Origin of the sequence: Actinocorallia aurantiaca (genome assembly GCF_039533685.1) — a bacterium.
GTDB classification, from domain to species: domain Bacteria; phylum Actinomycetota; class Actinomycetes; order Streptosporangiales; family Streptosporangiaceae; genus Actinocorallia; species Actinocorallia aurantiaca.
The window spans coordinates 1-98,784 of sequence record NZ_BAAATZ010000025.1 but is presented as its reverse complement, the minus strand read 5'-3'; the positions used below and the strand labels follow the sequence as shown (position 1 = coordinate 98,784).

Annotated in this window: 84 protein-coding genes, 1 tRNA gene, 1 other RNA gene and 1 pseudogene; 50 read left to right on the top strand and 37 right to left on the bottom strand. The window is 71.2% G+C overall.

The genetic code is table 11. The annotated features are described in order from the left end of the window. The first annotated feature begins 207 nt into the window (after positions 1-207). The 3 genes from ABD327_RS26495 (at position 208) to ABD327_RS26485 (ending at position 4,387) form a co-directional block, all read left to right on the top strand. The gene (locus ABD327_RS26495) at positions 208-1,848 is read left to right on the top strand and encodes a glycoside hydrolase family 3 protein (RefSeq protein ID WP_344453903.1); all 1,641 of its coding nucleotides are present in this window, start codon (positions 208-210) and stop codon (positions 1,846-1,848) included. A gap of 127 nt (positions 1,849-1,975) precedes the next feature. After that, complete coding sequence (gene pruA / locus ABD327_RS26490) at positions 1,976-3,601, top strand: L-glutamate gamma-semialdehyde dehydrogenase (RefSeq protein ID WP_344453901.1); 1,626 nt, start codon at positions 1,976-1,978, stop codon at positions 3,599-3,601. A gap of 72 nt (positions 3,602-3,673) precedes the next feature. Further along, a complete protein-coding gene (locus ABD327_RS26485; protein ID WP_344453899.1) occupies positions 3,674-4,387 on the top strand; it encodes an HAD family hydrolase in 714 nt (237 codons plus the stop codon). Here ABD327_RS26485 and soxR read toward each other — a convergent pair. After that, a complete protein-coding gene (soxR, locus tag ABD327_RS26480; protein WP_344453897.1) occupies positions 4,384-4,923 on the bottom strand; it encodes a redox-sensitive transcriptional activator SoxR in 540 nt (179 codons plus the stop codon). The two genes, ABD327_RS26485 and soxR, sit on opposite strands and share 4 nt — an antisense overlap. 371 nt (positions 4,924-5,294) lie before the next feature. Here soxR and ABD327_RS26475 point away from each other — a divergent pair, with 371 nt between their 5' ends. Further along, positions 5,295-6,809: a serine/threonine protein kinase gene (locus ABD327_RS26475; RefSeq protein WP_344453895.1), complete on the top strand. Its 1,515-nt coding sequence runs from the start codon at positions 5,295-5,297 to the stop codon at positions 6,807-6,809. 117 nt (positions 6,810-6,926) lie between these two features. Further along, a complete protein-coding gene (locus ABD327_RS26470) occupies positions 6,927-11,750 on the top strand; it encodes an NAD-glutamate dehydrogenase (protein ID WP_344453893.1) in 4,824 nt (1,607 codons plus the stop codon). A 186-nt stretch (positions 11,751-11,936) separates the two neighbouring features. Here the strand turns inward: ABD327_RS26470 and ABD327_RS26465 are convergent, their stop codons facing one another. Beyond that, positions 11,937-12,878, bottom strand: a complete 942-nt coding sequence (locus tag ABD327_RS26465) for a DUF8094 domain-containing protein (protein WP_344453891.1) — start codon at positions 12,876-12,878, stop codon at positions 11,937-11,939. Positions 12,879-12,951: 73 nt separating this feature from the next. Beyond that, positions 12,952-14,019, bottom strand: a complete 1,068-nt coding sequence (locus tag ABD327_RS26460; RefSeq protein ID WP_344453889.1) for a DUF8094 domain-containing protein — start codon at positions 14,017-14,019, stop codon at positions 12,952-12,954. 168 nt (positions 14,020-14,187) lie between these two features. Here ABD327_RS26460 and prfB point away from each other — a divergent pair, with 168 nt between their 5' ends. Beyond that, positions 14,188-15,303 carry a peptide chain release factor 2 gene (gene prfB, locus ABD327_RS26455; RefSeq protein ID WP_344453887.1) on the top strand — a complete coding sequence of 372 codons (1,116 nt, stop codon included), beginning with the start codon at positions 14,188-14,190 and terminating at the stop codon, positions 15,301-15,303. Positions 15,304-15,373: 70 nt separating this feature from the next. Here the strand turns inward: prfB and ABD327_RS26450 are convergent, their stop codons facing one another. Further along, the gene (locus ABD327_RS26450) at positions 15,374-15,562 is read right to left on the bottom strand and encodes a hypothetical protein (protein ID WP_344453884.1); all 189 of its coding nucleotides are present in this window, start codon (positions 15,560-15,562) and stop codon (positions 15,374-15,376) included. A gap of 145 nt (positions 15,563-15,707) precedes the next feature. Between ABD327_RS26450 and ftsE the strand changes: the two genes are divergently transcribed. The 8 genes from ftsE to ABD327_RS26410 all read left to right on the top strand — a co-directional run bounded on the left by ftsE (position 15,708) and on the right by ABD327_RS26410 (position 25,059). After that, on the top strand, positions 15,708-16,397 hold the full coding sequence (gene ftsE, locus ABD327_RS26445; RefSeq protein WP_344453882.1) for a cell division ATP-binding protein FtsE: 690 nt from the start codon (positions 15,708-15,710) through the stop codon (positions 16,395-16,397). A 10-nt stretch (positions 16,398-16,407) separates the two neighbouring features. Beyond that, a complete protein-coding gene (ftsX, locus tag ABD327_RS26440) occupies positions 16,408-17,313 on the top strand; it encodes a permease-like cell division protein FtsX (RefSeq protein ID WP_344453879.1) in 906 nt (301 codons plus the stop codon). Positions 17,314-17,322: 9 nt separating this feature from the next. Beyond that, positions 17,323-18,225 carry a S41 family peptidase gene (locus ABD327_RS26435; protein ID WP_344453877.1) on the top strand — a complete coding sequence of 301 codons (903 nt, stop codon included), beginning with the start codon at positions 17,323-17,325 and terminating at the stop codon, positions 18,223-18,225. Positions 18,226-18,244: 19 nt separating this feature from the next. Further along, on the top strand, positions 18,245-18,721 hold the full coding sequence (smpB, locus tag ABD327_RS26430; protein WP_344453874.1) for an SsrA-binding protein SmpB: 477 nt from the start codon (positions 18,245-18,247) through the stop codon (positions 18,719-18,721). Between the two features lie 2 nt (positions 18,722-18,723). Continuing rightward, entirely contained in the window at positions 18,724-20,706 is a 1,983-nt protein-coding gene (locus ABD327_RS26425; protein ID WP_344453871.1) for a penicillin-binding transpeptidase domain-containing protein, read from the top strand. Between the two features lie 85 nt (positions 20,707-20,791). Then, positions 20,792-21,163, top strand: a transfer-messenger RNA (tmRNA) gene (ssrA, locus tag ABD327_RS26420). A 518-nt stretch (positions 21,164-21,681) separates the two neighbouring features. After that, positions 21,682-22,878 carry a hypothetical protein gene (locus tag ABD327_RS26415; RefSeq protein ID WP_344453869.1) on the top strand — a complete coding sequence of 399 codons (1,197 nt, stop codon included), beginning with the start codon at positions 21,682-21,684 and terminating at the stop codon, positions 22,876-22,878. 75 nt (positions 22,879-22,953) lie between these two features. Continuing rightward, complete coding sequence (locus ABD327_RS26410) at positions 22,954-25,059, top strand: acyl-CoA dehydrogenase family protein (RefSeq protein WP_344453867.1); 2,106 nt, start codon at positions 22,954-22,956, stop codon at positions 25,057-25,059. Positions 25,060-25,143: 84 nt separating this feature from the next. Here ABD327_RS26410 and ABD327_RS26405 read toward each other — a convergent pair whose 3' ends face one another. Further along, positions 25,144-25,992, bottom strand: coding sequence for a hypothetical protein (locus tag ABD327_RS26405; RefSeq protein ID WP_344453865.1), 849 nt, complete (start codon positions 25,990-25,992; stop codon positions 25,144-25,146). A gap of 86 nt (positions 25,993-26,078) precedes the next feature. Beyond that, positions 26,079-26,834 carry an FkbM family methyltransferase gene (locus ABD327_RS26400; protein ID WP_344453862.1) on the bottom strand — a complete coding sequence of 252 codons (756 nt, stop codon included), beginning with the start codon at positions 26,832-26,834 and terminating at the stop codon, positions 26,079-26,081. A gap of 89 nt (positions 26,835-26,923) precedes the next feature. Here ABD327_RS26400 and ABD327_RS26395 point away from each other — a divergent pair, with 89 nt between their 5' ends. Beyond that, positions 26,924-28,090 (top strand): acyltransferase family protein, encoded by a 1,167-nt coding sequence (locus ABD327_RS26395; protein ID WP_344453860.1) that lies wholly within the window; start codon positions 26,924-26,926, stop codon positions 28,088-28,090. A gap of 1,953 nt (positions 28,091-30,043) precedes the next feature. Here ABD327_RS26395 and ABD327_RS26390 read toward each other — a convergent pair. The 4 genes and pseudogenes from ABD327_RS26390 to ABD327_RS26375 all read right to left on the bottom strand — a co-directional run. Continuing rightward, positions 30,044-32,098, bottom strand: a pseudogene (locus tag ABD327_RS26390) (alpha-(1->3)-arabinofuranosyltransferase domain-containing protein); the annotation flags it as partial. Next, the gene (locus tag ABD327_RS26385; protein WP_344453858.1) at positions 32,088-33,236 is read right to left on the bottom strand and encodes a glycosyltransferase family 4 protein; all 1,149 of its coding nucleotides are present in this window, start codon (positions 33,234-33,236) and stop codon (positions 32,088-32,090) included. The gene ABD327_RS26385 and the pseudogene ABD327_RS26390, both read right to left, overlap by 11 nt. A 34-nt stretch (positions 33,237-33,270) precedes the next feature. Further along, complete coding sequence (locus tag ABD327_RS26380; protein WP_344453856.1) at positions 33,271-33,399, bottom strand: hypothetical protein; 129 nt, start codon at positions 33,397-33,399, stop codon at positions 33,271-33,273. Positions 33,400-33,455: 56 nt separating this feature from the next. Then, the gene (locus ABD327_RS26375) at positions 33,456-35,036 is read right to left on the bottom strand and encodes an MmpA family trehalose lipid delivery protein (protein ID WP_486303503.1); all 1,581 of its coding nucleotides are present in this window, start codon (positions 35,034-35,036) and stop codon (positions 33,456-33,458) included. Positions 35,037-35,204: 168 nt separating this feature from the next. On the opposite strand from ABD327_RS26375, the gene pgfA reads away from it, so the two are divergent. Beyond that, complete coding sequence (pgfA, locus tag ABD327_RS26370; protein WP_344453851.1) at positions 35,205-36,227, top strand: cell envelope lipid trafficking protein PgfA; 1,023 nt, start codon at positions 35,205-35,207, stop codon at positions 36,225-36,227. A gap of 42 nt (positions 36,228-36,269) precedes the next feature. Next, on the top strand, positions 36,270-37,382 hold the full coding sequence (locus ABD327_RS26365; protein WP_344453849.1) for an NAD(P)H-dependent flavin oxidoreductase: 1,113 nt from the start codon (positions 36,270-36,272) through the stop codon (positions 37,380-37,382). Between the two features lie 95 nt (positions 37,383-37,477). Here the strand turns inward: ABD327_RS26365 and ABD327_RS26360 are convergent, their stop codons facing one another. The 5 genes from ABD327_RS26360 to ABD327_RS26340 form a co-directional block, all read right to left on the bottom strand. Further along, positions 37,478-38,347, bottom strand: a complete 870-nt coding sequence (locus tag ABD327_RS26360) for an esterase/lipase family protein (RefSeq protein ID WP_344453847.1) — start codon at positions 38,345-38,347, stop codon at positions 37,478-37,480. Positions 38,348-38,505: 158 nt separating this feature from the next. Further along, the gene (locus tag ABD327_RS26355; protein WP_344453845.1) at positions 38,506-39,387 is read right to left on the bottom strand and encodes an esterase/lipase family protein; all 882 of its coding nucleotides are present in this window, start codon (positions 39,385-39,387) and stop codon (positions 38,506-38,508) included. 153 nt (positions 39,388-39,540) lie between these two features. Continuing rightward, positions 39,541-40,008: a DoxX family protein gene (locus ABD327_RS26350; RefSeq protein WP_344453843.1), complete on the bottom strand. Its 468-nt coding sequence runs from the start codon at positions 40,006-40,008 to the stop codon at positions 39,541-39,543. A gap of 205 nt (positions 40,009-40,213) precedes the next feature. After that, positions 40,214-40,507, bottom strand: coding sequence for a hypothetical protein (locus tag ABD327_RS26345; protein WP_344453841.1), 294 nt, complete (start codon positions 40,505-40,507; stop codon positions 40,214-40,216). Between the two features lie 182 nt (positions 40,508-40,689). Continuing rightward, entirely contained in the window at positions 40,690-41,502 is an 813-nt protein-coding gene (locus ABD327_RS26340) for a crotonase/enoyl-CoA hydratase family protein (protein ID WP_344453839.1), read from the bottom strand. Between the two features lie 165 nt (positions 41,503-41,667). Between ABD327_RS26340 and ABD327_RS26335 the strand changes: the two genes are divergently transcribed. From ABD327_RS26335 to ABD327_RS26300, 8 genes are all read left to right on the top strand, one after another. After that, positions 41,668-43,233: an acyl-CoA synthetase gene (locus ABD327_RS26335; RefSeq protein ID WP_344453836.1), complete on the top strand. Its 1,566-nt coding sequence runs from the start codon at positions 41,668-41,670 to the stop codon at positions 43,231-43,233. A gap of 15 nt (positions 43,234-43,248) precedes the next feature. After that, positions 43,249-44,181: a Zn-ribbon domain-containing OB-fold protein gene (locus ABD327_RS26330; protein ID WP_344453834.1), complete on the top strand. Its 933-nt coding sequence runs from the start codon at positions 43,249-43,251 to the stop codon at positions 44,179-44,181. Then, positions 44,178-45,221 (top strand): thiolase domain-containing protein, encoded by a 1,044-nt coding sequence (locus ABD327_RS26325; protein WP_344453832.1) that lies wholly within the window; start codon positions 44,178-44,180, stop codon positions 45,219-45,221. Before ABD327_RS26330 ends, ABD327_RS26325 begins: the two co-directional genes overlap by 4 nt. Positions 45,222-45,223: 2 nt before the next feature. Continuing rightward, positions 45,224-46,381 carry a thiolase domain-containing protein gene (locus ABD327_RS26320; RefSeq protein ID WP_344453830.1) on the top strand — a complete coding sequence of 386 codons (1,158 nt, stop codon included), beginning with the start codon at positions 45,224-45,226 and terminating at the stop codon, positions 46,379-46,381. Continuing rightward, positions 46,378-47,946, top strand: a complete 1,569-nt coding sequence (locus ABD327_RS26315; protein ID WP_344453828.1) for an acyl-CoA synthetase — start codon at positions 46,378-46,380, stop codon at positions 47,944-47,946. Before ABD327_RS26320 ends, ABD327_RS26315 begins: the two co-directional genes overlap by 4 nt. An 84-nt stretch (positions 47,947-48,030) precedes the next feature. Then, positions 48,031-48,495, top strand: coding sequence for a MarR family winged helix-turn-helix transcriptional regulator (locus tag ABD327_RS26310; protein ID WP_344453826.1), 465 nt, complete (start codon positions 48,031-48,033; stop codon positions 48,493-48,495). A 99-nt stretch (positions 48,496-48,594) separates the two neighbouring features. Further along, positions 48,595-49,032, top strand: a complete 438-nt coding sequence (locus ABD327_RS26305) for a Zn-ribbon domain-containing OB-fold protein (RefSeq protein WP_344453824.1) — start codon at positions 48,595-48,597, stop codon at positions 49,030-49,032. After that, positions 49,029-50,219, top strand: a complete 1,191-nt coding sequence (locus tag ABD327_RS26300) for a lipid-transfer protein (protein WP_344453822.1) — start codon at positions 49,029-49,031, stop codon at positions 50,217-50,219. The genes ABD327_RS26305 and ABD327_RS26300 overlap by 4 nt, the downstream gene beginning before the upstream one ends. A 184-nt stretch (positions 50,220-50,403) precedes the next feature. Here the strand turns inward: ABD327_RS26300 and ABD327_RS26295 are convergent, their stop codons facing one another. The 4 genes from ABD327_RS26295 to ABD327_RS26280 all read right to left on the bottom strand — a co-directional run bounded on the left by ABD327_RS26295 (position 50,404) and on the right by ABD327_RS26280 (position 55,133). Further along, on the bottom strand, positions 50,404-50,886 hold the full coding sequence (locus ABD327_RS26295; RefSeq protein WP_344453820.1) for a hypothetical protein: 483 nt from the start codon (positions 50,884-50,886) through the stop codon (positions 50,404-50,406). Between the two features lie 29 nt (positions 50,887-50,915). Beyond that, on the bottom strand, positions 50,916-54,011 hold the full coding sequence (locus tag ABD327_RS26290; RefSeq protein WP_344453817.1) for a hypothetical protein: 3,096 nt from the start codon (positions 54,009-54,011) through the stop codon (positions 50,916-50,918). A 163-nt stretch (positions 54,012-54,174) separates the two neighbouring features. Beyond that, positions 54,175-54,378: a PspC domain-containing protein gene (locus ABD327_RS26285; protein WP_344453815.1), complete on the bottom strand. Its 204-nt coding sequence runs from the start codon at positions 54,376-54,378 to the stop codon at positions 54,175-54,177. A gap of 113 nt (positions 54,379-54,491) precedes the next feature. Further along, on the bottom strand, positions 54,492-55,133 hold the full coding sequence (locus tag ABD327_RS26280; protein WP_344453813.1) for an HAD family hydrolase: 642 nt from the start codon (positions 55,131-55,133) through the stop codon (positions 54,492-54,494). 90 nt (positions 55,134-55,223) lie between these two features. Here ABD327_RS26280 and ABD327_RS26275 point away from each other — a divergent pair, with 90 nt between their 5' ends. After that, positions 55,224-56,252, top strand: coding sequence for a phosphotransferase family protein (locus tag ABD327_RS26275; RefSeq protein WP_344453810.1), 1,029 nt, complete (start codon positions 55,224-55,226; stop codon positions 56,250-56,252). A 230-nt stretch (positions 56,253-56,482) separates the two neighbouring features. Here ABD327_RS26275 and ABD327_RS26270 read toward each other — a convergent pair whose 3' ends face one another. Further along, positions 56,483-56,707 (bottom strand): hypothetical protein, encoded by a 225-nt coding sequence (locus ABD327_RS26270; protein ID WP_344453808.1) that lies wholly within the window; start codon positions 56,705-56,707, stop codon positions 56,483-56,485. A gap of 411 nt (positions 56,708-57,118) precedes the next feature. On the opposite strand from ABD327_RS26270, the gene ABD327_RS26265 reads away from it, so the two are divergent. Further along, entirely contained in the window at positions 57,119-57,295 is a 177-nt protein-coding gene (locus ABD327_RS26265) for a winged helix-turn-helix transcriptional regulator (protein ID WP_344453805.1), read from the top strand. Between the two features lie 66 nt (positions 57,296-57,361). Here ABD327_RS26265 and ABD327_RS26260 read toward each other — a convergent pair whose 3' ends face one another. After that, positions 57,362-58,156: an ArsR/SmtB family transcription factor gene (locus ABD327_RS26260; RefSeq protein ID WP_344453802.1), complete on the bottom strand. Its 795-nt coding sequence runs from the start codon at positions 58,154-58,156 to the stop codon at positions 57,362-57,364. Positions 58,157-58,490: 334 nt separating this feature from the next. On the opposite strand from ABD327_RS26260, the gene ABD327_RS26255 reads away from it, so the two are divergent. After that, on the top strand, positions 58,491-58,727 hold the full coding sequence (locus ABD327_RS26255) for a hypothetical protein (protein ID WP_344453799.1): 237 nt from the start codon (positions 58,491-58,493) through the stop codon (positions 58,725-58,727). Between the two features lie 179 nt (positions 58,728-58,906). On the opposite strand, the gene ABD327_RS26250 is transcribed toward ABD327_RS26255, so the two are convergent. Together ABD327_RS26250 and ABD327_RS26245 are read right to left on the bottom strand one after the other, a co-directional pair. Next, the gene (locus ABD327_RS26250) at positions 58,907-59,860 is read right to left on the bottom strand and encodes an LLM class F420-dependent oxidoreductase (RefSeq protein ID WP_344453797.1); all 954 of its coding nucleotides are present in this window, start codon (positions 59,858-59,860) and stop codon (positions 58,907-58,909) included. A gap of 28 nt (positions 59,861-59,888) precedes the next feature. Then, positions 59,889-60,656 carry an SDR family oxidoreductase gene (locus ABD327_RS26245; RefSeq protein ID WP_344453795.1) on the bottom strand — a complete coding sequence of 256 codons (768 nt, stop codon included), beginning with the start codon at positions 60,654-60,656 and terminating at the stop codon, positions 59,889-59,891. 193 nt (positions 60,657-60,849) lie between these two features. On the opposite strand from ABD327_RS26245, the gene ABD327_RS26240 reads away from it, so the two are divergent. The 5 genes from ABD327_RS26240 (at position 60,850) to ABD327_RS26220 (ending at position 67,874) form a co-directional block, all read left to right on the top strand. Further along, on the top strand, positions 60,850-62,526 hold the full coding sequence (locus tag ABD327_RS26240) for a serine/threonine-protein kinase (RefSeq protein WP_344453793.1): 1,677 nt from the start codon (positions 60,850-60,852) through the stop codon (positions 62,524-62,526). A 43-nt stretch (positions 62,527-62,569) separates the two neighbouring features. Next, positions 62,570-64,366, top strand: a complete 1,797-nt coding sequence (locus tag ABD327_RS26235) for a protein kinase domain-containing protein (RefSeq protein ID WP_344453791.1) — start codon at positions 62,570-62,572, stop codon at positions 64,364-64,366. Between the two features lie 112 nt (positions 64,367-64,478). After that, positions 64,479-65,753, top strand: coding sequence for a serine/threonine-protein kinase (locus ABD327_RS26230; protein ID WP_344453789.1), 1,275 nt, complete (start codon positions 64,479-64,481; stop codon positions 65,751-65,753). 189 nt (positions 65,754-65,942) lie between these two features. Further along, positions 65,943-66,545: a TetR/AcrR family transcriptional regulator gene (locus ABD327_RS26225; RefSeq protein WP_344453787.1), complete on the top strand. Its 603-nt coding sequence runs from the start codon at positions 65,943-65,945 to the stop codon at positions 66,543-66,545. Between the two features lie 117 nt (positions 66,546-66,662). Beyond that, entirely contained in the window at positions 66,663-67,874 is a 1,212-nt protein-coding gene (locus tag ABD327_RS26220) for a PucR family transcriptional regulator (protein ID WP_344453784.1), read from the top strand. A gap of 10 nt (positions 67,875-67,884) precedes the next feature. Here the strand turns inward: ABD327_RS26220 and ABD327_RS26215 are convergent, their stop codons facing one another. Genes ABD327_RS26215 through ABD327_RS26200 form a run of 4 tightly spaced genes read right to left on the bottom strand, consistent with a single transcriptional unit; the run spans position 67,885 to position 71,569 of the window. Next, positions 67,885-68,700, bottom strand: a complete 816-nt coding sequence (locus ABD327_RS26215; RefSeq protein WP_344453782.1) for a class II fructose-bisphosphate aldolase — start codon at positions 68,698-68,700, stop codon at positions 67,885-67,887. Then, complete coding sequence (locus tag ABD327_RS26210) at positions 68,688-69,560, bottom strand: 1-phosphofructokinase family hexose kinase (protein ID WP_344453779.1); 873 nt, start codon at positions 69,558-69,560, stop codon at positions 68,688-68,690. The genes ABD327_RS26215 and ABD327_RS26210 overlap by 13 nt, the downstream gene beginning before the upstream one ends. Continuing rightward, on the bottom strand, positions 69,557-70,669 hold the full coding sequence (gene nagA / locus ABD327_RS26205) for an N-acetylglucosamine-6-phosphate deacetylase (protein WP_344453777.1): 1,113 nt from the start codon (positions 70,667-70,669) through the stop codon (positions 69,557-69,559). Before nagA ends, ABD327_RS26210 begins: the two co-directional genes overlap by 4 nt. A gap of 15 nt (positions 70,670-70,684) precedes the next feature. Then, positions 70,685-71,569, bottom strand: a complete 885-nt coding sequence (locus ABD327_RS26200; RefSeq protein ID WP_344453774.1) for an SIS domain-containing protein — start codon at positions 71,567-71,569, stop codon at positions 70,685-70,687. An 81-nt stretch (positions 71,570-71,650) separates the two neighbouring features. Here ABD327_RS26200 and ABD327_RS26195 point away from each other — a divergent pair, with 81 nt between their 5' ends. The 9 genes from ABD327_RS26195 (at position 71,651) to ABD327_RS26155 (ending at position 81,408) form a co-directional block, all read left to right on the top strand. After that, the gene (locus ABD327_RS26195; RefSeq protein WP_344453772.1) at positions 71,651-72,412 is read left to right on the top strand and encodes a DeoR/GlpR family DNA-binding transcription regulator; all 762 of its coding nucleotides are present in this window, start codon (positions 71,651-71,653) and stop codon (positions 72,410-72,412) included. Positions 72,413-72,555: 143 nt separating this feature from the next. Beyond that, entirely contained in the window at positions 72,556-73,155 is a 600-nt protein-coding gene (locus tag ABD327_RS26190; RefSeq protein ID WP_344453770.1) for a LuxR C-terminal-related transcriptional regulator, read from the top strand. Positions 73,156-73,297: 142 nt separating this feature from the next. Beyond that, on the top strand, positions 73,298-75,310 hold the full coding sequence (locus tag ABD327_RS26185; protein ID WP_344453767.1) for a hypothetical protein: 2,013 nt from the start codon (positions 73,298-73,300) through the stop codon (positions 75,308-75,310). Next, the gene (pelF, locus tag ABD327_RS26180) at positions 75,307-76,728 is read left to right on the top strand and encodes a GT4 family glycosyltransferase PelF (protein WP_344453765.1); all 1,422 of its coding nucleotides are present in this window, start codon (positions 75,307-75,309) and stop codon (positions 76,726-76,728) included. Before ABD327_RS26185 ends, pelF begins: the two co-directional genes overlap by 4 nt. Then, entirely contained in the window at positions 76,725-78,086 is a 1,362-nt protein-coding gene (locus tag ABD327_RS26175) for a hypothetical protein (RefSeq protein WP_344453763.1), read from the top strand. The genes pelF and ABD327_RS26175 overlap by 4 nt, the downstream gene beginning before the upstream one ends. 13 nt (positions 78,087-78,099) lie before the next feature. Continuing rightward, complete coding sequence (locus ABD327_RS26170; protein WP_344453761.1) at positions 78,100-79,095, top strand: GDP-mannose 4,6-dehydratase; 996 nt, start codon at positions 78,100-78,102, stop codon at positions 79,093-79,095. Between the two features lie 11 nt (positions 79,096-79,106). Beyond that, positions 79,107-79,820, top strand: coding sequence for a sugar phosphate nucleotidyltransferase (locus tag ABD327_RS26165; protein ID WP_344453759.1), 714 nt, complete (start codon positions 79,107-79,109; stop codon positions 79,818-79,820). After that, positions 79,817-80,668 carry an NAD-dependent epimerase/dehydratase family protein gene (locus ABD327_RS26160; RefSeq protein WP_344453756.1) on the top strand — a complete coding sequence of 284 codons (852 nt, stop codon included), beginning with the start codon at positions 79,817-79,819 and terminating at the stop codon, positions 80,666-80,668. Before ABD327_RS26165 ends, ABD327_RS26160 begins: the two co-directional genes overlap by 4 nt. Continuing rightward, complete coding sequence (locus ABD327_RS26155) at positions 80,662-81,408, top strand: spherulation-specific family 4 protein (RefSeq protein WP_344453754.1); 747 nt, start codon at positions 80,662-80,664, stop codon at positions 81,406-81,408. The genes ABD327_RS26160 and ABD327_RS26155 overlap by 7 nt, the downstream gene beginning before the upstream one ends. Positions 81,409-81,421: 13 nt before the next feature. Here ABD327_RS26155 and ABD327_RS26150 read toward each other — a convergent pair whose 3' ends face one another. From ABD327_RS26150 to ABD327_RS26130, 5 genes are all read right to left on the bottom strand, one after another. Continuing rightward, positions 81,422-82,675, bottom strand: coding sequence for a cytochrome P450 (locus ABD327_RS26150; protein WP_344453752.1), 1,254 nt, complete (start codon positions 82,673-82,675; stop codon positions 81,422-81,424). Further along, a complete protein-coding gene (locus tag ABD327_RS26145) occupies positions 82,672-83,520 on the bottom strand; it encodes an alpha/beta fold hydrolase (protein ID WP_344453750.1) in 849 nt (282 codons plus the stop codon). Before ABD327_RS26145 ends, ABD327_RS26150 begins: the two co-directional genes overlap by 4 nt. Continuing rightward, complete coding sequence (locus tag ABD327_RS26140; protein WP_344453747.1) at positions 83,517-84,830, bottom strand: glycosyltransferase; 1,314 nt, start codon at positions 84,828-84,830, stop codon at positions 83,517-83,519. The genes ABD327_RS26145 and ABD327_RS26140 overlap by 4 nt, the downstream gene beginning before the upstream one ends. 93 nt (positions 84,831-84,923) lie before the next feature. After that, on the bottom strand, positions 84,924-85,817 hold the full coding sequence (locus ABD327_RS26135) for a ribonuclease Z (protein ID WP_344453744.1): 894 nt from the start codon (positions 85,815-85,817) through the stop codon (positions 84,924-84,926). Positions 85,818-85,877: 60 nt separating this feature from the next. Then, entirely contained in the window at positions 85,878-86,417 is a 540-nt protein-coding gene (locus tag ABD327_RS26130) for a hypothetical protein (protein WP_344453742.1), read from the bottom strand. Positions 86,418-86,643: 226 nt separating this feature from the next. Here ABD327_RS26130 and ABD327_RS26125 point away from each other — a divergent pair, with 226 nt between their 5' ends. Further along, complete coding sequence (locus ABD327_RS26125; RefSeq protein ID WP_344453740.1) at positions 86,644-86,892, top strand: hypothetical protein; 249 nt, start codon at positions 86,644-86,646, stop codon at positions 86,890-86,892. Between the two features lie 6 nt (positions 86,893-86,898). Here ABD327_RS26125 and ABD327_RS26120 read toward each other — a convergent pair whose 3' ends face one another. The 5 genes from ABD327_RS26120 to ABD327_RS26100 all read right to left on the bottom strand — a co-directional run bounded on the left by ABD327_RS26120 (position 86,899) and on the right by ABD327_RS26100 (position 91,841). Next, on the bottom strand, positions 86,899-87,693 hold the full coding sequence (locus ABD327_RS26120; protein WP_344453738.1) for a hypothetical protein: 795 nt from the start codon (positions 87,691-87,693) through the stop codon (positions 86,899-86,901). Between the two features lie 171 nt (positions 87,694-87,864). Then, positions 87,865-88,173: an integration host factor, actinobacterial type gene (gene mihF, locus ABD327_RS26115; protein WP_344453736.1), complete on the bottom strand. Its 309-nt coding sequence runs from the start codon at positions 88,171-88,173 to the stop codon at positions 87,865-87,867. 335 nt (positions 88,174-88,508) lie between these two features. Beyond that, entirely contained in the window at positions 88,509-90,923 is a 2,415-nt protein-coding gene (locus ABD327_RS26110) for a hypothetical protein (RefSeq protein ID WP_344453734.1), read from the bottom strand. A gap of 58 nt (positions 90,924-90,981) precedes the next feature. Next, positions 90,982-91,620, bottom strand: coding sequence for a DUF4232 domain-containing protein (locus tag ABD327_RS26105; protein WP_344453732.1), 639 nt, complete (start codon positions 91,618-91,620; stop codon positions 90,982-90,984). A gap of 149 nt (positions 91,621-91,769) precedes the next feature. Further along, positions 91,770-91,841: transfer RNA gene (locus ABD327_RS26100), tRNA-Arg, on the bottom strand. Between the two features lie 93 nt (positions 91,842-91,934). Between ABD327_RS26100 and ABD327_RS26095 the strand changes: the two genes are divergently transcribed. The 7 genes from ABD327_RS26095 to ABD327_RS26065 all read left to right on the top strand — a co-directional run. After that, on the top strand, positions 91,935-92,372 hold the full coding sequence (locus tag ABD327_RS26095; protein WP_344453730.1) for a response regulator transcription factor: 438 nt from the start codon (positions 91,935-91,937) through the stop codon (positions 92,370-92,372). Between the two features lie 43 nt (positions 92,373-92,415). Further along, on the top strand, positions 92,416-93,066 hold the full coding sequence (locus ABD327_RS26090; protein ID WP_344453728.1) for an anticodon-binding protein: 651 nt from the start codon (positions 92,416-92,418) through the stop codon (positions 93,064-93,066). A gap of 56 nt (positions 93,067-93,122) precedes the next feature. Continuing rightward, complete coding sequence (lysA, locus tag ABD327_RS26085; RefSeq protein WP_425547228.1) at positions 93,123-94,457, top strand: diaminopimelate decarboxylase; 1,335 nt, start codon at positions 93,123-93,125, stop codon at positions 94,455-94,457. Continuing rightward, positions 94,454-95,737 (top strand): homoserine dehydrogenase, encoded by a 1,284-nt coding sequence (locus ABD327_RS26080; RefSeq protein WP_344453724.1) that lies wholly within the window; start codon positions 94,454-94,456, stop codon positions 95,735-95,737. Before lysA ends, ABD327_RS26080 begins: the two co-directional genes overlap by 4 nt. Before the next feature lie 180 nt (positions 95,738-95,917). Further along, on the top strand, positions 95,918-96,973 hold the full coding sequence (thrC, locus tag ABD327_RS26075) for a threonine synthase (RefSeq protein WP_344453721.1): 1,056 nt from the start codon (positions 95,918-95,920) through the stop codon (positions 96,971-96,973). Beyond that, positions 96,970-97,893, top strand: a complete 924-nt coding sequence (thrB, locus tag ABD327_RS26070; RefSeq protein WP_344453719.1) for a homoserine kinase — start codon at positions 96,970-96,972, stop codon at positions 97,891-97,893. Before thrC ends, thrB begins: the two co-directional genes overlap by 4 nt. A gap of 284 nt (positions 97,894-98,177) precedes the next feature. After that, positions 98,178-98,784: Rho termination factor N-terminal domain-containing protein (locus tag ABD327_RS26065; RefSeq protein WP_344453717.1), on the top strand; the 607-nt coding region annotated here is incomplete at its 3' end.

The window sequence follows — 98,784 nt, the reverse complement described above, 5'->3', positions numbered from 1 at the left end:
ACCCGAGCCCGGCGGGTCACGGCGCCGCCGGGGCGGCCCGGATGGCCGCCCGCAGGCTGGCCCGCTGAACGGGGAGCCCCGCCGGGGGCATGTCCCGCCGGGCGGCCATCCGGTCGCCCGGCCGTGCCCCTTATTAGGGAAAGGGCGGGTCCGCTCGGCGTGTGAGGGGGCCGGGGCAGGGCGGGGGTGGCGCTACTCTCGCCGCCTATGGGGGTACGACGAATCATCGCGCTGGTCCTCGGCGGGACTCTGCTGGCAGGCTGCTCCGCGTCGGGCGGCAAGAGCGAGCAGGCCGCCGCGCCGACCGCACCGAGCGCCTCGGGCACACCGCGGGAGAGCGCCGAGCAGACGGGGGTGCTCGCCGCCGAACTGCTGCAGGGCATGAGCGTGGAGGAGAAGGTCGGCCAGCTGTTCATGCCGACGGTCCGCGACGCCGCGGACGGCAAGCGGATCATCAAGAAGTACAAGGTGGGCGGCTTCATCTACTTCCCGGGGAACCTGAGCAGCCCGCAGGCGGCGGCGAAGCTGTCCAACGGGCTGCAGGCGGCGTCCAGGGTGCCGCTCCTCGTCGGGGCGGACGAGGAGACGGGCCTGGTCACCCGCGCGAAGTTCGCCACGGACTTCCCGGGCGCCATGGCGCTGGCGGCCACCGGGAACACGGACCTGGCCCGCGCGGCGACGGCCGCCACCGGAGCCGAGCTGAGGGCGGCCGGCGTCAACCTGAACTTCGCGCCCGTCGCGGACGTGAACGTCAACCCGGACAACCCGGTGATCGGCGTGCGTTCGTTCGGCGCGGACCCGGCGCTGGCCGGGCGGATGGTCACCGCCTCGATCGAGGGCTACCGCTCGGCGGGCGTGGCCGCGGTGGCCAAGCACTTCCCCGGGCACGGCGACACGAACGTCGACAGCCACACCGGACTGCCGGTGATCAAGAACTCGACGGCCAAGTGGCAGGAGCTGCACGCGCCGCCGTTCCAGTCGGCCATCGCCGCCGGAGTCGACGCGATCATGACGGGGCACCTGGTCGTCCCGGCCCTCGACCCGTCCAAGCAGCCGGCCACCCTGTCCAAGAAGGTGCTGACCGGGCTGCTGCGCGGGCAGCTCGGCTTCCAGGGAGTGATCGTCACCGACTCGCTGAGCATGGCCGGGGCGAAGGTGCCCGGCGGTGCTCCGGAGGCCGCGGTGCGGGCGCTCCTGGCCGGGGCGGACCTGCTGCTCATGCCGCCGGACCTGGACGCCGCCCGCGCCAAGGTGCTCGGCGCCGTCAAGAGCGGCCGGGTCCCCGCGGCCAGGCTCGACGACGCGGTCACCCGGATCCTCCGGCTCAAGGAGAACCGCGGGCTGTTCACCGACGTCCGGGCCGATCCGGCGACGGCGGGCCAGGCGGTGCGCGCCGAGCACCGCCGGACGGCGCAGGAGGTCGCGACGAGCGCGGTGACCGTGGTGCACAACAAGAACGCCGTCCTGCCGCTGAAGGGCTCCGTCTACGTCGAGGGCCCCGAGCAGGCGAGGATCGCCGCGGCGCTCCGCAAGGAGGGCGTCCAGATCACCGGTGAGCAGAAGGCCAAGACGCACGTCATCGTCGTGACGTCGGCGAGCTCGGGCACCCGGGACCACCTGAAGAGCACCGCGAAGAACCGCAAGGTGGTCTACGTCGCGATCGCCAGCCCGTACGCGCTGCGGTACGGCGGATCCTCGCACGCCATGGCGGCCACCTACTCCGGTAGTGAGGTCTCGCTGCGCGGGCTGGCCCGGGTGCTGTCGGGGAAGACCCCGCCGAAGGGGCGGCTGCCGGTCTCCCTGCCCGGCGGCGCACCGCTGGGGAGCGGGTTGACCGACCCCCTGTGACCTGCGGGGCCTCCGCCGTCGACGGGGCGCCTCGCCGCGTCCGGTTACCGCCGCCGGTTCGAGGTATACAGAGGTGAGAGCCGTCAGGGCCCGGTGCCGGGCCGAGCCGAGAGCCTGCGGAGAAGCCATGGACGCGGTGGCGGATGTTCCCCGGCCGGTGAACGAACCGGTGTTGTCCTACGCGCCGGGCAGCCCCGAGCGCACCCTGCTGGAAGAGAAGATCAAGGAGCTGGGCGGCGCCCGCCTGGACCTCACCATGACGATCGGCGGCCTCGAGCGGCTCGGCGGCGGGGAGCCGATCGACGTGGTCGAGCCGCACGACCACCGCCGCGTGCTGGGGACGATGCGCGACGCCACGGGCGAGGACGTCGTCGCCGCGGTCCGGGCGGCGCGCGAGGCGGCCCCGGGGTGGCGGGCCCTGAGCTTCGAGGACCGGGCCGCGGTCTTCCTGCGGGCGGCCGAGCTGCTGGCGGGGCCCTGGCGGCAGGTGCTCAACGCCGCCACCGTGCTCGGCCAGTCCAAGAGCCCCTTCCAGGCCGAGATCGACTCCGCCTGCGAGCTGATCGACTTCTGGCGGTTCAACCCGGCCTACGCCCGCCGGCTGCTGGCCGAGCAGCCGGAGTCCTCGCCGGGCGTGTGGAACCGGATGGAGTACCGGCCGCTGGAGGGGTTCGTCCTGGCGATCACTCCGTTCAACTTCACCTCGATCGCCGCCAACCTGCCGACCGCGCCCGCGCTCATGGGCAACACGGTGGTGTGGAAGCCCTCGCCCACCCAGGCGTTCGCCGCGCACTTCACCATGCGGCTGCTGGAGGAGGCCGGGCTGCCCCCGGGGGTGGTCAACCTGGTCACCGGCCGCCACCACGCGGTCGCCGAGGCCGCGGTGACCCACCCGGACCTCGCCGGCATCCACTTCACCGGCAGCACCGCCACCTTCCAGCAGCTGTGGTCGGCGGTCGGGACGGGCATCGCCGGCTACCGCTCCTACCCCCGGCTGGTCGGCGAGACCGGCGGCAAGGACTTCGTGGTGGCCCACCCGTCGGCGGACCCGGAGCCGCTCGTCACCGCGCTGGTGCGCGGCGCGTTCGAGTACCAGGGCCAGAAGTGCTCGGCGGCGTCCCGCGCCTACGTACCCCGCTCCCTGTGGAACCGGATCAGGGACGACCTCGCCCACGCCGTCGAGTCGCTGACCATGGGCGACGTGGCGCGCGACCTCTCGCTGTTCATGGGAGCGGTCATCGACGCGAGGGCCTTCGCCAAGCAGCGGGCCGCGCTGGAGCGGATCGGCACGAACGGGGTCGGGCTGCTCGTCGGCGGCACCGCGGACGACACCGACGGCTACTTCGTCCGGCCGACGGTCCTCACGTGCGACGACCCCTCGGACGAGTTGTTCACCAAGGAGTACTTCGGGCCGATCCTGGGCGTCCACGTCTACGAGGACGGCCGCTACGAGGAGATGCTGGAGCAGATGGAGTCGGCGGCCGTCTACGGCCTCACCGGCTCGATCATGGCCCGGGACAGGACGGCCGTCGCCCGGGCCGTCGAGCGGCTGCGCTTCGCCGCGGGCAACTTCTACATCAACGACAAGCCCACCGGCGCGGTCGTCGGGCAGCAGCCGTTCGGAGGGGCCAGGTCCAGCGGCACCAACGACAAGGCGGGCTCGGTCCTCAACCTGATCCGCTGGGTGAACGCCCGCACGATCAAGGAGACCTTCGTCCCGCCGACGGGCCACCGCTACCCGCACCAGGGGTAGTCCCGGGAGGCGTTCGGGGAAGAACGGCGCTCACCCATGGGTGGCGGGCCGGTTTCGCCCTACGATGTGCGCGTGCGCCGTGACCGTTTGATCCTCTGGAACCTGGACCACACCCTTCTCGACGCCGGGCGGGTGACCCGGGAGGCCTACGCCGAGGCGTTCACCGCGGTGACCGGCAGACCCATGGTCCGGATGGCCCCGACGGCGGGGCGCACCGAATCGGAGATCATCTTCGAGACGCTGGCGTTCAACGGCGTCCAGACCGAGGACGAGCACCTGGAGGCCTTCACCCGGGCGCTGGAGACGGCGTTCGCGGTCCGCAGGGACAAGGTGCGGGCGCACGCCAGGGTGCTGCCCGGGGCCGCCGAGGCGCTGCAGGCGGCGGAGCGGCTGCCGGGGGCGGCGCAGTCGGTGCTCACCGGCTCGCTGGAGGCCACCGCCCGGATCAAGCTCGCCGAACTCGGGCTCGACCGGCACCTGGACCTGTCGGTCGGCGGCTACTTCTCCCCGGTCTACCCCAAGGGCGCGACCATCGAGACGTCCCGGATCAAGACGGCGCAGAAGCACGGCACGACCATCGCGGAGGGCGCCACCGTGCTGATCGCCGACCATCCGCTGGACGTCCGGGCCGCGCAGATCGCCCGCGCCCGCTGCGTGGGCGTGGCCACCGGCACCGCCACCGAGACCGAGCTGCGCGGAGCGGGCGCCGACTTCGTCCTCCCGACGCTGGCCGACACCGCCGCGGTGGTCGCCGCCGTCGACAGGCTGACCCGGCGGGACGGCTAGCGGCAGGCCTGCGGGCCGGAGGAGGGCTCCCGGCCGGCGTCCTCGTCCTTCGGCCCGGCGTCCTGCGGCTCGTCCCGCCCGGACTCTCCGGCGGAGGCGAACAGGCGGGCTCCCGGGCCCTGGGCGGCCATGGCGTCGCCCGGGTTGACCAGGGGGCACAGGTCGAGGGACAGGCAGCCGCAGCCGATGCAGCCGGTCAGGTCGTCGCGCAACCGCGTCAGCACGGTGATGCGCTCGGTGAGGTCCCGTTCCCAGCCCTGCGACAGGGCCTCCCAGTCCGCGCGGGTGGGCGTGCGCCCCTCGGGCAGGACGGACAGCGCCCGGCGGATGGCGGCCAGCGAGATCCCCACCCCCTGGGAGACCTTGATGAAGGAGACCCGGCGCAGCATGTCCCTGCCGTACCGGCGCTGGTTGCCGCTGGTGCGGCGGCTGTGGATCAGCTCTTCCCGCTCGTAGAAGCGCAGGGTCGAGGTGGCCACCCCGCTGCGCGCCGCCAGCTCGCCGATGGTGAGCTCTTTCCGGATCCCCTCCGCCATGCCCAGACCCTAGCCAAGTGGTCCGACGGAATGGCACTGCGGGGCGTCTGTGAGGGAAATCACAAGATCCATCAGAAGCGCCTCGGGGCGCGTGTTCTGACCAGGGATCTGAAAAGAATTCCGGTGGCGGAGCAACGGATGAGCACCCCTGGGGCGTCTGAGAAGAGGTGGGGTCGGGAACCTCGACGACCGCTTCGGAGAAGTAACGATAGGGACGTCCTCTACTGCATGGAAGCCTCGCGTCGCTATACAGTCCATGCGAAACATGGGTGTTTCAGACGGGGCGAAGGCGCGCGGGAGCCGGTCCCACGGACAGGCGAGAGGCGCGATGTCCTTCATGCGGAAGTCGGAACGACGGGGGATTGCTGGAGATGGTGGCGGCACTCAGATCTAGTGATCCGCTGCGGCTGGGGCCGTACGACATCGAAGGCCGCCTGGGCGAGGGGGGCCAGGGGGTCGTGTACCTCGGCCGGCACTCGGACGGCGGCCAGGAGTTCGCGATCAAGCTGCTGCACCTGGAGTCCGACGACAAGGCCAGGGCCAGGTTCCTGCGGGAGGTCGAGGTCGCCAAGAAGGTGGCGCCCTTCTGCACCGCCAGGCTCTACGACGTCGGCGCGGACGGTGAGCAGTTCTACACGGTCAGCGAGTACGTGCCGGGGCCCAGCCTGCAGGCCAGGGTCCAGGAGGACGGCCCGCTGGCGGGGTCGGAGCTGGAGCGGCTGGCCGTCGGCACCGCCACCGCGCTGGTCTCCATCCACCAGGCCGGGATCATCCACCGCGACTTCAAGCCGCACAACGTCCTGCTCGGCCCGGACGGGCCCCGCGTGATCGACTTCGGGGTCGCCAAGGCCACCTCGGCGTCCACCACGCTCACCAGCAAGGTCATCGGGACCCCGTCCTACATGTCCCCCGAGCAGGTCGAGGCCGACGAAGTCGGGCCCGCCAGCGACGTGTTCTGCTGGGCCTCCACCATGGTCTACGCGGCCACCGGCAACCCGCCGTTCGGCCAGGACTCGATCATGGCCGTGATCAACCGGATCGCCAACCACGAACCGGACCTGGGCGGCCTCGAGGGCCCGCTGCGGGAGCTGATCCTCGACTGCCTGGACAAGGACCCCGCCGCCCGGCCCCGCACCCGCGACCTGCTGATGCGGCTGCTCGGCCACGCCGAGGCGGTGCCCGGGGGCATGCCCGCGGCCGTCCCGCCCGGCGGGACCACCGCGGTGCTCAGCGTCGGGGCCGGACTGGCCGACGGCGCCGTCGCCGACCCGAACCGCACCTCGCTCGACCCGGCGGCCGGCGTCAAGGGCGTCAGCCCGCAGGAGTGGGCGCGCCGCAACGGCAACGACCTCCCGCCCGCCGCCACGGTGACGGGCACCCACCCGCGCCGGGAGGCGCGCGCCCGCCGCGCCGCCAAGGTCCCGTGGTTCATCACGGCGGCCGCCGTGTCCTTCGCGGTCTTCACCGCGGGCGGCGCCGGGTTCGTCGTCTACAAGATCTCGGGCGCCGAGGAGACCGTCTCCCCCGGTCCGTCCAGGGGCGGCAATCCCGCCCAGGTCGAAGACCGCCGGAAGAGGAGCTCCGAGGCCGCCCCCGACGCGGTCCCCACCACGACCGACAGCAACGGCAACCCGGTCACGGAGACGACGACCGTGTTCCCGTCCAAGTCCTCGGGCCCCGCCAAGCCCGGCGAGACCGAGACCAAGGGGCCGCGGCCCAGCAACACCAGCAAGGACCCGGACCGCCCCCCCGTGGACCCGCCGCCGACCAAGGACCCGGATCCCACGCCGACCATCCCGCCGCCCGACACCGGCGACCCGGACCCGGATCCCACCCCGACCACCACGCCGGTGGACCCGACGACCCCGCCCGTCGTCGTCCCCTGAGCCCCGCGGACCGACCGGTCCCGCCGACTCCGGCCTCCGCGGGGGCGGGCGGCACTAGGCTTGCTGAGGGTAAGGGTTTCCACATCACAACGGAGTGATGAAGGGGTCGCTTCTCTCATGAGCAAACTCGATGTGGCCAAGGACGACCTTCTCCGGCGGGCCGCCGAGACCTGCGCCGACGCGTCCGAGCACGCGGCGGTGCTGGAGTTCCTCCGCCTCTACTACCGGCAGGTGGCTCCCGAGGACCTGCTGGGCCGAGAACCCGCCGACGTGTGCGGCCCGGCCCTCTCCCACCGGGAGTTCGGCAGGGAGCGGCGCCCCGGCGAGGCGAGGCTGCGGCTTTTCACGCCCACGGTGGCCGAGCACGGGTGGGACCCCGGGTTCACCGTCGTCCAGGTGGTCAGTGAGGACATGCCGTACCTCATCGACTCCCTGACCATGGAGCTGAGCAGGCAGGGCCACGCGGTCCAGCGGATCTTCCACCCGGGACTGGGGGTGGACCGCGACGCCGACGGGCGGCTGGAGCGGTTCCGGTTCAGCCGGGACATCATCGACGACATCGACGAGTCCTGGGTGCACATCGAACTGGACCGGATCGCGGACCCGGCGGCGCTCGCCGGACTGCGGGCGGGCCTGGAGCGGGTGCTGGACGACGTCAGGGTCGCCGACGAGGACGGTCCCGAGATCCGGGCCAGAGCGGTGCTGATCGCCGCCGGGATCAAGGACGAACCGCCGCCGCTGCCGGCCAGGGAGCTCGCCGAGTCGGTCGAGCTGCTGAACTGGCTGGCCGACGGCCACTTCATCTTCCTGGGGTACCGCGACTACGACCTGAGCGAGGACGGGAGCGCGCTGCGGCCCGTCCCGGGCAGCGGCCTGGGCATCCTTCGCGCGGCGAAGAACGCCGAGAAGGAGTCCGGCAGCTTCGCCGCGCTGCCGCCCGAGGCGCGCTCCAGGGCGCGCGAGCCGAAGATGCTGGTGCTCACCAAGGCCAACAGCCGGGCGACCGTGCACCGGCCGCACTACCTGGACTACATCGGGGTCAAGAGATTCGAGAACGGCCGGGTGGTGGGGGAGCGGCGCTTCCTCGGCCTGTTCACCCACGTCGCCTACTCCGAGTCGATCTCCCACATCCCGCTGCTGCGCGGCAAGCTGGAGGAGGTGCTCGACCGGGCCGAGGTGAGCCCCGAGTCCTACAACGGGCAGGACCTGGTGGAGATCCTGGAGGCCTACCCGCGCGACGAGCTGTTCCAGACCTCCGTCGACGACCTGGTGCCGATCGCCCTGGGCGTCCTGCGGCTGCGCGACCGCCGCCAGGTGAAGCTCTTCCTGCGCAAGGACGACTACGGGCGCTACATGTCGTGCCTGGTCTACCTGCCTCGCGACCGGTACACCACCCAGATCCGGCTGCGCATCCAGGAGATCCTGCGCAGCGCGTTCGACGGCGTCGCGGTCGACTACAGCGCGCAGGTGACCGAAGGCGTCCTGGCGCGGCTGCACGTGGTGGTGCGCGCCGAACGCGGGCATCCGCTGCCCGACGTGGACGTGGAGGCGCTGGAGCGGCGGCTGACGGCCGCCACCCGCTCCTGGACCGACGACCTGACCGACGCGATCGCCACCCGGCTCGGCGACGGGGCGGGGCGGCGCCTGTCGGTCAAGTACGGGGACGCCTTCCCCGAGGGCTACAAGGCCGATTTCCCGGCCTCGACCGCCGTCTTCGACCTCACCCAGCTGGACGCGCTCGGCGAGGCCCCTGGGGGCGCGCAGACGACCATGCGGCTGTACGAGCCCTACGACGCGCTCCCGGGCGAGATGCGGCTCAAGATCTACCACCGGGGCGAGCCGATCTCGCTCTCCCACGTGCTGCCGCTGCTGCAGAACATGGGCGTCGAGGTCGTCGACGAGCGCCCGTACGAGATCGGCACCGGGGACCGCAGGCGCTACTGGATCTACGACCTGGGGCTGCGCCACTCGGCCTCCGAGGTCGAGGAGACCCGGCTGCGCGGCATGTTCCAGGACGCGCTGATGGCGCTGTGGCGGGGCGAGGTGGAGAGCGACGGCTTCAACGCGCTGGTCCTGCACGCCGGGCTCACCTGGCAGCAGATCATGGTGCTGCGGGCCTACGCCAAGTACCTGCGCCAGGCCGGCACCGCCTTCACCCAGAACTACCTGGAGCAGGTGCTGCGGGCCAACGCGCCGATCACCAGGCTGCTGGTGGAGCTGTGGGAGTCCCGGCTGGACCCCGACCGCGCCCCCGGCGAGCCGGAGCGCTCGGCCGCGATCGACGCCCGGCTGGCGGAGCTGCTGGACGGGGTCGCGAGCCTGGACGAGGACCGCATCCTGCGCAGCTTCGCCGCCATGATCTCCGCGACGCTGCGCACCAACTTCTGGCAGGGCAAGCCCTACCTGTCGCTGAAGTTCGACTCCTCCCGCATCCCGGACCTGCCGCAGCCCCGGCCCAAGTACGAGATCTTCGTCTACTCGCCCCGGACCGAGGGCGTGCACCTGCGCTTCGGCGCGGTGGCCCGGGGCGGGCTGCGCTGGTCGGACCGGCGCGAGGACTTCCGCACCGAGGTGCTGGGGCTGGTCAAGGCCCAGGGCGTCAAGAACACGGTGATCGTTCCGGCCGGGGCCAAGGGCGGCTTCGTCGGCAAGGCGCTGCCGGACCCGGCGGTCGACCGGGAGGCCTGGCTGGCCGAGGGCATCGCCTGCTACAAGGAGTTCATCTCCGGCCTGCTGGACCTCACCGACAACCTGGTGGACGGCGCCGTCGTGCCCGCGCCGCGGGTGGTGCGCCACGACGGCGACGACTACTACCTGGTCGTCGCCGCGGACAAGGGCACCGCCAGCTTCTCCGACATCGCCAACGAGGTCTCCCGGCAGTACGGCTTCTGGCTGGGCGACGCGTTCGCCTCGGGCGGCTCGGTCGGCTACGACCACAAGGCCATGGGCATCACGGCCCGCGGCGCGTGGGAGTCGGTGAAGCACCACTTCCGCTCGCTGGGCCGCGACGTCCAGGCCGAGGACTTCACCGTCGTCGGCGTCGGCGACATGTCGGGCGACGTGTTCGGCAACGGGATGCTGCTGTCGGAGCACATCAGGCTGGTCTGCGCCTTCGACCACCGGCACATATTCCTCGACCCGGACCCGGACGCGGCCGCCTCCTTCGCCGAGCGGAGCAGGCTGTTCGGGCTGCCCCGCAGCTCCTGGGCCGACTACGACACCGCGCTGATCTCCGCGGGCGGCGGGGTCTTCCCCAGGACCGCCAAGTCCATCGAGCTCACGCCGCAGGTGAAGGCGGTGCTGGGGATCGACGGGGAGAAGGTCTCGCTCACCCCGCACGAGCTGATCAGGGCGGCCCTGAAGGCTCCGGTCGACCTGCTGTGGAACGGCGGGATCGGCACCTACGTCAAGGCCTCCACCGAGAGCAACGCGGAGGTCGGGGACAAGGCCAACGACCTGCTCCGGGTGGACGGCGCGGACCTGCGCTGCAAGGTGGTCGGCGAGGGCGGCAACCTGGGCCTCACCCAGCTCGGCCGGATCGAGTTCGCCAGGGCCGGCGGGCTGATCAACACCGACTTCATCGACAACTCCGCCGGGGTCGACACCTCCGACCACGAGGTGAACATCAAGATCCTGCTGGACCAGATCGTCCGCGACGGGCAGCTGACCGTCCGGCAGCGCGACGCCCTGCTGGACGAGATGACCGACGAGGTCGGCGTCATGGTGCTGCGGGACAACTACCGGCAGAACGTCGTCCTCGGCGGGGCCTGCGCCCAGGCCGGCGACATGATGCACGTCCACGCCCGCTACCTGCGCAAGCTGGAGCGCGAGGGCAAGATCGACCGCAGGCTGGAGTACCTGCCGGACGAGAAGGCGATCGCCGAGCGGCGGCAGGCCGGGCAGGGCCTGTTCTCGCCGGAGTTCGCGGTGGTCCTGGCCTACTCCAAGCTCACCCTGGACCAGGAGATCCTCGGCTCCGACCTGCCCGACGACCCGTACCTGACGCAGTGGCTGGTCGAGTACTTCCCGACCCCGCTGCGCGACAGGTTCCGCGAGCAGATGATGCGGCACCCGCTCCGGCGGGAGATCATCGCCACCCAGGTGGTGAACGACGTCGTCAACAACTCCGGCACCACCTACATCTTCCGGTTGAACGAGGAGACGGGGGCGTCGGCGGCCGACCTGGCCCGCGCCTACCTGGTGGCCCGCGAGGTCTTCCAGATGCCGCGGTACTGGACGGAGGTGGAGTCCCTCGACGGGCTGGTCGAGCAGCAGGTCCAGATCAGGATGCTGCTGGAGGCGCGCAAGCTCACCGAGCGGGGCGCGCGCTGGATGCTGCACAACCGGCGGGCGCCCTTCGACATCGAGGAGTCGATCGGCTTCTTCTCCAAGGGCGCGCTGAGCCTGGTGGAGTCCCTGCCGGAGCTGCTCAGCGGGCGGGACCTGGAGGCCTTCGAGGACCGGCGCGACGCGTTCGTGAAGCAGGGCGTGCCGGTCGAGGTCGCCGAGCAGACGGCGATGATGGTGCCGGCGTACTCGACGCTGGACATCGTGGAGATCGCCCACGAGGCCGACCGCCCGATCAGGGAGGTCACCGAGGTCTACTTCGAGCTGGCCCACCGGCTCCAGCTGTCGCGGCTGCGGGACCGGGTCACCGCGCTGCCCCGGGACGACCGCTGGCGTTCGATGGCGCGCGGGGCGCTCCGCGACGACCTGTACGCCGCCCACGCGGAGCTCACCCTGGACGTGCTGCGCAAGACCGGCACGGCCGAGCCGGGGGTCCGGCTCCAGGAGTGGACGGAGAAGAACGCGGCGGCGGTGAGGCGCTCGCGGCAGACGCTCTCGGAGATCTGGGAGAGCGAGAGCTACGACCTGGCCACCCTGTCGGTGGCGCTGCGCGCCATCCGCACCCTGGTGAAGGCCAGCACCCTCCCCGACTGAGGGAGGGCCGGAGACGGCGGAAGGGGAAGGGCGGCCGGAGCGGATCCGGCCGCCCTCCCCCTTCGGATGAGCGGGACCTCTGGATGAGCGGGACCTCGTGAGAAAGGAGTACGCCGGTACGGAGCCGCAGCGGTCGGGAAGCTGCTCCGTACCGGCGTGGTCTTGGGGCCCGCCGTCGGGCTGGGGTCAGCCGCTCTGCGCGGCGACCGTCTTGCGGTTGACGCCGACCACCGCGACCTGGCCCTCGCGGGGCACCGCGGCCAGGTACTGCACCAGGGAGGTCGAGGTCAGGTTCCCGCGGGCGACCCGGCCGCCGGGCAGCAGGCCCGCGAGATCGCTGGAGACCGGGATCTTCTTGCCCTTGTAGGTCTCCTGCTGCTTGAGGGCGTACCAGGCGACGGCGCCGCCGTCCTGGGTGCGCAGCGCGTAGGCGGGCTGCTCGGCGGGGGTGAAGGCGGCAGTGAAGGTCATGCCCGACTTGCGCAGGCTCTTGCTGACCTTCTGCAGCACGTCGTAGGTCTGGGTGGTCTGCTGGCCCGCCGCCAGGTGCTCGGAGCCGGGGGCCTGAGGCCCCTGAGTGAGCAGGTCCGCGTGCGCCTTGGGCAGTTCGGCGGGGCTGACCTGCAGCCCGTCCTGGGCGACCTGGGCGTAGCCCTCGCCGTCCAGTTCGACTCCCTTGATGGGGGTGGCGTTGCGGCGCTGGGGGTCGGCGGCGAGCTTCCACCGGCCGCCCTCCTCGACGAAGAGCAGCGCGTGCCTGACCTCCACGCCGCGCACCCGGGAGGCGGTGTCGACGACGAACCAGCGCGGGCCCGAGGCGATGCGGGGCACGTAGAAGACCGGCTCGCCGAAGCTCTGCGCGTCGGGTTTCTTGCCGTTCGCCTTGTACATCCGGTAGGTCGCGGTGTCCATCTCCAGCTGGGAACCGGTGGCGATGGCGGGAAGTTGCGCCGCGTCGAGCGCGGTGTCGGCTTTCCGGTCGGCGGACTCGTACGTCTCGAAGACGCCCTTCGCCTGGTCCAGGCTGAGCGCGGGAGGCGGTGCCGCCTCCGCGTCCTCGGCGGCGCCGCCGCAGGCGGCGCTGAGGGCGAGCGGGAGAAACGCGAGCGCTGTGTACGCAGTGCGCATGGATGGCCTCGTTGGGTAAGGGACTTTGCGACGCGCAAGAGCATCGCACAGTGAACGCCCCGTCACCCAGAGTTCAGGAACTTTCGATACGGGTGGCCGCCCCGTCTTCGGCGATCACGGCCACCTTCTCGGGGTCCTTCCCCTTGCCGCCGGAGTCGGCGGGCTCGTCAGAGCCGTCAGAATCACGCTTCTTGTCCGGCTTGTCAGATTTAGGGGGTACCACCGCGGCGAACCGGAGGCTGTGGAACACGTGCAGCTCCCGCCCGACGGGCGGCTCGGCGACGAGGTGGGCGACGTCCTCGGGGACCTCCAGGGGTCCCTCCTCCTTCTGGGCGAGGCCCACGTCGTGGGTCAGCGAGTACAGGACCAGGCAGCCGCCGTCCTCGGTGCGCAGCGGGAAGACCGGCTGGGAGGTCGCGGTGAACGTGCTGGTGTACTCCAGGCCTTCCTTCGCCGCCCTCTTCGCCGCCTTCTCGTTCGCGGTGTAGTAGCCCGTCGTGTACGGGCCCTCCTTCAGCGCCCGCGCCGAGTAGCTCCTGGGGCCCTCCTCGGCCACGGCGGCCTGCGGCGGGGCCACCAGCGCGGGGGCGATCAGCACGCTCTGGTCCTCGGTGGACAGGGCGGTGGCGTAGCCGTCGGAGTCGACCTTCACCTTGGGGGGCTTGAGGCCGCGGGCCGGGACCGCCACCAGGCTGAGCCGGAACCTGCCCTCGGGGGAGGACTTGACGAAGGCCATCAGGGCGGCCGTGCCGCCGCGGCTCACCGAGGCGACGAACCACTGCGGGTAGCCCTCCATCCGGGGCACCCACAGCTTCGGCCTCCCGTAGGAGTGGCGGGGGAGGGGGGTGCTCCCGAAGGCGGCCTCGCGGTACTCCGAGGCGGTCACCGCCCGCTGGGAGTCGGCGGACCAGGCGAGGGCCAGCCGCTCGTCGCCCGAGGCGCGGGCGAGGTCGTCGTTGGCGGCCCAGGCGGAGAAGGCCCGTGCCGCGCTCTCCGGCGTCAGCGGCCGGTCCGTGCTGGTGGTGGCGATCGCCACCGGGCGGGCGTCGCGGGGCCTCTCCCGGGCGCCGCTGCACCCGGCGCCCAGCAGGAGCAGGGGGACCAGCGGCAACGCCGTGGCCACCGTCGCGGTCGTTCGCACTGGCGCCCCTCGGTTCGCTGCGGTTTCTACGAATCGTTCAGCGCACGCTAGTGCGCGTCCAGCCACGATCAAGTGCGCGCAAGCGCACGTTTCATGTGGATGCTGGCGCTTGATTGTGCCATCACCCATCCTGCTCGGGTGGCCATGCCCAGCCGATAGGCTGAACGGGTGGCAGCCATCGACCCCATGGAACAGATCAAGGAGCTGGGCGCGACCCTCACCGGCATCGAGGCGGTGATGGATCTCGACGTCATGCGCCGTGACATCGCCGAGCTCAGGGACCAGTCCGCTGATCCTGACCTGTGGAGCGACCAGGAGCACGCGCAGAGCGTCACCCGCCGGCTGTCGAGCCTGGAGAGCGAGCTCGGCAAGGTCGAGTCGCTGCGCGGCCGGCTGGAGGACCTGGAGGTCCTCTACGAGATGGCCGCGGAGGAGGACGACTCCGACACCCGCGCCGAGGCCGACGCCGAGCTGGAGACCCTCATGGCGGACCTGCGCACCCTGGAGGTGCGCACGCTGATGTCGGGCGAGTACGACGCCCGCGAGGCGCTGGTGTCGATCAACGCCCAGGCCGGCGGCGTGGACGCGGCGGCCTTCGCCCAGCAGCTGCAGCGCATGTACCTGCGCTGGGCCGAGAGGCACGGCTACCCGACGGAGATCTACGAGACGTCCTTCGCCGAGGAGGCGGGCATCAAGTCCACCACCTTCGCGGTCAAGGCCCCCTACGCCTACGGCACGCTGCGCGGCGAGCACGGCACCCACCGGATGGTCCGGATCTCCGCCTACGACAACCAGGGCCGCCGCCAGACGTCCTTCGCGGGCGTCGACGTGGTGCCGGTCGTCGAGCAGAGCGACCACGTCGACATCAACGAGGACGACCTGCGGATCGACGTCTACCGCTCTTCGGGCCCCGGCGGGCAGGGCGTCAACACCACCGACTCGGCCGTCCGCATCACCCACCTGCCCAGCGGCATCGTGGTCTCCTGCCAGAACGAGCGCTCCCAGCTGCAGAACCGGGCCTCGGCCATGAACGTCCTGCAGGCCAAGCTGCTGGAGCGCAAGCGCCAGGAGGAGGCCGACGAGCTCAACAAGCTGCGCGGCGAGGGCACCAGCTCCTGGGGCACCCAGATCCGCAGCTACGTCGTGCACCCGTACCAGATGGTGAAGGACCTGCGCACCCTCCACGAGGAGGGCAACCCCGAGCGCGTCCTCGACGGCTGGATCGACGATTTCCTCGAGGCCGAGATCCGCTGGCTCCGGAAGGGCGAGGCCGAGCAGAACTAAGCCATTTGTCCGATTTGTCAGGCTTTGTGCTTTTGTATGAGATTCGGCCCGTTCGAAGGACGGGCCGAATTCATGCCAGATGCGGGGCCAGAAGGCTGAAGGCCAGGATCAGGACCAGGGCCGCGACGATCGCGAGCTGCTGGGGCGTGAAGGGCCCGTGAGAGTGGTGCAGCCGGCCCCGCGCGGCCCGGCAGCTGGGACAACGCCCCTCTTCCACGGGACCCGCGCAGTAGGCGCAGATCAGGTGATCGCAGCTCATCATGCGCCCCCTTGATCCAAGTGTCCGACCGATGTCCCGAAGAGGGACTATCCATGCCAGTGTCACCCCTAGACTGCTCCAGAGCCAACTCCGAGGGGGACACCGTGGCCCATCAGCCCCTAGATTGGTGCACCGTGATGCAGCCGTGATCAATTTCGACAACGTCACCAAGGTCTACCCGAACCAGAACCGGCCGTCCCTCCAGCATTGCAATGTCGCCGTTGAAAAGGGCGAATTCGTCTTCCTGGTGGGTCCGTCGGGGTCGGGCAAGTCGACGTTCCTCCGCCTCATCCTCAAAGAGGAGAGGCCGTCGCAGGGCCACGTCTACGTGGCCGGCAAAGACCTCAACAAGCTGACGAACTGGAAAGTTCCCCATCTGAGGCGCCGGATCGGCTGCGTCTTCCAGGACTTCCGCCTGCTGCCGAACAAGAACGTCTTCGAGAACGTCGCCTTCGCGCTCGAGGTCATCGGCAAGCCCCGCCGGTTCATCGCCAAGGTGGTGCCCGAGGTCATCGACCTCGTCGGCCTGGAGGGCAAGCAGCACCGGATGCCGGACGAGCTGTCCGGCGGCGAGCAGCAGCGCGTCGCGATCGCCCGGGCGTTCGTGAACCGGCCGATGATCCTGCTGGCGGACGAGCCGACCGGGAACATCGACCCGGCCACCTCCATCGGCATCATGAAGGTGCTCGACCGGATCAACAGGACCGGCACCACGGTGGTCATGGCCACCCACGACGCCGCGATCGTCGACGCCTTCCGCAAGCGCGTCGTCGAGCTGGAGGACGGCAGGGTCGTGCGCGACCAGTCGCGCGGCGTCTACGGCCAGGCTTACTAAGGAACCCCCGATGAGACTGCATTTCGTATTCCAGGAGATCTGGATCGGCCTGCGCCGCAACCTCACGATGACGATCTCGCTCATCATCACGGTGGCGATCGCCATGGCGCTGTTCGGCACCGGCATGCTCCTCAAGAGGCAGGTCGACTCGTCCAAGAACTACTGGTACGACAAGGTCAACGTCTCGATCTACCTCTGCTCCAAGAGCAGCTCCAACTCCGCCTGCTCCAACAAGGAGGCCACGGAGCAGCAGCGCACCGAGCTGACCGAGACGCTCGAGGCCCTGCCCGAGGTCTCCGAGGTGGAGTACGAGAACAAGCACGACGCCTACGAGCGGTTCAAGACGCTCTTCGCCAACACCCCCGGCATGCTCGCCGCCACCAAGGAAGGCGACATCCCGGACTCGCTGCGGGTGCGGCTGAAGGACCCCTCGAAGTTCACCACCGTGATCAGCGCGGCGGAGGGCGCCCGCGGAGTCGACCAGATCGTCAACGAGCGCGAACTGCTGGAGAAGCTCTTCAAGATCATGGACGGCCTCCAGTGGGCCGCGCTGTTCCTGGCGCTGATCCAGGTGTTCGCGGCGATCCTGCTGGTCGGCAACACCGTCCGGCTGTCGGCGTTCAACAGGCGCCGGGAGACGGGCATCATGCGGCTGGTCGGCGCCTCGAACATGTACATCCAGCTGCCGTTCATCCTGGAGGGCGCGATCGCGGGCCTGGCCGGCGGTTTCATCGCCGCCATCCTGCTGGTCGGCAGCAAGCTCCTCCTGATCGACACGCTCCAGAACTCGCTGCAGTTCGCGACCCAGCTCACCTGGACCCAGGTGGCCGGCGTCATCATCTTCTCGATCGCGGTGGGCGTGCTGCTCTGCGCGGGTGCGTCGTTCCTGACCCTGCGGCGCTACCTCAAGATTTAAGCTGCTGGGGTGACCCCTCGGGCCCGCAGGAAGCCGCACAGGTGGTATCGCGGGGCAGCCCTCATGGCCGCCCTGCTCACCGCGTATGGCCTGGGAGTGGCGACGGCGGTGCCCGCGCCCTCCCGGGTCGAGCCCGCCGCCCACGACGACGGCCTCCTGGAGGAGGCCACGGACCGGATCGTCACCTCGGCGGACCCGCCCGTCTCCCGGGACGAACTGCGCGAGGCGGCCATCAGCGGGATGCTGCGCAGCCTCGGCGACCCGTGGGCCCGGTACTACCCGCCCCAGGAGTACGAGGACTTCACCGGCTGGCTCAACGGCGACCACAAGACCGTGCGGCCCGAGCCGGAGATCGGTGACGTCGTCGTCGACCGGGAGGAGAAGCTGACCGTCATCCGGGTGGCCGTGTTCACCCGGGGCGTCGGCTCCCAGGTGCGGGCGGCCGCGTACGGCAGCCCGGCGGTGGTCCTGGACCTGCGCGGCAACCCCGGCGGGCTGCTGGACGAGGCCGTGGAGACGGCCTCGGCGTTCCTGGACTCCGGTCCCGTGGTGACGTACGAGCGCCGGGGCGAGGTCGCCAGGGTGATCAGCGTCACCTCTCCCGGCGATTCGCGGGTTCCGGTCGTCGTACTGGTGGACAAGGGCACGGCGAGCGCCGCCGAGATCGTCGCGGGTTCGCTGCGCGACCGGGACCGGGCGGTGATCGTAGGATCGACTACCTTCGGGAAGGGCACCGTACAGGAACCGGTACGGCTCTCCGACGGCTCCGCGGTGGAGCTGACGGTCGGGCGGTACCTGACCCCGGCGGGCCATAATCTCGAAGGGGTCGGGATAGAGCCGGACATCACGGCCGACTCGTCCGACGCCGAACGGCGGGGACGTGCCGTACTGGACGGACTGACCGGATCATAGGCAGGGGAGAGAACAGACAGTGCCTCGCGAGAAGGGCCAGAAGTACATCGCCCAGAACAAGAAGGCGCGTCACGACTACCACATCGAGGACACCTGGGAAGCGGGCATGGTGCTGACCGGGACCGAGGTGAAGTCGCTGAGGCAGGGCCGGGCGTCTCTCGTCGACGGCTACGCCGCGGTGGACGCGCACGGCGAGGTCTACCTCTACAACGTGCACATCCCGGAGTACTCGCAGGGCACCTGGACCAACCACACCGCCCGGCGGACCCGCAAGCTCCTGCTGAACCGCCGCGAGATCGCCAAGATTCTGAAAGAGGGCAACGAGCCCGGATTGACGTTGATCCCGCTTTCCCTGTATTTCAAGGACGGCAAGGCCAAGGTCGAGATCGCTCTCGCCCGGGGCAAGAAGGCGTACGACAAACGGCAGACCATTGCCAAGCGCGACGCGGACCGGGAGATGGCCCGGACTCTGCGCGCACGGAACCGGGGTCGGTGAGGGTGAGCAGGACGCGCAGGATCGTCGCGGCTTCGACGGGCGGGGCGCTGCTGCTGGGCATGCTCTCCGCCTGCGCGCAGGCCTCCCCGTTCACCACGGTCAAGGACTTCCTCGTCGCCTGGCAGGTCGGCAACTACGAGGCCGCCGCCGAGCACACCACCGGGGACCGCAAGGCCGTCGCCCGGGCGCTCGCCGACGTCAGGACCCAGCTCGACGCCGCCTCGCTGCGGCTGCGGCTCAAGGCCGAGAGCACCCCCGGCACGCCCGATGACAAGGGCCGCATCGTCAAGACCTCCGACGACCAGGCCCAGGCCAGGTTCCAGATCCGCATCGACCTCGGCGAGAACGGCCGGCCGCTGGAGTACCAGGGGCAGATGGCCCTCAGGCTCCTCGACGGCGTCTGGAAGGTCGTCTGGAGCCCCTCGGTCCTCCACCCCCAGCTGCGCGAGGGGGAGCGGCTCGCGGTCGTCAACACCTCGCCCGAACGGCAGACCATCCAGGACAACCAGGGCCGGCCGCTGCTCAAGGCGGTCAGGACCGACGTGTTCGGGGTGGTGCCCCAGCAGCTCCAGAACGTCGACACCGTCGTCAAGCGCATCGGAGAGATCACCGGCCAGGACCGGGACCGGCTCAAGGGCCGCATCCTGTCCGCCCCGCCGCGGACCTTCCTGCAGCTCGCCGAGTTCCCCCAGAACAGCCCCGAGGCCCTCAAGCTGCGCAACGTCGCCGGCCTGCAGGCCAAGAGCAGGCCGAAGCCCACCCAGCCGCGCCACGCCAAGGAGCTGATCGGCCAGATCGGCCCCGCCGCCGACGACGTCCTCAGCCTCGTCGGCGCCCCCTACCAGCCCGGAGACACCGTCGGCTCCTCCGGTCTGCAGCTGCTCTTCCAGCGGAGGCTCGCGGGCCTCCCGTCGGTCAAGGTCGTGATCCTCGACCCCAACGGCAAACCCCGCAAGGAGATCCGGGACTTCAGCCAGGGCGAGGACGCGACGATCCAGACCCAGAGCGGGCAGCAGAGCGCCGAACCCGGCCCCGTGCGCACCACCCTCGACCGCCAGGTCCAGCTCCAGGCCGAGAACGCGCTCGGCTCCCTCAAGGCGCCCGCCTCCCTGGTGGCCGTGCGCAGCGAGACCGGAGAGATCCTGGCCGCCGCCAACCACCGGACCGACGGGCAGAACCGGGCCTTCGAAGGGCTCTACACGCCCGGCACCGCCTTCAGCCCCGTCCTGGCCGCCGCGCTGATCGGGAGCGGGGGCCAGAAGGCCGCCACCGAACAGGAGTGCGCCGCCGAGGCGACCGTCGGCGGCGCCGTCTTCACCACCGAGGCCCGGGCCGACTCCAGCCTCGGCCTCGACGTCGCCAACGGCTGCCGCACCTCCCTGGCCCAGGCCGGCGCGGAACTCGACGGCAACGCCATCGACACCGTCCTCCAGAAGTTCGGGCTGACCTCCGACCGCCCGTGGGACCTGTCGAACGTCAAGAACCAGCGGGCCGCGGGCATCAGCACCGGCACCGCCACCGAACGCGCCCAGCTGGCCGTCGGCGAGGGCGGCGTCAAGGTCAGCCCCCTGACCATGGCCCTGATCGCCGCCGCCATCCAGAACGGCACCTGGAGGGGCCCCCTCCTCATCCAGGAACCGCAGCCCACCGGCTCCGAAGTGCCCCAGTACATCGAGCCCGCCACGCTCACCGAACTCCAGAAGATCATGGGGATGGGTGTGAAGAACGGCTCCGCCAAGGCGGCCGCCGCCGGAAAGAAGAAGTTCCGGGAAGGCGTCTCCACCACCGTCACCGACTCCCAGGGCAGGACGACCTCCTGGTTCGTCGGCTACTACCGCAGCTCCGGCATCGCCCTCGGCGTCGCCATCGCCGTCGAAGGCCAGGTGGACGCGGCGCGGATCGCCTCGGACTTCGTCAACGCCTCGAACAGGCAGCAGCCGCAGCCCTCGGCCGGAGAGACCCCCATCACCGTCCCGCAGCCCTGACCGGGCCCCGCGGCGGAAGAGACCGGAATAACGTTGGCGCCCCCCGTGTTCACCAGATAGAGTTGAACCGTTGACAACAGAACATGGGGGTGACTGGTTTCGACTGCGGTAGTCGTGCCAGGTGAAGCGGGCCGAGGGGTGCGATTGCGACCTCGTTAATCCTGCGATCGCAAACCAACAAGTGCCAACTCTAAGCGCACTGAGTTCGCCCTCGCCGCCTGAGCGAGTAGCGACTCTGTCGGCCTAGGAGCGTCTCCGACCTAGGACCCGGCATCGTTAGGGGACTCAACCTTCCGACCCGGTCGCGGGGCCGGAAGGGAAACCAAACAGCGACTGAGCCTGTCAGTGACTTGCCTGCGAGAGCACTGGGGCTGAGAAAACGTCAAGCAAGGCTGCGCCCGGAGAAGACCTGACTCACTGCTGTAGGACCAGGGTTCGATTCCCTGCACCTCCACGAACCGACGACCCACCGTGTTCGCGCCCTTCGGGGCGCTTCCCGGTGGGTCGTTTCTTTGTGCCCATCGGGGGGACGACCCCCCGGACCCCCCGATGTGGGGGCTGCGCCCCCACGCCCCCTGCGGTGGTGGCCCTTTGTGTGGGGGGCTGTGGAAGGGGCCTTGGTTTCCTTGGTCGCTTCGGGTTCCTTGATGGTCTTCGCTTCTCTTGCTCGTCTCTGCTTGTGTCTGTTTGTTCTCGTCTTTTGTTTCGTTCTTCCTTGTGCGGTTGTGTGTTCTTCTCTCGGGCGGGTCTGCCGGGGGTGTGAGCAGGATTACCCGTGAGAAGGATTACCTCGGCCGGGGGGCATTGGTTTGGGGGGCGGGGAGGGCGGGGAAACTGTGGGTTTTGTTGGTGGGGTGGGGCTAAGTTGTTATCGACTTGCGGCGCCCTGAATGTTGATCTTCGCGTAGCCTGTGCCGCATGTCCGATCAGGGGGAACTTTCGGCACGTCCGGAATACGGCGTCGAAGGTGGAGCCATGCAGCAGGAGAACGAGGGCGCCGGGAACGGCGGGGCGCCCGTGGAGGGGCGGACCGGGCCTCAGCCCGTCTTCGCCGAGCCTACGCAGTCAGGGGCGTATTCCGTGGTCAGGGAACCCGAGGACTCCGCTGAGAACCCGATCGGCACGCCCGTGGCGGGCGCCTTCGACCGGGGACGGGACGACGGGCAGGGCGGAGACCCGGCCGTGGCGCCCGTTCCGCCCGCGCCGGTACCGTCCCCTTCTTCCGGGGACGACGCGGCCTTCGGCGGGCTGGACGACGGGCCGGGGGTCGCCGGATACGCGGGGGTGGACCTCTCGGGGCCGGCGGAGCCGCCCAAGGCGGGGATCCCCAGCAGCGGCAACTGGCAGATGCCCGAGTGGATGCGCGAGGAGACCGAGGCCAACCGGGCCGCCGGCACCGGGACGGGCGGCGGGTTCGACGAGCAGGAGATGCGCAAGGACCGGTCGCGGACCTTCCTGTTCGCGGGGCTCGGAACGCTCGCGGTCGCGGGGATCGTCGCGCTCGGGATCTACGTGCTCACCGGCGACGGAGACGACGCCCAGACCGAGGTGAAGGCCCAGCCGGGCGTCACCGCGCCGAGCGTCGGCCAGACCGAGCAGGCCGAGCTGCCCCCGCGCAAGAAGCTGATGGCCTTCAAGGGCGGCGGCTCCCCGGTCACCGGGCAGTTCGCCGACCCGGCCTCCGGGCTGACCGTGCCCCAGCTCGGCGGCGGCTGGGTCGAACCCGACAAGAAGAACAGGCTCGCCCAGTCGGGCTGGTCCGGTCAGCAGATCCTGGTGACCGAGAAGAAGGGCACCCAGCTCTGGTACGGCACCGTGCTCACCTCCCGGCTCGGGCCGGTGGAGCGGCGGATCTGGGCCAAGGGCGGCGACCTGGAGAAGAACGCCGCGGCGGTCGCCTCCAGCCTGGAGAGCCGGCTATACGGGTTCCCGCACACGACCAACGAACTGGCCTCCCAGCCGCTGAAGGTCGAGGGCCGCGACGGCTGGCTGGTCGCCCGCTACCTCAAGTACGACCGGGCTCCCGTCCGGTCGACCGCCGAGGTCGTCGTCACCGCGCTGGTCGACACCGGCAAGCAGTACCCGTCCGTGCTGTTCGTCTCCATGCCGAACACCCACAAGAAGCTGTGGCCCGACATCAACACGGTGATCTCGCAGCTCAAAGCGGGTTAATGTTACCGGCCGGTTAGGTAAACCGAATAGCGTTCTAGTAATCTCTCCTCACCCCTGAAGGTGAGGAGCTGAGCAATGGCCATCGGCCTGACCGAAGAACATGAGGCTCTGGCGGCGTCCGTGCGCGGCCTGACCGAACGCCACATCACGACCGAGACGGTGCGGGCGGGCGAGTCCCGGCCCGCGTTCTGGGACGCGCTGGCGGTCCAGGGCCTGCTCGGCCTGCACCTGCCCGAGGAGCTCGGCGGTCAGGGGTTCACCCTGGTGGAGCTGGCCGTCGCCGCGGAGGAGCTGGGACGGGCCGTGGCCCCGGGCCCGTTCGTCCCGACCGTGCTCGCCTCGGCGCTGCTGGCGGGGTCCTCCGCCGCCGAGAAGCACCTGCCCGCGCTGGCGGACGGGTCGAAGACGGCCGCCGTCGCGCTGGACGCGGACCTGGTCCGCGACGGGCAGAACGTGAACGGCACCGCCGATCTCGTCCTCGGCGGCGAGGGTGCCGACCTCTTCCTCCTGCCTGTCGGCGGGGAATGGGTCCTGCTCGAAGCGGCGGACGTGACGGTGACGCCGCAGGACAGCCTGGACGTCACCCGGGGCGTGGCCTCGGTGACCGTGGACGGCGTGGCCGCCGAGCCCGTGACGGGTGTCGGGGACGTGCGCGCGCTGTCGTCCGTCATCCTGGGCGCCGAAGCGTGCGGCGTGGCGGGACGGGCGCTGGACGAGGCGGTCGCGTACGCCAAGCTGCGCGAGCAGTTCGGCCGGCCCATCGGCCAGTTCCAGGGCGTCAAGCACAAGCTCTCCCGCATGCTCGTCTCCCTGGAGCGTGCCAGGGCCGTGGTGTGGGACGCCGCCCGCTCCCTGGACCCCTACGCCGTCGAGTCCGCCGCCTGGCTGGCCGCCGACGCCGCCGTCAAGTGCACCGCCGACAACATCCAGGTCCACGGCGGCATCGGCTACACCTACGAGCACGACGCCCACCTGTTCTACCGGCGCGCCCTGACGCTGCGCGCCCTGGTCGCCAAGGACGGCGCGCGGCTGGCCGCCCTGGTGCTCGACGAGGGCGTGCGCCCCGAGTCCGTGGTGGAGCTGCCCGCCGACGCCGAGCCGCTGCGCGAGAGCGTCCGCGCCCGCGTGGCCGAACTGGCCGCCATGGACGTCCCCGCGCAGCGCGCCGCGATGGCCGAGGAGGGCTGGGTCACCCCGCACCTGCCGAAGCCCTGGGGCAAGGACGCCGGGCCGCTGGAGCAGATCGTCATCGCCCAGGAGCTCAAGGCCGCCAAGGTCCGCCCCGTGCCGCTGATGATCGGCGCGTGGGTGGTCCCGTCGCTCGTCCAGTACGGCACGACCGAGCAGCGGGAGCGCTTCCTGCCGGCGACGCTGCGCGGCGAGCTGATGTGGTGCCAGCTGTTCAGCGAGCCCGGCGCCGGCTCGGACCTGGCCGGGCTGAAGACCCGCGCGGTGAAGGTCGAAGGCGGCTGGGAGATCACCGGCCAGAAGATCTGGACGTCCCTGGGCCAGTACGCCCAGTGGGGCATCTGCCTGGCCCGCACCGACCCGGACGCGCCCAAGCACGAGGGCATCACCTACTTCCTCGTGGACATGAAGGCCGCCGGGGTGGACGTCCGCCCGCTCAAGGAGCTGACCGGCGACGAGATCTTCAACGAGGTGTTCCTGGACTCGGTGTTCGTCCCCGACGACCTCGTCGTCGGCCCGATCGGCGCCGGCTGGCAGGTCGCCCGCAACACCCTGGCCAACGAGCGCGTCGGCCTGACCTCGTCGTTCCAGCTCGGCGGCGACATGGGCAAGCTCATCCGCATGATCGGCGAGTTGGGGATCGGCGACGACGCGGAGGTGCGCAGGGGCCTGGCCGAGATGGCGGTGGACGAGCACTCGTACCTGATGCTGGGCCTGCGGGCCACGCTGAAGCAGCTGTCGGGCACCGACCCGGGCGTCACCGCGACCGTCCGCAAGCTGGTCTCGATGGAGCACGGCCAGCTCGTCACCGAGTTCGGCTTCGAACTCCTGGGCACCCGAGGCGTCCTCACCGGCGGCAGGAAGAGCGAACTGCCGCTGCGCTGGACGCGCTACCTGCTGGCGTCCCGGGCGATGACCATCGGCGGCGGCACCACCGAGATCAACCTCAACGTGATCGGCGAGCGCATCCTGGGCCTGCCCAAGGACGCCTGAGCCCGGCCCGCACGGGCTCGCGGGCCCGGAACGGAGACGGCCCCCCTCGGAGCTCCGAGGGGGGCCGCGCGGCGTTCGGGGGGGTTACTTCATGTCGGAGTAGACGACGCCGATGCCGGTGGCGGCGACCGGGGCCGCCCCGGTCACCGACGCCACGAACGCGTGGTCCTTGGCGTCGGCGTACACCTCCAGCTGGAGGCCCAGGAGCCCGGCTTCCTCGGGGATCAGGTCGCGGATGTCCTGGGGGAGCTTCTCGATGATGGTGGCGCCCGTGGTCGCGTCCAGCGTGTACTTGTAGAACTTGGTCTTGCGGCTGTAGGACTTCTTGATCCCCGGGAGGTTCTTGGCGTTGTTCGTGATCGTCCGGGGGTCGGCCTCGTACTTCAGCTGGTCGATCTCCTCGGGAGTCAGCTTCTCCTTGGTGAGTTCGCCGTCGGGGGTCCTCGTGGCCTTCACGCCGTTACGGATGACGACGTGGGTGACGCCGGTCTTCCGCCATTTCCCCTTGGCGTTGAGCACGTACTCGGTGGTCTTGGCGTCCATGGTGAACCTGGGCTTCAGCGTGAACTTCGCCGTCTCCTGGGAGTTCGTGGTGCCCGACGCCTGGGCGAGGACCATGCCGATCTGCCGGGTGAAGGAGCTCAGCTCGGCGGGCAGCGGCTTGGCCTCGGGCACCTCGCCGACGGGCTGGGAGGGGTCGACGCCGGTGGGAAGCTGCGGCAGCGAGACGCTCACGGCGGGGCTCTTCGTGGGAACGGGCGGGGGCTTGGGAGCGCCCGGGTAGTCCTCCGGCGCAGGGGAGACCGCGACCTCGGCGGGCCTGCCGGCGTCGAAACCGTCGCCCACCTTGACCAGCGCCAGCGCGGCTGTCGGCACCAGGGCCACAGCGATGATCACGGCAATGCCGATCGTCCGGTCGGTACGACGGTCCACGGGATGTCCTCCTGAGGGGGTTCAGGGGAAGATTCAACAGCAAATGACTCGCAAGTAACAACAGGTGCCAGAAGCGGCGCCCGGGGTCAACCCGCCCCGGAGTAGTGCCGGAACAGTACCGAATTGACATATCTCGCGCCCGGAAACAGTATCCGGCTGGGAAATGACCGGGCCAGTTGTACGGCGTGTGAGCGCTGATGCGATGCCAGATCGAAACCTTCCAGTGGCCGCCACCGGCCGTCCAGCAGCACCTCCCCCCGGTACCCCCAGCCGGACAGCAGGGTGATGACCGGTTCGATCGGCTGGTGCCTGGCCTCCAGCTCCAGCAGCAGCACGGGGAGGTCCCGGCGGATCGTCCGTTCCGCGCCCAGCAGGGCCGCCAGCTCATGCCCCTCGATGTCGAACTTCATGAAACGCACGTCGGAAAGAGAGAGATCGTCGATCCGGACCCGGGGGACGGTGGCGGAGACGGAGCCCGCGGCCCCGTGCTCGACAGAGGAGATCCCGACGATCGCGCCCGCCGGAGGGGACCACAGGGTCGTGCTCCCGTCCCGGTCGGAGGCGGCGGCGGCCACCACCCGGGCGGTGGGGAAGGCGCGCTCCAGCAGCCGGGCCAGCCCCGGGTCGGCTTCGACCGTCACCACCCGGTCGGCCCGGCGCAGCAGGCGCGCGGTCCAGGGGCCGAACCAGCCGCCGACGTCCACGGCGGTGCCGCCGTCCGGGACGAACTCCGCCAGCCGTCCCAGCTCCGGCTCCACCCGGGGGTAGAGGCGCCGGATCACCGCGCCGAGCAGGGGCTTGGGCAGCAGGTCGGCTACCGCACGGGACAGGCGCTGGCTCATGCGCCCGAAGGTACCGGGCAGCGCCCTGCACACGGCAAACTGGTCGGATCCCCCGAGAGGTGAAAATGCTGGCCGAACCCCCTGCCGTCGTGCGGACCGAGCGTGCCACCGGACATCTGGCCGCGCTGGACGGCATGCGCAGCGTCGCGATCCTGCTGGTGGTCGGGGTGCACGTGGCGGCGGCGACCGGGATGACCGTCGAGGGCGGCCTGGGCTGGCGGATGCTGGCCAACGGCGGCGTCGGCGTGTCGATCTTCTTCGTGCTCTCGGGCTTCCTGCTGTACCGGCCGTTCGCGCGGGCCGCCCTGGACGGGACGGACGCCCCGGACGTACGGCGCTACCTGCGGCGCAGGGCGCTGCGGATCCTGCCCGCCTACTGGCTGATGCTGCCCTTCGTGCTGCCGCTGTTCAATCCCGAGGAGGCGCGGGACCCCCTCGTCTGGCTGCAGATGGCGACGCTCACCCACAACTACGACCCGCATCCGCCGTGGCCGATGGCGGCCTCCGGGCTCGACGGGCTCGGGCCGATCTGGAGCCTGTCGGTCGAGGCCACCTTCTACGTCGTGCTGCCGGTGCTGGCTCTGGGGCTGCGCCGCTTCTCCCGCGGCGAACCCCGGCGGCTGCTGCTGGGGCTGGCGGTGCTGGCCGGGCTGTCCCTGCTGGAGGCCGTCGGGCTGCGCTACATCGAGCATTTCGGGTCGGTCTTCGGCTGGAACCCCTACCGGCTGCTCTTCTACAACGAGCATCTGCTGCCGCGCTCGCTGGTCTTCTTCGCCCTGGGCATGATCATGGCGGTGCTGGCCGAGCGCCCGAACCGCTGGAGCCGCGCCATCGGCTCGACTCCCGGGACGAGCTGGACCGTCGCGGCCTGCGCCCTGGCCCTGATGTCCACGCCGCTGGCCACGCCGATGAACGGCGCGCAGAGCGCCCACCAGTACCTGCTGCACAACCTGCTGTCGGTGGTGATCTCCGCGGCGGCGGTCGCGCCCGTCGCCTTCGCGCCGCGGAGCCCCGTCGCCACGGCACTGCTGGCCAATCCGCTGATGTGCAGGCTGGGCCTGGTCTCCTACGGCGTGTTCCTGTGGCACTCACCGGTGATCGAGCTGTGGTACGACCTCACCGGAAGGCCCCTGTTCCTGGGGGACTTCTGGCTCGTCCTGGGCGTCACGGCGCTCTTCTCGCTGTTCCTCGCCGCGCTCAGCCACCTCTTCGTCGAGCAGCCCGCCCAGCGGCTCGGCCGCCGGGGTGAGAAGTAGCGCTCCGAGCAGAAGGATCAGGAGGGACGGAAGCCACCGGGTGAAGAACGCGTAGGGCTCCGGGAGGCCGTGCGTGTACAGGTAGCCGCCCAGCACCGTCGACCAGGCCGCGAGCCCGGCCAGGACCGGTGGCGAGAAGCCGGGGAGCCGCCGGGCCAGCGGCAGGGCCGCGGCCCCGGCTGCGAGCCCGACGGGGCCTGCCGTCCACAGCCCGAGGAGCGGGACGGCCCAGCGGAGGCGCGCGCCGCGTCCGGTGGGGCGTGCCGGGGTCGGCCCGGTGCCCGGGACGGCGGCGAGCACCACGACGAGGAGGACCAGCACCAGCCCCACCAGGAGGCACAGGCGGTAGGTCCGGTCCGGTTCGTAGAGCAGCCGCACCGTCCCCGAAGCCCCGGCGGGAAGCTCCCAGGCCTGCTTCCACCCGTCGAGCCGCACCGCCTTGAGGCGCTTTCCACCCAAGGCGGCGGTCCAGCCCTCGTTGAAGTTCTCCGCCACCACCAGGTAGGACGCGGTGCCGGAACCGGATGGGCGCACGTCCACACGCCGTTCGGCGGCATCCCATCGGGTGATGGTGGTGCCCCCGTCCTGCGCCACCGTCTTCGCCGGGACGGCCGAAGGGGCGGGACGGAGGGCGGCGGTGGAGATCAGGAAAGAGGCGTTGGTGGAACTGAGGGTCTGGCGGCCGGCGGGGGAGGAGACCGCCCGGCAGGACTCGTAGCGGACGGGACGACCCGCCAGGAGATCGGATCGGGTGGCGCCGACGAGGCGGGTCTCGATCTCGGCGGAGCCGAGGGTGAAGGAGGGGCCGGTACCGCAGGAAGAGGGGACGGGGCCGGTGAGCCGGAGCACCGGGACGCCTGGGATCTCGACCTCGGAGACCTGGACGGCCTTGGCGAAGGGGAACCCGATGGTGAGGGTCTTCGTCTTCAGCGGGGCGAAGGTGAAGACGCCCTTCTCGTTGATGAGGCCCTCCCGGGTCTGGCCCCGGTCGCCGGAGACGGTGACGCGGGTGACGCCGCGTTTGGCGGGGAAGCGGAAGACCAGCCTGGAGACGGTGCGGGCGGCGCCCAGTTCGCGGGTGAGGGTGGGCTCCTCCTCGTCCATCGAGCTGATCCAGACGGTGGCGCGGTCGCCGTCGAAGGCCGAGCGGGGAAGGGCCGCGGGGTGCTCCACCAGCAGGGAGGAGGCGGTGATCCCCTCCGCGCCGGTGTGGCCGGAGACCGTCTCGCCGTCGGCGACGATCGTGGTGCCGCTCAGCCGGACGGGACCGCCGGGAGAGGTGAAGGTGCGGTGGAAGGAGCTCCCCTCCTCGCTCTCGGCGGCCAGGTAGGGCGAGCACACCCAGCTCTTCGAGCCGCGCATGCAGGCGGGGGAGTAGCCGTTGAGGCCGGTGAACACCTGGGTTCCGGCGCTGCCGGGCACCGAGACGGCCCGGCGCGGGGTGACCCCCGGGACGGCCAGTTCGCTGATCGCCACCCGGGTGCCGAGGGTGACCTCGGAGGTGGCGGCGGTTCCGGTGACCTTGATCCGGAGCCGGGTCGTCGCTCCGGCGGGGACGTCGAGGGGCTGCGCCGCGCTGGTGTCGCGGACCCGTTGGACGAGCCGTCCGGCGGCGGTCGAGACCTCCACCTCGGTGACGGCCGGGCCGAGGAAGTCCCCTCGGCCGAAGGCGACCTGGATCCTCTTCGGGTCCCTGGCCTCGGCGAACTCCACCTCGAGCCACTCCCCGGAGGCGCCCGACCAGCCGGAGGAGGCCCAGTAGGTGTCGGAATCTCCGTCGAGGGCGGCGAACGGATGCCGGGCGAGCGAGCCGTTGTCCGGCGCGGAGGTGATGTCGGCGGCGCTGGAGGAGGCGGTGACCCCCTTGATCCCCGACAGCTCGGCGACGGACCGGTACGCCTCCCACCCGTCCTCGGTGAAGTCCTTGACCGCGGCGTCGCCCGTGTACTCCTGGTCCGCTTCCAGCGTGGGTGAGGAACCGCCGCGCAGGTTCGAGAAGGAGACCTCCCGCCTGCGCAGGGTGTCGGTCGCGACGTCGGGGTCCCCGTCGTTGAGCAGCACGGGCCTCCCACCGTCGAGGAGGCCCAGGTCGGCCAGCGCGATCAGCGCCTCCGGACCGCCGCCGACCCGCAGCGGCTCCTGCTCCGCGACCGAGGCCACCGTCTCGGTCCGGGGCACCTCGTAGATCTCGACGGGTTCGTACTCCTGGTCCACGGAGCCGGTGGCGTCGGTGAACTTGGCCCCCACCGGATCACCGAAGGCCGCCACCCGCCGGATCTCCGGCATCGCGGCCAGCGCGTCGTGCAACCTGGCCGGCCAGGCCCCCTTGAGCACGTTCCGGTCCGCGTCGTTGCGGATCAGCAGGTAGCGGACCCCCATCCGGGACAGGACGGCGGCGAGGCCGGGTGAGCCCAGGCCGTCGGCGAACCGCTCGTCGACCGCCTCCATCAGCCGGGCCAGCCCAGCCGAGCCGCCGGGCGTGACCATCCGCCCGGCCCAGCGGCCCTGGAACAGGGACTGCAGCGGATCGTCCATCATCTGCCCGTACACGTACTGCCCGAACTGCTGCCCCGGCAGCGACAGCACGGCTCCGTCCCGCTGCCCCAGCCGCTCGTCGAGCCAGCCCGTGGCGTCCTGCATGTACCGCGGGACGCCCTTGGGCGCGTTCGGTATACCGAGGCCGGGCGTCACGGCGGGCACGGCCGTCAGTCCGACCATCACCACCGCGAGTGTCCGGGCGGCTCCGAACCGCCGCGCCCTCTCCACCGCGCGGAGCCCGGCGGCGGTCCGCCTTTCTCCGGCGAGGTCCAGCGCCTTGCGCCGCGACGCGGAGAACCATCCGGGGGCCTTCCAGCCGTACACCCGGTACCGGGCGGCGACAGGGAGGAGGCAGGCCAGGCCGAGGGAGAGGGGCAGGCGGAGGAGCGCGTCGAATTTGTGGAGGTTGCGGAAGGCGGCGAGGGGGCCGTCGAGGAGGTCGCGGAAATGGTCGGCCAGGAAGGTCCCGGAGTGGCCGGTGACGATGACGGCCAGGCCGAGGAGGAGCGTGGTGGCGAGGAAGGGCCGGTGGGGGGAACGGCGGATGCCGAGCAGTCCCAGCCCGGCGACGAGGGCGGTGGCGAGGATCAGCCAGGTGGAGTAGGCCAGGACGTTGCCCGCGGGCCACCACGGGTTGAACCAGGTGGGGAGGAAGGCGGTCCACTGGGAGGTGCCGCGCAGCACGTTGACCGGCGAGGTGATCGACGTGGTGGTCGCCGCGGTCTCGGTGTAGGGGAGGAACTCGAAGATGTGGCGGCCCATCAGGTAGGTGGGGGCCAGCCACCAGAAGGACGCCGCGGCGACCAGCGGGAACCACCACCCCAGCAGCCGCCCGCGGTGCCACAGCAGGTAGAGCAGCGGGACCACGAGGACGGCCAGCTCGGCGGTGGCGTTGATCCCGCCGCAGGCCACCACGGCCAGGGCGGACAGCGCCGCGGCCCGCCTCGGGGAGCGGACGGTGACCAGCGGCAGCAGCATCCAGGGCAGGACGGCCGTGGGCCAGAACTCCGAGGAGTTCGTGCCGAGCAGCACCTGGGCGCGGGGCGCGAGCGCGTAGGCGAACCCGGCGAGCAGCCGCGTGGAGGGAGAGCCCATGCCCAAGGCTTTGGCGAGCTTGACGACGCCGAGGAACGCGGTGCACAGCACCAGCCCGAGCCAGAGCCGCTGGGTGATCCACGGGGGCACGTGCAGGAGGTCCCCGAGCAGGTAGAACGGGCCCATCGGGAAGAAGTAGCCGTAGGCCTGGTTCTGGACCTGGCCCAGCGAGACCGCCGGGTCCCACATGTGCAGCGCTCTGGACAGGAACCCCGAGGGGTTCAGCGCCATGTCCAGCTTGGTGTCCGGCAGGATCCGCCCGGGCGCGGCGGTGAACGCCAGGGTCTGCAGCACCAGCAGGGACACCAGGATCCGCGCCCTGTCCCGGGCCCGGGTGTCCGGGGGCGTGCGGGCGGGGCGGAGGTCAGAAGGCATCCAGGTCGTCCCGGATGAGGCGGTGCATGCGGTCGCCGCTGGATTCCCAGGTGAAGGTGGCGGCCCAGGCGGTGCAGGCGGCCCGGATCTCGGGGCGGCGGTCGGCGAGTTCCTTGAGGGCGCGGCGGACGGTGTCGGCGAGGTCCTCGCCGGGGAGGGCGAGCCAGCCGGTCTCGCCGTCGCGGATGGCGTCGCGCAGGCCGTTGACGTCGTAGGCGACGGTGGGGACGCCGAGGGCGGCCGCCTCGATCACCGACAGGCCCCACCCCTCGTAGCGGGAGGCGGAGATGTGCAGGTCCGAGCCGGCGAGGAGCTCGTCCTTGGCGTCCTCGGAGAGGAACCCGTGCAGTTCGACGTGCTCGTCCAGGCCGAGGTCGCGGATCTGGGCGGCGAGCGCCCCGTGCTGCTCGCCGCGGCCGACGATGTGCAGGCGGACGCCCGGCAGCTCCTCGCGCAGCCGGCCGGTCATGGAAACCAGCAGGTCGAGGCGCTTGTGGGCGACCAGCCGTCCCACGCAGACGATGGAGGGGGAGCCGTCGGCGGCCGCGCCGGGCCGGGGGCGGGGCGGGGGTGCGCCGTTCGGCACGATGTGGACCGGTCCGCTCCAGCCGAGCCGGTCGCGCAGTTCGCGCGCGGTGGACGGGGAGACCGCGACGGTCGGCCGGTCCCGGTACAGCCGCCGTGCGACCGGTCCTTCGAGGAACCGTCCCACGGTGGCCATGAACCGTCCGAAGTAGACGAAGAACTGCCTGTCGTGCACGTGGTGCACCAGAAGAATGATCTTGGTGCGCCGGGCCAGGGCCAGCGGCGAGAAGAACGGGACCCCGTTCATGCAGTCGATCGCCACGTCGAAGGAGTTCCGGTGCCGCAGCAGCCAGCCCAGCACCAGCGGGTAGCGCGAGTAGACCCCGCCCATCCGGACGATCTCGATGCCCGAACGCAGCTCGCGGCGGGCCTGCCCGGACTCGCGGCTGGTCACGAAGGTGACGCGCGCGCCGCGCAGGCGCAGCTGCTCGCTGATCTGCCAGGCGTAGAGCTCGGCGCCTCCGGCGGTGCACTGCCAGGGGTCGCGCCAGTTGATCATCGCGACCCGCAGGGGACCGGCTCCGTCGCCGCGCAGGCGCTCCGCCTCCCCCACCGTCCCCGTTGTCCGTGTCACATCGGCGGCGCTGCTAGCGCCCCCCGTACTGGTAGATCGCGTTGGGCTTGGGGGCGGGCTTGCCGGTGGAGGCGCTGACGACCGCGACGGACGAGGCGGTGGCCAGCAGCACTCCGGCGATGATCGCGAACAGGATGCGCATCGTCAGCCTTTCTCGGTTCGTCCGGGAGGGTTAAGAGTAGAGCTATTTGTACCAAATCAGCCAGACCGGTCCAGCAGATAGACGAGCAGGGTCGGCCCTTCCAATGCAATTTCGGCGTTTCTCAGGCGAGTTTTCCAAGATTCCTCGGATGCATCCCTGCTGATCACCACATAGCGGAAACCCGCCTCCATCAGCGGACCCGCGAGATCACCGGTGCCGCCGCCCGCGGAGAGCAGCCGGTCGGCGGCCACCGCCTGGGGGTCCTCCTGCTCCAGCGCCCGCCCGCCGACCTGCAGCCCGTCGTTCCAGACGACCCGACGTCCCGTCATCCGGGGCCAGGGATCCAGGACGGCTCGCCCTCCGTTCCACGCGGGCCGCCGGTAGGCGCCCCAGGGCAGCGACAGGACCTTCCCCTCCACCGGATCCGCATTGATCATCTGCTGCGCCGTCCGCCACTCCACCGGGTACCGCACGGCCTCCAGCCGTCCGGAGACGCCCCACGCCAGCGTGGGCAGCACCATCAGCGGCACCACCGCGATCCAGCCGCCGCGCCACCCCCTCACCTCCCGCGCGATCCGCGCCGCCGGCCGGGGCGCGTCGGTCTCGTCCTCCTCCCCGGCTTCTGAAGGGCGGGTGGCGAGCCGGGCGAGGCCGAGGGCCACGGCCAGGGCGAGGGGCGCGACGTAGAGCTGCGCGTCGCGCAGGACGCCGAAGGCGGGCCAGAGGTCGACGAGGGCGCGGAGGGCGGCGCGACCGGGCGCGGTGATGCCGAGGGAGGCCAGGGTGAGGCCCAGGGCCGCGGAGAAGAGGGCCGCACGGGACAGGGGGGAGGAGCGGTGGGCCAGCAGGGCGGCGAGCGCGGCCAGGGAGAGGAGGAGCCGGAGGAGGGCGGGAAGGAAGGGCGAGAGCCCGGGAGGAACGGCCTCGGCGTTCCAGATGCCGCCCAGGGAGAGGAGGCTGCCGAAGGCCCCGAAGGGGGTGTCGGCGCGGGCGGCGAAGAGGTCGACGCCCAGGGGGTCGGTACGGGTGCCGGAGGCGTTGAGAAGGGCCGGGACCAGCCAGGGGAGCGCCATCGCCAGGAAGGTGAGCAGGACGCGGAGGAAGTCCTTGCCTCTGGTGGCGGCCAGGCCGCCCGCCAGGACGAGGGCCGTGATGTTCATGGCCGCGAAACCGCCGACGGCGGCGGGGACGAGGGCCGCGGCGAGGCCGAGGGCGCGCCGCCGCAGGACGGCGTCGAGAACCCAGGGGAGACCGGCGTAGCCGAGCAGCAGGGCCCAGTGGCCCAGCAGGAGGCGTTCGCCGACGTAGGGGTTCCACAGGTAGAGGACGACGGCCGCGGTCTTCGCCGCCGTCCCGCCCGGTACGAGCCGGCCCATGCCCGAGGCCGCCAGGACGAAGACGGACAGCAGGATCAGCTGCTGGGACCAGGGGAGGAAGGACAGCGCGGCGGCGAACGCGTCGCTGGGCACCTGCCGGGGGAAGCCCGCGGTGCCGCCGAACATCGCCTCGGTGCGCGCCGGGTCGGGGACGAACACCATGTCGTAGCTCAGGACGAAGCCCGGACGCAGCGCCGGGCCCAGGATCAGCAGGCCCAGGCCGAGCCCGGTGAGCGCGGGAAGGAACCGACGTGCCGTCAGGGCTGGTCTCCGGTCTCGGGGGTGCCGTTTCGTGGCCAGAGACTACGGCCTGGTATCAGCCTGCTCGACAAAAGCCTACGGAAACGCCACTCCGGTATGGTTACGCGCGAGTACGGGCAGAGGTCGCAAGTCGGGCCTTCTAAGGGTTTCTCCGGAGGTACTGAAGTCATGAAACGCGGCGGCTTCCTGCTCGTGATGCTGGGTGCGTTCTTTCTCGCGATGGCGCCCCTGACCCGCTTCTACATAGCGGACCGGGTGATCGCGGCGCCCCTGGACTTCGGCAAGAACCTCACGCTGAAGGCATCCGAGGCGTCCTACTTCGACGCGTCCAAGAACCTGACCGGGAAGGTGGTCTCCGGCAAGGAGCTGGAGGCGCGCCTGAACGTCGGCGGCGACGTCAAGTCGGGCACCGACGAGCTCATGGTCCTGAACGGGATCCTCCAGCTGTACTCGGGCGAGCACGCGATCTCCCTGAACGAGTTCCGCCTGGCCTTCGACCGCCGGACGGGCATGCTGCGCAACGCCGCGGACTCGAACGTCGACCGCGACACCGAGGTGGTCCAGTCGGGGTACTGGATGATGCTGCCGGTCGGCAACGTCCACAAGGAGACCTACCAGCTCTTCGACCTGGTCACCGGCCGGACCTGGCCGGCCCGGTTCTCGGGGGTCGAGGAGGTCGAGGGGATCGCCGCCTACCGGTTCGAGCAGCACGTCGAGCCGACGATGGTGGGCCGTTCGAAGAAGACGGTCGCGCCGACCGTCGTGGGCCTGCCCGAGACCGCCAAGCCGGTGAAGATCGACCGCTACTACGAGGCGAAGAACACCCTGTGGATCGACCCCCGCACCGGGATGCCGATCAAGATCCAGCAGAACGTCAACTCCACCCTGCGCACCGAGAAGGGCGACGAGGGCGCCTTCGTGCTGGCCGATCTGGTGCTCCAGGACGAGGACGTGAAGGACCTGGCGAAGATGTCCGAGGAGTACGCCGGGAAGATCGACCTGGTGCGGACCACGCTGCCGGCGATCGCCCTGGCCGCGGGACTCGTCCTGCTGGCCGGGGGCGGGGTGCTCAGCCTCGTCAGCGGGACCAGGCCGGCCGGGCGGGGACGGCGGTCCAGCTCCGGCCAGAAAGTAGAACAGGTTCCGGTTGGTTCCCGTGATCCGCTGGCCGGAGCAGTGAAACACAAATAGAACCTGTTGCAGTTTCACCCCCGCGCGGCTTACAGTGCGGGGGTGCGGACACGTGTAACCGAAATGTTCGGTATTGAGTACCCGATCTTCGCCTTCAGTCACTGCCGCGACGTCGTCGTGGCGGTGAGCCGCGCAGGCGGCATGGGCGTCCTGGGTGCGCTGTACTTCACGCCGGAGGAGCTCGAGCTCGAGCTCAAATGGATCGACGAGCACGTCGGCGGCAAGCCGTACGGTGTGGACGTCGTGATGCCGGCCAAGTACGAGGGCGCGGACCTGGGCGACGCCGAGGAACTACTGGGCAAGCTCCAGTCCATGATCCCCCAGCAGCACAAGGACTTCCTCGAGGGCCTGCTGGCCGAGCACGGCGTCGAGCCGTCCACGGAGAGCGCCGACAGGGTGCTGCTGGGCTGGACGGACCAGACGGCGCGGCCGCAGGTGGAGGTGGCGCTCAAGCACCCGATCGCGCTGCTGGCCAACGCCCTCGGCCCGCCGCCGGCGGACGTGGTGGAGCTGGCCCACGAGCACGGCGTGAAGGTCGCGGGGCTCGCCTCCAGCGCCCACCACGCCCTCAAGCAGGAGGCCGTGGGCGTCGACATCATCGTCGCCCAGGGCACCGAGGCCGGCGGTCACACCGGCGAGGTCTCCACCATGGTCCTCATCCCGGACGTGGTCGACGCGGTCGGCGAGGACACCATCGTCCTGGCCGCGGGCGGCATCGGCCGGGGCCGCCAGGTCGCCGCGGGCATGGCCCTGGGCGCCGAGGGAGCCTGGACGGGCAGCATCTGGCTGACCGTCGAGGAGGCCGACACCCCCGAGCAGGCGGTGCCCAAGCTGCTGGCCGCCACCAGCCGCGACACGGTGCGCTCCCGCGCCTGGACGGGCAAGCCCGCCCGCTTCCTCAAGACCGCGTGGACGGAGGCCTGGGAGTCGGAGAAGTCCCCCGGCTACCTGCCGATGCCCATGCAGTTCATGCTGATCTCCGACGCCCTCAAGCGCATCGGCCGCTCGGGCGACGGCGAACTGGTCACCTTCCCGGTGGGCCAGATCGTCGGCTCCATGAACCAGGTCAAGCCGGCCGCCCAGGTCGTCTACGACCTCATGGAGGAGTACATCGAGGCCATCGAGCGCCTCAACACCATCACCAACGCGGACTGACCTCCGGTTCTCGTGAACGGAAGAAGTCCCCGGCCCGAAGGCCGGGGACTTCTTCCGTCGTCCGGGTGACCGGAGCCCGGGACGCGCGGGCCGGGTCAGCCGCAGTTCGGCTTGAAGGCGGGGTCGGCGGGGCCTTCGCGGGTGAGGGCGTGGTCGACCCACTGGACGGTCAGGTCGCTGGCGACGATCAGGGCGTGCTCTGAGAAGTGGGACGGGCAGGCGTCCTGGAGGACGACGTTGGTGAGCTGGTGGGCGGGGCCGCTCAGCTGCTGGCCCTGCCAGGGGACGACGAACTCGTCGTACCGGGTGACGATCGTGGTGTAGTCGACGCCGGGTTCGACCTCGCGGTCGGCGTTGAGCTTGGTGAGCAGCGCGGATCCGGGGGTCTGGTCGATGCAGGCGTTGCAGATCTGGAAGCCGATCTCGGGGAACCAGGTGCCGTGCCAGGTGCCGTGGTTGGACGGCGCGATGCCGACCATGTCGTTCACCTTGGCGGCGCCGCCGAGGAAGCGGATGTAGTAGCGGGGCATCATGCCGCCCTGGCTGTGGCCGACGAGGTCGACCTTCTCGGTGCCGGTCGCGGCCAGGACGCCGTCGACGAACGTGGCCAGCTGCGGGGCCGACTGCTCGATGTGCGCCATGCCGGGGAACGGGTTGCCGGGGCGGTGCCCGTATTCGAGGGCGAAGACGCAGTACCCCTGTGAGGCGAGGGCCTGGGACAGGTAGATCCAGTTGGCCCACCCGATCCCGACCGTCCCGTGCACCAGCACCAGCGGGCGCGGCCGCTGCGGGCTCGGCTTGCAGTTCCAGTCGTTGGCGCCCCGGACGCCCGGCGCCTCGTACTTCTTGGCCGCGGCGATCAGCTCGGCCTTGGACGGTGTCGCGTGCGCGGTCCCGGTGAAGGCCGCCCCGCCCAGGGCGGCGGCGGTGACGAGCGTGAGAAGAACATTGACGGCAGCGCGCAAGGGTCTCTCCGAGATCCGTCGCACCGTTTTCGACGGCGCGTCCAATACCGTCGGGGAGCCTATGTCAGCAATCGCTTACTTGGCTAGAGGCGCTCGGCGTGACACGCCCGCGGCCCCGGTCGTCGAAGGAGAACCGGGGCCGCAGGCTCGGAAGATGCTCAGGCGAGGCACCTGGGCCGGAAGGCGGGGTCGGCGGGGCCCTGGCGGGTGAGTGCGTGGTCGACCCACTGGAGCGTGAGGCCGTTGGCGACGATCAGCGCGTGCCCCGAGAGGTGGGCGGGGCAGGCGTCCTGGAGGACGACGTTGGTGAGCCGGGCGGCGGGGCCGGACAGCTTCTGGCCCTGCCAGGGGACCACCAGCTCGTCGTACCTGGTGATGATGGTGGTGTAGTCGACGCCGGGCTCGGTCTCGCGGTCGGCGTTGAGCTTGGTGAGCAGCGCGGATCCGGGGGTCTGGTCCTCGCAGGCGTTGCAGATCTGGAAGCCGAACTCGGGGACCCAGGTGCCGTACCTGGTGCCGTGGTTGGACGGCGCGATGCCGACCATGTCGTCGACCTTGGCGGTGCCGCCGAGGAAGCGGAGGTAGTAGCGGGGCATCATGCCCCCCTGGCTGTGGCCGACGAGGTCGACCTTGTCCGCGCCGGTCGCGGCGAGCACACCGTCGACGAACGTGGCCAGCTGCGGGGCGGACTGCTCGATGTGTGCCATGCCGGGGAACGGGTTGCCGGACAGGTACCCGTATTCCAGGGCGAACACGCAGTAACCACGCGAGGCGACGGCCTGGGACAGGTAGATCCAGTTGGCCCATCCGATGCCGCCGGTGCCGTGCACCAGCACGACCGGGCGCGGCCGTTGCGGGGTGGGCTTGCAGTTCCAGTCGTTGGCGCCGCTGACGCCGGCCGCGGCGTACTTCTTGGCCGCCGCGATCAGCTCGGCGTCGGAGGGCGCGGCGTGGGCGGTTCCGGCGAGGGCCGTCGCCGTGAGGACGGTGGTCGTGAGGAGGGCGAGGAGAGTGAGGAGTGCGCGGGAGAGGGTGCGCAAGGGTGGCCTCCCGGGTCCCCAGCACCGTTTTCGACGGTGCGTCCATGGGTCCCGAGAGGATAAGTACGTAACTGCTTACTTTCCTAGGGCGTGCCGCGAAATCTCCGCTGCCGGAAGCGGCCGCGGCCTTTCGCCCCGGTGCGGGGGGGAGCCCTACTGGCGGATGAGGAGGGTGATCAGGGCCGCGATGACGGCCAGGGCGAGGGCGGAGAACCCCCAGCCGATGCCCTGGGGCTCCCATTTGCGGCCGTGGTCGAGGCTGTAGCGGCCCGGTCCGGTGAAGGCGAGGGCCAGGGCGGCGAAGCCGAAGAGCATGGGTTTCTCGGTGGCCATGTAGAAGCCCTTCTCCCAGTCCACGTAGATCGCGTTGAGCATCACGCCCATCACCATGGCGGCGCCCAGCGGGGTGAACAGGCCCAGGGCCAGCAGCAGGCCCCCGACGAACTCGCTGAGGCCCGCGATGACGGCGAAGAGCTGCCCGGGCTCGTAGCCCAGCTTGGCGAAGGCCATCCCGGTGGCCTCGATGCCGAACCCGCCGAACCAGCCGAACAGTTTCTGCGCTCCGTGCGAGGCGATCGCCAGCCCGAAGAACAGCCGCAGCAGCAGCAAACCGAAGTCCATGTCCATCGAGCGTAATCACCGGGCCCTTATCTCCCGGCAAAGCCGGAGCGCGGGGGACCAGCGGATATGTCGCTAAAAGCGAAAACTCGGCTAAGCCGAAGAATGGGGACCAGTGCCCGACACCGGAGGCCTTCCGGGCGCCGGCCGTGTCGCCGGCGCCCTTCTCGACGGGTCGTGGACTGCCTGGTTCCCCGCGGGGGAACGGTCAGGCGACAACGGCGCGGCGGCGGGTGGCGTAGGCCAGGAGGGAGCCGATGCCCCAGTAGACGAGGGCGGCGAGGCCCCAGTTGAAGAGGACGGCGAGTTCGCCGTTGTCGGGGGTGAACATGCCGTGGAAGGGGGTGGTCAGCCAGCTCGCGAAGTCCAGGATCAGGTCGACCAGGACGTTGCCGCGGTTGGCGTCGGCCCAGATCAGCACGATTCCGAGAACGATGACGCCGACGACGATCGACGTGATCACGTTGATGACAGTGGTGACGGGGTTACGGTGCAGTACCACGCGCTCTCTCCAGGTAGTAGACATGCCAGGTCTCTGCCCGGTGGCGGCGTGGCGACAGCAGAAAAGCCGAAATTGGCCGCATTAGGCCAATTTAAAGGTAGCGGTTTCGAACCCTTTTGTGGTTAGGGCCACAGGTCCCGGCGGGGAGGGGGCTGGCCGCGGAGCCCTCCCCGCCGGAGCCGCTACTTCCCCTGGAAGTTCGCGTCGCGCTTCTCGCGGAAGGCGAGGGCGCCCTCCTTGGCGTCCTCGGAGGCCATGACCTCCCAGCCGATGGAGTCGGAGACGGCCAGGGCCTCCTCCTCGGGGAGGTGGAAGGTCTCGCGGTGGGTGCGCAGGATGGCCTGGACGGACAGTGGCGCGCTGGCGGCGATCTGGTCGGCCAGTTCGCGGGCGGCCTTCAGGGCTTCGCCGTCGGGGACGATCCTGTTGATCAGGCCGATGGACAGGGCCTCCTGGGGGGTGACCGAACGGGCCGTCAACAGGATGTCCATCGCGGCGGCGTAGCCGATCTGGCGGGGCAGGCGCAGGACGCTGCCGCCCATGGGGAACAGGCCGCGCCTGGCCTCGAACAGGCCGAGGGTGGCCGATTCGGCGACCACGCGCAGGTCGGTGCCCATCAGCAGTTCGGTGCCGCCCGCCACCGCGTAGCCCTCGATGGCGCAGATGATCGGCTTGGTCGGCACGGCCTCGCGCAGCAGGCCCTTCCAGTGGTAGTTCTCGATCTCCGAGGCCCGCTGCCGCACCCGCTCGTCGTCGGACGGCCTGCTCATCGCCTTCAGGTCCGCGCCGGAGCAGAAGTCGCCGCCCGCGCCCGTCAGGATGCCCACGCGTACCGACGGCTCGGAGCTGATGTAGGCGAAGGCCTCCGCCATGCCCACGAGCATGTCCGTGCTCAACGCGTTCTTGGCTTCCGGGCGGTTCATCGTCACGATGACCACATGGCCGTCTTGCTCGACGGTGCAGTGCGCCGTGCTGATCGGCAGAACTTCCGGCATCGGGTGCCTCCACAGAGTCCAGAATGAGAACGGATTCTAGTTAGTAGATCACCTGCACAACAAGAGTAAAACCGACCCTTGCCGACTCAAACTAGAACGTGATCTACTGCGGTTCTGGACTCGAGTCTCACGCTTATCCACCCCCGAGTGCAAGGGAGGTGCTTCATGGGCACCCTGGGCTTCTGGCGTCTCGCGGAGCAGGATCCGAACTGGATCGCGGCCGTCGACCCCGACGGCACGGAGTACACCGCAGGGGAGCTGCTGAGCCGGTCGAACCGGCTCGTCCACGCGCTCCGCGGGCTGGGCCTGGAGAAGAACGACGGCATCTGCGGGCTGGTCCCCAACGGCGTCGACGGTCTGGTGCTCTACCTCGCCGCCCTGCAGGCCGGCTGGTACTACACCCCGATCAACTGGCACCTGACCGGCCCCGAGATCGGCTACATCGTGGCCGACTCCGAGGCCAAGGCCTTCTTCGTGCACGAGCGGCACGCGGACGCCGGCGTCAAGGGCGCCGACGAGGCGGGCGTGGAGGCGTCTCGGAGGTTCGCCTTCGGCGCCGTCGAGGGCTTCACCCCGGTCGAGGAACTTCTCGCGGGGCACCCCGACACCAAGCCCGAGGACCGCAGCAACGGCGCGACGATGCACTACACGTCCGGGACGACCGGCCGCCCCAAGGGCGTCCGCCGCGCGCTCTACGGCATCGACCCCGACGACAGCGCCGAGTTCATGACGTTCCTGCTGAGCCTGTTCGGCATCCCGCCGGGCGCCGCCGTCACCGGCGAGCCCCAGGCGCACCTGATCACTTCGCCGAACTACCACACGGCCGTGACGCAGTTCGGCGGCACCGCCCTGCAGATGGGCCACACCCTCGTCTACATGGACAAGTGGGAGGCCGAGGACACCCTCCGGCTGATCGAGAAGTACAAGGTCACCAACACCCACATGGTGCCCACGCACTTCAAGCGGCTGCTGTCCCTGCCCGAGGCGACCCGGACGAAGTACGACGTCTCCTCGATGAAGTGGGCGATCCACGCGGCCGCGCCCTGCCCCGTCCCGATCAAGCACCAGATGCTCGACTGGTGGGGATCGTGCATCTGGGAGTACTACGCGGCGACCGAGGGCGGCGGCACCATCGCCTCGCCCGAGGACTGGCTGGCGCACCCGGGCACCGTCGGCAACGCCTGGCCGATCTCCGAGGTCATCGTCGTGGACGACGACGGGAACGAGCTCCCGGCGGGCACCGCCGGCACCATCTACATGAAGATGGCGGGCGCCGACTTCGAGTACAAGGGCGACAAGGCGAAGACGGCCGAGTCCCGCCTGCGCGACTTCTTCACGCTCGGGGACGTCGGCTACCTCACCGAGGACGGCTTCCTGTTCCTGTCCGACCGCAAGTCGGACATGATCATCTCCGGCGGCGCGAACATCTACCCCGCCGAGATCGAGAACGAGATCATCCTGCACCCGAAGGTCGCGGACGTCGCGGTCTTCGGCATCCCCAACGACGAGTGGGGCGAGGAGATCAAGGCCGTCATCGAGCCCGCCGCGGGCGTCGAGGCGGGAGAGGCCCTCACCGAGGAGCTGTTCGAGTTCCTCAAGCCCCGCCTGGCCAAGATGAAGTGGCCGCGGACCATCGACTACACCGAGGCGCTGCCGCGCGAACCCAACGGCAAGCTCCTCAAGCGCAAGCTCCGCGACCCTTACTGGGCCGACCGCACCACCGCGATCTGAGGCAGGAGTCAGAAGTTGTCCCAGTCGTCACCCAATCACGTCCTCGAGTTCCCGGGCGGGTACACCCGCTCGGTCGGCCCGGTCATCGGCCGCTTCCTCTCCGACCTGCGGGACGGCCGCCTGGTCGGGGTGCGGACCCGCGCCGGGCGGGTGCTCTTCCCGCCGCTGGAGTACGACCCCGACACCGGTGAGGACGTCACCGGCGAGTTCGTCGAGGTCGGCCCGGTCGGCACCGTGGAGTCCTTCTCCTGGGTGCCGGAGCCCCTGTCCTCCCACCCGCTGGACCGTCCCTTCGCCTGGGCGCTGATCAGGCCCGACGGCGCGGACACCGCGATCCTGCACGTCCTGGACGTGGGGGAGTTCGAGCGGGGGGCCAAGCAGCCCAAGCGCCTCAAGACGGGCCTGCGGGTCCGCGCCGAGTTCCGGGGAGACCCCAAGGGCGAGATCTCCGACATCAAGGCGTTCCGCCCCGAGGTCAGCATGATCAACTCCCCGACCCGGCTGGAGTACGACCTCCGGCCCGGCAAGGCGCTGGACCGCTTCTTCGAGGGCGTCGCCGAGGGAAGGCTCCTCGGCCACCGCTGCGACGTGTGCGGCAAGGTCATCGTCCCGATGGCGGGCCTGTGCGCCAAGGACGGCGTGCCCACGACCGAGGAGGTCGAGGTCGCCGACACCGGCGTCGTCACCACCTTCGCGGTCAACAACCTGCCCGACCCCCGCGCGCCCGAGGTGCCGTTCGTCTCCGCCTACATCCTGCTGGACGGCGCGGACATCACGATGCTCGCCCTGGTCGCCGGCATTCCCGCCGACCAGGTCCGGATGGGCATGCGGGTCAAGGCCGCCTGGAAGCCCCGCGAGGAGTGGGGGCCGACCCTGACCAACATCCGCTGGTTCGAGCCGACCGGCGAGCCCGACGTCGCCTTCGAGACGATCGAGGAGTACCTGTGAAAGATGTCGCGATCGTCGCGTTCTCTCAGACCCGGCACACCGCCGAGGACGAGGGGCTGAACGAGACGGAGCTGCTGCTGCCGGTGATCAGCGAGATCAAGGAGCAGGTGGGGATCAGCCGGTTCGACTTCACCTGCTCGGGCTCGTGCGACTACCTGCTCGGCTCGCCGTTCTCCTTCGTCTCCGCGCTGGACGCCGTGGGCGCGTGGCCGCCGATCTCCGAGAGCCACGTCGAGATGGACGGCGCCTGGGCGCTGTACGAGGCGTGGGTGAAGATGCAGTACAGCGACGAGGTGGAGACCGCCCTGGTCTACGGCTTCGGCAAGCCCTCCCAGACGAGTGTGCGCCAGGTCCTCGGCCTCCAGCTCGACCCGTACTACCTGGCCCCGCTCGGCGTCGACCAGGTGTCGCTGGCCGCCCTGCAGGCCCAGGCGTACCTGGCCCGCTCCGGCGCGAAGGAGGGCGACCTCACCGCGATCGCCGCCCGCTCCCGCGCCGCCGGGCGGGAGAACCCCTTCGCCCTGCACCTGGACGCCCCGGCGGACGACGCCCCCTACGACGTCGCCCCGCTGAAGGTCCACGACGTCGCCCCGCAGGCCGACGGCGCCGCCGTCGTCGTCCTCGCGACGGGCGACAAGGTCAGGGAGATCAGCGAGCGGACCGGGCTGAAGCCCGCCTGGATCCGCGGCATCGACCACCGCGCCGACGCCCACTCCCCGGGTGTGCGGGACCTGTCGGTCTCGCCGTCCGCGCGGATCGCGGGTGAGAAAGCGGGCGCCGTGAACGTCGAGGTCGCCGAACTGCACACGCAGTTCAGCCACGAGGAGCTGATCCTCCGCGAGGCGCTGAACCTCGGCGACGACGTGAAGGTCAACCCGTCCGGCGGGCCCCTGTCGGCCAACCCGGTGATGGCCACGGGCCTGATCCGCATCGGCGAGGCCGCCGCCCGCATCCACCGCGGCGAGGCCCGGCGCACGCTGGGCCACGCCACCAGCGGCCCCTGTCTGCAGCAGAACCTCGTCGCCGTCCTGGAGGCCTGACCATGGGCAACCCCTGTGCCGTCATCGGGATCGGCCAGACCCACTACACCACCAAGCGGCTCGACGTCTCGATCGCGGGCCTGCTGCGCGAGGCCGCCGGGCGCGCGCTCGACGACGCCCAGCTGACCTGGGCCGACATCGACGCCGTCGTCATCGGCAAGGCGCCCGACATGTTCGAGGGCGTCCCCATGCCGGAGGCGTACCTCGCCGACGCCCTGGGCGCGACCGGCAAGCCGATGATGCGCGTGCACACCGCGGGCTCCGTCGGCGGCTCCACCGCCATCGTCGCGGCCAGCATGATCCAGTCGGGGGTGCACCAGCGGGTGCTGACCGTCGCCTGGGAGAAGCAGTCGGAGTCCAACGCCACCTGGGCGCTGACGGTGAACAAGCCGCACAACGCCTCCCTGGTGGTCGGCGCGGGCGGCTACTTCGCCCCGCACATCCGCGCCTACATGCGCCGCTCCGGCGCCCCCGACCACATCGGGATGCTGGTCGCGGTCAAGGACCGGGAGAACGCGCTCAAGAACCCCTACGCGCACCTGAAGATCCCCGGCATCTCCCGCGAGATCGTGGAGATGACGCCGATGCTCTGGGAGCCGATCCGCTACCTGGAGACCTGCCCGTCCTCGGACGGCGCGGTCGCGATGATCATGGCGAGCGAGGACGCGGCCAAGAAGGCCCCGAACAAGCCGGCCTGGGTCCACGGGACGGCGATGCGCTCGGAGCCGATCTTCTTCGCCGGTCGCGACACCGTGAGCCCGCAGGGCGGCAAGGACTGCGCCGCGGACGTCTACCGGCAGGCCGGCATCGCCGACCCGCGCCGGGAGCTCGACGTCGCCGAGGTGTACGTCCCGTTCTCCTGGTACGAGCCGATGTGGCTGGAGAACCTGGGGTTCTGCGGCGAGGGCGAGGGCTGGAAGCTCACCGAGTCCGGCGTGACCGCGTTCGACGGCGACATGCCGTGGAACCCGTCCGGCGGCGTGCTGTCGTCCAACCCGATCGGCGCGTCGGGCATGATCCGCTTCGCCGAGGCGGCCCTGCAGGTGCGGGGCCTGGCGGGCGAGCACCAGATCGAGGGCGCGCGCCGCGCCCTCGGCCACGCCTACGGGGGAGGCGCTCAGTTCTTCGCGATGTGGATCGTAGGGAGTGAGAAGCCTTGACCGTCTTCAACCACGCCGACCTGTTCGAGGGGATCGCCGACGTCATCCCCGACCGCCTCGCGCTGGTCTGCGGGGAGGAGCACCTCACCTACGCCGAGCTGGACCGGCGGGCCAACCGGCTCGCCCACGCCCTGCTGGCGCAGGGCGTCCGGGCCGGACAGCACGTGGGGATGCAGCTGTACAACGGCATCGAGTACGCGACCGCGCTCCTGGCCACGTTCAAGATCCGCGCGGTGCCGATCAACGTCAACTACCGGTACGTCGAGGCCGAACTGACCTACCTGTACGGCAACTCCGAGATCGTGGCGCTGTTCTACGACACGGAGTTCGACGACCGGGTCGCCGCCGTCGCGCCGGACTTCCCCGGGCTGCGGCTGCTGGTCGCCGTCGGAGGGCAGACGACCGTCCCGGAGGCGCACGAGTACGAGGTCCTCGTCTCCGGGCAGCCGGAGACCCGCGGTTTCGAGCCGCGCAGCGAGGACGACCACTACATCATCTACACCGGCGGCACCACCGGCATGCCCAAGGGGGTGGTGTGGGGGGTGAAGGACATGCTCTTCTCCTTCGCCAACCCCACCTACCCGCCGCCGGAGACCCCGCAGGGCTGGATCGACCACGCCGCCTCCAGCGGTCTCCTGACGATGATGTCGGTGGCCCCGCTCATGCACGGCGCCGCCCAGATGAACACGTGGATCGCCTGGTGGATGGGCGCGACCATGGTGTACGTCCGCAAGTTCGACGCCGACACCATCTGGCGGACGATCGGGCGGGAGAAGGTGAACTCGCTCACCGTCACGGGCGACGCGATGGCCATCCCGCTGGCCGACGCGCTGGAGGGCGGCGACTACGACCTGTCGAGCCTGTACGCGTTCGTCTCCACGGGCGCGATCCTCACCGGCACCGTCCGGGACCGGATCGCCTCGCTGCTGCCGAACGTGATGATCCTCGACCGGTTCGGCTCCACCGAGTCCGGCTCGACGGCCCAGGCCATGCCCGGCTCGTCACCCGAGAAGGGGCTGCGCTTCGCCTCCGACGTCCCGGACGTCGCGGTGCTGGACGAGTCGCTGCGGCCGGTCGAACCGGGCTCGGGCGTGCTCGGCCAGCTCGCCCGCACCGGCTTCATCGCGCGTGCCTACTACAACGATCCGGACAAGACCGCCAAGACGTTCCCGGTGGTCGACGGCCGGCGCTGGCTGCTCACCGGCGACATCGCCACCGTCGAGAAGGACGGGACGATCGCGGTGTTCGGCCGCGGCTCGCAGGCGATCAACACCGGCGGGGAGAAGGTCTACCCGGAGGAGATCGAGGCGGTCCTGAAGGGCCACCCGGCGGTCTTCGACGCGGTGGTCACCGGCATCGCCGACGAGCGGTTCGGCTCCCGGGTCGCGGCCGTGGTCCAGCTGCGGGAGGGGGGAGCCACCTCCGAGGAGCTGGACGCCCACTGCCGCAGGGAGCTGTCGGGCTACAAGGTGCCGCGCACCTACGCCTTCGTTCCGGAGATGCGCCGTTCCCCCGCGGGGAAGGCCGACTACCGGTGGGCGAAAGAGGTCGCCGAACAGGCCTGATCAGACGATTGACAGACCCGGCGGGGTCCCCTGCTCCCGGAGGCGGCTAGTCTCATTGCCATCGGGAGCAGGGAAAGAGTCGTTTTGTCTAGCGAATCAAAGTCAGAGCAGGAACTCCAGGAGAAGGTGCGGCGCCACGCCATCTGGGCGGTGACGCTGCACAACGCGGGAGCGGCCAAGGCGGGACTCAACGCCTCGGACGCCCAGGCGCTCAACCTGTTGCAGGTGCACGGGATGATGACGCCCGGCCGGCTGGCGGAGGCCATGAGCCTCACCACCGGCGGGTCGATCACCGCCCTGATCGACAGGCTGGAGAAGGCGGGCATGGTCCGCCGGGTCAGGGACGCCGCCGACCGCCGCCGGGTGCTGGTGGAGGTGGTGGAGGAGAAGGCCGAGGCGCTGCTGAGGCAGTTCCTCCCGGTCAACGAGGCCGCCTGGGAGCGGCTGTCGGGCTACACCGAGGAGGAGCGGCAGGTGCTGATCCGGTTCTTCGACGACGTGCACGAGAACGTTCCGAGCATCCTGGCGGATCTGCGCGCCCTGCCGTGATCGCGGGCCCGTGTGCCGGTCAGCGGGACCTGGAGCGGCGCGGGAGTGTCTCCGCGCGCTACTTTCTAACGATCGTTAGGTCGGTTTTCGGGAGGTAGCGTGCTCAAGGAACGCAGGCTCGCCATCGAGGGGTGGTTCACCACCGACCCGGTGGCGCTGATCGGGACGCGTTGCGGGGAGTGCGGCACGCCGTACTTCCCCAAGAACACGCTGGCCTGCCGGAACCCCGGGTGCGCGGGGCCCAAGGACGGGTCGGAGCTGGAGGAGTACACCTTCTCCACCCGGGGACGGGTCTGGTCCTACGCCGACTCGCGGTACAAGCCGCCCCCGCCCTACATCTCGCCCGAACCGTTCCGGCCGTACGTGCTGGCGGCGGTCGAGCTGGACGTAGAGAAGATCGTGATCCTCGGGCAGGTCGTCCCGGGCGTGACCGTGGACGACCTGGCCGTCGGCCAGGAGGTCGAGCTCACCCTGGGGACGCTGTACGAGGACGACGAGGCCGAGTACGCGGTGTGGATGTGGAGGCCCGTCTCATGAGCGGCAAGGAGATCGCGATCCTCGGCGCGGGCATGCACCCGTGGGGCAAGTGGGGACGCAGCTTCATCGAGTACGGGCTGGCCGCCGCGCGGTCGGCGCTCGCCGACGCCGGCCTGTCCTGGCAGGACGTGCAGTACGTGGCGGGCGCGGACACCATCCGCAACGGCTACCCCGGCTTCATCGCCGGCGCGACGTTCGCGCAGGCGCTCGGCTGGTCCGGCGCGCAGGTCTCGTCCTGCTACGCCGCCTGCGCGTCCGGCGCCCAGGCGATCGCCAACGCCCGCGCCCAGATCCTCTCCGGACTGTGCGACGTCGCGCTCGTCGTGGGCGCGGACGCCGCGCCCAAGGGCTTCTTCGCCCCCGTCGGCGGCGACCGCCCCGACGACCCGGACTGGCTGCGGTTCCGCCTCCTGGGCGCGACCAACCCCATGTACTTCGCGCTGGCCGCCCGCCGCCGCATGGCCCTGTACGGCTCGACGTCCGAGGACTTCGCCCAGGTCAAGGTGAAGAACTCCAGGCACGGGCTGAACAACCCCAACGCCCGCTACCGCAAGGAGGTCGCGGTCGAGCAGGTGCTGGAGTCCGCCGTCGTGGCCGACCCGCTGCGCCTGCTGGACATCTGCGCCACCAGCGACGGCGGCGCGGCGCTCGTCCTGACCTCCATGGAGTTCGCGCGCTCGCGCGGCCTGGAGTCGGTCCGCATCTCCGGCCTGTCCACGGTCACCCCGACCTTCCCCAAGACGGTCCTGGACCTGCCGGACTTCGCCACGGACTCGGCGATGACCGTCCAGGTGCCCGAGCGCCCCTTCCGCGCCGCGCTGGCCCACAAGGCCTACGAGGAGGCGGGAGTCGGCCCCGAGGACGTCTCCGCGGCGGAGGTCTACGACCTGTCCACCGCGCTGGAGCTCGACTGGATGGAGGACATCGGCCTGTGCGAGCCCGGCAGCGCCGAGTCCCTGCTGCGCGCTGGCGAGACGTCGATCGGCGGCCGCATCCCGGTCAACCCGTCCGGCGGCCTGGCCAGCTTCGGCGAGGCGATCCCCGCGCAGGCCATCGCCCAGCTGTGCGAGCTCACCTGGCAGCTGCGCGGCCAGGCCGAAGGCCGCCAGGTCGAGGGCGCCCGCGTCGGCATCGCCGTCAACCAGGGTCTCTTCGGCCACGGCAGCGCCACGGTCGTCACCCGCTAGCCCGTCCGGCGCGCAGTACTCCCTGCAGGCGCGCTCCGCCCCCGGTACGGCATCGCCCGCGAGTTCGCGGCCGCCGTACCGGGGGCGACGTCGTTCCCGCACGCCTGCCGTTTCCAGGCGCGGCCTTCTCCGGGAGCGCGGAGCGGGCGGACCCTTTCAGGCAGGGGAGCCGGCCGCGCGGCGGTCAGCTTCCGAGGAACTCGCGGGTGCGGGGGTCGAGGTCGAGGTCGGCCGTGGTGCGGCGGAGGGTGGCCAGCAGCAGGTCGTTCAGGTCGCGGTGGGCGGCCAGGCGGGTGACGTCGAGTTCCAGGTCGCGGCCCGCGGAGTCCTCCAGGCGGAGGGCGGGGCGGCGGGAGGCGGTGTTCAGGCGGATGTGGCGGAGCCTGTCCGTCCTCACCCAGGAGGCGCCGTAGCGGAACCAGTCGGAGCCCGCGGCCATGACGGGGGTGCGGGCCCAGACGAACAGGGCGAACAGCGCGGACAGGACGGCGGGGGCGATCCACAGCAGGGGTTCGGCGGCCCAGGAGAAACCGCCGTCGGCCAGGCTGAACAGCCCGATGGACAGCAGCAGGGAGCCCAGGAAGGCGACGAGGAGGCCGCGGGGGTCGCGGGCGGTCCACGCCAGAGGCGAGGTCTGACCCGGCGGCGGCTTGGGCCTGCGTGCCATGCGCACTCCGTTCCGCGTCCTCGGCCCGGTCACTCGCGGAGCGACTGGACGGCGTAGCGGAGGCGCGCCTCGACGATGAGGTGCTCGTCCTCCGGGCAGTCCAGCATCTCCCGCGCGCGGGCGACGAGCTGCTCGTCGGTGAGGGTGGTGTCGGCGGCGGCCCTGCGCACGACCTCGATCAGCTCAGCCCGCCGGTAGGCGACGATGGAGCGGCCCGGCGTGAGGTCGAGGGGCTCGTCGCCGGAGCGGGCCACGGGACCCTCGGGAGGCGGGGAGGGAAGCCGTCGCCCGCCGTCCGAGCCCAGCTCCAGCACCGGGAACCGGGCGGCGAGCGCGCCGAAGAGCGTCGACTCGGGGGTGAGCGCGCGGTCGGCGGGCACCTGCCCGCCCTCGCCGAGGAACATCACCTGGGCGGCGTGCCACAGCAGCAGGAGCGACTCGACGCCCTCGTCCGCCTGGTCGACCAGCACGACGTCGAAGGAGTCGGGGGCCGCGGGCAGCGCGGAGACGACCTCCGCGGACGGCATGATCCACAGGGGCGGCGGGGCGTCCGGCCGGGCCAGCACCCACCCCCACGCCTGGGCGTAGGACAGGGTGGTGCCGGCCTCGCGGGCCTGCTCGCGGGTCCGCTCCAGCGACTCGGTCAGGTCCAGGTCCTCGCGGGTGCGCGGGTGCTCCAGCAGCTGGGACGACACGTGCGCCCAGCGCCACGCGCGCTCCCACTCCTCGGGCACCAGCGTCGGCCGCCGGGCCAGGTCGGGGTGGACCTCGCGCAGCCGCTCCAGCAGCTCCACGCAGCGCAGCTCCGCCGCCTGCTCCCTGCGGACGCGGTCGAGGTCGGCCAGGCACCTCTCGTAGGCGGGCAGGTCGCGGGCGGTCAGGGCGGCGGATGCGGCCTGCAGCTCCGGCGGGGCCTGCCCCTTGGCCAGCTCCAGCTCCAGCCCCTGGCGCAGGGACGCCAGCGCCGTCCAGGCCGTCGAGGCCCGCTGCCGGACCCGGACGAGCTCCAGCGCCTGCCGGTAGGCGCGCCACGCGGCGGGGGTCTGCAGCGAGAGGTGCAGGCCGATGCGGCGCAGCAGCCGGTTGGTCTCGGTGACGGCCCGCAGCGCCGTCCTGACCTGGCCGAGCCTGGAGTACAGCACCGACAGCTGGGCGACCAGTCCGTCGAGCGCCTGGCTGTCGGCGAGCTCCACCCCGACCGACCGCCACGCCTCGGCCAGCTCGGCCACCGCCTGCCGGCTCTCCAGCGCGGCGATGACCACGTCCAGGCGTTCGGGGGTCCGGGGCGGGCCGCCGTCCACGGTCGTCTCCTCCAGGAGGAGCTCGGCGCGCTTCTGCACCGCCGGTTTGAGCGGGCCGCGCTTCAGCGCGCCCCCGGAGGCCAGGTAGCGGCGCAGCTCCAGCGCCGTCTCGATGAGCTCGCCCTCGGCGCCGGGCGGCAGCACCACCCAGTGGCCGCCGACCGCGCGCAGCGCCCGGTCGGCGGTGGCGGCCCGGCCCGCCAGGTCGCCCAGGTACTCCCACAGCGGGGCGGGCCCCGCCAGTCCCTCGCGCAGGGCGCGGGCGGTCCAGTCGCCGCTGCCCCAGTCGATGCCGAGGTCGTCCATGGCGCGCTGGACGACCCCCGCGTACTCCTCGAGCCGCTGCAGGACCTCGGGTTCGCGGTCGGAGAGCCGCTGGGCTAGGTCGCCCGGCTCCTGCGCGGGCACCTGGGCCATCGCCACCAGCAGCCGCACCCGGCCGGGCGCGGGCAGCGCGGCCGGGTCGGGGAGGCGCTGGCGGACCCTGGCCTCGCGGGCGGGGGTGCGGGTGGCCAGCAGCTCGGTGAGCTCGGCGGCCTCCGCGGGGGTGAGCGGGGGCTCGGCGGGCAGGCCGGGGAGCACCGGCAGCCAGGGGAAGCCGGGGGACAGCATGGCCTCCAGCTCCTCGCGGGTGCCGGAGTAGCCGAAGGCGAGGTCGATCCGCTCGGCCTGCTGGAAGGCGGCGAGCCGGGCCTGCAGTTCGGTGGTCTCGCGGTCGAGGGCGACGGCCCTGGCCTGGTGCTCGGCCAGCGCCCGGTCGTAGCGCCCGGGGTCGTGGGAGGCGAGGCGACCGTCCAGCTCGCGGGTGCGCTCGGCCAGGTCGGAACGGCCGCCGGTGAACGTGACGGCCAGCCCGGCCAGCTCGGCGGGCAGGGAGTCGCGCAGATCCCGGGGCCGCGTGGTGGTGACCAGGACGCGCTGGCCCCGGGCGAGCAGGGCGGTGAGCAGCCCGCCCGCGGAGGAGCGGTCCGGCAGGTGCGCCAGCCGGTCCTGCGGGCCGGGGTCGAGGAAGCGGGCCATCCCGGCGGGCAGCGGGTGGCTCTGCAGCCCGGCGAGCATGGCCTCCAGCCGCTCCACCAGGGCGGAGCCGGAACGGGGGCGCAGGACCAGCGCGGGCGCGAGCCTGACGCGGGTGCCGGGGCCGCCCTCGTCGGCCCAGTCCTCGCGGAAGGGGACGGGCTCGGTGAAGGCGGACGACCCCCACTTGCGCAGGACGTCGGAGACGGAGGCGTGGAGCGCGGCGCCCTGCCCGGCCCGGACGGCCTCGCGCAGCCAGTCGGTCCGCGCGGGCTGGAAGGCGGGGACCTCGCCGAGGACGTCGACGTCCTGGAGGACCGCGTGGCCCTCCCCGATCACCACGTCGATCCGTCCGGTGCGGGTGTCGGTCTCGACGCGCACCGGGGTGGCCAGCAGGTGGTTGCGCACCTGGACCGGGTCGTCTCCGGCGTCGTCCGTCCAGGTGAGCAGGCCGGTGGCCAGGACGAGCTCCCGGCCGTGCGGGCCGTGCGGGGACTCGAGCGCCTCGGCCAGCCCGCGCAGCGTGCGGTACCAGCGGCGCAGGCCGAGCCAGGTGTCGAAGCCGGCCGCGTCGGCCACCGAGTCGGGCGCCTCCATCGGGATCGGCGGCAGCCCGAAGAGCACCTCCCCGGGGCCCGCGTCGGGGTGCAGCCGGACGTCCGCGGGCAGTTCCGAGAGCCAGTGCACCTGGTCGTGCGCGGCGAGGTCGGGCATGGCGACGCGCCGGGACCGGGCGACGTCCCGGAGGAAGCGCAGCAGCTCCTCCGCCTCGGCCTCGATCTCTCCGGCCTTCAGCTCGTCGCCCACCCGCGCCCCCTTCGGTGACCTCGGTGTCCGGGGCGGCCCGGGTGTTCGGGCGCCGCGTGCTCAACCAATCAGACTAATGTCCAATAGTGCTGCGATTCAGTTGGTAGCGTACGGTGACCCGGGAAGCACCGTACGCATTTTCCATGGTTTTGGAGACCGGCTGTCAGATCCGGGCGGCCCGGTACTTCTCCTCGTTCGGCATCATGATCCACAGGATGACGTACGCGATGAACTGCGGGCCGGGCAGCAGGCAGGACAGCACGGCCAGCGCCCGGACCAGTCCGGGGCTCATCCCGAACCGCCGGCCCAGTCCGGCGCACACTCCCGCGATCATCCTGCCCTGCCGGGGACGGTAGAGGCCTTCCATGTCGACTCCTTCGCTAATGGTGCTGATGACTACCACGCTACGAAGCCGTTGGGTCTAACAAATCGGTCTTATGTACTGTTCTTAGCTGGTCCTCGAGGGGTAAGGGAAGTCCCTTAAGGGATCAAAAGGTCGGGAAGTTCGGCGAGCGAGCCGAGCCGGAACCGGCAGCGGGCGAGCGCCTCGTCGTCCCGCTGCACGTTGCCCCACGGGCCGCGCCTGAGGAAGGCGACCTGGAAGCCGGCGGCCAGCCCGGGACGGACGTCGTTGTCGATGCGGTCGCCCACGTAGAGGATGCGTTCGGGCGGCAGCCCCGCCTCGGCGCCGACCCGGGCGAAGAACTCCGGAGACGGCTTCTCCACGCCCCAGTCCTCGGACATGCCGACGACGTCGGCCTCCAGTCCGAGCGCGGCGAACTGGGCGGCGGCCTCCTTCGGCTGGTTGCCCGCCACCCCCACCAGCAGGCCCATCGCCCGCAGATCGGACAGGCACCGCCGCGCGTCGGGGTAGAGGTCCTCGGGCCCGAAGCCGTTCGGCACCCCGGCGGCGCGCCGGGCGGCCTCCTCGGCGGCCAGGTCGAAGCCGGGCTTGAAGTGCTCCAGGACCTCCAGGTGGTGCCCGCCGCGGGCGATCACCCCGCCGAGGACCGCGTTGAAGGTGTGCCGAGGCACGCCCAGCCAGTCGGCCCACTCGCCGTAGATGCGCCCTTCGTTGATGAGGGTCTCGCCCACATCGAAGAACACCGCCTTGATCTCCATCCGCCCATCCTAAAGACGCCCTTCCCATGCTCCGACTCAGGGTTTACCGTCGCAAGACCTACCTAGCGCTTGGTAAAGAGAGGAGGCGGCGTGCCGGTACCCGACCAGCGCGACCCCGCGCTCACCCGGGAAGTCCTCACCCGCTGGCTGGACGGGCGGCTGCCCGGAGCCACCGTGGAGCATCTGGAGACCCCCTCCTCCAGCGGCTTCTCCGCCGAGACCCTGATCTTCCGGGCGGGCGGCGCGGACTACGTCGCCAAGGTCGCGCCGACCGGCCACCAGATCTTCCCCGAGCCCCGCTTCGCGGAGCAGTACCGCGTCCTGCGCGAACTGCGCGCCCGAGGCCTGAAGGTCCCGGAGGTGTTCTGGTACGAGCCCGACCCCTCCCTGCTGGGCGCCCCGTTCTTCGTGATGGCGGCCTGCCCCGGTCTCGCCCCCTCCGACATGCCGCCCTACCACCAGGCGGGCTGGGTCACCGAGATCTCCTCGGCGGAACGGGCCGCCCTGTGGGACAACGGCCTGCGCGCCATGGCGGAGATCCACGCCCAGCCCACCGAGGGCCTCGAATACGTGGACCAGACGGCGTACGGGCCGACAGGACTGGTGCAGCGCCTCGACTACTACGAGCACTACCTCCACTGGTCCTACGAGGGAAAGGTGCCCCTCGCCGAACGGGCCCTGGAATGGCTGCGCGCGAACCGTCCCGAGGAGCAGCGCACCCCGTCGCTGCTGTGGGGAGACTCGCGCATCGGCAACATCCTGTTCGTCGACGGCGAGATCAGCGCGATCCTCGACTGGGAGATGGTCACCCTCGGCCAGCCCGAAGAAGACCTCGCCTGGTACCTCTACCTCGACCGCCACCACTACACGGCCGTCGAGCTTCCGCCCCTGGAAGGTTTTCCGACCCGAGAGCAGACCGTGGAGCGGTACGAGGAACTACTCGGACGCCCCATGGAGAACCTGCGCTATTACGAGGTGCTCTCCGGCCTGAAGTTCGCGGTCGTGATGGCACGCATCGGCCAGCTGTTCATCAACTACGAGTTGGTGCCCCCGGACGACCCGTTCCCGCACACCAACACCGCCACCGCCCTGCTCGCCACCGTGCTGGAGGAGTTGTAAGCCTCGTAATGCGTCACATGGGGACGTCCGGCAAACCGACGATCAGGGATTCGTGAGGTTAGGCCGCGTAGGCGTCGAGTCAGGTAGGCCGCCTCGTTGTCGGTGACGCATCTGCAACAGCTCACCGACCCAGGGGTACGGCCGCCCAGTCGTCAGGACCCGCCTCTGTCCATGCAGTTCAGAGGTGGGTCCGTTGGATTCCCGTGTTCGCTACCGGACCTCCGACATCCTCAGAAGCAGAGGGTCTTGGTGACGAGAGCAGGCCACCAGACGGAACTCGTCGCACCCATGGTCTTTATCTCTATGAAGGGGGGCCACGGCATAGTGACGCAGGACTGTCCGGCCGCTGCCCGCGACGGGGCCTGGACGGGTGCGGCCTGGGCGGGCGCCGACAGCGCCGGGACGGCGAAGGCGGCCGCGAGCGCGGCCGCCGCGGTGAGAGTGCGCAGCTTCATGGCTGACTCCTCGGGTCGGGGACCGCCAGTCTTCTCGCCGCCCGCGCATCGCGGCATTGGCGGATCCGACGAAATACCGGCTTCCGGTCGTCGGGCTCGACCATTTATACGAGGACCGCTCGGGCCCATCGGATCCGCCATCGACACGGGTGAAATCCGGCCAGGGTTCCAGCTTCGGGTCCTTCGACACGGCCTGCACGGCTGTTTCCGAGGGACGACCCGTTCCCGCACACCAACACCGCCACCGTCCTGGAGGGCCTGTGAGCCTCTCCCTCCGAATGAGGCAGGGCGGGTGATCGTCTACGGTGTCCTCAGGTTGCCGGCTGCGGTGTGACGGGTGCCTCTGGCACCACCGCGAACCAGTCGGGGAAGCCGCTCGGGTCGTGTCGGTAGGGAGCGGTCCTGCCCACGTTGCCGGACAAGGTGCTGTCCGACCGGCTGGCACAGCTCGGCGAGGCCGGCGTCGTCCAGCGTGATCGTCGTCCGGGCTGGCCGCCGCGAGTGCGCTACACGCTCACCGCGCATGGAAACCGACTCGGCCCGGTCCTCCAAACCCTGTGGGACTGGGGAGCGGAAGCCCCGGTTTGAGAGGCGGGGCCGAGATCAGCTGTGGGGCAGCCCTCTTCGGTCATTCGTCGAGCCCTGATCGGGAGGTCACGCATCGTCCGGCAGCGGTTCGCCGGTCTCCAGCAGCGTCTTCAGGCTCGCCACCACGCTCGGCCAGCCGTGGCCGACCATCTCGGCCAGGCTCGATCCGGGCTCGAAGCCATCGTGTACGACGGTGAGTTTCACGACCTGTGCGGCGGTCTCCTCGACCGTGAAGGTGACCTTCGAGCGGGCCTCGCCGGACAACCGGGCGAGAAGCTCCCCGTCCCAGCCGAAGCGCTTCGCGAGCTCCGGGGTGATGGCGTGCCAGGTGTAGGAGAGCCGACTGTAGGGTTCGGCTTCCAGCACGACCTGCTCCGGGTCGCTGATCAGCACGCCGTGGTTGTCCCAGGTCATCGGCGAGCCGACGGACCAGTCCGTGGTGAACTCCGTGGCCCAGTAGCGGCGGGTGAAGGCGGGCTCGGTCAGCGCCTGCCAGAGCTTCTGCGGGGTGGTGCGGATGTAGGTGGTGTAGACGAAGGTCGGCGCGTCCATCGGGGTCTCCTCCAGAGCGAGTTTCAGGTCTGCCAGGGCTTGGACCCTGGCCCGGTCGTAGCGGCTGATCCACCGGTGGGCGATCTCGTGCACGGGCGCGGCGTTGAGGTAGTGCAGCTTCTCCCGGCCCCGCCGCACGGTCGTGATGAGCCCGGCCTCCTCCAGCACCGCGAGGTGCTTGCTGACGGACTGCCTGGCCATGTCGAGTCCGGCGCACAGCTCGCGCAGCGTCTGCCCGTTGCGGACGTTGAGCGAGTCGAGCAGCGCCCGCCGGTTCGGATCGGCCAGCGCCTTGAACACCTCGTCCATGCCCGCCCTCGTATTCGGGTCGCCACCTGTAGATATGCAGCCTCTTGGCTGCCTTTAATTTAGGCAGCCAGATGGCTGCACGTCAAGACGCGCTGGTTACGGCGGGCGAATTTCCTCCCGGGCGTCGTCAAGGTCCAGGTGGTAGTCCGCGACGATGAGATCCTCTTGCAGATCGAGGTCGCCTGAGCACCGTTTCGGCCGTGAGCGCCTTCGGCAACATGAGGGTGAGGCGTCACCATGGCTCGGAGATTTTCAACAGCCGGACGCACACCCCGACGAACCAGCGCGTCCTCCACAATGGAACGGGACATGTCGCGGAGAATGAGGGGTTGTCGTGGTCAAGAAGCGGTGGAACGAGCTGAGTGAGCGGAGCCGCAGGCTGATCGTGGCCGCGACGGTGGGCGAGGTCCTTTTGAAGGCCGCGGCGCTGATCGACCTCAAACGGCGCCCCGCAGCCGAGATCCGGGGTTCCAAACGCGCATGGGGGGCCACGGTCGCGTTCGTGAACTCCCTGGGCGCGGTCCCCATCGCCTACTTCCTCTTCGGCCGCCGAAAGCCCGCCGACGACTGACGGTGATGATGCTCGTGGTGGCTCCGCGGCGGGACTGCGGGCCTCCCCGCATAACGCCCTCTCGGAAACGATGATGAGTACTTCGCGCCGGGGCCGCCCCCTTTGTTCGAATGACGGTGGGAGAAGCGGAAGGCCCGCACCGCTGTTGTGGGCGGTGCGGGCCTGGCGGAGCGAGCGGGTCAGGCCGTGGCCGTGGGGGCCAGGGCGCGGACGGCGTCGGGGCCGTTGAGGTTGCTGTTGGGCAGCGGCATCAGGATCGGCGTGGTCAGGCCGTTGTCGACGTACTCGCGGATGCGGGCGCGGCACTGGGCGGGGGAGCCGTGGATGATGAGGTCGTCCACCACCTCGTCGGGGATGGCCTTCAGGGCGCCCTGCCGGTCGCCGGAGGCCCAGAGCTCGTTCATGGGGCTGAGGGCCTCGCCGCGGCCCAGCCACTCGTGGAACTTCTGGTAGACGGGGACGTTCAGGTACGAGGTGATGAGCCAGCGGCCGAGTTTGCGGGCCTCGTCGGCGTCCTCGGTGGGGACCACGAAGAGGCGGGCGAGCAACTCCTTGTCGGGGTCGAACGCCTCGCGGACCGTTCGGACGTCCGAGGGGGACAGCCAGTTGGTGATGGCGGCGTCGGCCTCGCGGGCGGCCAGGCGCAGCATGCCGGGGCGCAGGGCGGCCAGGGCGATCTGCGGGGCGACCTTCGGGGCCGTCTCCAGCTTGAAGCCCTTCACGTTCAGGGTCTCGTCGGTGACCTTCTCGCCGGCCAGAGCCTTGCGCAGGAAGCGCAGGGTGTCGCGGACCTTCGCGAAGGGCTCGGTGAAGGGGATGCCGTTCCAGCGTTCGACGATGGTGTCGCTGGAGGTGCCGATGCCGAGGACGAAACGGCCGGGGGCCAGGTCGGCCAGGGTCGCGGCCTGCTGGGCCAGCAGAGCGGGGCCCCGCGTGTAGACGGGCACGATCGCGGGGCCCAGGCGCAGTTCGGGCGCCCACTGCGAGGCGAGTGCCAGCGGGGTGAATCCGTCGGTGCCGTTGGTCTCGGCCGACCAGGCGTCGGTGTAGCCGAGGCCGGGCAGCTCCTGAATGATCTCTTTCTGCTCGGCCAGCGGGATGCCGGCCAGCGGAATGGTCAGTCCCCAGTTCACGGTGGTCTCCTCGGGCTCGTCGGATTCGTCAGGCGATGGACGGGCGGATGATGGACCCGCCGTCGACGACCATGGTCTGCCCCGTCATCCAGGAGGAGGCGTCACCGGCCAGGAAGACGGCGGCGTTGGCGATGTCCTCGGGCACGCCCAGGCGGCCCAGGGGCAGGGCCTTGCTGATGGCCTCCTCGTTCTCCTCCCACAGGGCCCGCGCGAGCTTCGTCTTGACCAGGCCGGGCGCGATCGCGTTGACCCGGACCCCGGGGGACAGCTCCATCGCGAACTGCCGCGAGAGGTGGATGACCGCCGCCTTCGTGGCGTTGTAGTACCCGATGCCGTGCTCGGTCACGAGCCCGCCGACGCTGGCGATGTTGATGATGGAGCCGCCGTTCCGCTCCATGGACGCGCGCCACGCGAGCTGCGTCCACATCACCACCGCGTACTGGTTGACCTCGACGGTCTTGGCCGCGAGGGAGGCGTCGATGTCCACCATCGGCCCGTAGTGCGGGCTGGTGCCGGCGTTGTTGACCAGCACGTCGATCCGGCCGAACTCGGAGACGGCCGCCTCGATGCAGGCCCGCGCCTGCTCCTCGTCCCCCACGTGCGCGGCCTTGGCCAGCACGCCCACTCCGGGGTGCGCGGCGCGGATCTCCGCCGCCACCTCGTCCAACGCCTCCTGCTTGCGCGAGGACAGCACCACATTGGCGCCCTCGGCCGCCAGACCGAAGGCGATCGCCTTCCCGATGCCCCGAGACGCGCCCGTGATCAGCGCGGTCTTGCCTTCCAGTCCAGTCCGCATGTCACCCTCCAGAACGTGGTTCGCCGCGCACTCTACCCAGTAACTGACTCACGGGTTACTTCGACCCCCGGGGTGGGAGGAGAGGGTGAGGGAGGTCGCGTTCGTAGCCGAACTCCCCGGGGTAGTGAGAACATCTAAGGCTTAAGCAATGCTGCGTTTGCGGCGCTGACGTTATGCACCTTCGAACCTGGATATGGTCGCTTCTATGCCGAACGAGACCTCGAGTGACCGGTTGCTGGCACGTCGATACCGGCTTCACACACAGGTCGGCCGAGGCGGGATGGGAACGGTCTGGCAGGCCTTCGACGAAGTCCTGGGCCGGGACGTCGCCGTCAAGGAGGTGATCCTCCCCTACGGGCTGAGCGACGACGAGCGCGAGCTGCAGCACCGCCGCACCTTCCGCGAGGCCCGCACCGCCGCGCGGCTCGCCCACCCGGGGGTCGTCACCGTCTACGACGTGGTGGAGGAGGACGACCGCCCCTGGATCGTGATGGAGCTCATCAAGGCCCGATCCCTCGACCAGGTCATCAAGAAGGACGGCACGCTCCCCTTCCAGCGCGCGGCGGCCCTCGGCGGGCAGATGCTCAGCGCGCTGCACGCCGCGCACGAGGCCGGCGTGCTGCACCGCGACGTCAAGCCGTCCAACGTGCTCATCACCGACGACGACCGGGCGGTCCTCACCGACTTCGGCATCGCCACCGCCACCGGCGACGCCACGCTGACCGCGACCGGCCTCGTCATGGGCTCGCCCGCCTACATCGCGCCGGAGCGGGCGCGCGGCAAGGTCGCCGGGCCCGCGTCCGACCTGTGGTCGCTGGGCATCACCCTGCACGCGATGGTCGAGGGCCGCTCGCCCTACGACCGGCCCGAGCCGATGGCGTCGCTGATCGCCATCATCACCGACCCGGTGCCGCACTCGGAGAAGGCCGGACCGCTCTGGCCGGTCATCGAGGGCCTGCTGGACAAGAACCCCGACACCCGGCTGACCGCCATCGAGGCGGGCCGGATGCTGGACGAGATCGCGCGCAACGGCACCGTCACCCCGCCGGCCTCCAGCACCCGCACGATGGTCGAGCCGCTGCCCGAGGCGGTCTCCGAACTCCCGCAGACCGGCCAGGTCGCCCGGCCCGAGAAGTCGGGTAAGCCGGAGAAGGACGGCGTGCTCGGCCTGTTCGACGCGCAGCCCACCCAGGCGGGGTCGACCGGACGGGGCGGTCGCGCCACCGCGATGGTCGTCGCCGCCATCACGCTGGTGACCGCGCTGGTCGTCGGCGGGTTGGTCTGGGCGCAGAGCGACAACGGCGGGTCGGGGGAGAAGAAGGAACCCGGCACGGCGTCGAGCCCGAGCGCCTCCCAGGGGACGTCCAAGCCCACCGAGAAGGCCGAGGCGACCCCGAGCCCGACGATCGCCGGGCCGCCGGCGGGCTTCCGCCAGTACAAGGACTCGACCGGCTACTCGCTGTGGCTCCCGAACGACTTCACCGGCCCCTCCAAGCAGGCCAACGGCGATTTCTTCGACGGGTCCAACGGCGTCAGGATCCAGATCGATCAGACCGACGACCCGGGCGAAAGCGCGCTGGCGGACTGGGAGCAACTGGCGCAGTCCCCCAATTTCAACGGCTACCAGACGGTCCGCATCGAGAAGACCGGCGACCATCCGCCGGTGCCCGACACCGAGAACGGCGCGAAGTCCGCCGACTGGGAGTTCACCTTCACCGGCAACGGCGGCGGCAGGATGCACGCGCTGAACCGGGGCTTCGTGACGGGCGGCATGGGATACGCCATCCTGATCATGGCGCCCGAGAGCTCCTGGACCGAGACCTGGGCGAAGCTCCAGCCCGTCCTGCAGGGTTTCAAGGGCCGAAGCTGATCATCTTTATGGTTCCGTGAGCAACTCTCGATAGGGTCCCGGCATGACACAGGGGGAGGAGCGGCTGCTGGGAAGCCGCTACCGGCTGGACAGGATGCTCGGACGCGGGGGAATGGGGACCGTCTGGCATGCCGTCGACGAGGTGCTGGGCAGGTCGGTGGCGGTCAAGGAGGTGACGACCCCGCCCGGTCTGGACGACGCGGCCCGCGCGGTCCTGCACGAGCGCATGCTGCGCGAGGCGCGGGCGGCGGCCCGCCTGACCCACCCGGGCATCGTCACCGTCCACGACGTGGTGGAGGAGGACGGGGTCCCCTGGATCGTCATGGAGTTCGTCCAGGCGAGCACGCTCCAGGACGCCATCGACACCGAGGGGGCGCTGCCGGTCGCCCGGGTCACCGAGATCGGACGACAGTTGCTGGGGGCGCTGCGGGCCGCGCACAACGCCGGCATTTTGCACCGGGACGTCAAGCCGGCGAACGTCATGCTCAGCGAGGACCGCGCGGTCCTCACCGACTTCGGCATCGCCCAGATGGAGGGCGACGTCTCGCTCACCCAGACGGGCATCGTCATGGGCTCGCCCGCCTACATGTCGCCGGAGCGGGCGCAGGGCGTCAAGCCGGGCCCGCCCGCGGACCTGTGGGCGCTGGGCGCGACGCTGTTCACCGCGCTCGAGGGCTACTCGGCGTTCGAGCGGCCCGACGTGCTCTCGACGCTGGCGGCCGTGATGATGGAGCCGGTGCCGCAGCTGCGGCGCGGCACGCAGCTCGCCCCCCTGATCACGGGGCTGCTGGAGAAGGACCCCGACGTCCGGCTCAACGCGGCGGCCGCCTCCGAACTGCTGCACCGGGCCGACTCGGAGGCCGCGGCCCCGCTGCTGTCCACCACGCCCGACCGCTCCCACCAGGAGTTCCTGCCCACGGCGGCGTTCGAGGAGGAGCGCCCGTCCGTCGGCGAGGGGTTCGACTCCCTGTACCGCCCCTCGGCGGCCCCCTCCCGTCCGGCCTGGCAGGACGCCCCGACGTTCCACACCTCGTCGGCCCTCCCGCCCGTCCGGGACGTTCCCCCTCCCGCGCGGCCGGTCTCCTACGAGCAGCCCTCGCCGGTCTCCTACGAGCAGCAGCCCTCGCCGGTGTCCTACGGCCAGCCTCCGCAGGCCTCCTACGAGCCTTCGCCCGCGAGGCACCAGACTCCCTCGACCCGGCACATGGCGCCGCCTCCGCCGGCGCACCAGTCCCACCCCTCCCACCCGACCCACGCGGCCCAGCGGTCCTCCGACGAGCAGTGGATCCAGAACCTCGACACGGGACGCGCGCCCGCGCACCGTCCGGGGAAGCGAGGGATGGGCTTCTCCGCTCTGGTCGGCTCGGTGGCGGGGATCCTGGCGATCATCGCCCTGATCTTCGTCCTGAAGCCCGCGATCCTGTTCGGGGAGTTCAAGGAGGTCTCCGGCGAGGGCTTCAGTCTCGAGGTCCCCCAGGACTGGGACAAGCGGGTGGAAGAGAACTCCACCTTCTGGAACGACCCGGATTCCGATGCCTACGTCCAGGTCGACCGCACGGACTGGACCGTCGACGGCAGCGCTTACCGGTCGCTTGACGGGTTGAAGACGTTCAAGGGCTTCGAGCAGGTCGAGCGGAAGAAACTCGAGAAGATAGCGGGGGAGCCCGCTGCGCAGATGGAGTTCCTGTTCCGCAGCAAGACCGATGAGCCGAGGCACGGCATCAACCGCAAGCTGAAGCTGGAGGGTCGGCCCTGGGCGCTGTTCGTGGTCTACCCCGCGGACGAATGGCCGGAGAATCAGGAGGACGCCCTCCGTATTCTCGATTCGTTCGGTCCGTGAGATGCTTTGAACCTGCGGGGAGGCTCACGCGTCCCATGTAAGACCAGCGGGATCGAGGCGAGGGGAGCTCCGGTCCCGACGAGTTCTCCACAGTTCGGGGAGAGACCGGATCATGGGACAGTCGGCGGGGCGCCCGCTCGGTGGCCGCTACCGGTTGCACAACGAGATCGGACGAGGCGGGATGGGCGCGGTGTGGCGCGCCCGGGACACCATGCTGGACCGCGAGGTGGCGGTCAAGGAGGTGACGTTCGGGCCCGGTCTGAGCGCCCGTGAGAAGGACGTGCTGAAGCAGCGCACGCTCCGCGAGGCGCGGGCCTCCGCCCGGCTCAACCACCCCAACGTGGTGACGGTCCACGACGTGGTCGAGGAGGAGGGCCGGCCGTGGATCGTCATGGAGCTGGTCGTGGCCCGCTCGCTGCAGCAGATCCTCGACGACGAGCGGACGATCCAGCCGTGGCGGGCCGCCGACATCGGACGGCAGGTCCTGGACGCGCTGCGCGCCGCGCACTCCCGCGGCATCCTGCACCGCGACGTGAAGCCCAGCAACATCCTGATCACCCATGACGAGCCGCCCCGGGTGGTGCTCACCGACTTCGGCATCGCCCAGATGGAGGGCGACGTCACCCTCACCCAGACGGGCCTGGTGATGGGGTCGCCCGCCTACATCCCGCCGGAGCGGGTGCAGGGCGAGAAGGCGACGGCGGCCTCGGACCTGTGGTCGCTGGGTGCGACGATCTTCGCCGCGGTCGAGGGGTACGCCCCCTACGAGCGGCAGGACGCGATGGCGGCGCTGTCGGCGGCGTTGTCGGAGCCGGTGCCCAAGCCGCGGAACGCCGGGCAGCTCACCCGGGTGCTGGAGGGGCTGCTGTCGCGCGAGCCCGCCACCCGGATGACGGGCGAGCAGGCGATGCCGCTGCTGGCGGACGTGGCGTCCTCCCGGCCGAACCCGATCCTGGCCGCGGCGACCCAGTTCGACGAGACGATCCTGGACCGGCCCCGCGAGAGCGAGGACCCGCTGGAGACCGTCCTGGACCCGGGGCAGCTCGGCCAGGTGTCCCGGCAGATCCGGCAGCAGCGACCGTCCGCGTCACAGCCGCAGCCGCAGCCGCCGCCGCCCCGGCAGGTGGAGCCGGAGGCGAAGACCCTGCTGGAGCCGAACGCCTGGCCCGCCGCCGGCGACTACCAGGGCTACCAGGCTCCGCCCCAGCAGCAGCAACACCAGCAGCAGCCGCTGCCCTACCAGTACGACTACGGGCAGGTCTACCAGCAGCCCGCGCCGGTCCAGGGGGGCGCGGAGGACGCGAACGGCAGGACCGCGACGATCATCGTCCTGGCGGTGGTGATCGCGGTGGTCGCGCTGGTGCTGCTGGTGACGCTGCTGACATGACGTCCTCCCGGCCGTGCCGTGGGGGCGGCCGATGGCGGTCACCGCCGTACAGTGCGTGACGGGGGTCCGGGCAGGCCGGACGGTCCTCGGCGGCGTTCATGTGGCGAATGGTGCATTTTGAGACCTCCCCTTGGCCGTCTTTCCACCGCGCATGCGGGAGGATTGTGGACAAATAACTGGAGGTGTCCCTTGACCGGCGACGTACGGATCACCGTCACGCGCACTCTGAGCAAGGAGCAGCAGGCGCGACGGGCACGGCTGGTCGGGGCCGCACGGGAACTCGCGAGCGAGGGCGGCTACTCCGCGGTGACCATGCACGACGTGGCCGACCGGGCGGGCGTGGCGAGGGCGACGGTGTACCGCTACTTCTCGTCCAAGGACCACCTGCTCACCGAGGTCGCCTCCGAGTGGGCCCGGGTGCTCGCGGACGTGCGGGCGCCGGAGGCGGACCCCGCCGAGCGGCTGAGCGTCCTGCTGGAGGCGCTGGTCGACCTGGCCGCCGCCAACCTCCCGCTCACCTCGGCGGTCGTCCAGGCGGTCACCTCCCAGGACGCCGGGGTGGACGAGTCGCGCAACGAGCTGTTCGGCTACGTCCGCGACGGGTTCAGCGGGGCCATCGACCCGGACGGGACGCTCGGCTCGGTGGCCGGGGTCTCCCTGGAGGACGTCGAGGCCGTCGTCGGGCAGCTGGTGCTGTCCGCGCTGATCAGCCTGACGTCGCTGGCCCGTCCGCGGGACGAGGTCCGTTCCATGGTGCGTACGGCGGCGCGTCTGATCGTCGGCTCTCGTTGACGTCGTTATCACGTTCGTAACAAATATCGCGGTGCTTTTGTCGGCTTGCTAGGTGCGCCGGTATGAACGTGCGAGTAACTTGCGAGTGCGGTGACGTATCGATGAGGGAGGCCGGCCATGTCCATCGCCCTGGACGGCTCCTCGGCGCGCGCCTTCCCCCAGCTCCCCGACGAGTGGACCGGTTTCCTCGAGTCCTTCCTGACCAGCGTGGCCGACGAGATGATCGCCGAGATCCAGGTCAAGGTTCCCGAGTACTCCCGGTTGGACCCGACGTACGAGGCGAACATCCGCGCCGCGGTCGAGGGGGCGCTCCAGCACTTCGTGGAGCTGGTCGCCGACCCCGAGGCGTCGCTGGAGAAGCTCACCGAGGTCTACCGGTTCATCGGCTGGGGAGAGGCCCGCGAGGGCCGCAGCCTGGACAACCTGCAGATCGCGATGCGGCTGGGGGCGCGGGTCGCGCTCCGCCGCATCACCGCCGAGTCCGAGCGCTACGACCTGCCGCGCTCGGCGCTGGGCGAGATGGCCGAGGCGATCCTGCTCTTCCTCGACGAGCTGGCCGCGGCCGCCGCCGCCGGGTACCACGCCGCCAGCGAGCAGGTCGCCGGCGAGCAGAGCAGGCGCCGCCGCAGGCTGCTCGACCTGCTGCTGGCCGAGCCGCCGGCCTCTCCGGCCATGGTCGCCGAGGCCGCGCGCAGCGCCGAGTGGCGCGTCCCCAAGTCGGTGGCCGCCGTGGCGCTGCGGGAGCGGCGGACGGAGGAGTTCCTGCAGCCCGCGCTGCCCCCGGACGTCCTCATGGACCTCAACCGCCACGAGCCCTGCCTGATCGTGCCGGACCCGGACGGGCCCGGCCGCAGGCAGATGCTGGAGGGCGCGCTGCGCGACTGGTCGGCGGCGATCGGCCCGACGGTCGAGGCCGGCGAGCTGGGAAGGTCTCTGCGCTGGGCGAGGGACACACTGGTGCTGGCCGAGCGGGGCGTGGTGCCCGACGACGGGCTGATCCGCTGCGTCGACCACATGCCGAGCCTGGTGGTCTTCAAGGACGAGGAACTGGTCTGGACGGTCGCCAAGACGAGGCTGGCGCCGCTGTTGGACATCAGGGCCCGGCACCGGGACAGGCTGGCGCGCACCCTGCTGGCCTGCCTGCAGAGCGGTTTCAACGCCACCGAGGTCGCCAACCGGCTGCACGTCCACCCGCAGACCGTCAGGTACCGGCTGCACCAGCTGGAGGAGCTGTTCGGCGACCAGCTCTACGACCCCGAGGCGCGGATGGCGTTCGAGATGTCGTTGCGGGTCTGGCTGACGCTGGTCGCCGAGGGCCGCGAGGTCTGAGCCTCCGCGCTCAGCCGGAGACGACCCCGAGCAGGTGCGCCACCGTCCGGGCCATGGCGTCGCGGGCGGGGGCCAGGTACCCGCGCGGGTCGACCCCGGACGGCAGGTGCCCGGCGACCGCGCCGGTGAAGGCGACGTTCAGCGCGGTGCCGATGTTGATCTTGACCATGCCGTTGCGCACCGCGCGGCGCAGCTCGTCGTCGGGGACGCCCGAGGACCCGTGCAGGACCAGCGGGACGGGCAGCGCGTCCCGCAGCCGGAGGATGAGGTCGTGGTCGAGCCTGGCGGTGCGGTCGGTCATGGCGTGGGAGCTGCCCACGGCCACGGCCAGGGCGTCCACCGAGGTGTCCGCCGTGAACCGGGCGGCCTCGCCGGGGTCGGTGCGGACGCCGGGGGCGTGCGCGCCGTCCTTGCCGCCGATCTCGCCGAGTTCGGCCTCCAGCCACAGTCCGTTGGCGTGCGCCCACGCGGCGGCCTCCGCGGTGCGCGCGACGTTCTCGGCGTAGTCGTGGCGGGAGCCGTCGTACATCACCGACCCGAAGCCGTGGTCGGCGGCCCGGCGCAGCAGCGACTCGTCCGTCACGTGGTCCAGGTGCAGGGCGACCCGGGCGGAGGAGGACTCCGCGAGGCTCACGGTGGCGGCGGTGACGGGGCCCAGCCGCCCGTGATGGAACTTGACGGCGTTCTCGCTGATCTGGCAGATGACGGGCGCCCCCGCCTCCTCCGCGCCGGCGATGATCGCCTCGGCGTGCTCCAGCGTGATCACGTTGAACGCCGCGATCCCGGTGCCGGGGGACACGAGCTCGGCGGTCTTCACCAGGGGCATGGGACTTCCTTCACGCTGACTCGGGGCCGGAACCGCCGGTAGGCGGCATGGTCGAAGGATCCCGCGACGGGAGCGAGGACGGCCGCCGCGGACAGGGCCACCGCGTCGCGCAGGGCCTCGTCCCACGGGGCCGCGTCGCGCAGCGCGACGGCCAGGGCCGCAGCCGCGGCATCCCCGGCGCCCGTGGGGTTGCCCTTGAGGACTTCGGGAGGCCGGGCCTCCAGGCAGCGGCCGTCCGTCATGGCGACCATGCCTCCGGCGCCCTGGGAGACGACGAGAGTCCCGGTCGGGGAGAGCCCCGCCTCGGCGAACTCCTGGGCGTTGGGCTTGAGGAGGTCGGGGGACGCGGTGACGGCGGCGCTCAGGGCGGGGCCGCTGGCGTCGACGATGACCTTCGCGTCCTTCGCGAGGCGGGTGAGCACCGCGTAGGCGTCGACGGGAAGGCCCGGCGGGAGGCTTCCGGACAGGACGACGACGCTCGCGGACTGCACGAGACGCGAGAAACGGGCTTGGAAGAGCGACCATTCGGCGGGGTGGACGAGCATGCCGGGCTCGTTGAAGACGGTCGCGTCGTCGTCGACCACCACCACGGTGCGTCGGGTGTCACCGGAGACCGGTTGGAAGGAGTGGGGGACGCCGCCCTCGTCGAGGTCTTCGCGGACGAGGTCGCCGGTGGGGCCTCCGCACAGGCCCGTGGCGAGCACCTCCTGGCCCAGGGCGGCGAGTACGCGGGCGACGTTGACGCCCTTGCCTCCGGCCCGCTTCTGGACCCGCCGGACCCGGTGGCCGGCGTGGCGGGTGAGCTTCCCGACGTCGTAGGTGACGTCCAGCGCGGGGTTGAGGGTGACCGTGAGGATCACGGGACCTCGATGACCCGCAGGCCGTCGTCCAGGAAGACCAGGTCGGCGCGCGCGCCGGGCGTGAGTGTTCCGCGGTCGGTGAGGCCGAGCACCCGGGCTGGGACGGCCGAGGCGTAGTGGGAGGCCGTTTCGATCGGCAGCCCGACGTCGTTGACGGCGCGGCGTACGGCGGCGTCCATGGTCAGGGTGCTTCCCGCGAGGGATCCGTTCTCGATGAGCCGGGCCTGGCCGTCTTTGACGCGTACGTGCATCGCGCCCAGCAGGTAGTCGCCGTCGCCGATGCCGGTGGCGTCGATGGCGTCGGTGATGAGGGCGAGCCTGCGGGGCGCCAGGCGGTCGAGCATCCGGACGACGGCGTCATCGAGGTGCACGCCGTCGTTGATGACCTCCAGCACGACGTCCGGGTGCTCTCCGGCGGCGAGAAGGGGGCCTGGTTCGCGGTGGTGCAGGCCTCGCATCCCGTTGAAGACGTGCGTGACGAGGCGGGCGCCGGCCTCGATGCCCGCCCGCGCCTGCTCGTAGGTGGCGTCCGTGTGGCCGATGGCCGCGACGACGCCGCGTGCCACGAGGTCGCGGATGAGGTCGAGGCCGGTGTCGCCGTTGGTGTTGACCAGTTCGGGGGCGATGGTGACCTGGCGGATCGTGCCGCGCCCGGCGTCCAGGAGCCGCCCGAGTTCCGCGCGGTCGGGGGCCCGGAGCGCGTCCGGGTCCTGCGCGCCGCACCTGGAGTGCGCGAGGAACGGGCCTTCGAGGTGGCCGCCGAGGACCAGGCCCTCCTCGGTCAGGTCGGCGATCCACCCGGCGGCCTCGGCCATCCGGTCCAGCGGGGAGGTTACCAGGCTGACCAGCGTCGAGGTGGTGCCGTGGGTGCGGTGGAAGGCGATGGCCTCGCGGATCGCGTCCCGGGAGGCCAGGGCCGAGTGGCCGCCGCCTCCGTGGACGTGCAGGTCGACGAAACCGGGCAGCACCCAGGCGCCGTCCAGGTCGCGGCCTTCGGCGGGGCCTTCGCCCAGGGCGTCGACGCGTCCGCCGGCGACGCGCAGCCAGCCGTTCTCGACGACCCCGGAAGGGGTGACCAGGCGGGCGTTCGTGTAGGTCGTGGAGTTCATGGAGTCCGTCATGGGTCAGGTGAGGACGATCGACCGGGTGAGGTTGCGGGGCTCGTCGGGGTTCAGGCCCTTGCGTTCGGCCAGGGCGACGGCCAGCCGCTGGGCCCGGATGAGGTCGGCGACCGGGTCGAGGCCTGAGGCCGAGACGACGGCTCCGGTCGCCTTCACCTCGTCGGCGAGCCCTTCGGGAGGGGCGCCGAAGAACCAGGTGACGCTGCGTTCGTCCGTCACGCTGATGGGGCCGTGCCGGTATTCCATGGCGGGGTAGGACTCCGTCCAGGAACCGGACGCCTCGCGCACCTTCAACGCGGCCTCGTGCGCGAGCCCGTTCGTCCAGCCCGCGCCGAGGAACGTGAACTGGGTGCGTTCGGCCGCTCCCTCGGGAAGCGGCGCGTTCACGGCCTCGGCGGCCTGCGCCACGAGGTCGCCGGGCAGCAGGGACGGCTCGGAGAGGGCCAGGTGGGCGCGGAGCAGGGTGAGCGCGGTGGTGGCGAAGCGCGTCTGGACGACCGACTTCTCGTCCGCGAACTCCAGGGGGACCACGGTGTCGGCCGTCTCCACGATGGGCGTGCCGGGGTCGCCGATGACCGCGACGCTGGGAGTCCCGGTGCGCCGCAGGAGTTCGAGGACCTCCGTCGTGGTGCCGGAGCGGCAGATCGCCACGACGCGGTCGTACCGGCGCGCGTACGGGAACTCGGAGGCGGGGAAGGCGTCCGTTTCACCGAGTCCGGCGGATTCGCGGAGGGCCGCGTACGACTGGGCGATGAACAGCGAGGTCCCGCAGCCGACGACGGCTACCCGCTCGCCCGCCGAGGGCAGCCCCTCCGCCCCGGGGGCGAGAGAGACGGCTCGCTCCCAGCAGTCCGGCTGGCTGCCGATCTCTTCGGCTACGAACGTCACGACGACCCCCGATTGTTCAATCCTGCGTGAATTACCCGATAAACGTACAAGAATCACCATGCCGCTGCAAGAATGAGCGGTATGGCCTCCGCTCACTCCCGCCGCACGCGGCTGCTGGAACTCCTGGCCGACCGCGGCCGCATCGACGTCGAAGAGGCCGCCCTCGCCCTGGACGTCTCGCCCGCGACCATCCGGCGGGACCTGGACGAGCTGGCCCGCCAGCAGCTCCTCCAGCGCACCCGGGGCGGTGCGGTCTCCGCCGAGGTCGCCTATGACCTGCCGCTGCGCTACAAGGCGGCCCGCGCCGCCGCCGAGAAGCAGCGCATCGCCGGGGCCGCCGCCGCGCTGGTCGAACCGGGGGCCGTGGTCGGGCTGAACGGGGGCACCACCACGACGGAGGTGGCGCGGGAGCTGGCGGCACGGCCGGGACTGACCGTGGTGACGAACGCGGTGAACATCGCGGCCGAGCTCACCGTCCGGCCCACCGCCAAGATCGTCATGACCGGAGGGGTGGCCCGGCCGCACTCCTACGAGCTGATCGGGCCGCTGGCCGCCGCCACCCTCGACGTTCTCTCCCTGGACCTGGCGATCCTGGGGGTGGACGCCCTGGACGCCGGCTTCGGCGCCTCCGCGGCGCATGAGGGCGAGGCGGAGATCAACCGGCTGATGGCCGAGCGGTCCGCCCGGGTGGTCGTGGTGGCCGACGCCTCCAAGCTCGGCGCGCGGGCCTTCGCGCGGATCTGCCCGGTCTCCCGGATCGCCGTCCTCGTCACCGACTCCGCCGCGGGGGAGGAGCGGCTCGCGCCCTTTCGGGAGGCGGGCCTGGAAATCGTGCTGGCCTGACCTCGACAGCCGATATAGATCGACAAAAGGCGCATTTTCTCTGATTACCTTTACTGACTTTCCGTGTTAATGGGGAGATCGGGGGTGATTAAGGCACGATAGGGCGGGGGTAAGGGCGCGCATCGGGGTGGGGGAGGTGTCGGTTGTCCGCGACGAGAGTGCGCATCGTGGAGGGCGACCCGGTGCTCCGGCTGGGGCTGGAGGCGCTGCTGCGGGAGGCGGGGGGCTTCTCCGTCGTCGCCGGCGACGCCGAGGCGCTGGTCTTCGGGCTGGCCGACGCGGCGGGCGTCCGGGAGGTCGAACGGCTGGCCCGGCAGGGCGCGGTCGTGGTGCTGACCTCGCTGGAGAGCCCTTCGGTCCTGGTCGGGGCGCTGGCGGCGGGCGCCTACGGGATGCTGCGCCACGGCTGCTTCGACGCGGCCGAACTGGCCGGGGCGATCAGGGCGGCGACGCGGGGCCGCGCCTTCCTCTCGCCTCCGGTGGCGACAGCGCTGGTGGAGTGGCTGCACTTCCGGTCCCAGGCCGGGCCGGGGCGGCTGCGGGCGCTGGAGCACGAGCTCACGCCCCGGGAGGCGGAGGTCATGGAGCTCATCGCCCAGGGGCAGGACAACCGGACCATCGCCGCCCGGCTCTTCATTTCCGAGAAGACGGTGAAGAACCACGTCCACCATATTTACCGGAGACTCAAAGCGGACAATCGGCAGCACGCTGTGGCGAGATGGCGTTCCATCAGTGCTTTTTAAGCGACATATCTATTTGTCGTGCGGTCTGTTGAACGGGTCCTAGGACCGGCCCATTCCAGATTTTGAACCTGCGTTTACCTCTCTTTGACCCCTGCGATACCGGACCCTACAGAGGGCAACCAATCGATCACAGGGGGAATCAGTGAAAGGTCCGGTACGCAGGACCCTGTCGGTGCTCGCGCTCACGGCGGGCCTCGTGGCCCTGCCCCAGACCGCGCACGCGGCGGGCCCGAGGATCGACCTCAAGGTCCTCGTCGTCAGCGACGGAGGCCCGTCCGTCCAGGCGATGGTCGAGCAGTTCAAGGCCGAGGGCGTCCCGCACAGGGTCGTGAACCTCAACGACGGCTCGCGCCCGGTCATCGACACCGCGTTCCTCCAGGACACGGTGCAGGGAGCCCCTCGCGCGAAGTTCCAGGCCGTCGTCCTGCCCAACAGCGACCCCTTCCAGAACAAGGCCGAGATGGACGCTCTCGTCGCCTTCGAGCAGCAGTTCGGCATCCGCCAGCTCAGCGCGTACGTCTACCCGAACGCCGCCGTCGGGCTGAACACCCCGACCCACGCGGGTCCGATGGACGGCTTCTCCACGCAACTGACGACCGCGGCCAAGGCCGGCGCCTTCCGCTACCTCAAGGGCCCCGTGCCCTTCGAGGACCTCGCGCCGAACGTCACGGAGACCTACGGCTACCTGTCGACCCCGCTCCCGGACGGCCAAGGCACCCGTTTCGAGCCCTACCTGACCAAGGACGGGGCCACCCTCGCCGGCGTCTACACGCGCGAGAACCGCAGCGAGATGGTGCTGACGTTCAGCGCCAACGCCAACCAGACGCAGTTCCGCACCCTCGCCCACGGCTTCGTCACCTGGCTGACCAAGGGCGTCCACCTGGGACTCAACCGGCAGTACTTCAGCGTGCACGTGGACGACGTGTTCTCGGCCGACTCCCGCTGGAACGCCGCCGAGAACTGCACGCCCGGCGAGGACTGCGCCGAGCCGTCCACCACGACGCAGCCCATCCGGATGACGCCGGCCGACGTGACGTACGCGGTCAACTGGCAGAACCAGCGCGGCTTCAAGCTCGACATGTACTTCAACGGAGGCGGCAGCAAGGACGTCGTCCAGCAGAACGGCTCGGACCCGCTGCTGACGGCCTTCCAGCAGAACAAGGCCCGGTTCCGCTTCTCCAACCACACCCTGGACCACACGTACCTGGGCTGCGAACAGGACTACACGGTCAGGCCGTGGGTCTGCAAGAAGAACGCGCAGGGCGAGACGGTGTGGGCGACGCGCTCCTACATCCGCTCCCAGTTCAACGACAACCGCAGCTGGGCGCTGCTGAAGGGCATCTCCTCGGAGTGGGACGAGGTCGTCACCGGCGAGCACTCCGGCCTGAAACTGCTGCCCCAGCAGCCCCAGGACAACCCCAACCTCATCGGAGCGGTGGCCGACGCCGGGGTCAAGTGGCTCGGCTCCGACGCCTCCCGCGACTTCGACCAGCGCCCCGTCGGCCAGGCGCTCACCGTCCCGCGCTACCCGATGGCCAACTACTTCAACGTCGGCACCGCCGCCGAGATGGTCGACGAGTACAACTGGATCTACACCAGCCGCGCGGACGGCGGCAGCGGCATCTGCGAGGACAACCCGCAGACCGTCACCTGCATCGAACCCCTCGACCCCGCCACCGGGTACGAGCAGCACATCGTCCCCCTGGACGCGCGGATCACCCTCACGCACATCCTGCGCAACGACCCCCGGCCGCACTACGTGCACCAGTCGAACCTCGCCGAAGGCCGGATCCTGTACCCGCTGCTGGACAGGGTCCTGAACGGCTACCGCACGGTGTTCGCCGACAACAGCCCCCTGATCGAGCAGCGGATGCGCGACAACGGCGCCGAACTCAAGCGCCAGGCCGGCTGGAACGGCGTGAAGAACGACGTCACTGCCTACTGGCAGGACGGGAAGGTCCACATCACCGGCGGAGGCGGCACCCCGGTGCCCGTCACGATGCCCGAAGGCACGAAGAACAGCTCCGGCGGGCTGCTCGGAGGGCTCCTAGGCGGGCTGCTCGGCACCGACACGTTCGGCGTCCAGTACGGCGGTGAGAGGTCGGACTACCAGGCCGGCACCGTCACCCTGACGGTCGGTGCGACGACGATATGAACATCACCCTGGTCACCGAAGGCACCTACCCCCACGGGCACGGAGGTGTGAGCGTCTGGTGCGACCAGCTCGTCCGGGGCATGCCCGAGCACACGTTCCAGGTGGTGGCGCTGACCGCGACCGGAACCGAACCGCTCGTGTGGGACCTGCCTTCGCACGCCAAGGTGGACGCCGTTCCGCTGTGGGGCGCGGTTCCCGCCGGGCGGGCTCCGTCGGGAGCCGCCGCCCGGGAGTTCACCTGGCTCTGCCGGGCGCTGTTCGAACTCGTCCTGGACGGCGGGCCCTACCGGCTGTTCTCCGCCGCCCTGCGGTCCCTTCACGAGTTCGCGCAACGGGAGTCCCTGCCGGCCGCGCTCAACGGAGAGGAAGCGGTGGACACGCTGCTCAAGCTGTGGGGAGAACGGTCGCTGCCGGAAGGCGTGGCACCGACGGTGCACGACGCACTGACGGCGGTCTCGCTTCTGGAGCACGCGTTGCGCCCGCTGAGCCGTCCGGCGGTGAAAGGGGACGTGACGCACGCCGTCTCCAACGGGGTGGCGGTACTTCCCGCGATGGTCGCCAAGTGGACGTACGGGACGCCGTTGTGTCTCACGGAACACGGGATCTACCTGCGTGAACGCTATATCGGCTACGGGAAGGACTACCCATGGGTGGTCAAGGCGTTCATCCTCGGGTTCTTCCGCATGCTGTGCGAGGCCGGATACCGGGCCGCTGATCTGGTCACCCCCGGCAACCAGTACAACCAGCGCTGGGAGACACGCTGCGGAGCCGATCCGGAGACGATCCGGACGGTCTACAACGGCGTCGACCCGGCTGGATTCCCGCCCGCCGGAGAAGAGCCGGTCCGCCCCACCCTCAGCTGGGCCGGGAGAGTGGACCCGATCAAGGACCTGGAGACCCTGATCCGGGCGTTCGCGATCGTCCGGGAACACCGGCCGGAGACCCGGCTCCGCCTCTTCGGCGGGGGAGACACCGGCTATCGGAAGCGATGCGAGCGGCTGGCCGCCGACTTGGGCGTCGCGGGACACGTCACTTTCGAAGGACGCGTCGAGAACATCCGAGACGCGTACGTGGCGGGAACCGTGGTGATGCTTTCGAGCATCTCCGAAGGCTTCCCCTACACGCTCATCGAGGCCATGGCGTGCGGACGGCCGACCGTCTCGACCGACGTGGGCGGGGTCGGCGAAGCAGTGAAGGCCGCGCCGGACCGGCAGGCCGAGGAGTGCGGCCTGGTCGTCCCGCCGCGCGATCCGCAGGCGATGGCCGCGGCGGCCCTGCGGCTGCTGGGGGACCCGGAGCTGCGCCACCGGATGGGGGATGCCGCTCGCCGCAAGGCCCTGGAGTTCTTCACCGTCGACCAGGCGGTGTCCTCCTTCCGCGGCGTCTACCGCGAACTGGCGGGGGCGGAAGACCCATGACCAGAGTGCTGATCCGGCCCGGTACGACGGTGGATCGGGACTTCACAGAGCTCGCCGACGAGATGAAGGAACTGCTCGCCGGAGCGGTGGACGCTTTGGAAGTGGCCGCGGGGCTCGAAGCCAAGGGCATGAGTGACAAGACGGCCCGCCGTTACGGGGACCCGGACGTCTTCGCGCTCGCCGCCCGCCTTTATGAGCGCACGGTACGCCGCCCCGCCTTCACCGGGCCCGCGGCCAACCCCTGGCGCTCCCAGGAGCCCACGTGGCGGAGAGGCGGACGTCATGTGCTGCGAGGGCTTCTGTTCGGGCTGCCCGGGATGGGGTACGTGGCGGCCGCGCCGCTGCTCGGCGGACCGTCGACGGGCCTGGTGCTCACCCTGGCGCTCGTCGCGTGCTGGCCGCTCGGCCAGGGCCTGGCCGCCCTGGCCTGCTCCCGACCCGTCCCCGCGGCGGCCCGCCGGGTGCTCCGCCACGGAGTCCTGGCCGGGACCGCGGCGATGGTCCCGGTCTGCGCCGCCCTGGGGGCGCTCCTCGGGACGGGCCCTGCCGTGGTGGCGCTGGCCTGCGCGCAGAGCCTCTACCTGCTGGCCGCGACCGCCGCACTGGTGACGGGAGGGGAGGTCTGGCTGCTGCTGGTGCTCCTCCCCGGCCTGTCGGTGTCGTTCGCCGGACCGCCTTGGCAGCTCGTCCTCGTCGGCTGGGCGGTCACCGGGACGGGCGTCCTGGTACTCGCCTACGAACGCACGCGCGGCGGTACGGCCACCGGGATGTCGTGGCCGAGCCTGCGTATGGCGCTGCCGTACGCGCTGTTCGGGCTGCTCGTAGGCGGGCTCCTCACCTTCACGCTCATCGCGGCGTACACCGGGTACGGGACTCCGCCGGCGGCCACGAGCGCCGCGATGGTCGCGTTGTCGCTGGCGATGGGGCCCGCCGAATGGGTGCTCTACGACTTCCGGGCACGCGGCCACGAACTGCTCCAGGAAACCCGCAGCCTGAGGGAGTTCGCGCTGCACGTCCGGGTGACGCTCCTGGAACTGGTCGTCCGCTTCCTGGCCGTCCTGGCCGTCCTGCTGGGGCTGGCTCTCCAGGCCGCAGGCACCTCACCCGGGCTCACGCAAGTGGCCGCCTGCTCCCTGCTGACGGGCGGAGCGCTGTTCGTCGCGCTGATGCTGCAGTCCTGCGGGCGGATGGCGGTCCCCCTGACCTGCTGCGGCACCGTGCTCACCGCGGAGACCGCCGTCCTGGTACTGGCCGCGCCCCCGCCCTCGGCGGTGCAGCTCTACGGAGCCGCCGCCCTGTTCACCGTTCTGCTCGCCTACGCCGTGGCCGTCCTGGGCCGCGCCACGGCACACCGCTGAAAGAAGGAGACACATGAGCGAGACCACCGGCCTGGTCGCCGTCACGGGAGCCGACGGGTTCATCGGATCCCACCTCGTGGAACTGCTCGTCACGCGAGGCCACCGGGTGCGCGCGCTCGCGCAGTACAACTCGTTCGGATCGTGGGGATGGCTTGACACGCTGCCGCCGGACATCCTGGCGCAGGTGGAGGTCCACCTGGGGGACGTACGCGATGCGGGCTCCGTCAACGCCCTGGTCAAAGGCACCGGGACGGTCTACCACCTGGCCGCGCTGATCGCGATCCCGTACTCCTACCACGCGCCGCGCTCGTACGTGGAGACGAACGTGATCGGGACGATGAACGTGCTGGAAGCCGTCCGCGCCCACGACGTGCACCGCATGGTGCACACCTCCACCAGCGAGACGTACGGGACGGCGCAGAGCGTCCCGATCAACGAATCCCACCCGCTGCAGGCGCAGTCCCCGTATGCGGCGTCCAAAGCGGCGGCGGACAAGCTCGCGGAGAGCTACTACGCGAGTTTCGAGACGCCGGTCGTCACACTGCGCCCGTTCAACACGTTCGGGCCGCGCCAGTCCGCCCGCGCGTTCATCCCCACGGTCATCTCCCAGCTCGCCGCGGGCGCCACCACCATCAAGGTCGGCGCGCTCACGCCCACCCGCGACTTCACCTACGTCAGGGACACCGCCGCCGCGTTCGTCGCCGCGGCCACCGTCCCCGGCCTGGAAGGCCGGGTGTTCAACGCGGGCACCGGACACGAGGTGTCGATGGGGGACCTCGCGCGGACGATAGCCGTGCTGATGGCACGTCCCGACGTCCGGTTCGTCACCGAGGACACCCGCCGCCGCCCCGACAAGTCCGAGGTGATGCGGCTCGTCTGCGACAGCTCCCGGCTGCGCACCGCCACCGGCTGGGCGCCCCGCCACAGCCTCCAAGAAGGACTCGCCGAGACCGCCCACTGGCTCACCGGCAACCTCGAGCGCTACCGGCCCGGCGTCTACACCGTCTGAAGGAGAACATCGTGCACGCAGTGATCATGGCGGGCGGCAAGGGCGTCCGGCTCCGCCCCTACACCAGCACCCTGCCCAAACCCCTGGTGCCGATCGGCGACCGGTACTCGATCCTGGAGATCGTGCTGCGCCAGCTCGCCTCCCAGGGGTTCGGCTCCGTCACCCTGGCGATCGGCCATCTGGGGCACCTCATCCGCTCCTACGTCGGCGACGGCGAGCGCTGGGGGCTGAAGGTGGGCTACACCGACGAGGAGTCGCCGCTGGGCACCGTCGGGCCGCTCCTGGGGATGCGGGAGCTGCCCGAGGACTTCCTGGTGATGAACGGGGACATCCTCACCGACCTGTCCTTCGCCGGGCTGCTGGAGGCGCACCGGTCGGACGGCGCGCGGCTCACCGTCGCCACCTATCGCCGCGAGGTGAAGATCGACTTCGGGGTGCTGACCGCGGCGGACGGCCGGATCACCGAGTTCACCGAGAAGCCCGTCTTCGACTACCGGGTGAGCATGGGCGTCTACGGGCTCAGCCGGGAGGTCCTCGACCGCTACCCGCCCGGCCTGCCGCTGGGGTTCGACGAACTGGTGCTGGACCTCCTGGCGGAGGGCTGCAACCCGGTGGACCACGCCTTCGACGGCTACTGGCTCGACATCGGCCGCCCGGACGACTACGACCGCGCGAACGCGGAGTTCAGTACGCTTCAGCCGGCGCTCCTGGGCGGCACGGGATGAGGCTGCTGCTGCTCGGCGCGACGGGCTTCCTCGGCCGCCACGTGGCGGCGCGGGCCGCCGGACACGACGTGGTGACCGCGTCCCGGCGGCCCGGCGCGGCGGACCTCTGGCTGGACCCGGGCGCGGACCCGTCCGGTCTGGAGAGGGCGCTGCGCGCCGTCCGGGCGGACGCGGTGGTGAACTGCGGCGGGGCCGTCGACGGCACGCCCGCCGAACTCGTGGACGGCAACGTCACGGCCGTCTCCCGCCTGGTGGAGGCCGTCCGCGCCCGGGGGTGCCGCCTCGTGCACGTGGGTTCGGCCGCCGAGTACGGGACGGTGCCCGCCGGCGTCCCCGTCGTCGAGACGGCTCGTCCACAGCCTGTGGGAAGTTACGGCGTCACGAAGCTGGCGGGCACCTCGCTGGTCCAGACCCTCCAAGATTCGGTGGTCCTGCGGGTCTTCAATCCGGTGGGTCCCGGCGCGCCCCCTTCGTCCCTGCCGGGGAAGGTCGTCGCCCAGTTGGCCCGCGGCTCCTCCGAGATCCGCACGGGCCCCCTGGACGCCGTCCGCGACTACGTGGACGTCCGCGACGTCGCCGACGCGATCCTCGCCGCCGCGGACTCCGGCGCCCGGGGCGTCCTCAACGCGGGCAGCGGTGTTCCCACCCTCTCCCGCGACCTCGTCCGGACCCTCCTGGCCCTGGCGCCGGGCCGCACCCTGACCGAGGAGGCGGGCGGCTCGTCCCGCTCCCCGGCGGTCCCGTGGCAGCAGGCCGACCTGACGGTCGTCACCCGGTCCCTGCCCTGGAAACCCGTCTTCACCCTGAGGGAGTCCCTGCTGGACCTGCTTCAGGAGGAAGGGTGCTGAGCCGCAGGAAACTCCTCCAGGTCGTGACCGCGGCGGCTGTGACCCCCGCCGCCGCGGTCCGTCCCAGGCCCGTCCCCGACAGCGCACTGGTCCCCGCCTACTTCCACCCCGAGGTCTCTCCCGAGGACTGGCTGAGCCTGGCCGACCGGAGGCTCTACGCCGTCGTCCTGAACATCGACAGCGGCCCCGGCCCCGCCCCCGACCCGGTCTTCCAGCGGGTCGTCCGACGCATCGAGGACGGCGGCGGGACGGTGGCCGCCTACGTGGACGTCTCCTACGCCCGCCGGGACCCCGCCCTGGTCGCCGAGGACCTGCGCCGCTACCGCGACTGGTACGAGGTCGCCGACGTCTTCTTCGACCAGGCCCCAGCCACCCCCGACGCCCTGCCCTACATGCGCTCCGTCACCGAGGCGGCCCGGACCGAGGGCGCCGACCTGGTCGTCTTCAACCACGGCGTCTACCCCGACCCCGCCTACGCCGCCCTGGCCGACGTCCTCGTCACCTTCGAGGGCCCCGTGGACGCCTACCGGGCCCTCGTCCCGCCGTCCTGGCCCCGATCCCACCCCCGGCACCGCTTCTGCCACCTGGTCCACACCTGCCCCTCCGGCAGGCTGGAGGAGGTCCTCACCCTGGCCCGCCGCCACCACACGGCCCTCGTCTACGTCACCGACCGCTCGATGCCCAACCCCTACGACCGCCTTCCGCCCTACTTCCCCCGCCTCCTCGCCCTCGGCTCCTGACCCGCGGCGTCCGTCAGCGGAGGGCCACGGGGAGGCTCTCGGGGCTGCGGAGCATGGTTCCGGGGGAGCGGTAGACCGGAGCGCCGGCGGAACGGAGGGCGGGGAAGCGGCGGAGGAGGCGGGGGAAGAGGACCTCGGCCTGGAGGCGGGCCAGAGGGGCGCCCAGGCAGTAGTGGGGGCCGGCGCCGAAGCTGAGGAGGGGGACGGGCGGGCGGGCGATGTCGAAGCGGTCGGGGGAGGACACGACCTCGGGGTCGCGGTTGGCGGAGGCCAGGAGGCCGAAGACGACGCCGTCCCGGGGGACGGGCACACCGGCCAGGACGGTGTCCTCGTAGGCGGTGCGGACGACCAGTTGAACGGGGGAGTCATGGCGGAGGAGCTCCTCTGCGGCCGAGGGGGCCAGGGAAGGGGAGGCGCGCAGCAGGGCGGCCTGGTCGGGGTGTTCCAGGAAGAGCCGGGTGCCCAGGCCGATCAGGCTGGTGGGGGAGTCGGCCCCGGCGCTGAACAGCATGGCGACGGTGCCCAGGGCCGCCCGCTCGGCCTCGAGGGGGTCGCCGGGGAAGGGATGGCGGGCCAACCGGGAGACGAGGTCGTCGCGCGGGTCGCGGCGGCGGGCGGCCAGCAGCCCGGCCAGGAGAGGGACGATCCGGTCTCCGGCCTCGTGCTGGAGGGCGCGCTGGGCGGCGGTGGCCAGCGGCTCGAAGACGATGCCGGCCGGGCGCAGCAGAGGGGCCAGCTCCAGGGCGAGGGAGTCCGGGACGCCCAGGACGCGGCCGATGGACAGGGCCGCGAACGGCAGGGCGAGGGAGGCCATCAGGTCGGTCTCGCCGTCGCCGCGCTCCAGTGCGTCCAGGAGCTCCTCGGCGAGCCCGACGACCGCCGGCCTGCCGGCGAGGGCGGCGCGCCCGGCGAACTCCGAGGAGACCAGGCCGCGGCTCGCGCGGTGGTCGGGACCGTGCTGGAAGGCCATCGCCTGGTAGAGGCAGGAGGTGAGCGGCTGCCGCCGCCAGCCGGGCGACAGCTCGTCCAGGCGGTCCCGGGACAGCGGGCCGAACGCGCGGTGGCGCAGCAGCCCCGTCACCGCGGAGTGGGCGGCGGCCACCCACGCGGTGCCCAGGTCGGGCAGCCGGACGGGGTGCACGGGCGCGAGCTCGCGCAGCCGCCGGTACTGCGGGTACGGGTCGGCGAGCGGGCGGGGGCGGACCAGCCGCAGGAAGATCCGCGTCGCCTCCCGGACGGAGGAGGGCTCCAGGGTGAGGGAGGTCACCGGCAGACCTCCCGTGCGGTCTCCAGCAGGTCGAGCATCGTCATGACCGTGGCCTCGGGCCGCTCCATGACGGGGCTGTGCGCGGCCCCGGGCAGCACGGCCTCGGTGGCGCCGAGCCGCACCGCCATGTCGTGGTAGGCCTCGTGGGTCCACAGCCTCCGGTCTCGGGAGCCGTACAGGACCAGCACCGGCACCCCGCTCCCGGCCAGTTCGGCGGTGAGGTCGGGGGTGACGCGCATGGAGTCGGCGGTGCCCTGCACGTAGGCGTGGTTCATCGCCTGGAGCTTGTACCGCCAGAAGCCGGAGAGCACCTCGTCGTCCTCGGGCAGCAGGCGCTGGACGGTGGGCCACATGCCCATCAGCCCGCTGGTCGCCAGCATGGCGTCCAGCCCGGTCCACATCGCGCGGTGCCGCACCTCGTGCAGGTGCGGGCCGCAGCACGCCAGCGTCAGGCTGCGGGCCCGGCTCGGACGGTCCAGCACGGCCCGGCGCGCGACCAGCCCGCCCATGCAGTGCCCCAGGTAGTGCACGCGCCGGTCGCCGACGAGCTCGACGAGGTCGGCGGCGAGCAGCTCCAGGGTGTAGTCGTTGTAGGAGTCCAGGCCGGTCGCGCTGAACTGGTCGGTGTAGTCGTAGGCCCAGCAGTCGTACCCGGAGGCGGCCAGCAAAGGCATGACCAGGCGGAAGTCCTCCTTGGAGCCGAAGTGGCCGGGGACCATCACCACCGTCTCGCCCCGGCCGGGCGCCGGCCCGGTCGTCGCGGCCGGGTGGCGGATCGCCTCGACGGTCCCGCGCCGCAGGCGCAGGACGTGCCTCTCGAAGGACTCGGGGAGCGGCAGGATCACAACTTCACCATCGTTTCCGGGGACTCGGGGTGTTCGGGGAATCCGGATCCGGGCATGCCGGGCAGGGCGTCCTGGACGGGACCGGTCCGGACGCCGAGCAGCCGCAGCGCCTCGCCCGTGCCGTCCTCGGCCCGCATCCGCCGTCCCAGCCTCTCGGCCCGGTAGATCAGTTCCAGGTCGTGCAGCGCCAGGTCGAGGGCGGGCGCCAGGCCGCGCACCGACAGGTCGCGCAGCCGCGGCGAGGGAGGGGCGACCCCCAGCCGCCGCATCCGCCGCGCCCAGAACGGCTGGTCGAACCCGATCGGGCAGAGGATCTGGGGGACGCCGGCCGCGGCGGCGGTGCCCGTCGTGCCGGCGCCGCCGTGGTGGACCACCGCGGCGCACCGGGGGAACAGCCAGTCGTGCGGGACGTGCCGGATCACGTGCACCCGGTCGGAGTTGGTGACCCCGCGCATGCCCCGGTAGCCGCCCGCGACCAGCACCCGGCCGTCGACCTGCTCCGCGGCCTCGACGACGATCCGGGCGGTCCGCTGCGGGTCGCCCAGCGGAAGGCTGCCGAATCCCACGTAGACCGGGGGGTCGCCCGCGGCGAGGAACTCCCGCAGCCGCCGTCCGGGGGTGAAGGGGAGCTCGGGCAGCCGCCAGTAGCCGGTGAGGTGGGCGGACTCGGGCCAGTCGGACGGGCGGGGCAGCACCTGCGGGCTGAGCGCGTGCAGCACCGTCGCCGGCTCGCCGTCCGGCCGCACGAGGGGGTCGCGCCAGCCGCGGCGGCGGCGCAGGCCCAGCGTCTGGTGCCGCCAGTGGTCGAGCTCCCGGCCCCAGGGCCGGAGCATGAGCCGCCGGGTGGCGGCGTAGGAGGCGCGGGGGAAGGGGGAGCGCACCCCCCACACGGGTGAGGTGAACTCGCGGGTCGGCTGGAGCACGGGGGTGGGCACCGCGGCCACCGACCGCGCCCCCGCCCAGTCCGCGAGGTGGTGGCCCAGGGGCAGCACCGGGTGGTGGACGACGACGTCGAAGTCGCCTTCGGCGGCCCGCACCACGCTCTCCAGCGCCTCGGGCGCCAGGGAGCCCAGGACCCGGGCGAACCGGAGGAACTTCCGCAGTCCGTGGGCCCCGGCCAGCGTGTCGGAGACCCGCAGCATGTCGAGGTCCAGCGGGGCGAACGGGACCTGGTGGGAGTCGGCCAGGCTCTGGAACAGCCGGGGGGCGGCGAGCAGCGGCTGGTGTCCCTCCCTGCGCAGCCGGTCGGCCAGCGCGACGAAGGGCAGGACGTCTCCCTGCGACCCGACGGTCAGCAACAGCACTTTCATGTCACTCGATCCCCCCTGGAGTGTCACCGAAAGTAACCATAGGGGATCTGATCTGAGAAGACGCGCCGTTGCGGAACGCCTGTGGAAGAAGTATCAGTCGCCGGTCCGGCGCCGCGGCGGCAGCGGGATGCGGTCCAGGTCGCGGGCGAGCACCGCGCCGGGGTGGCCCGCCTGCTCCAGGAAGAGCGGCTCGTCGGCCTCGGTGTACCGCTCGGAGACGTGGGTGAGCACCAGCCGCCGCACCCCGCACTCGCGGGCCACCCGCCCGGCCTGGCGCGCGGTGAGGTGTCCGTGCTCGGCGGCCTGCCGCTCCTCGGAGTCGAGGAACGTCGACTCGATGACCAGCAGGTCCACGCCTTCGGCGAGCGCGAAGACGTTGTCGCAAAGCCGCGTGTCCATGACGAAGGCCATTTTCTGCCCGGGCCGCGGCACGCTGCACTCCTCCAGCAGGGGGCCGCTGAGCCGCCCGATCGCCGGCCCCCGGACGCCGTGCTCGCGCAGCTTCTCCGGCAGCATCGTCCGCCCGTCCGGTTCGGCCAGCCGGTACCCGTACGCCTCGATCCCGTGGTCGAGCCGCAGCGCGGTGAGCGTGAAGCCCTCTCCGGAGAGTTCCGCGCCGCCGCCTTCGACGGGGTGCTCGGTGATGTCGGCGGTGTCGTGGAAGACCGCGGCGTGCCGCAGGCGCCTCCAGTACGCCTCACCGCTCGCGGGGTAGACGGCGTGCACGGGGTGCGCGACGCCGTCCCGCGAGACGCGCTGCACGATGCCCGGCACGCCCAGGCAGTGGTCTCCGTGGAAGTGCGTGACGCACAGCCAGTTCAGGTCGTTCGCGGCCAGCCCGGCGTGCGCCATCTGCCGCTGGGTCCCCTCGCCGGGGTCGAACAGCAGCCCCTGGCCGTCCCAGCGCAGCAGGTAGCCGTTGTGGTTGCGGCGCCGGGTGGGCACGGCACTGGCGGTGCCGAGCACGAACAGCTCCCTGTTGGACATCCCCTCATCCTCCCGCACCGCCCGTATCGGCACGTTCCCGGCAGGGCGGGGAGTCCGCCGTCAGATGACGGGCGTGAGGGACAGTCGCGGGGCGACGAGGGTGCCGTCCGTCAGCGGGATGATCCACTGGTCCCGGTAGAGGGAGAGGAGCGCCAGGTGGAGGTCGTCCAGGCCGGTGAAGCGGCACACGTGGCTCTCGTGCACGAAGCTCGCCTCCCGGTCGGCGGTCTCCAGACCCTGGAAGTCGAGCGCGGCGGCCTCCAGCACGGCCAGGTCGGCCGGGATGAAGTCGCCGTACCGGATGAGGACCGAGTCGCAGAACCGCTCGCCCTCCTCCCAGCCGGACATCCAGTCCGACACCCAGGGCAGGTCGAGGAACTCCGCGCGCCCCCAGACGAGTCCGGTGGCGGGCAGCCACGCCGGCGAACCGGAGGGGTCCACGGCGGCGGCCAGCTGGGCCAGGGTCAGCGGCGGCTCGGCGGGCACCAGCCGGTACAGGTCGGGATCGTAGGGGTCGTCCGGGGCAGGGGGGCGGGAGACGTTGGCGGTGCAGCGCCAACGCACATGACGGACCTGCCGTCCGGCCCGTGATCGGACCATCGCAACCCTCCGTACTCTCACGAGCCGTTCAGGACGCTGCGATCCTAGACAGGACGAACCGATCACGCCTCCCCTGTCCAGCTGTTAAGACGAACCGGCACCTTACCTTTACCGAATTCGCGGCCCTTTCTTCAGCCCGTCCGGATTGCCCGGGTGACCGGTCCCTGAAGGATCCATTGCCCGGATCGGAGTTTCGCGCGTGAACCGGAAGGCCAGACTCGAGATCATGGTCGAAGCTGCGAGCAGACTGCTCAGAGACGTCGCGTGCTGGTACCTGGGGGAGGCGGGCCGGGAAAGGCTGAAGCCGCTTCCCGACCAGGAGAAGATCCGGGAGTGGGAGGGCCTCTGCGATTTCGTCCTGCTGGAGCGCGAACTCCTGGACGTGGCGCGGGCCGACGAACTGGAGCGCATCATCGCGCACTACGGCGGGGTGCTGTCCCGGCTGATCAAGGACTACCGCGCCGACCGCCTCTGAACCCGGCTAACGCGCCCACAGGCCCTGCGCCCAGGCGGGGCAGCCGAGCAGAGGGAGCAGCAGGCCGCGGCACTCCCGGAGGGCCGGGGGCGCGGGTGCGGGCTCCGGTTCGGGCTCGGGTGTGAAGGACGTCCGGCGCTCCGCGGAGGGAGGCGCCGAAGGAGAGGGCTTCGTCGTCGCGGCGGGGGTCCGGGAGGGCGTGGAGCGGGCCTGGGCGGACGAGGGGGCTTCCGTGCCCGCCGGTCTCGTGGCGGCGTCCGGGACCGGGGTCCGCGCCGCCTCGCCCGTCGGCCGCGCCGTGACCGTCACCGAGGATCCCCGGGATCGCGCCGTGCCGCCGGGAGACGGGCGCGGCGTCCCGGCGTCCTTCTCCGTCCTCGTGCCCTTCTCGTCCTCCGCGGGGGCGTCGCCGGGCTCGCCGGGCCGGAAGGGCGAGGGGGACGGCGTCGTCCGCACCGGAGCGGGCCCGGCGGTCGGCACGGGACGGGATGTGGCCGCCGGAGTCCAGCGGGGTTCGACGGTGCGGGCGGGGGTCCGGGCGCTCGACGTCTCCCGGGGGGAGGGCGCCGGGCTCCACGGCGGGCGGGCGGCCGACTGGGCGATCTCCTCGGGCGCGTCCGGGCGGGTCCGGGCGTTCTCGAGGTCGGAGACGTCTCCTCGGGGCGGAACGGGCGGGGGAGGCTGGTGCAGCAGCCCGGCGACCACCCAGGAGAGGACGGCCAGCACGGGCAGACCCGCGGCCGTGAGCCTCCTGAACCGGTACTCACTGCGAGCGGCGTGCAACGCCGGGTATCTGCTCACGTTCGGACGGTCGCACACCTCGGCCGCCGGGGCCGGGAGGTGTGCGATTTTCGTTATGGGTCATTCGGTGACCAGGCGATCACCTGGCGTGGTGATATCCGGTCCAACCGGAAAAAGAGCAGAAAGCCCCGCCGCGGTCTCCCACGACGGGGCTTCGATCTCTGGTGCGGGTCAGCCGTTGATCTCGGCCAGCAGCTTGGCGCGCTGCTGCTCGCCGAGGCCGCCGACCCGGCGGTTCTCGTCGATGCCGAGCTTCTCGATGAGCGCGGCCACCTTGGCCGGCCCATAGCCCGGAAGGGCCTTCAGGACCTGGGTGACCTTGGTCTTCTTGGCCACGGCGTCCTCGCGGGAAAGCACGTCACCCAGGCTGAGCGTCCCGGCCTTGAGGGCGGCCAGCAGCTCGCTGCGCGCCTTGCGGGCCTCCTGGGCCTTGGCGAGAGCTTCGGCCCGCTGCTCGGGGGTCAGCGTCGGCAGAGCCATCGTTTCTCCTCGTCGTCGTCGAACCGCCCATGCGGTAGGCCTGGGCGTTACGACCCATCATGGCGAACCGGGTCGCCCAATGCCCACTTGAGCAGCGGATTAGTTCGATTCGACGTGGTCCGGTGACCGAACGTGATCACGTTCGGCCCGCTGTTCCAGTAGCGCGGCGACCGTGAGCGCCCGAAGAGACCGGGATCGGATGGGGGAATCAGTCGTTCTTTCGCTCCGTCGGATGACGGTGTCCAAAAACTCCTCCTGCATGGCTTGTAGGGGATGAAGTAGTACACCGTGTACAACGATAAGAACCAGTTGTTATTCCCGTTAAAGGTGGGGAATCAGCGCAATTCAAGCAATTGCCGGGCCTGTCGGTACTCCTTCTTGCTCTCGGAGGAGTACAGCCAGGCCAGTGCCAGGTCCTTCGAGGGGTGCGCCATCGACAGGTGGTGGCGCGCCATCGTGAGGTCCCGCAGGTGGTAGAAGGCGGCGCCGAAGTACTGGTGGGCCTCCTGCGACTTCGGATGGTTCTGCGGCGCGGCCAGGAACTTCGCCGACGCGGCGGCCAGCCGTCCGTGGACGTCCGGACGGGCCAGGTGGAGACGGGGCTCGGCGTCGGAGGCCACGGCGGTCTCCAGGCAGACGGCGGCCACGATGGCGTTCAGCGGGTGGCCGGGCGGGGCCCGGTGGAAGGTCTCGTCGGCGAACTCCAGGCTCTCGGCGTCCGAACCCTGCCATTTGGCGGCCAGGACCTGGGCACGGCTCTCGTGCGCCCCGTACAGGTAAGGGTCACGCCGCGTGATCTCGGCCCAGTAGCGGTCGAGTTCCGGGCGGGGGAGCTGCATGCCGAGCCCGTAGAACTGCAGGGTCTTCCACGGGGCGGGGTCGTCGGGCAGGAGGGCCGCCGCGCGCAGCAGCGCGTCGCCCGCCTGGGAGAGCACCAGCCAGAACCGCTTGAACTGATCCTGTTCCACGTACTGTGCCCGCGAGTCGCCGCGGATGCGCCAGGCCTCCTCGATGCGCACGGAACCGGCCCACAGCAGCAGGTCGGGATCGTGGGGCCGGGCGGCGCGAAGCGGGGCGAGACCGGCGAGCGTGCAGGCTTTGGACAGGTGGGCCAGACGGCGGTCCCGCAGTTCGTGGTAACCCCGGCTGGCCGCCAGTACCGCCAGGCCCGCCTCGGGCCGGCCCGCCCGCACCGCGGCGAGCGCCTCGACGAGCTGAGGATCGGGATCGTCCTGGCGCCCGCGCTTGAACAGGCTCCGGCGCTCCTGCTCCAGAGAGGGAGCGTCCAGCGACAGCGGCGGCCCGCCGTCCTGGGGCTGGGGGATGTCCTCCCGAGGCGGCATCCGGACGAAGACGTCGGGCCGGACCGACCGGTCGATGGCGTGGACGAGCGGGGCGGCGTCCCGGAACAGCGCCGGCTCGACCCGGACGGCGATGCCCTCGGGCGCGAAGAGCTGCCGCGCGCCGTCCGGCCAGGCCAGGACCGCGGTGCACTCGGCGTATCGGATGGTCCCCATGGACGTCCCGGTCACCTTGCTCAACCCGGCGGGCGCGGCGATCAGGTAGCTGGAACCGCTCCAGGGGTGCAGGACGTGCCCTTCCAGCGCGTACGGCGAGTCGCCGGGCGCGGGCCGGTAGCGCCGGTCGGAGGGCTCCACTCCGGGAGGGAGGGCGAGCAGCGCCGAGTCCCGCACCTGGGCGCCGGTCCGCTGGACGTCCTGCGGCGTCACCTCCAGCATCCGTTCGAGGTGTTCGCGGGGCGTGCGGACGGTGGCGCCCATCAGCTCGTCCCAGGCGGCGGACATGACCCGAGCCGTGGCGGCGTCCCGGTGCTCGAGGTCCTCCTGCGCCTGCTTCTTGGCCTCCGCCAGCTCCGCCTCGTCGACGGGCCGCGAGGCCAGGTCGTCGAACACCTCCAGGAAGGCGGAGGCGAGTTCGCCGGAGACCGACTGGAGGCCGTCGGCGAAGGCGACGATCTCGGCGGTGCGCGCCTCGTCGGGCCGGTACTCGACCGAGGTGGAGTAGCTCAGCGCGCGTTCGCGGCGCAGCACGTCGTGCAGCCTGCGCTGGAGGACGCGCCGGTAGAGGGGGGCGGCGGGGCCGCGCTCGACCTCGGCGTGCAGCATGACGCCGTCGAGCCGCATCGGGAAGTGGGCGGGGAAGTCGGGGAGGACCGGCGCGGACGGCGCGCAGGGACGGCGCGGGCCGTCGGGGAGGTCGAGCACGAGGCCCTCGGGCGGCGGGCCGCCGGAGAAGGCGAGCACCGCGTTCCCCCGGGTGAACCAGTACCTCGTCCAGGACGTGATCAGCTCGGGGGAGATCTCGGGCAGCCCGAGCTCGGGGTAGCCCAGCAGGCCGCGCCCCTGGGAGCCGTACCGCCACAGCAGCAGGTCGCCGAGGGCGCGTCCGCCCTGGCCGGCCTCCTCGGTGCGCAGGACCTGCTTCTCGGCCTCCAGGCGCTCCATGGGCGGCCGGGCCAGCCCGGCGCAGACGCCCTTGAGGTAGCGGGAGGCGTCCTCGGGGGAGCCCTGCTTGACGAACGTGGTGGTGCGGGCGTCGACCACGCCGTTGAAGTGCCGTTCGGCGCCGCCGAGCTCGTGCAGGGCCAGGTGCTCGACGAGATGGGTGATCCCGCTGCGGGCCAGTGTCTCGTCGGCCCGGCCGACCCGGAACACGAGCGCCGCCCGGTATTCGGGCCCGTCCGTCCAGTAGGCGGGGACCCCGCTCACGACGGTGCGTGTGATCTCCACTGATCCTCCACATTCACGGCGTGGAGATCATAAGGGGAAACCCGAGGCCGTCATATGCCTAGAAGACGGAAGTCGGCGGGTGCACGGCGGAGACCTGGATCGGGCCGGGGCACGGGCTCCACGGCTTGGCGAGCTTCGCCGGGGCGCCGGTGTCGCCGGGGGCCAGGAGGGCCAGGCCCGCGGCCTCGGCGCAGGACTTCCCGGCGGTGCTGTTGTCGTTGACGACCACGTAGACGACGGCCTTGCCGCCCTTCTCCAGGGTGACCTTGCCGGGCTTCCCGCCGATGGACCCGAAGTCGGCGGGGACCGAGGCGGTTTTGAACCCCTTCTCCCGGGTGCCCGAGGTGTCGTAGGGGTAGACCTCCGGCCGCCCTTCGAGGGTGCACAGCCCCCCGCCGTTGACGATCTCCAGCCGCTGGATGTGGGTGCCGGCCCCTCCCTGGCCTCCGGCGGCCGCCAGCGAGAGCTGCGCGCTCTTGCAGACGGGGGTTCCCGCGGGGGCGGGCGGGGCGGTGGTCTTGGCGGGCTCCGGCCTGGTCTCGGCCTCCTGCGGCGCGGTGGGCGCGGCCTGCTCGGAGCGGTCGGGGGAGCTCTGGGAGGCCGCCTCCTCCTGCCCTCCGCCCCCGCAGGCGGCCAGGGTCAGCCCGGTGAACGCGGTGACGGCGGCGAGGATGAGGGGGGATCGTCCTGAACGCATGGGTCTCCTCGAGAAGCCTGGATGGAATCCGTTGGAGTCTGCCCCAAATGTCGGGATGGGTGGGAAAGGAAGGGGAAAGGGGGAGGCGGGAAAGGGTGGGAAACGCCGAAGGACCCGTAGGCGATCGCCTACGGGTCCTTCGTTCGGTGCGCTCCCGGCAGGATTCGAACCTGCGCTTTTGCCTCCGGAGGGCAACGCTCTATCCCCTGAGCTACGGGAGCCCGCAACGACAAGAAGATTACCAGGGTTCTGGAGGCGGCGCGCACGGGTTTGTTTTCGGTGCGCCGCGGCGGGAGGCGGGCTAGCCTCGGCGGATGGCTGAGAGTCTCGGGCGGGTGCTGGTCGTCGACGACGACGAGGTGATCCGGCAGCTGATCGCGGTCAACCTGCAACTCGAGGGGTTCGAGGTGCACACCGCGGTGGACGGGCGGGACTGCCTGGACCGGGTGCGGGAGGTGGCCCCCGACGTCATCACGCTCGACGTGATGATGCCGAGGCTGGACGGATGGGTGACCGCCGTCCGGCTGCGGGAGGACCCGGAGACCGCGGGCATCGGGGTGGTGATGATCACCGCGCGGGCGCAGGAGCGGGACGTCGAACGAGGGATGGGCATCGGGGTCGACGCCTACGTGACCAAGCCCTTCGATCCGGCGGAGCTGATCAGGACGGTGAGGGAACTGGCCGCCCGCGCCGGCGGCGGGGCGGGCCGGAAGGAGTCCGGGTCCTGTCCGGGCGGCCGAAGCGGGGCGTGAAACCGGTCGTTTGTCCGGATGGTGGTCGGCTACCCTCGGTGCCGTGACACCCGGGCAAGCGAACGAGGCGGTACTGGCCGCGGTGGACGCCGTGCACGGCGTCCGGCCGGCCGCCGCGTCGATCACCTGGGAGGACACCTACGTCTCGCCGGTCGCCGCACGGCACCGGCTGGAGGCGGAGCCGATCGCCGAGCGGCTGGCGCTGCACCCCGAGATCTCACATGTCGAGACGCGGGGGGCGGGTCTGCTGGCGCTGCATCTGGCCGTGCCGGGCCGGGTGGCCGCCGCCATCGCCGGTGACGAGGGATACGGCCGGGGTGAGATGATCGAAGGGGCCTGGGCCGACTTTCCCAGGACGTTCGACAACCCCGGATTCCGTGTGCGTTTCGCCTATGAGCGGGCCTGCGCGGTGGAGCGCCGGGCCCGTGATCTCCAGGTGCCGCCGGGCGACCCGGCGGCCTTGACCGCGCCCGGGGAGCTCAGGCTGCTCGGGCTGCTGGCGGGGTTCGACGGACACCGAAAACCGGTGCTCCAGCTGGAACGGATCGCGGACGCCTACCACGACGTCCACGAGAGTTCCCGCGAGGAGCCCACCCCGCAGCACGGTGCCCGCGTGATCCTGGCCGGCGCCGTGCGCGTCACCTTGAGCAACGGGCTGCGCAGGCTCGGCGAGACGGCGAGAGAGAGATTGTGAGCAGAGTTCATCCCGCGGGAGACAGGCACGCCGACGTCCTGTCCGAAGACCACCCGATGCCGCCCCCGGCGGACCTGAACGAGCTGGAGCCGCTGGTCTGGCCGCGCACCGCGCGCCGGCTGGAGGGCGCCATGCAGGTCGGAGGGGTCGACGTCCGCGACCTCGCGCGCGAGTTCGGCACCCCGCTCTACGTCCTGGACGAGGAGGACGTGCGCCAGCGCGCCCGCGAGTACGCCGGCGCCTTCGCCGACGGCAGCGTGCACTACGCGGGCAAGGCGTTCCTGTGCGGCGCGCTCGTGCGCTGGCTGGCCGAGGAGGGCCTGGGCCTGGACGTGTGCTCCGGCGGCGAGCTGGCCCTGGCCCTGGCCGTGGGCTTCCCGGCCGAGAAGATCACCCTGCACGGCAACAACAAGTCGACGGACGAACTGGTCGCGGCGCTGGAGGCCGGCGTCGGCCACATCGTCCTGGACTCCTTCGAGGAGATCGCCCGGCTGGCCTACCACGCCGAGCGGCTCGGCAGGCGCCCCAAGGTCATGATCCGGGTGACCACCGGCGTCGAGGCGCACACCCACGAGTTCATCGCGACCGCCCACGACGACCAGAAGTTCGGGTTCTCCCGCAACTCCGGCGCGGCGCTGGAGGCGGCCCGGCGGGTCCTGGCGCTGCCCCAGCTGGAGCTGGTCGGCCTGCACTCCCACATCGGCTCGCAGATCTTCGAGACCGACGGCTTCGAGATCGCCGCGCACCGGGTCGCCGAGCTGCTGGTGGCGATCAGGGACGAGCACGGCGTGGTGCTGCCCGAGCTCGACCTCGGCGGCGGCTTCGGCATCGCCTACCTGCCGGGCGACGACCCGATCGACGCCAAGCTGATCGCCGACAACATGCGCCGGATCGTGGCCAAGGAGTGCGGCTCCTACGGGCTGCCGGTGCCGCGGCTGACGGTCGAGCCCGGCCGGGCGATCATCGGCCCGGGCGGCGTCACGCTCTACGAGGTCGGCACGATCAAGGACGTCGAGGGCATCCGCACCTACGTGAGCGTCGACGGGGGGATGAGCGACAACCTCCGCACCGCCCTGTACGGAGCGGAGTACACCGCGAACCTCGTCAGCCGCGAATCCGAGGCTGAGCCGATGCTCAGCAGACTTGTCGGAAAGCACTGCGAAAGTGGGGACATCGTGGTGCGTGACCTATGGTTGCCCGAAGATATTGCGCCCGGAGACCTGGTGGCGGTCGCCGCCACCGGTGCGTACTGTCGATCGATGGCGAGCAACTACAACTACGTGACCAAGCCGGCCGTGGTGGGGGTCCGGGACGGCAGAGCGCGTGTCATCGTCCGCAGGGAGACCGTGGACGACCTGTTGAGGCTTGATGCGGAGGTTGGAGAGTCGTGAAACCGGTGCGGGTGGCGTTGCTCGGGTGCGGTGTGGTCGGCACCGAGATCGTCCGGCTGCTGGAAGAGCAGTCCGACGATCTGGCGGCGCGGGTGGGCGCGCCGGTCGAACTGGCGGGCATCGCCGTCCGCCGGCCCGACCGGGTGCGGCCCGGGGTGCCCCGGGATCTGCTGACCACGGACGCCATGGGCCTGGCCACCCGCGAGGACGTCGACCTGGTGGTCGAGGTGATCGGGGGGATAGAGCCCGCCCGGTCCCTGATCCTGGGCGCGCTGAAGACCGGCAAGTCGGTGGTGTCGGCGAACAAGGCGCTGCTGGCCGAGGACGGCGAGACGCTGTTCGCCGCGGCCCGCGAGTTCGGCGCCGACCTGTACTACGAGGCGTCGGTGGCGGGGGCGATCCCGCTGCTGCGCCCGCTGCGCGAGTCCCTGGTCGGGGACAGGATCCACCGGGTGCTGGGCATCGTCAACGGCACCACCAACTACATCCTCGACCAGATGGACACCCACGGCGCCGCCTTCACCGAGGCGCTGGAGGAGGCCCAGGCGCTGGGTTACGCCGAGGCCGACCCCACCGCGGACGTGGAGGCCTTCGACGCCGCGGCCAAGGCCGCGATCCTGGCCCGGCTGGCCTTCCACACCCCGGTGACGGCGGCCGACGTGCACCGGGAGGGCATCACCGAGGTCACCGCGCAGGACGTGGCGGGCGCGAAGTCCATGGACTGCGTGGTCAAGCTCCTGGCCATCTGCGAGCGCGTCGAGGACAGGGGCGTCTCGGTCCGGGTCTACCCGGCCATGATCCCCCGGTCGCATCCGCTCGGCTCCGTCCGCGGGGCCTTCAACGCCGTCTTCGTGGAAGCGGAGTCCGCGGGCAGCCTCATGTTCTACGGCGCGGGCGCCGGCGGCGCCCCGACGGCCTCGGCCGTCCTGGGCGACATCGTGGCGGTCTCGCGCAACCTGGTGGGCGGCACCAGCGGCCCCGCCGAGACCAGCTACGCGGCCCTGCCCGTGCTGCCCATGGGCGAGACGGTCACCCGCTACTACGTCCAGCTCGACGTGGCCGACCAGGCGGGCGTCCTGGCGCAGGTCGCCGAGGAGTTCGCCGGGCACGGCGTCTCCATCCAGGCGGTCCGCCAGGAGGGCCACGGCGACGACGCCCAGCTCGTGATCGTCACCCACGCGGCGCCCGACCGGGCCCTCGCCGCCACCGTCGAGTCGCTCCGCACGCACCCCTCGGTGCGGGAGGTCGCGTCGGTGATGCGCGTGGAAGGCGATTTCTGACCGTCCACATGCCGGACCACCCCTGGAGCCGCAGGCCCTGTCAGCCAATAGACTCAATCCACCAGCCGGATCGAGGACGCGGATCCCGTGCTGGTCTACCGGGACGCTCGCCGCGATCGGCGCTCCCAAGCGCCGATCGCCGCCCTGCCGCCAGGCGGGGCCCACAAAGCAGGAGGAGCCGTGAGCGCTTGGCGCGGGCTGATACAGGAATACCGTGACCGGCTTCCGGTCACCGACAGCACTCCCGTGGTCACGCTGCTCGAGGGGAACACGCCGCTCGTTCCGGCCCTCCGGGTCTCGGAGCTGACGGGGTGCGAGGTCTTCCTGAAAGTGGAGGGGCTGAATCCGACCGGTTCGTTCAAGGACCGGGGGATGACGATGGCGATCTCGAAGGCGGCCGAAGAGGGCGCCCAGGCCGTCATCTGCGCCTCGACGGGCAACACCTCCGCCTCGGCGGCCGCGTACGCGGTGCGGGCGGGCATGACGTGCGCGGTGCTGGTGCCGCGCGGGAAGATCGCCATGGGCAAGCTGGCCCAGGCGCTGGTGCACGGCTCCAAGCTGCTGCAGGTGGACGGGAACTTCGACGACTGCCTGGAGCTGGCGCGCAAGCTGGCGGTGGACTACCCCGTGGCGCTGGTCAACTCGGTGAACCCGTTCCGGCTGCAGGGGCAGAAGACCGCGGCGTTCGAGATCGTCGACGCGCTCGGCGACGCTCCGGACGTGCACTGCCTGCCGGTCGGCAACGCCGGCAACATCTCGGCCTACTGGATGGGCTACAAGGAGTACGCCGCCGACGGGATCTCCTCGAGGCGGCCCCGGATGATGGGCTTCCAGGCCAGCGGCGCGGCCCCGTTCGTGTCGGGCGGCCCGGTCGCCAACCCGCAGACGATCGCGACGGCGATCCGGATCGGCAACCCCGCCTCGTGGGAACTGGCGAGCAACGCCAGGGACGAGTCGGGCGGCGCGATCGGCGCGGTCACCGACCGGCAGATCCTGGCGGCCTACCGGCTGCTCGCCCGCGAGGAGGGCGTGTTCGTGGAGCCGGCCTCGGCCGCCTCGGTCGCGGGTCTGCTGCAGGCCCGCGACCAGGGCCTGCTGGAGTCGGGCCTGAGGGTGGTCTGCACGGTCACCGGCAACGGCCTCAAGGACCCGGACTGGGCGATCTCGGGCGCGCCCGCGCCGACCACCGTGAAGGTGGACGCGCACGCGGCGGCCTCGGCGCTCGGGCTGGCATGACGGACGGGTTCGAGACGGCCGGAGTGACGGTCGAGGTCCCGGCCACCAGCGCGAACCTGGGGCCGGGGTTCGACTCGCTGGGCCTGGCGCTCTCGCTCTTCGACGAAGTGAGCGTGGAGCTCACCGACGGCGGCCTGGAGATCGAGATCCGGGGCGAGGGCGAGGAGCTGGCGGCGCTCGGCGAGAGACATCTGATCGTCAGGGTGTTCCGCCGGGCCTGGGAACGCGTCGGGGGCGCCCCGCAGCCGGCGGGGCTGCGCCTGAGCTGCGTGAACCGCATCCCGCACAGCCGGGGGCTGGGCTCCTCGTCGGCGGCGATCGTCGCGGGGATCACCGCGGCCCGCGCGCTGCACCCGGAGGGGAAGTCCTTCTCCGACGCCGGCGCGCTGCGGCTGGCGACGGAGATCGAGGGCCATCCCGACAACGTGGCGCCCTGCCTGGCGGGCGGCCTGACGGTCGCCTGGAGCGGCCAGGACGGCCCGCGCCTGGTCCGGCTGGACCTGGACCACCAGGTCACGGTCTTCGTCCCGGAGCACCGGCTGGCGACCGAACAGGCACGCGGTCTTCTACCGGAAACCGTGTCACATCACGACGCGGCGGCGAATTCTGGTCGTGCGGCCTTGCTCATCGCGGCGCTGACCAGCAAACTGGGCTACGACGTGCTGCTGGACGCGACCGAAGACAGGTTGCACCAGGCCTACCGGGCGCCCGCGATGCCGGGCTCCGCGGCGCTGGTCGCCCGGCTCCGGCAGGCGGGAGTTCCGGCGGTGATCTCGGGTGCCGGACCGACCGTTCTGGCGTTCGGATGGCCGTCTCCCGATTGGCCGGGCGTCGATACGGGTAATGGCTGGCATATACACCAGCTGAACGTCAGCCCTTTCGGCGCTCGTGTTCAACCGCGCGATCCGCGGACACGCTGACCTCAAGGAATCCAAGTGCACCCTGGTGGTGTTAGGCTGGAAGCCGCACCAGATGCCCCGCTCGGGGCCATAGGTCCATCGGCAGTGCCGATGCGCCCGTGCACCAGACTCTGCACTTCTGATTCCCTCGGGGCAGGGGACGAGTACGCGATCATCTGGCTGTTTTCAGAAATTCTCTCCGGCGGTCTGGAAGACGATCGCCGCATTCGGCGCCCCCGCCGAAGCGAACCATCGGGTAGATCGGCCTCATCCGGCCCACACCCGCTCCCTGGGAAGGACCCTTTGTGAGCGAATCCAGCGAACTGCTGAACGAAGCGACGGGCGAGAAGCCCGCGCCGAAGCGCGCCCGACGGGGCACCGGACTGTCGGCCATGGTGCTCCCCGAGCTGAAGACCCTCGCCTCCCAGCTGGGCATCAGCGGTACCACGGGGATGCGCAAGAGCCAGCTCATCGCTGCCATTCAGGAGAAGCAGGGCGGCCCGGCCGCGGGCGCGCAGGGGGCCGCGGCCAAGACCGAGAGCAAGCCTGAGGGCAAGCCCGAGGCCAAGACCGAGAGCAGGACCGCGACCCGCTCCGAGCAGCCCGTCGAGAAGGCGGAGAAGCCCGCCGAGCAGCAGGGCGGCGGGCAGCCGGCCGGCGAGCAGGCGGCGGCACGGCCCGAGCGGGCCGAACGGCCCGAGCGCACCCGGCGCGGTCGCGCCGCGCAGCGCGAGGAGCCCGCCGAGGAGCAGTCCGGCGAGAGCAGGTCCACGGCGGAGAAGCCCGCCGAGCAGCAGCAGCAGGGCGAAGGCGGCGGCCAGCAGCGTGAGGGCCGCCAGCGCAGCCGCAGCGGCCGGGAGCGCGGCGAGCGTCAGCGGGACCGCGGCGAGCGCGGTGACCGGGGCGAGCGCG

Bases quoted from the DNA above. Each gene is read 5' to 3' on its own strand.
- ABD327_RS26495 (WP_344453903.1), top strand. From the start codon at position 208: ATGGGGGTACGACGAATCATCGCGCTGGTCCTCGGCGGGACTCTGCTG.
- pruA (WP_344453901.1), top strand. From the start codon at position 1,976: ATGGACGCGGTGGCGGATGTTCCCCGGCCGGTGAACGAACCGGTGTTG.
- soxR (WP_344453897.1), bottom strand. From the start codon at position 4,923: ATGGCGGAGGGGATCCGGAAAGAGCTCACCATCGGCGAGCTGGCGGCG.
- ABD327_RS26475 (WP_344453895.1), top strand. From the start codon at position 5,295: ATGGTGGCGGCACTCAGATCTAGTGATCCGCTGCGGCTGGGGCCGTAC.
- ABD327_RS26470 (WP_344453893.1), top strand. From the start codon at position 6,927: ATGAGCAAACTCGATGTGGCCAAGGACGACCTTCTCCGGCGGGCCGCC.
- ABD327_RS26465 (WP_344453891.1), bottom strand. From the start codon at position 12,878: ATGCGCACTGCGTACACAGCGCTCGCGTTTCTCCCGCTCGCCCTCAGC.
- ABD327_RS26450 (WP_344453884.1), bottom strand. From the start codon at position 15,562: ATGAGCTGCGATCACCTGATCTGCGCCTACTGCGCGGGTCCCGTGGAA.
- ftsX (WP_344453879.1), top strand. From the start codon at position 16,408: ATGAGACTGCATTTCGTATTCCAGGAGATCTGGATCGGCCTGCGCCGC.
- ABD327_RS26415 (WP_344453869.1), top strand. From the start codon at position 21,682: ATGCAGCAGGAGAACGAGGGCGCCGGGAACGGCGGGGCGCCCGTGGAG.
- ABD327_RS26410 (WP_344453867.1), top strand. From the start codon at position 22,954: ATGGCCATCGGCCTGACCGAAGAACATGAGGCTCTGGCGGCGTCCGTG.
- ABD327_RS26400 (WP_344453862.1), bottom strand. From the start codon at position 26,834: ATGAGCCAGCGCCTGTCCCGTGCGGTAGCCGACCTGCTGCCCAAGCCC.
- ABD327_RS26380 (WP_344453856.1), bottom strand. From the start codon at position 33,399: ATGCGCATCCTGTTCGCGATCATCGCCGGAGTGCTGCTGGCCACCGCC.
- pgfA (WP_344453851.1), top strand. From the start codon at position 35,205: ATGAAACGCGGCGGCTTCCTGCTCGTGATGCTGGGTGCGTTCTTTCTC.
- ABD327_RS26350 (WP_344453843.1), bottom strand. From the start codon at position 40,008: ATGGACTTCGGTTTGCTGCTGCTGCGGCTGTTCTTCGGGCTGGCGATC.
- ABD327_RS26340 (WP_344453839.1), bottom strand. From the start codon at position 41,502: ATGCCGGAAGTTCTGCCGATCAGCACGGCGCACTGCACCGTCGAGCAA.
- ABD327_RS26335 (WP_344453836.1), top strand. From the start codon at position 41,668: ATGGGCACCCTGGGCTTCTGGCGTCTCGCGGAGCAGGATCCGAACTGG.
- ABD327_RS26320 (WP_344453830.1), top strand. From the start codon at position 45,224: ATGGGCAACCCCTGTGCCGTCATCGGGATCGGCCAGACCCACTACACC.
- ABD327_RS26300 (WP_344453822.1), top strand. From the start codon at position 49,029: ATGAGCGGCAAGGAGATCGCGATCCTCGGCGCGGGCATGCACCCGTGG.
- ABD327_RS26295 (WP_344453820.1), bottom strand. From the start codon at position 50,886: ATGGCACGCAGGCCCAAGCCGCCGCCGGGTCAGACCTCGCCTCTGGCG.
- ABD327_RS26285 (WP_344453815.1), bottom strand. From the start codon at position 54,378: ATGGAAGGCCTCTACCGTCCCCGGCAGGGCAGGATGATCGCGGGAGTG.
- ABD327_RS26280 (WP_344453813.1), bottom strand. From the start codon at position 55,133: ATGGAGATCAAGGCGGTGTTCTTCGATGTGGGCGAGACCCTCATCAAC.
- ABD327_RS26270 (WP_344453808.1), bottom strand. From the start codon at position 56,707: ATGAAGCTGCGCACTCTCACCGCGGCGGCCGCGCTCGCGGCCGCCTTC.
- ABD327_RS26260 (WP_344453802.1), bottom strand. From the start codon at position 58,156: ATGGACGAGGTGTTCAAGGCGCTGGCCGATCCGAACCGGCGGGCGCTG.
- ABD327_RS26245 (WP_344453795.1), bottom strand. From the start codon at position 60,656: ATGCGGACTGGACTGGAAGGCAAGACCGCGCTGATCACGGGCGCGTCT.
- ABD327_RS26240 (WP_344453793.1), top strand. From the start codon at position 60,850: ATGGTCGCTTCTATGCCGAACGAGACCTCGAGTGACCGGTTGCTGGCA.
- ABD327_RS26235 (WP_344453791.1), top strand. From the start codon at position 62,570: ATGACACAGGGGGAGGAGCGGCTGCTGGGAAGCCGCTACCGGCTGGAC.
- ABD327_RS26230 (WP_344453789.1), top strand. From the start codon at position 64,479: ATGGGACAGTCGGCGGGGCGCCCGCTCGGTGGCCGCTACCGGTTGCAC.
- ABD327_RS26220 (WP_344453784.1), top strand. From the start codon at position 66,663: ATGTCCATCGCCCTGGACGGCTCCTCGGCGCGCGCCTTCCCCCAGCTC.
- ABD327_RS26215 (WP_344453782.1), bottom strand. From the start codon at position 68,700: ATGCCCCTGGTGAAGACCGCCGAGCTCGTGTCCCCCGGCACCGGGATC.
- nagA (WP_344453777.1), bottom strand. From the start codon at position 70,669: ATGAACTCCACGACCTACACGAACGCCCGCCTGGTCACCCCTTCCGGG.
- ABD327_RS26195 (WP_344453772.1), top strand. From the start codon at position 71,651: ATGGCCTCCGCTCACTCCCGCCGCACGCGGCTGCTGGAACTCCTGGCC.
- pelF (WP_344453765.1), top strand. From the start codon at position 75,307: ATGAACATCACCCTGGTCACCGAAGGCACCTACCCCCACGGGCACGGA.
- ABD327_RS26175 (WP_344453763.1), top strand. From the start codon at position 76,725: ATGACCAGAGTGCTGATCCGGCCCGGTACGACGGTGGATCGGGACTTC.
- ABD327_RS26170 (WP_344453761.1), top strand. From the start codon at position 78,100: ATGAGCGAGACCACCGGCCTGGTCGCCGTCACGGGAGCCGACGGGTTC.
- ABD327_RS26160 (WP_344453756.1), top strand. From the start codon at position 79,817: ATGAGGCTGCTGCTGCTCGGCGCGACGGGCTTCCTCGGCCGCCACGTG.
- ABD327_RS26140 (WP_344453747.1), bottom strand. From the start codon at position 84,830: ATGAAAGTGCTGTTGCTGACCGTCGGGTCGCAGGGAGACGTCCTGCCC.
- ABD327_RS26135 (WP_344453744.1), bottom strand. From the start codon at position 85,817: ATGTCCAACAGGGAGCTGTTCGTGCTCGGCACCGCCAGTGCCGTGCCC.
- ABD327_RS26130 (WP_344453742.1), bottom strand. From the start codon at position 86,417: ATGGTCCGATCACGGGCCGGACGGCAGGTCCGTCATGTGCGTTGGCGC.
- ABD327_RS26125 (WP_344453740.1), top strand. From the start codon at position 86,644: ATGGTCGAAGCTGCGAGCAGACTGCTCAGAGACGTCGCGTGCTGGTAC.
- mihF (WP_344453736.1), bottom strand. From the start codon at position 88,173: ATGGCTCTGCCGACGCTGACCCCCGAGCAGCGGGCCGAAGCTCTCGCC.
- ABD327_RS26105 (WP_344453732.1), bottom strand. From the start codon at position 91,620: ATGCGTTCAGGACGATCCCCCCTCATCCTCGCCGCCGTCACCGCGTTC.
- ABD327_RS26095 (WP_344453730.1), top strand. From the start codon at position 91,935: ATGGCTGAGAGTCTCGGGCGGGTGCTGGTCGTCGACGACGACGAGGTG.
- lysA (WP_425547228.1), top strand. From the start codon at position 93,123: ATGCCGCCCCCGGCGGACCTGAACGAGCTGGAGCCGCTGGTCTGGCCG.
- thrB (WP_344453719.1), top strand. From the start codon at position 96,970: ATGACGGACGGGTTCGAGACGGCCGGAGTGACGGTCGAGGTCCCGGCC.